96 protein-coding genes and 1 tRNA gene (1 of these 97 cut by a window edge) are annotated in these 115,343 nt (G+C 51.8%); 31 read left to right on the top strand and 66 right to left on the bottom strand.

Features of this window, described 5'->3' with window-relative positions:
- Positions 1-336: 336 nt before the first annotated feature.
- From EKM84_RS02595 to EKM84_RS02610, 4 genes are all read right to left on the bottom strand, one after another.
- Positions 337-1,116, bottom strand: coding sequence for a YibE/F family protein (locus EKM84_RS02595; protein ID WP_125763367.1), 780 nt, complete (start codon positions 1,114-1,116; stop codon positions 337-339).
- A complete protein-coding gene (locus tag EKM84_RS02600) occupies positions 1,113-2,228 on the bottom strand; it encodes a YibE/F family protein (protein WP_125763369.1) in 1,116 nt (371 codons plus the stop codon). Before EKM84_RS02600 ends, EKM84_RS02595 begins: the two co-directional genes overlap by 4 nt.
- 974 nt (positions 2,229-3,202) lie before the next feature.
- Positions 3,203-4,087: a hypothetical protein gene (locus tag EKM84_RS02605; RefSeq protein ID WP_125763371.1), complete on the bottom strand. Its 885-nt coding sequence runs from the start codon at positions 4,085-4,087 to the stop codon at positions 3,203-3,205.
- A 260-nt stretch (positions 4,088-4,347) separates the two neighbouring features.
- On the bottom strand, positions 4,348-4,773 hold the full coding sequence (locus tag EKM84_RS02610; RefSeq protein WP_125763373.1) for a universal stress protein: 426 nt from the start codon (positions 4,771-4,773) through the stop codon (positions 4,348-4,350).
- A 364-nt stretch (positions 4,774-5,137) separates the two neighbouring features.
- On the opposite strand from EKM84_RS02610, the gene EKM84_RS02615 reads away from it, so the two are divergent.
- Together EKM84_RS02615 and EKM84_RS02620 are read left to right on the top strand one after the other, a co-directional pair.
- Positions 5,138-5,731 (top strand): MarR family winged helix-turn-helix transcriptional regulator, encoded by a 594-nt coding sequence (locus tag EKM84_RS02615; protein WP_125763375.1) that lies wholly within the window; start codon positions 5,138-5,140, stop codon positions 5,729-5,731.
- Positions 5,732-6,285: 554 nt separating this feature from the next.
- Positions 6,286-8,244, top strand: coding sequence for a M13 family metallopeptidase (locus EKM84_RS02620; protein WP_125763377.1), 1,959 nt, complete (start codon positions 6,286-6,288; stop codon positions 8,242-8,244).
- 297 nt (positions 8,245-8,541) lie between these two features.
- Here the strand turns inward: EKM84_RS02620 and EKM84_RS02625 are convergent, their stop codons facing one another.
- Together EKM84_RS02625 and nrdJ are read right to left on the bottom strand one after the other, a co-directional pair.
- Entirely contained in the window at positions 8,542-9,129 is a 588-nt protein-coding gene (locus tag EKM84_RS02625; RefSeq protein WP_125763379.1) for a cob(I)yrinic acid a,c-diamide adenosyltransferase, read from the bottom strand.
- A 386-nt stretch (positions 9,130-9,515) separates the two neighbouring features.
- Positions 9,516-11,765, bottom strand: coding sequence for a ribonucleoside-triphosphate reductase, adenosylcobalamin-dependent (gene nrdJ, locus EKM84_RS02630; protein WP_125763863.1), 2,250 nt, complete (start codon positions 11,763-11,765; stop codon positions 9,516-9,518).
- 624 nt (positions 11,766-12,389) lie between these two features.
- Between nrdJ and EKM84_RS02635 the strand changes: the two genes are divergently transcribed.
- Positions 12,390-12,887 (top strand): LURP-one-related/scramblase family protein, encoded by a 498-nt coding sequence (locus tag EKM84_RS02635; protein WP_164511280.1) that lies wholly within the window; start codon positions 12,390-12,392, stop codon positions 12,885-12,887.
- A gap of 642 nt (positions 12,888-13,529) precedes the next feature.
- Here EKM84_RS02635 and EKM84_RS02640 read toward each other — a convergent pair.
- The 8 genes from EKM84_RS02640 to EKM84_RS02675 form a co-directional block, all read right to left on the bottom strand.
- Positions 13,530-14,540, bottom strand: coding sequence for a LacI family DNA-binding transcriptional regulator (locus tag EKM84_RS02640; RefSeq protein ID WP_125763384.1), 1,011 nt, complete (start codon positions 14,538-14,540; stop codon positions 13,530-13,532).
- Between the two features lie 1,059 nt (positions 14,541-15,599).
- The gene (locus EKM84_RS02645) at positions 15,600-17,063 is read right to left on the bottom strand and encodes a UDP-glucose--hexose-1-phosphate uridylyltransferase (RefSeq protein ID WP_125763386.1); all 1,464 of its coding nucleotides are present in this window, start codon (positions 17,061-17,063) and stop codon (positions 15,600-15,602) included.
- Positions 17,064-17,065: 2 nt separating this feature from the next.
- A complete protein-coding gene (galE, locus tag EKM84_RS02650; protein WP_125763388.1) occupies positions 17,066-18,067 on the bottom strand; it encodes a UDP-glucose 4-epimerase GalE in 1,002 nt (333 codons plus the stop codon).
- Positions 18,068-18,517: 450 nt separating this feature from the next.
- Positions 18,518-19,687 carry a galactokinase gene (locus EKM84_RS02655; RefSeq protein ID WP_125763390.1) on the bottom strand — a complete coding sequence of 390 codons (1,170 nt, stop codon included), beginning with the start codon at positions 19,685-19,687 and terminating at the stop codon, positions 18,518-18,520.
- Positions 19,688-20,500: 813 nt separating this feature from the next.
- Positions 20,501-21,934, bottom strand: a complete 1,434-nt coding sequence (locus EKM84_RS02660) for a glycoside-pentoside-hexuronide (GPH):cation symporter (RefSeq protein ID WP_125763392.1) — start codon at positions 21,932-21,934, stop codon at positions 20,501-20,503.
- Between the two features lie 62 nt (positions 21,935-21,996).
- Entirely contained in the window at positions 21,997-22,242 is a 246-nt protein-coding gene (locus EKM84_RS02665; protein ID WP_125763395.1) for a hypothetical protein, read from the bottom strand.
- Between the two features lie 731 nt (positions 22,243-22,973).
- Positions 22,974-24,707 carry a phospho-sugar mutase gene (locus EKM84_RS02670; RefSeq protein WP_125763397.1) on the bottom strand — a complete coding sequence of 578 codons (1,734 nt, stop codon included), beginning with the start codon at positions 24,705-24,707 and terminating at the stop codon, positions 22,974-22,976.
- Between the two features lie 828 nt (positions 24,708-25,535).
- Complete coding sequence (locus tag EKM84_RS02675) at positions 25,536-26,558, bottom strand: aldose epimerase family protein (protein ID WP_125763399.1); 1,023 nt, start codon at positions 26,556-26,558, stop codon at positions 25,536-25,538.
- Between the two features lie 254 nt (positions 26,559-26,812).
- On the opposite strand from EKM84_RS02675, the gene EKM84_RS02680 reads away from it, so the two are divergent.
- The 5 genes from EKM84_RS02680 (at position 26,813) to EKM84_RS02700 (ending at position 32,852) form a co-directional block, all read left to right on the top strand.
- Positions 26,813-27,934, top strand: a complete 1,122-nt coding sequence (locus tag EKM84_RS02680) for an acyl-CoA dehydrogenase family protein (protein ID WP_125763401.1) — start codon at positions 26,813-26,815, stop codon at positions 27,932-27,934.
- Between the two features lie 10 nt (positions 27,935-27,944).
- Positions 27,945-28,736 (top strand): electron transfer flavoprotein subunit beta/FixA family protein, encoded by a 792-nt coding sequence (locus tag EKM84_RS02685; RefSeq protein ID WP_125763403.1) that lies wholly within the window; start codon positions 27,945-27,947, stop codon positions 28,734-28,736.
- A 13-nt stretch (positions 28,737-28,749) separates the two neighbouring features.
- The gene (locus EKM84_RS02690; RefSeq protein WP_125763405.1) at positions 28,750-29,715 is read left to right on the top strand and encodes an electron transfer flavoprotein subunit alpha/FixB family protein; all 966 of its coding nucleotides are present in this window, start codon (positions 28,750-28,752) and stop codon (positions 29,713-29,715) included.
- Positions 29,716-30,234: 519 nt separating this feature from the next.
- Positions 30,235-32,241 (top strand): hypothetical protein, encoded by a 2,007-nt coding sequence (locus EKM84_RS02695; RefSeq protein ID WP_125763407.1) that lies wholly within the window; start codon positions 30,235-30,237, stop codon positions 32,239-32,241.
- Positions 32,241-32,852: an ATP-binding cassette domain-containing protein gene (locus EKM84_RS02700; protein ID WP_125763409.1), complete on the top strand. Its 612-nt coding sequence runs from the start codon at positions 32,241-32,243 to the stop codon at positions 32,850-32,852. The genes EKM84_RS02695 and EKM84_RS02700 overlap by 1 nt, the downstream gene beginning before the upstream one ends.
- Before the next feature lie 404 nt (positions 32,853-33,256).
- Here the strand turns inward: EKM84_RS02700 and EKM84_RS02705 are convergent, their stop codons facing one another.
- Both EKM84_RS02705 and EKM84_RS02710 read right to left on the bottom strand, forming a co-directional pair.
- The gene (locus tag EKM84_RS02705; protein ID WP_125763411.1) at positions 33,257-34,975 is read right to left on the bottom strand and encodes a phosphoenolpyruvate carboxykinase; all 1,719 of its coding nucleotides are present in this window, start codon (positions 34,973-34,975) and stop codon (positions 33,257-33,259) included.
- A gap of 699 nt (positions 34,976-35,674) precedes the next feature.
- Positions 35,675-36,559: a LysR family transcriptional regulator gene (locus EKM84_RS02710; protein WP_125763413.1), complete on the bottom strand. Its 885-nt coding sequence runs from the start codon at positions 36,557-36,559 to the stop codon at positions 35,675-35,677.
- A 481-nt stretch (positions 36,560-37,040) separates the two neighbouring features.
- Between EKM84_RS02710 and EKM84_RS02715 the strand changes: the two genes are divergently transcribed.
- From EKM84_RS02715 to EKM84_RS02725, 3 genes are all read left to right on the top strand, one after another.
- The gene (locus tag EKM84_RS02715; protein WP_125763415.1) at positions 37,041-38,273 is read left to right on the top strand and encodes an MFS transporter; all 1,233 of its coding nucleotides are present in this window, start codon (positions 37,041-37,043) and stop codon (positions 38,271-38,273) included.
- Positions 38,274-38,973: 700 nt separating this feature from the next.
- Positions 38,974-39,780, top strand: a complete 807-nt coding sequence (locus EKM84_RS02720; RefSeq protein ID WP_125763417.1) for a quinate/shikimate dehydrogenase — start codon at positions 38,974-38,976, stop codon at positions 39,778-39,780.
- Between the two features lie 14 nt (positions 39,781-39,794).
- The gene (locus EKM84_RS02725) at positions 39,795-40,613 is read left to right on the top strand and encodes an SDR family NAD(P)-dependent oxidoreductase (RefSeq protein ID WP_125763419.1); all 819 of its coding nucleotides are present in this window, start codon (positions 39,795-39,797) and stop codon (positions 40,611-40,613) included.
- Between the two features lie 77 nt (positions 40,614-40,690).
- Here EKM84_RS02725 and EKM84_RS02730 read toward each other — a convergent pair whose 3' ends face one another.
- Both EKM84_RS02730 and EKM84_RS02735 read right to left on the bottom strand, forming a co-directional pair.
- Complete coding sequence (locus EKM84_RS02730) at positions 40,691-41,074, bottom strand: DMT family transporter (protein ID WP_125763421.1); 384 nt, start codon at positions 41,072-41,074, stop codon at positions 40,691-40,693.
- A gap of 15 nt (positions 41,075-41,089) precedes the next feature.
- A complete protein-coding gene (locus tag EKM84_RS02735) occupies positions 41,090-41,398 on the bottom strand; it encodes a DMT family transporter (RefSeq protein ID WP_020089766.1) in 309 nt (102 codons plus the stop codon).
- Between the two features lie 281 nt (positions 41,399-41,679).
- Here EKM84_RS02735 and EKM84_RS02740 point away from each other — a divergent pair, with 281 nt between their 5' ends.
- A complete protein-coding gene (locus EKM84_RS02740; RefSeq protein WP_125763423.1) occupies positions 41,680-42,123 on the top strand; it encodes an ASCH domain-containing protein in 444 nt (147 codons plus the stop codon).
- Positions 42,124-42,187: 64 nt separating this feature from the next.
- On the opposite strand, the gene EKM84_RS02745 is transcribed toward EKM84_RS02740, so the two are convergent.
- A complete protein-coding gene (locus EKM84_RS02745; RefSeq protein ID WP_125763425.1) occupies positions 42,188-43,606 on the bottom strand; it encodes an MFS transporter in 1,419 nt (472 codons plus the stop codon).
- Between the two features lie 188 nt (positions 43,607-43,794).
- Here EKM84_RS02745 and EKM84_RS14115 point away from each other — a divergent pair, with 188 nt between their 5' ends.
- From EKM84_RS14115 to EKM84_RS02755, 3 genes are all read left to right on the top strand, one after another.
- Complete coding sequence (locus EKM84_RS14115; RefSeq protein ID WP_164511281.1) at positions 43,795-43,968, top strand: hypothetical protein; 174 nt, start codon at positions 43,795-43,797, stop codon at positions 43,966-43,968.
- Positions 43,969-45,052: 1,084 nt separating this feature from the next.
- On the top strand, positions 45,053-45,847 hold the full coding sequence (gene map / locus EKM84_RS02750) for a type I methionyl aminopeptidase (RefSeq protein ID WP_125763427.1): 795 nt from the start codon (positions 45,053-45,055) through the stop codon (positions 45,845-45,847).
- A gap of 722 nt (positions 45,848-46,569) precedes the next feature.
- Positions 46,570-47,304, top strand: a complete 735-nt coding sequence (locus EKM84_RS02755; protein ID WP_125763429.1) for a demethylmenaquinone methyltransferase — start codon at positions 46,570-46,572, stop codon at positions 47,302-47,304.
- A 20-nt stretch (positions 47,305-47,324) separates the two neighbouring features.
- On the opposite strand, the gene EKM84_RS02760 is transcribed toward EKM84_RS02755, so the two are convergent.
- Positions 47,325-48,173: a helix-turn-helix domain-containing protein gene (locus EKM84_RS02760; protein ID WP_125763430.1), complete on the bottom strand. Its 849-nt coding sequence runs from the start codon at positions 48,171-48,173 to the stop codon at positions 47,325-47,327.
- 59 nt (positions 48,174-48,232) lie between these two features.
- Positions 48,233-48,862 carry a DNA-3-methyladenine glycosylase gene (locus EKM84_RS02765; RefSeq protein ID WP_125763432.1) on the bottom strand — a complete coding sequence of 210 codons (630 nt, stop codon included), beginning with the start codon at positions 48,860-48,862 and terminating at the stop codon, positions 48,233-48,235.
- A gap of 55 nt (positions 48,863-48,917) precedes the next feature.
- On the opposite strand from EKM84_RS02765, the gene EKM84_RS02770 reads away from it, so the two are divergent.
- Positions 48,918-49,310: a DUF488 domain-containing protein gene (locus tag EKM84_RS02770; RefSeq protein ID WP_125763434.1), complete on the top strand. Its 393-nt coding sequence runs from the start codon at positions 48,918-48,920 to the stop codon at positions 49,308-49,310.
- Here EKM84_RS02770 and EKM84_RS02775 read toward each other — a convergent pair.
- From EKM84_RS02775 to EKM84_RS02800, 6 genes are all read right to left on the bottom strand, one after another.
- Positions 49,264-49,935 (bottom strand): HAD-IA family hydrolase, encoded by a 672-nt coding sequence (locus EKM84_RS02775; protein WP_125763436.1) that lies wholly within the window; start codon positions 49,933-49,935, stop codon positions 49,264-49,266. The two genes, EKM84_RS02770 and EKM84_RS02775, sit on opposite strands and share 47 nt — an antisense overlap.
- Positions 49,936-50,245: 310 nt before the next feature.
- Complete coding sequence (locus EKM84_RS02780) at positions 50,246-50,704, bottom strand: universal stress protein (protein ID WP_125763438.1); 459 nt, start codon at positions 50,702-50,704, stop codon at positions 50,246-50,248.
- 529 nt (positions 50,705-51,233) lie between these two features.
- A complete protein-coding gene (locus tag EKM84_RS02785; protein WP_404819528.1) occupies positions 51,234-52,847 on the bottom strand; it encodes a BCCT family transporter in 1,614 nt (537 codons plus the stop codon).
- A gap of 309 nt (positions 52,848-53,156) precedes the next feature.
- Positions 53,157-53,765, bottom strand: a complete 609-nt coding sequence (locus tag EKM84_RS02790; RefSeq protein WP_125763442.1) for a sugar O-acetyltransferase — start codon at positions 53,763-53,765, stop codon at positions 53,157-53,159.
- Between the two features lie 1,115 nt (positions 53,766-54,880).
- Positions 54,881-55,351, bottom strand: a complete 471-nt coding sequence (locus tag EKM84_RS02795; RefSeq protein ID WP_125763444.1) for a VOC family protein — start codon at positions 55,349-55,351, stop codon at positions 54,881-54,883.
- Between the two features lie 117 nt (positions 55,352-55,468).
- Positions 55,469-56,383: a ribonuclease H family protein gene (locus tag EKM84_RS02800; RefSeq protein ID WP_125763445.1), complete on the bottom strand. Its 915-nt coding sequence runs from the start codon at positions 56,381-56,383 to the stop codon at positions 55,469-55,471.
- A gap of 275 nt (positions 56,384-56,658) precedes the next feature.
- Between EKM84_RS02800 and EKM84_RS02805 the strand changes: the two genes are divergently transcribed.
- Complete coding sequence (locus EKM84_RS02805; protein WP_125763447.1) at positions 56,659-57,129, top strand: hypothetical protein; 471 nt, start codon at positions 56,659-56,661, stop codon at positions 57,127-57,129.
- 511 nt (positions 57,130-57,640) lie between these two features.
- Here EKM84_RS02805 and codA read toward each other — a convergent pair.
- Entirely contained in the window at positions 57,641-58,876 is a 1,236-nt protein-coding gene (gene codA / locus EKM84_RS02810; protein ID WP_125763449.1) for a cytosine deaminase, read from the bottom strand.
- A gap of 31 nt (positions 58,877-58,907) precedes the next feature.
- A complete protein-coding gene (locus EKM84_RS02815; protein WP_125763451.1) occupies positions 58,908-59,204 on the bottom strand; it encodes a hypothetical protein in 297 nt (98 codons plus the stop codon).
- A gap of 118 nt (positions 59,205-59,322) precedes the next feature.
- Here EKM84_RS02815 and thiD point away from each other — a divergent pair, with 118 nt between their 5' ends.
- Complete coding sequence (thiD, locus tag EKM84_RS02820; RefSeq protein WP_125763453.1) at positions 59,323-60,138, top strand: bifunctional hydroxymethylpyrimidine kinase/phosphomethylpyrimidine kinase; 816 nt, start codon at positions 59,323-59,325, stop codon at positions 60,136-60,138.
- Between the two features lie 1,345 nt (positions 60,139-61,483).
- Here the strand turns inward: thiD and EKM84_RS02825 are convergent.
- Both EKM84_RS02825 and EKM84_RS02830 read right to left on the bottom strand, forming a co-directional pair.
- The gene (locus tag EKM84_RS02825) at positions 61,484-61,663 is read right to left on the bottom strand and encodes a hypothetical protein (RefSeq protein WP_125763455.1); all 180 of its coding nucleotides are present in this window, start codon (positions 61,661-61,663) and stop codon (positions 61,484-61,486) included.
- Positions 61,656-62,351: an NAD(P)H-dependent oxidoreductase gene (locus EKM84_RS02830; RefSeq protein ID WP_125763457.1), complete on the bottom strand. Its 696-nt coding sequence runs from the start codon at positions 62,349-62,351 to the stop codon at positions 61,656-61,658. The genes EKM84_RS02825 and EKM84_RS02830 overlap by 8 nt, the downstream gene beginning before the upstream one ends.
- Positions 62,352-62,527: 176 nt before the next feature.
- Between EKM84_RS02830 and EKM84_RS02835 the strand changes: the two genes are divergently transcribed.
- The gene (locus EKM84_RS02835; protein WP_125763459.1) at positions 62,528-63,289 is read left to right on the top strand and encodes an SDR family NAD(P)-dependent oxidoreductase; all 762 of its coding nucleotides are present in this window, start codon (positions 62,528-62,530) and stop codon (positions 63,287-63,289) included.
- 442 nt (positions 63,290-63,731) lie between these two features.
- Here EKM84_RS02835 and EKM84_RS14120 read toward each other — a convergent pair whose 3' ends face one another.
- Positions 63,732-63,881, bottom strand: coding sequence for a hypothetical protein (locus EKM84_RS14120; RefSeq protein WP_164511283.1), 150 nt, complete (start codon positions 63,879-63,881; stop codon positions 63,732-63,734).
- Positions 63,882-63,989: 108 nt separating this feature from the next.
- On the bottom strand, positions 63,990-64,307 hold the full coding sequence (locus EKM84_RS02840) for a hypothetical protein (RefSeq protein ID WP_125763461.1): 318 nt from the start codon (positions 64,305-64,307) through the stop codon (positions 63,990-63,992).
- 127 nt (positions 64,308-64,434) lie between these two features.
- On the opposite strand from EKM84_RS02840, the gene EKM84_RS02845 reads away from it, so the two are divergent.
- Positions 64,435-64,508: transfer RNA gene (locus tag EKM84_RS02845), tRNA-Arg, on the top strand.
- 74 nt (positions 64,509-64,582) lie between these two features.
- Here the strand turns inward: EKM84_RS02845 and EKM84_RS02850 are convergent.
- The 5 genes from EKM84_RS02850 to mutY form a co-directional block, all read right to left on the bottom strand.
- On the bottom strand, positions 64,583-64,825 hold the full coding sequence (locus EKM84_RS02850; RefSeq protein ID WP_125763463.1) for a cytochrome b5 domain-containing protein: 243 nt from the start codon (positions 64,823-64,825) through the stop codon (positions 64,583-64,585).
- Positions 64,826-64,994: 169 nt separating this feature from the next.
- Positions 64,995-65,198, bottom strand: coding sequence for a cold-shock protein (locus tag EKM84_RS02855; RefSeq protein WP_024746588.1), 204 nt, complete (start codon positions 65,196-65,198; stop codon positions 64,995-64,997).
- 187 nt (positions 65,199-65,385) lie between these two features.
- Positions 65,386-66,000 carry an alpha/beta hydrolase gene (locus tag EKM84_RS02860; protein ID WP_125763465.1) on the bottom strand — a complete coding sequence of 205 codons (615 nt, stop codon included), beginning with the start codon at positions 65,998-66,000 and terminating at the stop codon, positions 65,386-65,388.
- Positions 66,001-66,011: 11 nt separating this feature from the next.
- Positions 66,012-66,332 carry a hypothetical protein gene (locus EKM84_RS02865; protein ID WP_125763467.1) on the bottom strand — a complete coding sequence of 107 codons (321 nt, stop codon included), beginning with the start codon at positions 66,330-66,332 and terminating at the stop codon, positions 66,012-66,014.
- Positions 66,333-66,420: 88 nt separating this feature from the next.
- Entirely contained in the window at positions 66,421-67,560 is a 1,140-nt protein-coding gene (gene mutY, locus EKM84_RS02870) for an A/G-specific adenine glycosylase (RefSeq protein WP_125763469.1), read from the bottom strand.
- 753 nt (positions 67,561-68,313) lie between these two features.
- Between mutY and EKM84_RS02875 the strand changes: the two genes are divergently transcribed.
- On the top strand, positions 68,314-69,966 hold the full coding sequence (locus tag EKM84_RS02875; protein WP_225418119.1) for a peptide ABC transporter substrate-binding protein: 1,653 nt from the start codon (positions 68,314-68,316) through the stop codon (positions 69,964-69,966).
- Between the two features lie 112 nt (positions 69,967-70,078).
- On the opposite strand, the gene EKM84_RS02880 is transcribed toward EKM84_RS02875, so the two are convergent.
- The 3 genes from EKM84_RS02880 to EKM84_RS02890 all read right to left on the bottom strand — a co-directional run bounded on the left by EKM84_RS02880 (position 70,079) and on the right by EKM84_RS02890 (position 72,424).
- Positions 70,079-70,921, bottom strand: coding sequence for a Fic family protein (locus tag EKM84_RS02880; RefSeq protein WP_125763471.1), 843 nt, complete (start codon positions 70,919-70,921; stop codon positions 70,079-70,081).
- 151 nt (positions 70,922-71,072) lie between these two features.
- Positions 71,073-71,387, bottom strand: coding sequence for a DUF7671 family protein (locus EKM84_RS02885; RefSeq protein ID WP_125763473.1), 315 nt, complete (start codon positions 71,385-71,387; stop codon positions 71,073-71,075).
- Positions 71,384-72,424 (bottom strand): lipoate--protein ligase family protein, encoded by a 1,041-nt coding sequence (locus tag EKM84_RS02890; RefSeq protein WP_125763475.1) that lies wholly within the window; start codon positions 72,422-72,424, stop codon positions 71,384-71,386. The genes EKM84_RS02885 and EKM84_RS02890 overlap by 4 nt, the downstream gene beginning before the upstream one ends.
- A gap of 834 nt (positions 72,425-73,258) precedes the next feature.
- Here EKM84_RS02890 and EKM84_RS02895 point away from each other — a divergent pair.
- Positions 73,259-73,642, top strand: coding sequence for a glycine cleavage system protein H (locus EKM84_RS02895; protein WP_125763477.1), 384 nt, complete (start codon positions 73,259-73,261; stop codon positions 73,640-73,642).
- A 151-nt stretch (positions 73,643-73,793) separates the two neighbouring features.
- The gene (locus EKM84_RS02900; protein WP_125763479.1) at positions 73,794-74,312 is read left to right on the top strand and encodes a helix-turn-helix domain-containing protein; all 519 of its coding nucleotides are present in this window, start codon (positions 73,794-73,796) and stop codon (positions 74,310-74,312) included.
- 55 nt (positions 74,313-74,367) lie between these two features.
- Here EKM84_RS02900 and EKM84_RS02905 read toward each other — a convergent pair whose 3' ends face one another.
- The gene (locus EKM84_RS02905; protein ID WP_191988058.1) at positions 74,368-75,351 is read right to left on the bottom strand and encodes an aldo/keto reductase; all 984 of its coding nucleotides are present in this window, start codon (positions 75,349-75,351) and stop codon (positions 74,368-74,370) included.
- A gap of 207 nt (positions 75,352-75,558) precedes the next feature.
- Between EKM84_RS02905 and EKM84_RS02910 the strand changes: the two genes are divergently transcribed.
- On the top strand, positions 75,559-75,774 hold the full coding sequence (locus EKM84_RS02910; protein WP_125763483.1) for a P8 family protein: 216 nt from the start codon (positions 75,559-75,561) through the stop codon (positions 75,772-75,774).
- A gap of 138 nt (positions 75,775-75,912) precedes the next feature.
- Here EKM84_RS02910 and EKM84_RS02915 read toward each other — a convergent pair whose 3' ends face one another.
- The 7 genes from EKM84_RS02915 to EKM84_RS02945 form a co-directional block, all read right to left on the bottom strand.
- Positions 75,913-76,536 (bottom strand): histidine phosphatase family protein, encoded by a 624-nt coding sequence (locus EKM84_RS02915; RefSeq protein WP_125763485.1) that lies wholly within the window; start codon positions 76,534-76,536, stop codon positions 75,913-75,915.
- Between the two features lie 11 nt (positions 76,537-76,547).
- Positions 76,548-77,459, bottom strand: coding sequence for a DMT family transporter (locus EKM84_RS02920; protein WP_125763868.1), 912 nt, complete (start codon positions 77,457-77,459; stop codon positions 76,548-76,550).
- Between the two features lie 1,049 nt (positions 77,460-78,508).
- The gene (locus EKM84_RS02925) at positions 78,509-79,192 is read right to left on the bottom strand and encodes a methionine ABC transporter permease (protein WP_125763487.1); all 684 of its coding nucleotides are present in this window, start codon (positions 79,190-79,192) and stop codon (positions 78,509-78,511) included.
- Entirely contained in the window at positions 79,193-80,257 is a 1,065-nt protein-coding gene (locus EKM84_RS02930) for a methionine ABC transporter ATP-binding protein (RefSeq protein WP_125763489.1), read from the bottom strand.
- Between the two features lie 632 nt (positions 80,258-80,889).
- Positions 80,890-81,699 (bottom strand): MetQ/NlpA family ABC transporter substrate-binding protein, encoded by an 810-nt coding sequence (locus EKM84_RS02935; protein ID WP_125763491.1) that lies wholly within the window; start codon positions 81,697-81,699, stop codon positions 80,890-80,892.
- Positions 81,700-82,219: 520 nt separating this feature from the next.
- The gene (locus EKM84_RS02940; RefSeq protein ID WP_125763493.1) at positions 82,220-82,768 is read right to left on the bottom strand and encodes a DNA-3-methyladenine glycosylase I; all 549 of its coding nucleotides are present in this window, start codon (positions 82,766-82,768) and stop codon (positions 82,220-82,222) included.
- Positions 82,769-83,652: 884 nt separating this feature from the next.
- Entirely contained in the window at positions 83,653-85,293 is a 1,641-nt protein-coding gene (locus EKM84_RS02945) for a peptide ABC transporter substrate-binding protein (protein WP_125763495.1), read from the bottom strand.
- A 444-nt stretch (positions 85,294-85,737) separates the two neighbouring features.
- On the opposite strand from EKM84_RS02945, the gene EKM84_RS02950 reads away from it, so the two are divergent.
- Positions 85,738-87,987, top strand: coding sequence for a glycoside hydrolase family 3 C-terminal domain-containing protein (locus EKM84_RS02950; protein WP_125763497.1), 2,250 nt, complete (start codon positions 85,738-85,740; stop codon positions 87,985-87,987).
- 72 nt (positions 87,988-88,059) lie between these two features.
- On the opposite strand, the gene EKM84_RS02955 is transcribed toward EKM84_RS02950, so the two are convergent.
- The 5 genes from EKM84_RS02955 to EKM84_RS02975 form a co-directional block, all read right to left on the bottom strand.
- Positions 88,060-88,506 carry a GNAT family N-acetyltransferase gene (locus EKM84_RS02955; protein ID WP_125763499.1) on the bottom strand — a complete coding sequence of 149 codons (447 nt, stop codon included), beginning with the start codon at positions 88,504-88,506 and terminating at the stop codon, positions 88,060-88,062.
- A 12-nt stretch (positions 88,507-88,518) separates the two neighbouring features.
- Positions 88,519-89,502 (bottom strand): choloylglycine hydrolase family protein, encoded by a 984-nt coding sequence (locus EKM84_RS02960; protein WP_125763501.1) that lies wholly within the window; start codon positions 89,500-89,502, stop codon positions 88,519-88,521.
- 503 nt (positions 89,503-90,005) lie between these two features.
- Positions 90,006-93,155, bottom strand: a complete 3,150-nt coding sequence (locus EKM84_RS02965; RefSeq protein ID WP_125763503.1) for an AAA family ATPase — start codon at positions 93,153-93,155, stop codon at positions 90,006-90,008.
- The gene (locus EKM84_RS02970; protein ID WP_125763505.1) at positions 93,152-94,285 is read right to left on the bottom strand and encodes an exonuclease SbcCD subunit D; all 1,134 of its coding nucleotides are present in this window, start codon (positions 94,283-94,285) and stop codon (positions 93,152-93,154) included. Before EKM84_RS02970 ends, EKM84_RS02965 begins: the two co-directional genes overlap by 4 nt.
- A 15-nt stretch (positions 94,286-94,300) precedes the next feature.
- Positions 94,301-94,861, bottom strand: coding sequence for a DNA-3-methyladenine glycosylase I (locus tag EKM84_RS02975; protein ID WP_125763507.1), 561 nt, complete (start codon positions 94,859-94,861; stop codon positions 94,301-94,303).
- A 223-nt stretch (positions 94,862-95,084) separates the two neighbouring features.
- Here EKM84_RS02975 and EKM84_RS02980 point away from each other — a divergent pair, with 223 nt between their 5' ends.
- The 3 genes from EKM84_RS02980 to EKM84_RS02990 all read left to right on the top strand — a co-directional run bounded on the left by EKM84_RS02980 (position 95,085) and on the right by EKM84_RS02990 (position 98,908).
- A complete protein-coding gene (locus tag EKM84_RS02980) occupies positions 95,085-96,014 on the top strand; it encodes a matrixin family metalloprotease (protein WP_125763509.1) in 930 nt (309 codons plus the stop codon).
- Between the two features lie 129 nt (positions 96,015-96,143).
- The gene (locus EKM84_RS02985; protein WP_125763511.1) at positions 96,144-97,691 is read left to right on the top strand and encodes an MFS transporter; all 1,548 of its coding nucleotides are present in this window, start codon (positions 96,144-96,146) and stop codon (positions 97,689-97,691) included.
- Between the two features lie 272 nt (positions 97,692-97,963).
- Positions 97,964-98,908 (top strand): GH25 family lysozyme, encoded by a 945-nt coding sequence (locus tag EKM84_RS02990; protein ID WP_125763513.1) that lies wholly within the window; start codon positions 97,964-97,966, stop codon positions 98,906-98,908.
- A 131-nt stretch (positions 98,909-99,039) separates the two neighbouring features.
- Here the strand turns inward: EKM84_RS02990 and EKM84_RS02995 are convergent, their stop codons facing one another.
- The 5 genes from EKM84_RS02995 to EKM84_RS03015 form a co-directional block, all read right to left on the bottom strand.
- The gene (locus EKM84_RS02995; RefSeq protein WP_125763515.1) at positions 99,040-100,170 is read right to left on the bottom strand and encodes a glycosyl hydrolase family 8; all 1,131 of its coding nucleotides are present in this window, start codon (positions 100,168-100,170) and stop codon (positions 99,040-99,042) included.
- Between the two features lie 394 nt (positions 100,171-100,564).
- The gene (locus EKM84_RS03000; RefSeq protein WP_125763517.1) at positions 100,565-100,885 is read right to left on the bottom strand and encodes a carboxymuconolactone decarboxylase family protein; all 321 of its coding nucleotides are present in this window, start codon (positions 100,883-100,885) and stop codon (positions 100,565-100,567) included.
- 12 nt (positions 100,886-100,897) lie between these two features.
- Positions 100,898-101,308 (bottom strand): cupin domain-containing protein, encoded by a 411-nt coding sequence (locus EKM84_RS03005; RefSeq protein ID WP_191988059.1) that lies wholly within the window; start codon positions 101,306-101,308, stop codon positions 100,898-100,900.
- A gap of 15 nt (positions 101,309-101,323) precedes the next feature.
- Entirely contained in the window at positions 101,324-101,743 is a 420-nt protein-coding gene (locus EKM84_RS03010) for a MerR family transcriptional regulator (RefSeq protein ID WP_125763521.1), read from the bottom strand.
- A gap of 168 nt (positions 101,744-101,911) precedes the next feature.
- Positions 101,912-102,481, bottom strand: coding sequence for a TetR/AcrR family transcriptional regulator (locus EKM84_RS03015; RefSeq protein WP_125763523.1), 570 nt, complete (start codon positions 102,479-102,481; stop codon positions 101,912-101,914).
- Between the two features lie 271 nt (positions 102,482-102,752).
- Between EKM84_RS03015 and EKM84_RS03020 the strand changes: the two genes are divergently transcribed.
- Both EKM84_RS03020 and EKM84_RS03025 read left to right on the top strand, forming a co-directional pair.
- Positions 102,753-104,207, top strand: a complete 1,455-nt coding sequence (locus tag EKM84_RS03020) for an MDR family MFS transporter (RefSeq protein ID WP_125763525.1) — start codon at positions 102,753-102,755, stop codon at positions 104,205-104,207.
- Positions 104,204-104,953, top strand: coding sequence for a DUF4811 domain-containing protein (locus tag EKM84_RS03025; protein WP_125763528.1), 750 nt, complete (start codon positions 104,204-104,206; stop codon positions 104,951-104,953). The genes EKM84_RS03020 and EKM84_RS03025 overlap by 4 nt, the downstream gene beginning before the upstream one ends.
- A 708-nt stretch (positions 104,954-105,661) precedes the next feature.
- On the opposite strand, the gene EKM84_RS03030 is transcribed toward EKM84_RS03025, so the two are convergent.
- The 3 genes from EKM84_RS03030 to EKM84_RS03040 form a co-directional block, all read right to left on the bottom strand.
- Complete coding sequence (locus EKM84_RS03030; protein WP_125763530.1) at positions 105,662-107,476, bottom strand: SpaA isopeptide-forming pilin-related protein; 1,815 nt, start codon at positions 107,474-107,476, stop codon at positions 105,662-105,664.
- A 290-nt stretch (positions 107,477-107,766) separates the two neighbouring features.
- Entirely contained in the window at positions 107,767-108,960 is a 1,194-nt protein-coding gene (locus EKM84_RS03035; protein ID WP_125763532.1) for an MFS transporter, read from the bottom strand.
- Between the two features lie 509 nt (positions 108,961-109,469).
- Complete coding sequence (locus EKM84_RS03040; RefSeq protein ID WP_125763534.1) at positions 109,470-110,660, bottom strand: MFS transporter; 1,191 nt, start codon at positions 110,658-110,660, stop codon at positions 109,470-109,472.
- A 280-nt stretch (positions 110,661-110,940) separates the two neighbouring features.
- Between EKM84_RS03040 and EKM84_RS03045 the strand changes: the two genes are divergently transcribed.
- Positions 110,941-112,035, top strand: coding sequence for a helix-turn-helix domain-containing protein (locus tag EKM84_RS03045; protein WP_125763536.1), 1,095 nt, complete (start codon positions 110,941-110,943; stop codon positions 112,033-112,035).
- Positions 112,036-112,106: 71 nt separating this feature from the next.
- On the opposite strand, the gene EKM84_RS03050 is transcribed toward EKM84_RS03045, so the two are convergent.
- The 4 genes from EKM84_RS03050 to EKM84_RS03065 all read right to left on the bottom strand — a co-directional run.
- Positions 112,107-112,823: a DUF4430 domain-containing protein gene (locus EKM84_RS03050; protein WP_125763538.1), complete on the bottom strand. Its 717-nt coding sequence runs from the start codon at positions 112,821-112,823 to the stop codon at positions 112,107-112,109.
- 24 nt (positions 112,824-112,847) lie between these two features.
- Positions 112,848-113,897 (bottom strand): fucose-binding lectin II, encoded by a 1,050-nt coding sequence (locus tag EKM84_RS03055; RefSeq protein ID WP_125763540.1) that lies wholly within the window; start codon positions 113,895-113,897, stop codon positions 112,848-112,850.
- 15 nt (positions 113,898-113,912) lie between these two features.
- Positions 113,913-114,551, bottom strand: a complete 639-nt coding sequence (locus tag EKM84_RS03060; RefSeq protein ID WP_125763870.1) for an ECF transporter S component — start codon at positions 114,549-114,551, stop codon at positions 113,913-113,915.
- Between the two features lie 70 nt (positions 114,552-114,621).
- On the bottom strand, positions 114,622-115,343 hold the end of the coding sequence (locus EKM84_RS03065) for an ABC transporter ATP-binding protein (RefSeq protein WP_125763542.1). Its footprint extends 925 nt past the window's final position; only the last 722 of its 1,647 coding nucleotides appear in the window; the start codon falls outside the window, past its right edge; it ends in the stop codon at positions 114,622-114,624.

Raw genomic sequence — 115,343 nt, forward strand, 5'->3', positions numbered from 1 at the left:
CTGGGTCTGTTCGTTCCCGGCGGTGGGCTCAAACTGCCCTGCTGTGGGGAACGACTGCGGCCTGAGGAGCGGTCCTCCGTCTCGCCTGGAAACCTCGCTAAGGTTCGCGAGTTTCCCAGGTCGTCCCGTGGGCTAGGCTGAGAAAGAACCTCAGCCAAGGCCACCGACACAGCTGAGCAGTTTGGCCCACCTCTGGTCACTGACATTGATCACGCAACTGAAACGTTCCTAACCCACTCCAACCATACAATTATGAAACGTTCGGGCATGGCGTCAATGGAATAGACATGAAAAGACCTGCACCGGATCAACGTCCAGTACAGGTCTTTTGACTGTCTATTTAGAAGTATCCTTCGCCACCCGTTTCCGTTGACCGGCCACGGCACGAGTCATGACCCATGTCGTGATGGGCACGGTCAGAATCACGCTGACCATAGCAAAGAGAATCATCAAGATTTCAGAGACAAATATTTTATCGTTTAAGATTTCACCCACCGAGTAGTGAACCCCGGTGAACCAGATGAACAAGGCCAGGAAACCGCCGAAGAAACCAAAGAACAGCGTATTAAACGTGGTCCCAATGATTTGCTTACCCACGGCGATGCCATCTCCCAGCAAGGCCTTTAAAGCGACCTGCGGGTGTTGCTCAAGGATTTCACTGAGCCCGGCTGCGATGGCCATGGCTGCCTCGGCAATGGCCCCCAGCGTGCTGAGAATGGCTGTGGCGGTGGTTACCTGCACGAAGTTCACCCCAACTAAGACGGAGAGGCCTTCCAGGTCCTCACTGTCCTCGGGACCGAATCCCTGGACCAGCGCCCAGTGTTCGACCGGCACAATCAAAATGATCAGCATGACCAGCACCACGGCCGACGCGATGAAGGCCACCGTGCTGGAGAGGTCGTCGCCACTGCTCATGAAGATGGTCAGGGCCAGCACCAGCATCCCCACGACCAGCGTGACGATCAACGGTGAAAATTGAAAGGCCACTAAAACAATGGCTAAATACAGCAGACCGAAGTTTAAAATCAACGCCAGAAACGACTGGGCCCCGGCCTTACCACCGACGAGGACCATCAAAAGCAAGAGGACTAGCCCCAAAACGCTAATCGTACTCATGCCGTCACCTTCTTTGCCATGAACCGGCTAGCCAAGAAGCTCGCCAGTGGAACCGCCAAGACGATACCAATCCCACTGATCAGGCTTTGGACGACCCCCATCGACATGTTCATCGAGAAGGTGTAGCCCCAGCTGTTGCCGTTTTTCAGGTACAGCATCGCCATCGGGAAGGTATCGGCTACGAAGATGAAGAAGAGCACGTTGATCAGTGGCCCCATGATGGTACTGCCGATTTGCCGACCAGATTTAAAGATCTGCGTGGCCGACAGCTCCGGGCGCTCCCGTTTCAACGCGAAGAGTGAAGAAATGATATCCGTCGACTCGTCCATCACGGCCCCCAGGGACCCCAGCAAGGTCTCGGCCAGAAATAGTGGCCGCGGCAGTTGCGTCACGTACTGCATGGACTCGTAATACATGCCCTTCTCGTGGGTGAAATGGAAGACCAACAACGCCGTCACCAGCGCCAAGGCCGTGCCCCCAAGCGTGGTGGCCAGGGTAATCAGCATTTGCCGGTTGGCCCCCAGCACCAGCCACAGGGTCAGCGTCGCAAAGACCACGGAGAGACTGCCGAAGATCCACAGCACCTGTGCCCCTTGCGTTGAGCCATTTAGCAGAATCGCCATCAGGAAGAGGACCCCATTCGCCGCCACACTCAGAAAGGCCATGAACCCGCTGAACTGCATAATTAATAGAAGTAATCCGACGACCAGCCAAATCATGAAGACTAACGGTGCGTCACGCTTCACATCCTTGGCACTCGCCGTCAAGCGGGTCGCGCTGTGGGCGTGGACCACGACAAAGAGTTGGCTCCCGACGTGATAGCGCTGATCCATGGCGCCCGACTGGGAATACGTGTTAGTCACGGTCAGCCGCTGCCCTTTATAGGTGCCGTTTAAAATTTTACCGTGCAGCGTCTGCTTGGTCTGGCGGTCAACGTTGTGGAAATCATCCGTCTCCTTGGTCGCCGCCCCGGTCTCAACGCTGGTCACCTGCATGATGGGGTCGCTGTAAATGGCCGCATCGTGTTGGGTGCCCCAGACCAGTAGGCCACCGACCAAAATGGCCAGGACCCAGGTCCACCAGCGTCCCTTTTTCGTTTTAAAAAATTGCATGTTGCCCGTCCCTTTCTCACCGCATTTGCCGCGTTGAACTCAATATACCACTTTCTGACAGGTTGAATTGGCTTCCCGGAAAATTTTAACAAAATCACAGTAACCCGCGTTCTGTCAAGGCTCCAGAGTGGTCGAACCCAGCTAAATCCCGTGAAAGCCTTGCATTTTCGAATAAAAACCAGTACACTTACAGTCGATTGTTATTTTAATTAAGCGAGGGTTTTTACAATGAGAAAAGCACATCCAAATGGCGTACAAGGCCGCCGCAAGGTTAACCGTAAAAAGGACCGTAAGCGCCGCGACGAAATTTCTGACTTACAACGTTGGTTAAAGAACAAAAAGTAAGCTGGACGCCAATACCATAGAACGCACTGACAATTTATAATTGTTGGTGCGTTTTATTTTGCTTTCAGTTATTTTTCTCCCCTTTGAGATAGAACAGCGACAAAAATAAAAAAGTCTGGGATCAATTCCCAGACTTCATGTTTGTCATTTAATTGATGTTATCTACTCTAGTTGACTAACTGCTCAACCACTACAAGCCGTCGTCACTAACGAAGAATCCAAACTCACCAGTGACAATTACTCACTAAGTAAGCGGGCCGAACCAGTATCAGCCGCAGGGCTGGGAAAACTGGGCCAGTCGTGGGAGTGACCAGAGGCGAGCCAAGGGGCCCGGCTGTGTCGATGACTCAACAACACAGCCAACCACTTCACATCGACATCCCTATAAGCACAACCCGCCAAGTAAGCGGGCTGAACCAGTATGAGCCGCAGGGCTGGTGAAAATGGGCTCAGCCGTGGGAGTTGCCTTAGCGGGTCTCCCGCTTAGGCAACTGCTATCTTTGAGACTCGGTCCTTGAGGCTCAAAGTAAGCCCGGAGACCGCCCTTCGGCTCCGGGCGTGCGCCCACAGCGTCACGGCCCATTTTCACCAGCCCAGAGGCGCTGCAAAAAACAAGAAGAAAAGCCAGGTTACTTGGTCATGTAGATGTAGAGGTGGTCCGTTGAGAAACCAGTGTTGAACCGCACGCCATTCGACCGAATCGTCTTAGTCGTCGTGGATGAGCTGTTCTTCTTAGCATCCTTCAGAACCTTTTCAAACTTATTGATGACATACTTTGGCTTAGCCTTCAGCGTCGTCCCCAACAAGGCAAACGTGGTCCCAAAGGTCTTCTGACCGTCCTTGGTCTTCATCTGCTTGGTTGGCACGATCAGCGCTAAGCCCATCAACTTGCCATCCTGCACGTTGCCCCGCACCGTCACGTCCTTGGTGTCGATGAGGTTTTGCACGCCATCCTTGGCCGTGGTTGGTAACAGGTCGTCCTTGGCCTGCTTCTTAGCGGTGGCCATTTGTGCCTGTAATCGCTTGGCGGCAGCTTGTTGCTGTTTAGCAGCGGCTGTGGCGGCCATGGGGTCGGTCTTGGCTAAGGCTGTCAACTTTTTCTTAGTCGCGGCTTGGGTCTTTTGCGCCTGTTGTAATTGCTTTTGGACCTTCTTTGGCAAATGGGTCCCAATCACCATCTGGTTGTAAGTGGCCGCTAGCTTCTTGTAGTTGCCCAGGGCCGTGACCGACTTGACCGTCACCGTCTTCTTGGCGTTGCCCGCCGTCAGCTTGACCGTCTGTTGCTTGGCCGCTGCGGGTACTTGGAAGAAGTAGGTCCCGCCGTTCACTTTGACGCTGTGCTTGGCCCCACCATCGACCTGGTAGTTCACGGTCTTGGTCTTGGCGTCACCCTTAATCACCGCGGTCAAAGCCGTTGGGTGGTAACTGGTCTTGTTCGTGGTCAGTGCGTTACTCGAGCAGCCGGCAAGGGTCAAGGCTAACAACCCCACGGCGCCCAACAAAAACTTTTTCATATTTTTCCATCCCTCAATGATTAATATCCGTTTACTGGCACCGGCCATCGGTTGCACCGCTACACATATACTTGGTTTATCTTACCACATTCTTTCACACTATGGGGCAAACTTTATGCGGGACATTTCCATTTAATGTCACACTAATTTTACGAGCCCAAAAGTCCCCTGGCACCACTGATTTACCCCATCAAAAAAGTCCACCAACTCTGAAATGAGCCGTGGACTTCAATAATAGCAAGATGCAATTTTAAATTGAATTAGTCGACAACCAAGACGCTCGTGTCTGAATTGTGAACGACATAGCTAGTGGTGGACCCCATGATGGCGCGCCCAAAGCCGTGAACCCCGGAACGGCCGATGACCGTCAGTGAGGTGTGTAATTCAGCCGGCAACGTCTTGGCAATCGTGGGTTTTGGCAGGCCTACCCGGAAAGAGGTTTCGACCGGCACGCCCTGTGCTTCCACTTCTTCAACCGCACTCTCCAAGAATTTTGAAGCGGCATCCTTGAAATGGGTCACGATTTCACTACCGAATTCCGCGCCGTAGTGGGCATAGGTCTGATCGCTGGCGACGGAAACGATGAACAATTTAGAACCCAGCTCCTTGGCTAATTTGGTGGCCTCAATCAGTGCGGCGTGCGCATTTTTGCTACCATCCATTGGTACTAAGATCCGTTCATACATAATATCCCGTCCTTTCCATAGTAAACCATCCATGTGGTATCGTTTCTACACATTTATCATAACAATTAAACGGCTTACGTGGAAGCGTTTTACCCGTTTTTTCACGAGATTTTTAAGGTACGCGCTGAAATGTTAGGCAATTCTCATTTCCCGGCGAAATTCCACGCTTGCTCGCAAGAGTTACTTACCTTTTGTCCTTAGAATACAAGCTGAATTATCTTAACTACCCTCCGCGAGCGCAATCATTTTCATCCCCACTCTTCAGGCCGCATAATAACGGTATGCTGAGTTAGTGAAGAAGAACCGTCATTGTGCGCGCCAACTTTGCTGAAGCAGCAATTCGTTTTTGGGGGAGGATTTTATGATGAAAAACGAAGATAGAGTATTCGAGACGTTTCTACGGCAATATCGGTCAATCTTTCGGGTGTTGATCAATGCGGCCGAACAGATTACCAGTCAGTATTCAGTGAGTTTCGAACAATATTTACTGTTGAAACAGATTCATGAACAACGCAACATTACGTTGAGTGAACTGGCGGATTCCACCCGGACCACCCGTTCCGCAGCGGCGCGGAAGTTACGGGCTTTACTGTTAGATGGCTTCGTGGAACAAGAAGCCAAGATGGACGATCGGCGGGTCAAGTACCTGCGCCTGACCGCCAAGGGGGCTAACGTAGAGCATGACATCCGGCAAGCCTTTCTGCAGAGCGCTACGACCTGGGAAGAAATTCCTAGCAACTTGACCGGCGAAGACATTAACCAGTTCTTTACGCAGTATCAGCAGAACATTGCGATTTGGGACCGGACGCGGCCTAAGTTCCGGCGCCCCGTTTTTACTTTGGTTGCACCTCAGCCAAGACCATCGACACAGCCGGACACCTTGGCGCGACCCTGGTCACTCCCACGACTGGCCCATTTTCACCAGCCCTGCGGCTCACACTTGTTTAACCCGGGTTAGTCGTTGGCATCAGCGATTGCTGGTTGTGTCTCTGCTTGGTTGATTGCCATTTTCACTTTGGTTGCACCTTAGCCAAGACTACACACAGCTAAACATTCTGCCACAATTATGATTATTTTCATGACCGACCCAGTTTTTCCAGCCCTGCGGCTTACACTTGTTTAACCCGAGTTAGTCGTTGGCATCGCAGATTGTCGTTTATGTTTCTGACTCGTGGTTTCTGGGGGCAACTGAGATTCAACCCAAACCACCAGCCAAAGTCAACAATCGCCAGAACACTCGTTGGCATTGGTCATTTTCCACCTAGCCCTTTTCGGCTACTGACATTTTCACCGTAATTGTTTCAAGCTTCGACTATTTTCACCCACTGACGGTCTTCATCGTCGGTCCGTTTTACACCCAGTTTTACTTAAGTCTGGGAGACCTTTTATCGCTCTCAGGCTTATTTTTATGGGTTTCTTAGCCATTATGAGAAATTCATGATAAAACAGTTTCCTTTTGTGCGTGAAAGGGTTAACCTGTTCATAACAAATAGTTTTAAGGAGGATTTCTGTATGCGACTTGATAATTATTCGTCCAACCAAACCCTGCCAACCATGGCTAGTGGCTTCCCGGTGGATACTGCTAAACTGACTGACGACCTGTACGACGCGGTCAACGGCAAGTGGGCCGAACAGGCGACCATTCCTGGGGACCACTCCTCGACTGGTGGCTTCATGGACCTGGTCGACAACATTGAACACACCCTGATGAGCGACTTCGACGACCTGTTGGCTGGCAAGCTCACCCCGGCTAACCCTGAGATGGCTGAGTTCAAGAAGCTATACACCTTGGCCCTGGATGCCGACCGTCGCAACAAAGACGGCGTGACCCCGCTCAAGCCTTACCTGGCTAAGATCGAGGGTCTCAAGGACTTCGCTGACCTGAACGCCCACCTGGTTGAATGGTTCCAAACCGACCTGCCAACCCCCGTCGACATCAGCGTTGACGCCGACATGAAGGACACCAGCAACTACGCCCTTTATTTGGACGCCCCAAGCCTGATTCTCCCTGATAAAACTTACTACGAAAAGGATAACCCCGCTGCTAAGCAATTGATGCCCGTCTTCACGACGACCGCCGTCAAGGTCTTGGCTTTGGCTGGCTATACCGAAGACCGTGCCAAAGAAATCGTGGAACAAGCTAAGGCCTTCGATGCCCAGATTGCGCCACACGTGAAGTCCGCGGAAGAATCTGCCGACTACGTTAAGATGTACAACCCATTCCCACTGGCCGACGTGGATGCCAAGATCGACAACCTCGATTTGACCAGCACCATCAAGGGCTTGATCAACGACGTGCCTGCCCAAGTCATCCTGCCACAACCGACCTACTTTGATGCCGTTAACGACCTCCTGACACCAGCCAACTTTGACAACTTAAAGAGCTGGATGTTGGTCAACACGGTTCTCGGCGCCACGGGGGCTTTGACCGAAGACTTCCGTCAAGTCGGTGGCACTTACCGGCGGGCCCTGTCCGGTCAAAAGGAAGCGCGCTCACCTAAGAAGGCCGCTTACTACCTGGCAACCGGCACATTTGGTCAAGTCGTCGGTGACTACTACGGTCGCAAATACTTTGGTGAAGCTGCCAAGGCCGACGTCCGTGAAATGGTCCTGAAGATGGCACGCGTTTACCAGAAACGGCTCAAGTCCAACGACTGGCTGAGCACCGCCACCAGTGAAAAAGCCATCGTCAAGCTGCAGAAGTTAACCATCAAGGTCGGCTACCCAGACGAAATCGACCCACTCTACAGCAAGTTTACGATTGACGAGAACGCCTCACTCTTTGAAAACTTGCAAAACATTACCGAAATCATTATCAAAGACCACTTTGGCCACTGGGGTCAACCCGTTGACCGGAAGCGTTGGGACATGAGCGCCAACACCGTCAACGCCTACTACTCCCCATCGAACAACGAAATCGTCTTCCCCGCTGCCATCCTGCAGAAGCCATTCTACAGTTTGGACCAACCAAGTAGCGCGAACTACGGGGGTATCGGGGCCGTCATTGCCCACGAAATTTCTCACGCGTTCGATAACAACGGCTCACAATTCGATGAGTTTGGGAACCTGAACAACTGGTGGACTGACCAAGATTTGGCCCACTTCAAGGACTTGGCCCAAGCCATGATCGATGAGTTTGACGGCATCGAATTCGCTGGTCAAAAGGTCAACGGGAAGCTGACCGTCTCCGAAAACATCGCCGACGCCGGTGGGCTGAGCTGTGCCTTAGAGGCCGCCAAATCTTCCAGTGAAATCGACCTGAAAGCGTTCTTCATCAACTGGGCTAACGTTTGGCGGATGAAGGCCACGACCGAATACATGCAACTGTTGCTGTCGATTGACGTCCACGCCCCAGCTAAACTGCGGGCTAACGTCCAGGTCAAGAACCTCGACGACTTCTTCAAGACGTTCGACGTCAAGCCAACGGACAACATGTACCTGGCACCAGACAAACGGGTTAAGATCTGGTAGTCTAAACTAGTCCCTGTCAGCGCCTGCCGGGCGGTCAAAATAGGACCGGTCCGCTGTGGGCAGGACGGTCGAAGCCAAAGAGCGGTCTTCAACCTTGCTTTGAGCCGCCAAGAACGCGTCTCAAAGTCACCATTTTCTGAGCAAACCACTCAGAAAATCCCACGGCTAGGCCTATTTTGACCGCCCTCTCGGCTGATACTAGTTTTACTCAGCAACTTACCTCTGTTTTCTAAATCAGTATCAATTACAAAAACTCTCGTAACCATTATCGGCTACGAGAGTTTTTTCGTGTGCTTCTTATTCTAAATTCTTTTTGGCCAGCCGCTTAGCAGCGCGTTCAGCCTTCAGCTCGGCCTTCTCCTTGTTACTAGGCACTTCCTGATACCCATCCAAATGGTTCACGTACCGGGCCATCGCGTAAAGGTAATCCGATAAGCGGTTAAGGTACTTCAAAATAGCCGGTTCCAATGGTTGTTCGAGGTTTAACGCCACGGCTGACCGTTCGGCACGCCGCGCCACCGTGCGGGCGTACTGCAGCCGTGCCCCGGACTCAGAACCACCGGGTAAAATGAACTCCCGTAATTCAGGCGTGTTATCCATGAAGAAGTCGACCCGTTCCTCCAGTGCCGTCGTATCCGCCAAGATTATCTCCTGATGGCGTTTTACACTGATGTCAGCTTCCAACTGATACAGCTTGCGTTGCACTTCACTGAGCTCAGCCACCAGGTCAGGGTGCGCCCCCAAGCTGGCCACTACGACACCTAGATAGGACTGAAACTCATCAATGTCACCCAGGGTCACAATCTGAGCATCGGTCTTCGACACCATCTTGCCACTAACCTGTTTGGTCATCCCCTGATCACCCACACGCGTGTAAATTTTCATGTTTAACCCACCATTTCATTAGTTTTCGGTTCATGTAATATTGAAAAACAACTCATTGATTACGTCTGCGACAAGTCTGAATACGTCACAAAAACGCTTATACAACAAGAAGCGTTGATTGAAAACAACCAACGCCTCAAGCATACACATATTTAATTAAAAACACCAAACGTTAGGGTTAACACCTTTCCTAGCCGGAGGTAGCCAGACAGAGCCCCGTGTCGGTGGCCTTAGCCGAGTGATTTTCTCGGGTTAGGCCACGGCCGAGCTTTGAAACTCACGGTTTGGGTGAGGTTCAAAGTCGCCCTGAAGACCGCTCTTCGGCTTCAGGTCTGCCCACGGGAGCGGCGTCTGGCTACCGCAGGCGGCAGGGCAAGGCGTTGAACCTAACGGATTGGGCAGGCACCGCTGGCACAATCGGATTGGTCCACCAGCTCAATATCCTTCTGATCATGGTTCCCGGTCATGGCCGCAAAGGTTTCTGCCACGTCGGCCGTGATTTCCGCACACTTTTCCGTGTAGGTGTTGGCGTCGATGGGTTCCTTAGGCGCTTGCTTGAAGTCGGCGCCGCTGTATGGCAACAGGGACGTGGACTTGATGGTATTCCGGTACTGCATCAACAGGTCGCTGATTTGGTCGCCCTCTTCGGGTTGGAACGTCACGGTACAACTGACCGCGTTGTCGGACCAGTACGTCTGTAAGAAGGCCTGGGTCGCAAATTGTTCGGCGATGGAGACCTCACCAGCGGACGCAAAAGCAGCTTGGTCGGCGTGAGCGGCCTTCACTGGGAATTCCACGCACATCGTATTTTGACTGTACACGTCGGGTTCAACCTTGTAGCCACTCGCCTTCAGTGCTGGCAGTAACGGGTCGCTGTCCTGGAACCGAATCCGTTGAATCAGGTAGCGGGCGTAGTGGAAGTGCATCCCCTCGGAAACACCGGCTAATTTGGCCACCGTTCCGGAAGGCTTGACCGTCGTGTGTTTAATAGAAGGTTGGCACCCCAACGTCTCGGAGTAATCCTTGTCCGCCTGGACCACGGCCGCGTACAGGTCACTGAAGCGTTTAACGGCCGTCTGATTGTAAATGGGGGCCATGAACGTTTTGCCAGTCTCCGCATCGCGCTTGGCTTCAAAACCGGTGACGACGCGTTGCTTGAAGGTCTTTAAGATCCAGTCTTGAATCCCGGACATGGAGACCCCAATCCGTCGGTTCTTCTGGATGGCCTTGCGAGAAACTTCCCAGTCATAGTGACTGAACGTGACCCGCTTGGTGTACCGGGCACCTAACCCAAAGGCGTCCTCAAGCTGCCAGCCCTGTTCTTCGGCAACACTGGGGAAGACTTCAAACAGGTTGCAAGGTTCCCCGTTGCTCAGGGAAATTTCGCCACAAGGGTTGGTCCCCTCAACGGCTCCGTCAATGCCTTCCTGGCGGCCATCAATCAAGCGACCGTAGTTACGCGACAGGCCGAGGTTCACGATGCCGGGTTCCCCGTTGTGTTGAATGGAGTCGGCGATGGGCTGGTAATCGGTGAAGTCGCTATCCACGGCCACACTGTTGTTGGAGGCCCACCGGTGATGGTAAAGTTTGTCCTTGTCCTGCTTCATGGTGATAAAGTCATCGTCTTCGGCGCCACCTAAGGCCAATTCAGCCGAACGCCGGACGTTCCCGGCGACGACGGTCTTGCCGATCATGTTGCCCATGTCGGTGCAGTCGACGGCGGTTAGCTTGCGGCCAACGGCGTCGTTTAAAATCGTATTGCTATCAAATAACATTTCCACTAATGGCATGGGACCAGAGGCCGTCCCGCCAAAACCATGAATCGGTGCGTCCTTGGGCCGGATGTCGCTAATGTCCAGGACGACCTTGGTCTTGCCGTCGGGGTTGGTGCCGTTGAAGTGGGCATCGATCATGTTGGCGTTGGCTAAGACCCAGCCTTCACGCGTGTCTGGCAAGCGGTAGTAACGGGTGTCGGCCAAGGAATGCGTGTGCATCCAGTCGGTCTTGTCCACGGCCCCCAGCTTCAATGAGGCGTCGTAGGAGGCGCTCTCGCTGTCAATGACGACGGTCAGGTCCACGTGATTGTCGACCTTAGGCATCTGCCGGACGTTGTTAGGCGTCACGGAGAAGCCCACACCGCCGCCCTTCATCAGTTGGTCAAACATGAAGGAAAAGGGCATCGAGGCGGCGACTTGTTCCGGCTTCAGGTAACTGGGAATAATGTGGCTGTCCCCGTAGGCTTGCGGTCGCACGGCGATGAACCAACAGTTGTTCAGGGCATCCCCGTTGCGGTGTTGATAGTCGGTCCCGGAGATCCACAGGTTCCGGCCAGAAGGCGTTGCGGCCAGGCCGTAGATCAGTTTAAACAGTTCCTGGGCTTCGGTGGTCAGTTCGGCGATCACTTGGGAATCAACGTGGTCGGCCTGCAGCCGGGGATCGAGGTTAATGTTACCTTCGACCACCCGTTGGACCGTTTCTGGCCACTCTTCGTTGCGTTGTTGGTCCGGCAGCCAGCGAGCGTAGGTCCGCTTGTAGGTTACCCAGCCGAGTTCACCCCAATGTGGTGTTACTTCGTTTTCTGTTTTGGCGATAAATTCGGGCGTCAGGCGTACTGGCGCAGCGGTTTCTACGTTCATCATAACAATCTCTCCCGTTCTTTAAGTCTATACCAGATATAGTATCGCACTCGCCGAGTAAATACAATATATGGATATATTTAACTGTCCCCTGGACATTTCCCCTTGAGACGCTACTACCAAAAATACCCGGAAAAGCAACCCTTTTCGTCCGCCCAGTTAATTGTAATTGGACAAACAAACTGCCCCCTACAAGAACCCCAAATCCAGCAAAGGTGAACGGCCAACACCCGACGCAGTAAACTAACTGTTTAGGACGCAATTTAATTTCAGAATCATTGCCGCGCCAAAACAAAAAAATTTAAATTTTTTTCGAGCACCCAATTAGCGGTCACTTTGCCAACTCCATCCCCATATCTTGGGGTATCCTTGTGACCTGCCCCACCCCCACGCTATTTTCCTTAAGATTGGGCAAAGCGCTTTACCTCCGCGCTTGCACCAACTATGATGGGGTTAACTAACGCCCTGCCACCCCCTGAAGACACCGTCTAATCCCGTTAGCCGGCTCACAACTCAGGGGTAGCCTCGTTACCCAAACAGCCAGTTGTCACCGTGTGCGCGGTACCTCACGGCCAGTGACGACCACCTAACCAGCACAACTGGTATAGAAATGAGATGAAACGAATGCACAAGTTATATGTAACCCAGCAACAATGGGCGCTGCAAGAACGGTTCAGCGTGCGCGACGACCACAATGCCCCCGTGTACCAGGTCGTCGGCAGTAAATTTCAAATGCCCAAGTTTTTTGAAATTTTAGACTTAAATAATCAGGTCGTGGCGACCGTCACGAAGAAGCCCCTGAGCCTAGTGGCGACCTACTACCTGCAGATTGGTGGCAAGACGGTGGCCACGATTCAAAGACGTCCCACCTTCCTGCGGCCTAGCTACGATCTAACGGCGGTCGGACTGACGGTCACCGGCGCCCTCTGGGATTTGAATTTTGAAATCAAGCGCCAAGACAAAGTCGTCGGTCGCGTCAGAAGGGCCGGCTTGAGTCTGAATAACAAGTATGAAATCGTAGTCCTAGATGATGACATCCAACTGATTCTGGTCGGCCTGGTACTGGCCATCGACTACGGCAGACACGCGGCAGCCGCAGCGGCTGTGAGCACCACCTTTTAAAATGAACACGTAAAGGGACTTGGGCAATCGCTCAAGTCCCTTTTGTTTGCTTGTAGATCTCGTGGTAAAGAAAAAACCGGGCAACAAAAATATCAGCCCGACTAGAAAACAATGTTCAATTAAAATACAACTTAACCCAACACCCACGAAACCCGGGTTAAGCTAGTGTCAGCCGCAGGGCTGGAAAAACTGGGTCGGTCGTGGGAGTGACCAGAGGCGCGCCAAGGTGACCAGCTGTGTCGATGGTCTTAGTAGAGTGATTTTCTCTGCTTAGAGCATGGGACAACCTTTGAGACCGCCCCTCAGGCTCAAAGTTGAGGTGGAAGCTCGCTTCTCAGGCTGGAACCGGCCCCACAGCAGGGCACCTTGAGCGCACCGCCAGGAACGACCAGCACCACGCCACGGCCCGGCTTTCACAGTCCAATACTACATCTGGGTTAAGCTAGCGTCAGCCGCAGGGCTGGTGAAAATGGGCTCAGCCGTGGGAGTTGCCTTAGCGGTTTACCGCTTAGGCAACTGATATCTTTGAGACGCAATCTGCGGCTCAAAGTAAGCCTGGAGACCGCCTTTCAGGCTCCAGGCGTTCGCCCACAGCGTCACGGCCCAGTTTTCACCAGCCCGGAGGCACCACCAAAGACTAGCTTAACCCTTGGTGCTTTCGCGGAGCTTGAGCTTAGTCCCCACAGTAACCAACTGTGGTGTCGTCCGCCCGGTCTGCAGGCGGTTTTCGACCAAGTCCACCGCCGTTGCGCCCAGCAATTCCGTATTCACGTGCACGCTACTCAACTCAGGGAACACGTACTTGGCAATCGTCGTGTCGTTAAAGCTAAACAGGCTGACCCGTTGCGGCACGTCGATGTTATTTTCATGCAGCGCCTTGAGTGCGCCGGCAGCCATGGGATCGTTGGTGATGAAAAATGCTGACGGCAGGTCATCCCCCAATTGGGCAATGGCCGTCTGCATTTCCTGATAACCTGAATGATTGGTGTAGTCGCCGCCAAAGACCAGCTTCGGATTGTACGCGTCCCGGGCTTCCATTTCACGGCGGAAGGCCTTGTACCGGGGATCAACGACCTCAAGCTGCCCGTCCGTCGTCCATTCACTTCCATATAATAACCCGACTTCTTGGTGGCCATGCTTGGCATAAAAGTCGAGCACCTGGGTCACGGCAAAACGGAAATCGGTGACGACGCTGTCATACCCGTGGCACAACTGATCCTGATCGACAAAGACCAGGTTCGGTGTCAGCTGGGACATCGCCTCAACCTGGGCATCACTAAATTTTCCGATGGCAATAATCGCATCGACATCGGGATCAATGGCTTCCAGGTCGTTTTGAAAAGTCCGGGTCGCCAGAATCCGCCGTTCCTCACAGCGTTTTTCCAGGCCTAAACGAATCGACATGTAATACAAATCATCCAGTTCTTTGGTTTTCGAGTACCACTGGACAATGGCAATCTTCAACTGTTTGCTAGGTGTGGCCGTTCGGTGCTTTAACTTGGTGTAATTCAGTTCCTCTGCGACCTCAAAAATCTGTTTCCTGGTGGACTCACTGACTGACAGCGTTCTGTCGTAGTTTAAGACCCGCGACACGGTTGCCAGGGAGACCCCGACTGATTTTGCAATATCCTTTAGCGTGGCTGCGATTGCCATCACCCCCTTCATATCATTTTATCATTAAACTAATGCTGCGTGGTAACTGATTCCGCCTACGGTAGATTAGGGACGCTTCACCCTGTGGGACCCGGCTAAAGCCTGAGGTGCGGTCTTTAGCCTCGGTTTGAAGCCTAGCCAAAACCGCTAGTCTCCAAACACGGTCCGTGCTGTAAGGCTGGGAAAAGTTCACCCAGTCTAACACCACTATCACAGGGTTCGGTCCCTATCTACCTCCGGCTCCGTCAGCGAACCCAGGCTTCAGTTACCACGGCAACGTTTCCTTCTACAATTATTCAGTGGTTGCTGGCAATCCATAAGACATTTCATGATAGTTTTTTCTACCATAAAGATAGACTACATGATGTCAGCACCTACACAACAACGTATGTACCAGCTAAAACAGCAGTCGCGGTTCAAATAAACATATTAATAACCAACCAATTACCGCAACCACTAGTTCAACCAGTGAATTCTTTTGAAACGTCACATGGGGTTGAGCCGTCCAGCATGGCCAAAACCACACCGAACCACAACAACCCCATGGTTTGATTATTTAATTGATAGGAACTATTACACAGCTTAGCAGGCCACAGTACGTGGCATCCAGATCTCAGATACCACCACAACCAACCCAGCAGCCAAGGCCAACAGCTCAGACCAATTACCCGCAAATCTACGGGCTAAACCAGTATGAGCCGCAGGGCTGGGAAAACTGGGCCGGTCGTGGAAGTGACCAGAGGCGAGCCAAGAATAAACGCTCGTCAGTCTAACAACCAGCGGCTTAACCACAGCCACCCAGCAGCCAAGGCCAACAGCTCAGACCAGTTACCCGCAAATCTACGGGCTAAACCAGTGTGAGCCGCAGGGCTGGTGAAAATGGGCTCAGCCGTGGGAGTTGCCTTAGCGGGTTTCCCGCTTAGGCAACTGCTATCTTTGAGACGTGGTTTTCCGGCTCAAAGTAAGTCTGGAGACCGCCTTTCGGCTCCAGACGTGCGCCCACAGCGCCACGGCCCATTTTCACCAGCCCGGAGGCGCTGTCAACACACAATGAAGCCACTAGATTTGCGCGATAAATGCGTCCAGGGCTGCTTGGCCCTTGGCGTCGCGCTTGAAGACGCCGGCGTCCGCCAGCACCCGAGCAAACACATCACCAATTGCTTGGTGCAAAACAGCCGTAACGTTCTCTGGCGTCACTTTGTTGTTTTGCTTGATGTCATCGGCCCAGGCCTTGTGCATGTCGACCATCTCATTGGGTTGATCCAGCAAGTACTTCGTGACTTCCGCCATTTCGTCCTTGAGCCGTGCTGGCAGGATGGCCCGCCCCATGACTTCGATCAACCCAATATTTTCCTTCTTGATGTGTTGGACATCCTGATGTGGGTGGAAAATGCCGTCAGGATACTGGTCTGACGTTTGGTTGTCTCGCAGGACTAAATCCAAAACGTAGTCGGCACCGTCACGGTACGCGATTGGCGTAATCGTGTGGTGGCGCGTATCCCCAGTGTAAGCCCGGACATCGACAGATTCATCTGAGTAACCGATCCAGCTGTTCAGCACCTTGGTAGCGGCGTTGATCAGCGGCTCTGGCTGACTCCCGGTCAACCGGATATCGGTCATGGGCCAGTTAACGACCCCAGCCTTGACCCCGGCGACACCGAGATCAATTTCACGGTCGATGCCAGCCTTCATCATTGGGAAGGTGTGCTTCCCACCTTGGTAGTGGTCATGCGTCAACATGGAGCCCCCAACGATTGGCAAATCGGCGTTACTGCCGACAAAGTAGGTTGGCAGCGTCCGAACGATTTCCAACAGGTTGGTAAACGTGTGTTGATTGATGACCATTGGCCGGTGTTCCTTGGCCAAGAAGATGGCGTGTTCTGAGAAGTAGGCGTATGGGGAGTACTGGAAGCCCCAGGTTTCGCCACCCAGCATCATCCGGATGATTCGGTGATTGCTACGAGCGGGATAGCCTAAACGGCCCAAGTACCCTTCGTTGGTCATGCACAGTTGATCCAGTGGGTAGCTGGTACTCTTCTGGGTCAGAGCTGCGGCGATGGCCTTCGGGTCCTTTTCCGGCTTCGACAGGTTGATGGTGATTTCTAATTCACCAGCGGGTGTCTTGGCTGGGAAGACCACATTTTTCGCAATGTTACGCGTCTTAATGTAGTTATTGGCTTGGCTTAACTGGTAGAACCAGTCGGTCGCCTTGCTAGGACTCTCCTGATACCGGTCCCAGAAACCGCGGTTGAGCGCGGATGGAAGTGGTGTCATGAAGTCCATTAATTGCGATTCCAAGATTTCCTTGGGACTTGGTGAGTCTTCAATTTTACCGTTGGCGATGGCCGTTTCGATCATGGCGTTAACCAGGTCGATGGGCTCGTCGGAAGCAGCCGCGCGGGCCACGCCGTCACCAATCAAGGCGAAGATGCGGTTCGTCACGTACTGCCGGTCCAGTTCCGTGTAAGGCGCTGGGGAGGAAACAATGTGATCAATGAACGTTTGAATTGTGTCTTTAGCCATAATTACTTCGTCTCCCGGTCGTTGTAGCCTTGTGGATGCGTTTGCTTCCAGTTCCAGGCCGTCCGAATGATGTCCTCAACGTTGTCAAATTGCGGCTTCCAGTTCAAGACTTCACGGGCCTTGTCACTAGCGGCAATCAACGTACTTGGGTCACCGGCACGACGAGGAGCCATCTTAGCAGGAATTTCCTTACCCGTCACTTTACGAGCGGCTTCCAGCATTTCCTTGTTGGAGAACCCAGTTGAAGAACCGAGGTTAAAGGCATTGCTGTCGTGACCGGCCTTCAGGTATTCCAGGGCTAAAATGTGGGCGTCGGCTAAATCAACGACGTGCACGTAGTCCCGAACGTTGGTGCCGTCCTTGGTTGGGTAATCGCTACCGAAGATGGATAATTCCTTACGTTCGCCAGCGGCAACCTGCAAGATGATTGGTACCAAATGGGTTTCTGGATGGTGGTCTTCACCAATGCTGCCGTCTTCCTTAGCACCGGCAACGTTGAAGTAGCGTAAAGCCACGAACTTGATGCCGTAAGCCTTGTCGGACCAGCCCATGATCTTTTCCATCATCAGCTTGCTTTCACCATAAGGATTGGTTGGGATTTGCGGATCCGTTTCCTTGATTGGAATCTGCTTGGGTTCACCGTAAGTTGCGGCGGTTGAAGAGAAGACAATGCGCTTCACGTTGTGCTTGTTCATGACTTCCAGTAAGGAAACCATGCCGGCCGTGTTGTTGTCAAAGTACTTCAATGGCTTTTCCATGGATTCTGGGACCACGGAGAAGGCGGCAAAGTGAATAACCCCTTCGATGTCTTCCTTATCAAAGACGTCGTTCAGGAATTTTTGATCCCGCACGTCCCCTTCGTAGAAGCGTGCCTTGCTGTTAACTGCGGCACGGTGGCCCGTAACCAAGTTATCAACTACGGCGACATCGTAACCCTTTTCTACTAAACGATCTACGGCGTGGGAGCCGATGTAACCGGCACCACCTAAGACTAAAACTGTCATTGATCAAATTCCTCCTCAATTATGTAGCTTCGTGGTTAACGCCTTTTGCGCCTGCGGTTGTTAGGTATTCCGCTCCTGTGGGGTGTCCCACCGAAGCCTGAGGTGCGGTCTTCAGTGGCGGTTCAAAGCCTGACCAAGTTCGTCAGTCTTTAAACGCCACCGACACAGGTGCTCCGTACCTAACAACCTCCGGCTCTGGCAACAACCACTAACCTGCACGCACTCTTTCCATTGCCTGTCTTGGTCAGCCGTTGCGGTTGCCTCGTCGTTAACCATAAAGTTTTGGTGACATGTGTTTATTTTAAACTTGTTTGTTTTGGGTGTTAAGCTGTTTCGGTTCCTTGGCGGTTGGTAGCCGCAACTATTTCTAGTTTGGCCTTCCCTGCCTCGTTGCCGAAACGTGGCACTACCGGGCAGCTTGCTAACCGCCCTTCGTATCACTCTTATTTCCTACTTTTCTAATTCCTTAGGGCCGTCTGCAATTTCTGCGACGTAGAATTCTGCCTTGTGGCCGATGGTGTCTTCGTAGACCTTACCGACCTTTTCTTCGAAGTCCTTGACGTTGGCCTTCTTGACGATGGCAATGGCACAGCCACCGAAGCCGGCACCGGTCATCCGGGCACCTAAGACGCCTGGTTGCTTCCAAGCCGTTTCAACTAACGTGTCGAGTTCCTTACCGGTTACGGCAAAGTCGTAGTGCAAGGAAATGTGAGAGGCGTTGACCAAGTGGCCGAAGCTTTCCAAGTCGTTGTCTTGCAATGCCTTGAAGGCCTTCAACGTCCGTTGGTTTTCAAAGACGGCGTGACGGGCCCGCTTGATCAAGGTTTCATCGTTGATCAGGTAAGCGTTTTGGTCGAATTCATCTTCGGTCAAGTCACCCAACGTCTTGATGTCGAGCTTCGTTTGCAAACGACGCAGCGCTTCTTCACATTGGGCACGGCGTTCGTTGTACTTGGAGTCCGTTAACTCACGGCGCTTCTTGGTGTTCATGATGACAACCACGTTATCACCCAAGGCAAGTGGTGCGTATTCGTAGTCCATGGTGTTGGTGTCCAAGAGAATGGCTTGGTCCTTCTTACCCATGCCGATAGCAAATTGGTCCATGATCCCGGTGTTCAAACCGAAGTAATCATTTTCAACTTGTTGGCCAACCTTAACCATTTCAACTTCGTCTAACTTCATGCCATAAGCGGCGTGAAGAATCTCGCCCATCAACATTTCCATTGATGCGGATGAAGACAAGCCGGAAGCATCTGGTAAGTTCCCGTGAACAAAGAGGTCAAAGCCATGGTCGATGGTTAAGTTTTGCTTAGCCAGCTCGAACAGCATACCCTTCAGGTAGTTGGCCCAGTTGTCAGCCTTGTTAAAGGCAAGATCGTCCAGTGAGAACGTTAACATCCCAGCGTCTGGCACATTGGCCGAGTAAACGCGGAATTGCTTGTCATCACGGGCTGAGTAAGCGGCGTAGGTTCCCATGCTGATGGCAGCTGGGAAGACGTGCCCACCGTTGAAGTCGGTGTATTCACCGATTAAGTTGATTCGGCCGGGGGAGAAGAACACCCGTTGTGGTGCGACATCAAATTTTTCTTGGTATTCAGTTGCTAAGCTGGCGAAATCCATGGCTATTAACTCCTTAATAAATTTTTAGTAAAACTTTACTGTAATTATCATAGTCGCTTTTACTGCTAATGTCAACGATTTTATGAAGCGCTTTCTTTATTGATACGTAGTTCTCCATGTCGCCTTACCGGGCGGTCAAAATGAACGTGGTCGCCGCCGTTCCCGGCGGTGAGCTCAAGGTGCCCTGCTGTGGGGTCGGTTCCAGCCTGAGGTTCGGGCTTCCACCTCAACTTTGAGCCAAAGGGCGGTCTCAAAGTTTGCCCCATGCTCTAAGTAGAGAAAACCACTCTACTAAGACCATCGACACAGCTGGGCACCTTGGCTCACCTCTGGTCACTGACACAACTGGTTTATTTTCACTGGCCCTGCAGCTACCATTGCTGTACGTGGCAACAAGATTACTTCACTATTCATTGATCACTTTGATTCTAGAGACACGTAATCCATGCACTAATATTACTGGTATCAATATCAGTCATCAAACAGAATCAGCTAAACCAATCGCCGATGCCATTTAACAATCCCAGACAATCTAAGTGGGAGCCGGAGGTAGCTGATAGCGAATTCTGTGTCAGTGTTCTTGAAACGAGCACCTTTCTTGGTTCTAGAACACGGGACATGTTGGGAGACTGACGTTCTTTGTCTGGCTCCTAACCGCCTGGACAGACCGCTTCTCAGGCTTGAGACGGGCCCCACCAGGTGAAGCGGCCCTAACGACCGCAGGCGGGAACGCCCAGCAACCTCCCTCCCCCCACGCACACTGGCTAAAAGAAAAGCCCTAGGAGATTAATCCCCCAGGACTCACATTTAGTCTTAGTTTTCAGCCTTTTCTTCGGCTTCTTCTTCAACTTTTTCAGTTTCTAGTTTAGATTCCAGTTCCTTAACGATTTCAGCATGCTTCTTTTCTGACAAGGTGACCTTGAATTGGTAAATCAGGGCAGCCACAACCAGCAAGATCATTGGCATGTAGAAGATGAAGGAGTGGAAGATGAACATCCCGTGAGCGGTAATGTCGCTAGGCTTAGCGTTACCGGTCATGCCGGCATGTACAGCGGCCAGCACAACGATCCCCGTTGAGAAGGCCCCAGCTAATTTATCGATCAAAGGACGAACAGACAAGGTAACGGATTCGTTCCGCGTGCCGTTCTTCCATTGCCCGTATTCCACACTATCGGTGATAGTCATCAAGGCAGCTAAGAAGATCATTGGGTATGGGAAGAAGAAGATGGCGTCGGCAATGTACATCATGATGGCACTGCTACCGGCAAGGTTAAACAGAATGTAACCAACCAGCATCATGCAGATACCGCCGATGTAAACACCCTTACGCGTAATCTTGGAAACGATGATTGGGAACAGTGGCACGGAGAGAATCCCCAGAATAGCGGTGACAATCCCGATAACACTGTAAGCAGCGGCATTCCCGATAACGTAACGGAAGTAGTAGATCAACAGTGAGTTGGTAACCACGTAACTTAAGGCAAACAACAGGTATGAGAAACCTAACCACATCAATTGGTCATTTTCACCAATAACCTTGAAGACGTCGCGGAACCGTGTCCGTTCAGTGTTTTCCCGAATCAAGCTGGTAGTTTCCTTAGTCCCAAAGAAGGTTGCCAAGGCACCTAACAGTGAAACTAACCCGATAACAATCGCAAATCCTAACCAACCGGCACGGGTTTGGGTACTACCGTGTGTCCCTGAGAATTTTTGTGAGAAATAGATAACCAATGGGGTAACCACAATGATAACCCCTTGAGAACCCAAGGTAGAACCGAAACGGCCAACCGTCCCGAACTTGTTACGAACCTTGGTATCAACACTCAAAGCAGGTAACATGGACCAGAAGGAAATGTCTTTGAATGAATAGAAGATATCCATGATGACGAAGACAATCCCAAAGAGCATGAAGTACATGGATGAGTTGGAGTCCGCTAACCCAAACAGGCTAGAGAACATCAGGATCAACCCAGCGGAACTGACGATGGCCCCGGCAAGCAGCCAAGGTTTAAACTTACCCATTTTGGTATTGGTATTATCAACCATCCCACCAATCATGGGGTCAAAAGCAATTTCAATTAAACGAATAATAACAACCATCGAGGTAACGATTCCGGCTTCAGCAGCGGAACCCTTGCCGACGAACAGAGCACTGGTAACAAAAATGGCAAAATAAGTATTTAGGGTTGCGTAGAAGGCATCGTGACCGAACGCCCCCAAAGCATATGAGACATATTGCTTAATCATTTTCTGTTTCACACCTTTCAACGGGAGAAATGTTGCAGACAATTAACGGCGACCACTTAGTCTTAGTGGTACCGGTGTTCGATGATTTTGGAAAGAACTTCTTCCCGTTGTTGGGCCTTCGCCATATCGAACTGGGATTCTTCCAGCCGGTTAAAGTCTTGGGCCAATAACGTTGCTTCCAGGTAAAGGGTCAGTTGCCGTTTGATGTACAACTTGTTTTCTTCATCTGGATGTTGTGCGTTCCCGCCCAATACCGCAGCAGCGAACTCTGCTGGGTTCAACGTAATCTTGTCATCCTTCTTAGCCATTTTGAAACACCTCTGTTTTCTAAAATAAAGTTTAGCTAAATCTGGTAAAACCGGCGCTGACGGTTTAAGTAAAATGTAAGCGCTTTACAATCATTATTCTAAGGACATGTCCGGATAAATGCAACCACTTTCATTGTGTAAAAATATACTAACTATTGGTGAATCATGCAATTGTAAGCGATTGCAACCGGTTGCTTTTTCTTGATAAAAAATTTAGTAAAGCACGTAGTAAATATCATAAATCCCTCGTTTTTCACGAAAACGGCCAATCGACCGTTCTGAAAGTTTGTGAAAATGAACAGACGGCCACGAAAATGTCGGCAACAACCGGTTGTCCTTTCCTCACCGCAATCGTTCCAACCATCATCCCCCACTTCCCCAGCACCAACCGAGTTACTAGCCACGACCAATAACTTCCCCCAAAGAAAAACAGCCCGCGCCGGCCCCCTCACAGAAGGACCAGTCACAGACTGTTCATGGACAAAGTTATTGAGTTAAATACTCCGACACGGAGAAGTTAAAGAGCTGATCCGTGTGAGTGACCAGAGGCGGGCCAAGTTGGCCAGCTGTGTCGGTGGCCTTGGCTGAGGTTCTTACTCAGCCTAGCCCACGGGACAACCTTTGAGACCGACCCTCAGGCTCAAAGTTGAGGTGGAAGACCGCCCCTCAGTCTGAAACCGGCCCCATAGCAGGCCAACTTGAGCCCGCCGCCGGGAACGGAATCGAATCCGCTATTTAACGGAATCGACGTATTGCTTTAGAGCGGACTCGTACCCAGCCAACCGCTTTTGTGCAGCGGCATCGGTCGTGTCACTGGTCCCGACGTAGAACTTGACCTTAGGTTCGGTCCCTGAAGGCCGGATGCAGATCCAGGTGCCGTCGCTCAACCAGTACTTCAAGACGTTAGACTGTGGCAGATCAATCGTGCTGGTCGTGCCATCGGCTTCGGTCTTGGTGCTCGTCGAGAAGTCTTCCACCGTGTCAATCGTACTGTCGGCAAAGGACTTCGGTGCATTTTCACGGAACTCACTCATCAAGTGGGCCATTTGGTCAGCCCCATCGACGCCAGGGAATTCCTCAAACGTGGTCTTTTCAGCAAAGTAGCCGTAGGTCGCGTAGAGTTCTTCGATGCCGTCGTAAAGAGTCATCCCCCGCTGCTTGTAGTCGGCAGCGACTTCGGCCAAGAGGACCGTCGATTGGATGGCGTCCTTGTCCCGAACGAATGGCTTGATCAGGTAGCCGTAACTTTCCTCGAAGCCAAACAGGAAGGTATGTTCATGGGTCGTTTCGTATTCGTGAATCTGTTCGGCGATAAACTTAAAGCCGGTCAGCACGTTCTTCATTTCAACGCCGTAAGCGGCCGCAATCTTGGTGGCCAATTCGGTGGAAACGATGGACTTCACGACGCGACTGTTAGCTGGCAACTGACCCGCTGCTTTGCGGGCTTTTAAAATGTAAGCCAACAAAATCGACGCAATCTGGTTCCCGGATAACAGTTGGTATTCCCCGTCTGGTTGGCGCACGGCGGCCCCTAACCGGTCGGCATCGGGGTCGGTGGCAACTAACAGGTCGGCGCCTTCCTTTTTCCCGAGGGCAATCGCCATGTCAAAGGCCTGGGCGAACTCAGGATTTGGAAATGGGACGGTTGGAAATTCAGGGTCGGCAATGGCTTGTTCGGGCACCATGGTAAAGTTTTCAAAACCAGCACCACGCAAGGCCCGCTCGCCAATCACTTTACCAGTCCCGTGGAGTGGCGTGTAGATCAGCTTCATGGTCTTCCCCACTGAGTGGACCAGATCAGCGTTGATGGTGACGCTCTCGACGTTCTTCAGGTAAGGTTGGTCGACGTTTTCACCGATGATCTGTAAGGTCTTAGCGGCCCGCAGTTCTTGTTCGTCGGCCACGGCAATCGCAAAGACATCCTTGGCGGAGCGCACGAAATCGGTGATCATGTCAGAGGCCTTGGGTGGCATTTGCCCACCGTCTGGGCCGTAGATCTTAAACCCGTTGTATTGCTTCGGGTTGTGGCTGGCCGTGATCATGATGCCCATGGCCGTGTTTAAATGCCGCACCGCAAAGGACAGTTCGGGCGTGGGCCGCATATCATCGAAAACGAAGCTAGGAATGTGGTGCGCACCCAAGACGTGAGCGGCCTCGTGGGCAAACTCACGGGAGTGGTACCGGGAATCAAAACTGATGGCGACCCCGCGTTGCTTGGTGGCGTCATCCAGGGTGTCCAGGTAACGGGCGACCCCTTCGGTAGCTTGACGAACCGTGTAAACGTTCATCTGCCCGATACCGGGTCCCATCACGCCCCGCATCCCAGCGGTCCCAAAGCTCATGGGTGCCGTGAATGCGGCTTTCTTAGCGGCGCCATCAGTGGCGATGGCGTCCAGTTCATGCTTAATGTAAGGGATCATCGTTTGCTGTTGTTGCCAAACTTGATAATTATCTTGCCAACTCATGTTCAAATCTCTCCTTATGTTTTATACCTTGCACTTGGGTTAAACTTTGTCGTTGTCATGGCCTCCGGGATGGTGAAAACTGGGCCGTGACGGTCGCTGTCCGTTCCCGGCGGCGGGCTCAAAACGCCCTGCTGTGGGGTCGGTTCCAGCCTGAGAAGCTGGCTTCCACCTCGACTTTGAGCCACAGAACGGTCTCAAAGGTCGTCCCATGGACTAAACTGAGAAAACCACTCAGTTAAGACCATCGACACAGCTGTGCATTTTGCCCCGCCTCTGGTCACTAACACCCACCAAGCCAGGCCATTTTCACCATCCCTGCGGCTGACACGTGTTTAACCCGCAGCAATGTGTCTATTTCTATTCATGCATGGGCTAATTAGTCCATGGTATTTAAACTGGCTTCACCTAACGGATGACCGCAATAACAACCGCAATCATCCCCTAGCTTTCACCAGTAGGAATTACTCTCCAAATATATCATCAAACGCAATTATCCGACGTAATCATGTCCTGACTAACGCAAAAAGTTAATCGGACAGTTACAACTACACCCAACAAGAATGTAGCCACACCACTGCCACCAACGAATCCTACGAATACCAGCGTCAGTAACTTGCGCTAACTTTAGCCGGAGGTGAACAGGTGCGGATGCCTGTGTCGAGGTTCTTAGGTCGAGCGGCTTCCTTGGCCTTAGAACCTGGGACGCCTTGGAGACTCACGGTCTAGGTGAGGCTCCAAGCGCCCCGGAAGACCGCACTTCGGCTTCCGGGGTCGCCCCACAGGCAGGAGTCACCTGTTCACCGCAGGCGGACAAGCTTACCGCAACCGTTACTTACGCGTGTATTGGTAGCTGATGAAGTGGGTGACAGGTTGGTTGGCTGGCAGGATGACGTCGCCGAAGCCGTCATGGTGAATCGCATCCGGCAAAGTCTGCGCTTCCATCGCCAAGGCATTGTAGTCCCGGGCATCGGCGCGTTTAGCATCGGTTGGGTTAGCCGTGAAGACAACCAAGGCGTTCCGGTCGGAGTAAACTTCGACCTCACGATGGCCAGCAGCGTCACCGACCGTGGCAATTGGTGTGTCCTTGCTAGGTTCAACGACAAAGGCATCGTCGTATTCGACTTGGCCCGTTTGGTGTAATTGATCCAAGCCATCCTTGATGGTCCGGGGCTTACTGAAGTCGTAGCCGGTCCCAGCCGTTTTGCTCATTTCACCGGTTGGAATCTTTTCACCATTTAAGACCAGGCGCTTGTCCCCACTCAACTTCAACCATTGATCGTCCAAGCTGTGTTGATCATCGGTCACGTTAAAGTAGGTGTGAACCGTTGGGTTGAACAACGTGGCGGCGTCACTCTTGGCATCAAAGGTGATGTCCAGGCGGTTTTCTTCCGTCAACGTGTAGGTAATGGTCGTGTTCATGGTGCCGGGGTACTTGTCGTCGGCTTCCGTGGACGTGTGGGTCAGCACAACACTGGCCGTGTCGGCCGTTTCCGTCGTCGTGGCGTCCCAGTTGGCAAAGGTAAAGCCGTGGGGACCACCGTGACTAGCGTTAGGCTTTTCATTTTGGTCGAGGTGGACCGTCTTGCCATCGAGGTCAAATTGGGCCCCGGCGATACGACCGGCGACCCGGCCTAAAGCTTGGCATAAGTAGTACGGGTTGTGATCGTAACCCTTTAAGTCGGGCAGGTTCACAATCAGGTCGTGCTTCTGGCCGTCTTCGACCACGCTAAATTCCTGTAAGGTCGCGCCCCAAGTCAGGATGGCCACGCGGGTCCCCTGTTGGTTCGTGAGTAAGTATTTCGTAACAGCTTGTTCATGCAATGTTCCAGCTGAGCTCTTCGTAATCTTCATAATAAATTGGCACCTCCATAAAAGAATCCGTTTTCATTGTACTCTAACCGGGCGGTAAGTACCAATTTATTTACTAAATTTTTCTAGAACTTTTACTAACGGCCACGTAATTCAGGAATCTGTTTTATTCCTATTAGGAATGACGAATATTCAATAATCGCAGACTTTCACTGGACTTATCAAATGATTATTCGCTATACTGGCCTCAATCGTTCAGAACTACACAATTTGTGCTTGATAAGGAGGAAATATTTATGCCAGCTACAACTGCTGCCGCTGCGAAACTGTTACTACAAATGGTCGACGACTACACCCAACGGGAAATTAGTCCCTACGACATGTCCATGGACGCTGCTCAGGACTTCCCAAAAGGCTTCGTCGATAAGCTCACCAAGACCGGTTTCTTAGGCATCATGCTCCCCCAAGAATTCGGTGGTGCCGGCTTCGGCCCCGAGGTTACGGCCACGGTGCTGAACCACATTGCCCGGGGGAACGCCAGCACGGCTGTCACCCTTGAAGGCCATTTCAAAACGATTGACCAAATCCTAAAATACGGGACGCCCGCCTTACAACAGGCACTACTCCCCACCGCTAACGACCGCATCTTCGCCTTTTCCATGACCGAAGCCTCCGGGGGATCGAACCCCATGGGTATCAGTTCCACGGCCACTCGTGAAGGTGATCACTGGGTCATCAACGGCGATAAAATCATGATTACCAACGGTGGCCTGGCCCAGGTCTACTGCGTGCTGGTCAAAACCGCGCCGGATGAATTATCCGTCTTCGTGGTCGACCAGGACATGCCCGGCTTTTCATTTGGGAAGCGCGAGGACTTCATCGGCCTGCGCGGCACCCCAGTCGGTGAAATCGTCATGGACCACATCGTTGTCGACAACGACCACCTGCTGGGCAAGCTCGGCGACGGTGGCGTGATCGGTGACTCTGCCCACGATGACGCCCGGATCCTGATGGGCGCCGTGCTGACCGGCATCATGGAACACGAATTGAAGATTTCCACCGACTACGCCAAGGAACGGAAGGCCGGCAACACACCGCTGACCGACCTGCAAGTCACCCACCGCAAAGTTGCGGACATGGCGATGCGTAAGGAAACCACGAAGCTCCTGTACCAACGGGCCGCGCAATTAAAGGCTGCGGGCCAACCGTATAGCGAGGAAGCCGCGATGGCCAAGGCCCACGGTTCCCGGGCCGCCGTGAGCGCCGGTGACGACGCCCTGCAAATCTTAGCGGGTTACGGCTACAGTCGTGAATACCCCGTGGAACACCTGATCCGCGACGCCCGGGCCATGGAAATTGCCGAAGGGACCGTCGAGAAGATGCGTTCCGCCATTGCCAAAGCTGAATTTACTAAATAGGAGGTTCCCCATGAAAATTGTGGTTTGTCTCAAACAAGTCCCAGAAACCAACGACGTGACCATCGACCCCGTCACCCATAACCTGGACCGGCGTGGATTGGCCGGCGTCATGAATCCATTTGATAAGAACGCGATTGAACTCGCCCTAAACTTAAAGGACAGTCGCGACGATGTTCAAGTCGTCCTCCTCACCATGGGCCCCGACGACTACGCCGAATCCCTGCGTGAAGGCATGGCCATGGGCGCCGATGAAGGGGTCCTCCTGTCCGACCGCGCCTTTGCTGGCGCTGACACTCTGGCAACCGGCTACGTCTTGGCACAGGCCGTGAAGAAGATTGGCGACGCCGACCTGATTTTATTTGGTCGTCAAGCCGTCGATGCCGATACCGGTCAGGTTGGACCGATTGTCGCTGAATTCTTACACCAACCCCAAATCACCTACGCCGCCAACTTACGACTGAGTGGCGCCAACGAGGTCACGGCCGAACGCCTGCTGGAAGACACCAAGCAGACGCTGGTCGCCCAACTTCCCGCCGTCGTCAGTGTCCGTAGCGAGCTGAATACGCCGCGCTACCCCACGCCCCGAAACATTCAATTGAGCTTTAACAAGCCGTTGACCACTTGGCATCACGACGACCTCGACCTGGACGATTCCCGTTTGGGCCAGGCCGGTTCACCCACCATCGTGACCAAGGTCTACGCGCCAGAACCCGTTAAACGGGAACTCACCCCGCTGACCGGTACGCCGAGCGAGGCTGCCAGTCAACTGATCACCGCGCTGAAGCAACGTCAATTAATCTAAGGAGGAAGCTGCTATGTCAAAACCAGAACTATGGGTCATCGCGGAACGCCGCTTAGATCACATTGAACCCACGACCCAACAACTCATTACCAAGGCCAAGGGATTAGCCGGCGACCAATTTAGTGTCGTGGCTATCTTGCTGGAAGCCACCAACGACCATTTGGAAAATGAACTCACCGCTTACGGGCCCGACGAGATTCGCGTTGTCCGAGACGACCGGTTCCCCACGGCGACCGACGCGGAACACGCCGACGCCCTGCAACAGCTGGTTACCGCTTACCAGCCCAACTCGATCCTATTTGGCGCCACGATTACTGGCCGCTCAATTGCGCCCCGGCTACAGGCCAAGCTCCAAACCGGCCTGACCGCCGACTGCCTGGACCTGCGCTTTGACGACGAGACCCTCGTTGCCACCAAGCCATCCTACGGCGATAACATCATGTGCGAAATTATTTGTCCCGACCACCGGCCACAAATGGCGACGGTCCGGCCCAACACCTTCGTGGCAGCCCCCACAACCGGTGACGCAACTGTCACCACGGCCACGGTGACCTTCCACCCCGTTGACCGCCTGCAAGTGAAAGCCGCTACCCCCGTAGTCAATACGGCCACGACGGTCGGCGATGCCAGCCGCGTCGTAGCGTTAGGTCGTGGCGCCGCTAGTTCAGCCACCATCGACAGTGCCACCAAGCTCGCCGAAAAGCTCGGCGGTCGTATCGGCGTTTCCCGGCCATTAACGGACCAGGACCGCTTCACCCACGACGACCAGATCGGTCAGAGTGGTAACACGATTCACCCAGAACTGATTATTAACTTCGGGATTAGTGGTGCCGTGCAATACCTCGTGGGGATGCAAGATTCCCAGACAATCGTCGCCGTCAACGCGGACGAAAATGCCCCTATCTTTGACGTGGCTGATTACGGTTACGTTGGGGATGCCCAGGCCTTTATGACGGCATTGTTGGGCCAATTCAACTAAAAATCTGAACACCAGCCCGCCTGTGGCTTCCATGGACTACAGCTGCTGGGGGGAACGGTTCCGGACTGAGGGGCAGTCCTGCACCTCGCTTAGAAACCTCGCCAAAACCGCGAGTTTCCCAAGTCGTCCCGTGGGATAAGGCCGAGAAAAACGCTCGGTCTAACGCCACCGACACAGCTGCCTCCGTCCCTGACTTCCTCCGGCTACGATTGCTGGTCAATCTTAGTTGAAGAGCCTGTTTGCACGCTCTTCGATAACTAACTCTTTGCAACTCAAAAATCGTGTCACACCATTTAGCGGTGTGGCACGATTTTTATCTTACAGTTATTTCAGCTTGAACTATTAATAATTTTTTATTGTCGTCCGCCATCTTCAGGCTTCCATTGAATTAAGCGCGGCACATCAGCAAGCACGTTATTAATCAAATTATATAGCACTCACCATATAAGGTTAATAGGGTTGTGTATCTCCCGAAATAAGGCTATCCTACCTTTAGCAGTAAATCCTGGGGGGCGCTACATGAAGATCATTAAGAATTCAATTCTAGTTGTCATTTCATTATGTTTTGGCCTCTTACTCTGGGGCCTCAGTCAATCAGCTAGCTCCACAGGGCTTTCAACTCTAGAACAACCGTACAACATCACGAGTACATCTAAGAAATTTACACCTAACGAGATTAATCAACGACTAGAAGACTTCGCCAATCACCACCAGGTCAATCTGGTGAAGGCTTTCTGGATTCCCACGACGAATGACCACGCTCATCAGAGTTTTTACGTCTTAGGGACGGCTAAGCAATTTTCACAAAATCAGATTCCAAAATCAAGTCTCGCTTCACGTTCTGAATTTTTAACCAGCGACCTGCGTTACCCCCTATACGTTTTTGGCCGCATCAATCCGCAATCCATGCAACAAGAGCTAAAGTCCCTTGGACTTGGGTTTTCGCGCTCTTCGGAAAACTGGCTTTCACGGATTATGGACTTTCTTTTCGAGAATGACGGCAGTATCTTCTTAGCTTTGACCTTGCTACTACTATTCCTAACTTTAGTGATTCGCAACTTTAAAGCGTTAAGAGCCGCTAACATTCAGCTACTTCAGGGACTAACAAAATGGACTATTTTCAAGCGTACCCTAGTTCGCGACCAGAGCTTCTTCCTTGCCTGTTATACGCTGGTTTGTGGCCTTCTGACTATCAGTCTGTTCTGGACACACCATCTAGGAACTTTCTGGCTAACCGCTTTTTTCGCCCTGCTTTTGTACCTTACCCAACTACTTGTGTCTCTCACTGCTGGTTTAATTTGGACCTGGTCCTATCGCCCCGCAACTATTCTGCCAACCATCAAAGGCCACGCCAAAAGTAAATTGACCTTGATGATTGTTCTGGTAGTAAAAGTTGTCACGGAATTAATCGTCCTATTTACGCTACTGTCACTAGGTCAACAGCTCCTAACAAATCAGGCTATCAAGAAGCAGGTTGGCACTTGGTCCAGCCTACCAACCCGCTACTCCCCGAGTCTCGCCCTGAATATTACCGCTCAGGAACAAGCAAACGAAGACAAGCAAACTTACCAGCTGGTGACCTGGGCAGCACACCATCACGGCCTTATCTCGAACTACGCTGGCTACAATGCAGCTGACGAGCGGCCTACGTTAGACTTCAACGATTACTCAGATGTCTATAACGGTGGTAACGTCCTGATTGTCAATGCCGAGTACCTGCGACGCAATTCGGTGAAGAGTCAGTCCGGTCAGCACCTCCACTTTGCCAACAACGATCCCACCACCCATATCCTGCTACCAGAAAAGCTAGCCCGTCAACAACAAAAATTAACTCATGCCTACATTGATCAACTAGGGTTACAACACATGTCGGCAAAGGTTCGAACGCAAACCCACCTGCTCCAGGACCACCAGCACCAGCTGACTTACAATCCAGACGGCTTAGATTTAGGCTACTATGATGCCAGTGTTCCCGATCCAGTGATTGTGGTGGTTTCACCCCAATCACTGGGCGGCGATAATGAAAATGCCGACCGCCTTTGGAATTCCATGCTCTCACAAGGGGCGTTCAGCCTCAGCGATTATCACCAACTGAATCGCCAATTAACGACACTGGGGCTGTACAAGAATATTGGTGGCTACACGAACATCAAGAGCTATGCCGGGAAACTTTACCAAGCACAACGCGAAAAGGTCTTTCGGTTAACCAGCATTCTCGCCTTGCTAATTGCTTTATTCCTATTTGAATGCGTTCTGACCTGTGCCCTTTACTTAGGTATCTACCAACAGGCCCATGCCATTCGCCTATTGGCTGGTCAGTCACTCTTAAAGGTCCACTACAAGTTTGCAACGCTTTTAATAGGATTGATTGCCGGCGAACTTGCACTGACGCTGTTAGTCACGAGCAATTATCGCGTTGTTCTAAGCTATTATCTGGTAGCTGGTGTCCTGACACTCCTCACACTTTTCCTCAAAGCTAAGCGTAGCGTGAGCCATCTCAAGTCTAATCTCAAGGGGGACAGCTAATGTTAACCATTTCAGCAGCGACTAAAGCCTTTGATCAACATGTCATTTTTACGGAATTGACGTATCTTTTTCACCCCGGCAAAATCTACGCATTATCGGGGCCCTCAGGCTCTGGCAAATCAACACTCCTCAACTGCATCGCAACATTAGACACCTTAGATGCCGGAACCATCAGTTTTCAGGAAAAAGACATCACCCACATCGCCAACCACATTTACTTCCGTGACTATCTGGGCTACCTCTTTCAAAACTATGCATTAATTGACGATGAGACAGTGAAAGCCAATTTAACTCTAACCAAACGCTACCCGCGCTCACAACTGATTAACGCCTTGGCCCAGTTCGGCTTGGACGCTACCTACCTCACTCGTAAAATTTACACGCTATCTGGTGGGGAGTGTCAACGGGTAGCCTTAACGAGATTATTGCTAAAGGATCCGCCAATCATTTTAGCTGATGAACCAACTGGCGCATTAGACACGATGAACGAAACATTGGTGTTAAATAGCCTCGCTGACTTTGCCAAAATGGGTAAGATTGTGATAGTTGCTACCCACTCACAGACCGTTCTAGACTGTGCGGATGAAATCATCCATTTAGACGCTATCTAACCCCGTAGACACTCGAAAAGAGCGTGACCCACCACAACGGATGAGTCACGCTTAACCCTTTGCAACTTAAAAATCGTGTCACACCATTTAGCGGTGTGACACGATTTTTAAGTACGGTTCTTTTAGTTAACGTTAATGACAGATTGACTTGCGGTAAAGAGCTTTCTCCAACCACAAACCTAGTGAACATGATAGCTCAATATCAGTGACCAGAGGCGGATCAAAGCGACCGGCTGTGTCGGTGACCTTGGCTGGAGTCGTTTTCCAGCCTAGTTCGCGGGACGACTTTTGAGACCGGTCTTTGGCTCAAAATCGAGGTGTAAGCCCGATTCTTAGGCTGGAACCGACCCCATAGCAGGGCGCTTTGAATCCGCCGGCGGGAACGAACCTTATCGACAAACTGGTTACATTTTCAATAAGACCTGCAACAGTTCGCGAGCAGACTCGTTCAGCTTGTCTTGGGACTTGTCATTACCCAGGTGGGTGAAGATTTCACCGACGTAGACGTCGTCCGTGAACAAGCGGTCAAAGACAGCGTCGATCACTGGCTTAGTGGCGGCTTGTTCCTGAACGGGGCCAAATGGGTTGGCGAAGAAGGTCGTACTCATCCCCACTTCATCGGTAGTACCGAGCGCCTTACGCTTCCCGGCAACGAAGGTCGCCTTGGCAGACTCCTGGTCTTCGAACCGGTGAATCCCGATGGCGTCATCGTAGTTGTTGGCGTAGACCCACATATCAATTTCATGGTGGGCAACGACGCGTGGCCAGGTGTTGGCTGGGATGATGACCCGCGCGTTCTTTTGTTCAGGGTTCATGTAAACCCCACGGTCCATGTTGTTGAAGGCCACTTCACTACTCAAATCATCAAGACGGACAAAGGCCCCCGTCTCAGTCCCTTGGGCGTACAGTTTCCCGTCAGCCAAGGTGAAGCTTCCCATGTCGTCGAAAATCGTTTCGATGTTCACAATTTCCTCGTCGGCCACGTTTTGCAGGGCTTCGATGGATTCGGACTTGCCGGCACCGGAGTCCCCGAAGAAGACCACCGTCTTGGTTTTCCCGTTGGCAAAGGTAATCTTGACCATCGAGCCGTGGATTGGCAGCTTCTTTTCCGCAATCATGTGCAGATTGTGCAGCGTCAGGCACATCTTCTTCATGTAGCCAAAGTACGTGGTCTGGTCGTTGTAAGGCACCTGCCCCACGTAGATGCCGTTGGCTTCATCATAGAAGTAATGACCGTTCTCAGGTTGTTCGTCACTGGCAACCCCCGGCGTCCCAAATAACAGGACCAGGTCGGGCTTCTTGCCGGCAATTTCCTTGCTGTCAGCCAGTTGGAACAGGTTGGCTAAGGCAATCCCTGAGGCTAAATAGTCACGGTGGAAGTAGATGTAGGCCAAGCTCTCCCCAATTTTAGCGGGGTAGCAGAACCAGTCATCCTCGGTCCCCTTGAAGTTTTCCAGCGGGTTGACCTTGGTCGCGGTAAATAGGCCCTTACGCTTGTTGCTCTTGGTGTGAAGCATCATTGGTGGCCGCAGCATTAAGCGACTAATGAACCGGATGTCGGCTAACTTTTCGTAGCCAGCGGGTTCGGGCCACTGGACCTGTTCCAACAGGACGCAGGCACTTGACCCGGCGCTAATTTGCCGATAAACGTGGTTCGTGTGGCCTTGAAGTTTTTCTTCAATTGTCCGGTAAAGGCGAATAACTAAGTCGTTAAAATGTTGGTCAATCGTCATAAATTCACTGGTGACCACGTCGTTTTGACGGACGGTCATCGTGGCGACCCGCAAGTACGTCCGGTAGTAAGAGTACAAGTCTTCAATGCTGGCCAAGATTTCGGCTGGCTTGAATTGACTGTAAGCGTCCGGATGATCGGTCAAAATGGCCTTGACCGTGTTCAAATACGTTTCGGGTGAGACCAAGTTGAAAGTGGCGGTTGGGTCAGCATCCAACGGCACCTTGTCCCGTTGTTCATCCAAGAATAGCCGAACAAAACTGGCCAGTTCCTGGCTGTTCACTAAATCAAAAATACTGGTAATAAAGCGGGCGTTATAGTTGAGAACCGCCACGCTCCGGTCTGGATTGGCATAAAAGGCTGCCAAATCAATCGGTTCTGGTGTTAGCATGCAAAAACCCCTTTCAAATATATGTAACCTAATCTTTATGGGTTGAACCAGCCCTATTGCGCCTTACCGGGCGACGAAAATAGACTGGAACGCGGTGGGGAGGACGCCCGAAGCCTGAGGTACGGTCTTCGAGCTTGCTTTGAGCCTAAAAAACAAGTCTCAAAGTCACCATTTTCTAAGCAAAACACTTAGAAAATCCCACGGCTGAGTCTATTTTCGTCGCCCTCACGGCTCACACTGGCTTAACCCGTTTTTCTGGCTTGTTGTTGCCTATTTAAGCTTACTTGGTTAATTTGATAGCTGGTTGGGTACTTGGTTATTTCATGACCAATCTAATCAGCCCAAGGCAATCCATTAACACAAATAATCACTTCACGACTTATATACGACTACTTTCTGAAATTTCCAATGGCCAGACAGATACTATTGGGATTCGCCAACCTTAGCTGAAGGCGGGGAGACTCGGAGTTCTATGTCGGGGCTGTTGGTCGGCGGTCTTCCGGCCTTACAGCCCGGGACGACTTTGAAATCGGGTGATTTTCCCGAGTTCAAAGCGAGGTGAAAGACCGCTTCTCCGGCTTCCACCGGTCCCCATAGAAACGGAGAGTCTCCCCGCCGAAGCGGTCCAGTTTGCGAGTCCCAGCAAGGTATCTTAATAGGTAATTCTAGCCTAAATTTGGGCCCGTGGGAAGTGACTTCTCAGTCCGCCGCCGATTTAAATAATTGAAACAACTGACGCAACGTGTCGTGCTGGGGATTATCCGCGCGGTACATGGCGTAGATCACCCGTAAGTCCTCGGGCACGTTGACGGGAATTTTTACCAAGTTAAAGGCCTCTAAGTACAGCGTATCCGCCACCAGGCCGACCGCTAGCGATGATTGAACCATCCCCGCAATGGAAATTTCATCGGGGTAATCCGCCTTAACCGTGAGCTGATCGATGACCCCCTGCCGCTTGAGCGTTCGCTGAACCTTTTGCCCAATCAATAGCTCTGGTGTATAGGTCAACACGTCGTAGCCAGCAAGGTCGCTCAGTTCCAACTGCTCGCGCCCGGCCAGCGGATGGTCTGGGCTCACCACAACAATGAACGCCTGCTTCAGTAGTGGCTGGTACAGGACCCCTGCCTCGCGACTGTCCGTGGCGGCAATGCCCAGATCATATTGTTTCACTGCCAACCCCGTCTGAATTTTCTCGGTGGGCACGCTGTGGAGTTCAAAGCTGATTTGCTTGGTGTGCGCCTGTTCAAACTGATGCAAGACCTTCGGCAAATAGGTACCAATCACCGTGGGAATGCAGCCGACCCGAATCGTGACGGGCCGCGTGGCGGTAGCTGCCTGGATAGTCGCCACCCCATCGTCCAAAGTTTGCAGGCTCTTTTGAACCACCTGTAGGAGCTGGCTGCCTGTGCGGGTCAACACAATGTGACGTCCCTGCTTCGCAAAGAGCGTCAGGTCCAATTCACCTTCCAGCTTGTGAATGGCATTTGTCAAGCTCGGCTGACTAACGTGCAACTCCCGGGCAGCCTGCGTATAGTTCTCCAACCGGCCAACGCATTCGAAGTAACGTAACTGATTTAAATTCATAGGCGCCTCCTGTTCTATGATTCACAATCTATAGTCGCTGACTATCAATCCCCGACCAATCGGTATTGGTATTTTCTCCCCTTCAACCTTAACATAAAGGGCGTAGAAAACGTTTTCTAATTCGAACTTATTCCCATTCATCCCCACATTTACAATCCCGTCAGGCTCACGCAGTTTTTAAAATCAAAGACACCCCCAACTCATAATAAAACGCCACCTTAAACGGGCGACCACAATTATGGCTTGCGACAGTGTCAGCCGCAGGGCTGGTGAAAATGGACTCAGCCGTGGGATGACCTGAGGGCTCCCCCTCAGGTCATGGTGACTTTGAGACGCGCTCTTGGCGGCTCAAAGCAAGTCCCGAGACCGCTTCTCAGGCTCGGGGCGTCCTCCCCACAGCGTTCCGGTCCATTTTCACCAGTCCGGAGGCACTGACAAAGACAACTAAATGTGGCGACATTCTATTTAAGGCGGTGTTTTTATGGAAGCAACACACACGACGCAAGTATCCGGCCACCGGCGGCTCATCTTCACCGCGGCCTTCATTATCATCTTCTGCTGTTCCGCATCCGCAGCGTTTTCCGTTTTCGCCGACACACTGGTTAAAGCAACCAGCGCCACGGCCTCTCAGGTTGCCCTGACGCTGACCATCTATCAATTTTTCATGGCAGCCTTTGGGATTCTCTCCGGTCGGATTATCGACCACTCCTCACCGAAAAAACTCATGTACGTGGGTGGCTTCATCTTCGGCCTCGGCTGGTTCTTAGGGGCCTTCGCCCACAACATCTGGTTCCTGTACTTCTCCATTGGGATTCTCGCCGGTAGTGGGAACGGGTTGCTCTACAACCCTTCCCTGCTGACCACGCTGAAATGGTTCCCCGAAAAGCGTGGGACCATCTCGGGCTTGCTGCTGGGGGCTGCTTCTCTCGGGCCGCTGGTCTTAGCGAAGGTCGGGGCTTGGCTCTGTGACACCATGGGCGCCAACGGCTTGATGCCGATTGGGATTGCCTACTTAGCCCTGATCTGGTTAGTCGGTTGGTTAATGGCGTCACCCGAAACGCCGAAGTCCGATGACAACCAACCCGCTCCCGCAACCACTGGGAAGTCGCCTAAAGAAATGATGGGTTCCTTAAACTTCTGGCTGTTACTCTTACTCTTTGCGATTGCTTGTACGGCCGGCATCATGTTGATTGGGTCCCTGTCCTCTATCGCTCAGATTCAATTACAACTGACACCAATCGTTGCCGCTAACTTCGTCGTGGTCAACACCTTAGCCAACTTCTTTGGTCGGATGATCACGGGTCGGGCGGTTGATAAATTAGGGGAAACCCAGACGTTACTGATTATCCTGTGTCTCACCATTATTGGTTTGGCAGGCTTACGCTACGCCGAAAACATTGCCGTCTTTACCCTGTTCTTAATCATCCTCGGCGCCTCATTTGGCGGTGTGCTGGTCGTCTTCCCAACCTTAACGGGTAAGACGTTCGGCCAAAAGTTCTCCGGCACAAACTACGGCATCATGTTCTTCGGTTACGCCATTGGCGCGCTGATTGGCCCACAAATTGCGACGCTGTCCATGAACGCTTCCGCCGGCACCAAGGCCTACTATGGTTCTTACCTGGTTGCCATTGGCGTGGCTGTCGTGGGGATTCTGATTGACCTGTACCTGATCCACCGCGGCATCGGCAAACACGTCAACGCCGAAACGACCTAACTGCTGGTCATTGGCTGTCACCTGGCCGCCAACTCCGGGCAGGTGTTCCCACCCTCTGAGGCACGTCCGAAGCCTGTGAAACGGTCTTCGAACTTAGGTTTAAGCCTCACAAGAACCGTGAGTCTTAAACCTATCCCCTGCTGTAAGGCCGGAAAAATCACCGGTCTAACACCAGCGACACAGGGTTCCGCACCTGCCCGGAGTTGGCTTAGACTAGGCGATACCAACGACAAAGATTAATCGTTTCACATTAACAATCAACCAGATAGTACAGATTGACAACTAGACTTAATTTACGATTCATCTATTCAGTGTGAAATTGACTTAACGATTACCACAATAATTGTAATAAATTGATGCGCTTAAACTCATGTAAGCCGTTTAGACTGTGTAAATTGTGTGTACACGGAACCAATCGCATAAACACTATCCAGCATTGATTGAAATTGACTTGTTCCAGTCAAAACAAGGTTAGCCGCAGGGATGGTGAAAATGAGCTCAGCCGTGGGAGTTGTCTTAGCGGTTTACCGCTTAGACAACTGATATCTTTGAAACGTGCTCCTCAGCGGTTCAAAGTAAGCTCGGAGACCGCTCTTTGGCTCCGGGCGTTCGCCCACAGCGTCACGGCTCAGTTTTCACCATCCCGGAGGCGCTGATAAAAACCGTTTAACCCGCTCAAAATCATTTGGAGGTCTCATTTATGGAAATTGATGGACATACAAAATTAGTTGGCTTGATCGCGCATCCCGCTGGACACTCCAAGTCCCCCGCCATGCACAACGCAGCCTTTGACCAAGATGAAATTAACGCGCGCTTCCTCGCCTTTGACGTTGAACCCGACCAGCTCCCCGCTGCGGTCAACGCGTTACGTGCCTTTAAAATGCTGGGGGCCAGCGTCTCCATGCCGTTCAAGCAGGCCGTGATTCCCCTGTTGGACCACCTCGACAAGACGGCCGAACTGGTCGGCGCCGTGAACACCGTCGTCAACCATGATGGCGAGCTGACCGGTTACACGACCGATGGCATTGGCTTTGTGGAGGCCTTAAAGGACAACGGGGTCAGCCTTTCCGGACAAACCATGACGCTGGCGGGCGTCGGTGGTGCCGGGACACCCATCGCGATTCAGGCCGCACTTTCTGGGCTGAAAACGTTGAACGTCTTTAACGTCAACGAACAGACCGACTGCCACGCCACCTTCTATCCCCTAGAGGACCGCGACCAGTTTAAGCAAAGCATCAGTGAGAGCGACGTTTACACCGATGCCACTGGCTTGGGGATGGGCAAGCTCATCGACAAAACGTTGGTAGACGACCCAGGTTGGTTCCATCAAGACATGACGGTCTTTGATACCGTCTACGCCCCCAGCGTGACGAAACTCATGGGCGTGGCTAACCAGGCCCACGTGGCGCACGTCATCAATGGTCAGGGCATGCTGCTCAATCAGGGGGCCGCAGCCTTTAAACTGTGGACCGGGCAAGAGATGCCGCTGAAAGACCTGTCACTTTAGAGGAGGAAATTCACATGACAGAATGGTTAGACTTAGAAGAGAAAGTTTGCGTCGTCACCGGTGCCGTCGGTGGCATGGGCGCTAAAATCTGTGAGGCGTTGGCCGGGCAACACGCCACGGTGGTCGCCCTGGATATGGATCAAGATAAAACGGCTGACCTGATCACCAATCTGATCAACACGTACCACATCGCTGGACTGGCGGTCACCTGTGACGTCACCAAGGAAGCTAGCGTCCAGCGCGCCGTTGACCAAGTCAAGGACACCTTTGGCCACGTTGACGTCGTCATCAATACCGCGGGAATTTTAAAGTTCGACCCGCTGGAAGACCTGGACTACGCCACCTGGAAACAAGTGTTGGACGTTAACCTCAATGGCTACTACTTAGTCACCCACGAATTTGGTAAATTAATGATTGAACAGAAACATGGGACCTTCGTCCACATTTCCACGGTTGCCAGCGACATCCCCGAAACTTATAGTGGCGCTTACAGTACCAGTAAGGCCGGCGTCAACATGCTGTCGAAGCAGGTCGCCGCTGAATGGGGGATGTTCGGTATCCGCAGTAACGTCCTCGAACCCTGCCTGGTCAAAACGCCAATGTCGGCGGCCTTCTATGCAGACCCCGAAGTCGAAAAGGGCCGGAAGACGTTGACCGCTAGCAAACGCATCGGGACGACCGACGACATCGCTAACGCCATCCTCTTCCTGGCTAGCGACCGTTCCAGTTACATCAACGCAGCCGGCCTCGCCATCGATGGCGGCTTCAGCGTCATGATGCAGAATCAGATTCCCAAGCCCGGCGGCCGCCGCGGCTTTGCAGAGACTCACTAATATTTAACTAGACTAAAAGCACCGTTTCATTTCCCACTACCGGGAGACGAAACGGTGCTTTCTCTGTTTTAATTTAATTAATGACTCGAGGTCCGTGAACGTAAGCGTTGGACCCACGGATTAACTGGCCGCGGACTGCTCGCCTTGACGGGTTGATTTAACAAAACCACGCCAATAATAATGGCAATAAAACCCACAACTTTAAATCCGGTCAAGACTTCACCAAACGCCCAGACGCCAATCAGGCCAGTAATGGCCGTACCGACGCCGGCCCAGACCGCATAGCCCACACTGAGGGGGAGCTGCCGTAAGGCTAACGAGAAACTAAAGATTGCTAGTCCGTAGAGAAACATCCCCGCAATCCCAATCCACCGATGAGTGAACCCATCTGAGAATTTCAACAAGCTTGTTCCGACAATTTCGACACCGATTGCGAATACCAATTGTAACCATGCCCGCATCGTACAGACCCCCTTTTAACTATTTAATAGAATCACGCCAACAACAATGGCCAATAAGCCACTGATCCGGCTGAGACTGAGCCGTTCCCGGTACACCACAACGGCCAAAATAACCGTCGCCACTGTGCCGAGACCTGCCCACATGGCATACGTCACCCCTAATGGAAGCTTTTGCATGGCGAGTGTCACCAAAATCAAGGAACTAAAGTACCCCACCAACACCATGATCGAGGGGATTAAATTCCGAAACCCGTTTGCTTGCTTCAAGAAAAAGCTCCCAACAACTTCCATAAAAATACCACCGAACAATAATACGTATGCCATATCTATCACCTCGCTAAAATTTTCGCTGTGGTCCCATTCTAAAGAAACTTTAAGCAAAAGGCAATGAAAAGATACGCCTGGCTGATTACAGTTTTGTGACAAACAGATAGCGATCTTTAGCCATTTAGCGAAGTACCGCGCCAGCTTAAATTTGAAAACAGCCACCCTAAGATTGGCCTAGGCCATCCACCACTTTGCCGTCATCGCTAACCAAAGTCTCCTAGACTAACCTCCTCAGATGGCGTACAGTAATCCCAATACCAATTTAGGAGGTCTATCCCATGGACGTTGAAACTTTTTGGCAACACTTCAAAGCTGCCCACCCCGAAATTACCACGACTCACCACGATACCTATGCCTTTGGCGCAACCGACGAATCCGCCGACCTGCTGGCGCACCTGGTCAAAATTGGCCAGAAGACCGCTACGACCTCGGCGCTCGACCTCTACGAAGCCGACGAGCCGCTTCCCTTTGTGGGCGAATACAACATCATCTTAGACGCCCACGACCAGCCCGTTTGCATCACGCAGACCAAGGTCACCGAGGTCGTGCCCTTTGACCAAGTCACCCAAGAGCACGCCTATCACGAAGGCGAGGACGACCGGACGCTGACCACCTGGCGGCGAGAACACCGCGCCTTCTTCACCGCTGCCTACCACGAGATGGGTCGCACCTTTAATGAGCAGATTCCTTGCTTCTGCGAAGTCTTTGAACGCGTGGATTAAGCCACGAAAAATGGAGCCGCCTCACACGAAAATGTGTGGGACGACTCCTCTTTTATTTCAAAAATTAAGCAGCGGCCTTAGTCTTACGACCGTCACGCAACATAGCTGCGAAGATCCAACCGACCACGGCGACCGCCAGGAAGGTGACGAAGACCGCGTGATAGCCGGCAAGGTTCGCCGCCACGTGACCCGCCGTCTTCAAATGCGTGGCCGTAACGGTGGCGAGAATCAAGGTAGCCACGGCAACCCCGGTCGACCCCAGAATCTGCCGCACGGTGGTAATGACCGCCGTCCCGTGCGAGATCAACTGGTCAGGCAAGGAGTTGGCTCCCAAGGTGACCGCGGGCATCATGACGAAGGCGTTGCCCCCTTCAATCAGGGTGGCCGTTAAGATCATCGCCAGCAGCGACTGTTGACCACCGACCAGCGTCAACCACAGCCAGCCCAGCACGATCATGCTCATCCCGGTCAGCATCGTGGCCTTAAAGCCAATTTTATCCGCCAATTTCCCGGTAACGGGGTTTAACAGGCTCAGCACCACGGCCCCAGGGACCAGCGCCATCCCCGAAGCAAATGGCGAGATGCCCAGCACTTCTTGGTAGTACAGCGGAAAGACAATCGTGACCACAATCAAGGCGATGTAAGACGCCCCGGTCAAGAGCACGGCCAGGTCAAAATTAAACGTCTTCAGCACGCGTAAATCCAGGAGCGGTGCGTCGACGTGAAATTGCCGGTAAACGAAGTAGGCCACCGCCAGTAAGCTGATGACCAACAGTGCGCCCATGGCCGTCCAGTTGACCGCCGTCTTCCCAATTTGGTTAACGACGTATAGGATGCCAATGAAGCCGACACTGCTCAGCACGGACCAGTAATCCAGCTTGGCTTTGTGTTGCGGCATGACGTCCTTGATAGTCTTCAACGCGACCAGGAACACAATCGTGATGATGACCATGAAGACGACGAACAGCCCCTGCCAGGTGGTGTAACGCAACACGATTCCGGAGATGATTGGGCCGACCGCTAACGCTGACCCCATGACCAACCCGGCGAAGCCCATGACACCGCCCCGCTGGGCTTCCGGCGTGATCCGCAACATGACCGTCTGGTAGGACGGGAACATGATGCCGACCGCCATGGCCTCCATCACCCGGCCCAGCATCATCAATGGAAAGCTGGTCGCCAAATAAATGATGAACGTCCCGACGTCAAATAGTGCCAGCACGCTGACAAATAAGACCGGAAAGCGGATGTTATTTAACAGCCACGGACTGACGGGCATCATGACCACCATCACCAGCATGAATCCGGTCGTGAGCCATTGGACCGTTGACGCCGGCACGTTGAAATATTTCATCAGCGTGGGGTACGCCGTGGATAGCGACGACTGACTGATGGACATGGTGAAGGTTCCCGCCAACAGCGTCCAGATAAATGCTAAATGGCTGTACGCTCTTCCCTGTAAATCGATTGCCTTTTCCTGCACTTCTCTCACTCCTCTTGCTACTTTAGAAACATTATTAACTGACTTCTATCCTAGTCCTTTTCCCGCGCGCTGTAAACCAAACCCGCGACCCTTGTTGAACGAAGTTACTTATTGGGTAATTTTTGGTACAATGGGACTATTGAACGGGATGACCCGTTGCGGACTACGCAAAGAATTGAGGGCAAATAATGGACTTAGTAGCATATTTAACCGATGAAATTGATTTTCTAACGGAACAAATGAACCGGGCTAAGGATGAAAAGGACAACGCCATGAACTTCTTGTGCGATGCCCGAATCACCGAAGCCAAACGCATCTTGGAACAGGTCAACACTGGTAAGATTACCAGCTTGAAGGCCTAGTTGCTGTAACCGGACACGCCCAGCGTCCGGTTTTTCTTTTGGTTTTGAAAACGGGTTCACATATGCCCGTTCCCGGCGGCGGGCTCAAACTGCCCTGCTATGGGGCCGGTTCCAGCCAAAGTTCTGGCTTCCACCTCAACTTTGAGCCTGAGAAGCGGTCTCAAAGGTTGTCCCGTGGGCTAGGCTGGAAAAGAACTCCAGCCAAGACCACCGACACAGCTGGTCAGTTTGGCCCGCCTCTGGTCACTCACGATTGCGAACCCATTTTCAACCGCGCTTACCACCTCATCCCCCTCACATAAGTCCATCACGATAAATGACTTATTGTCGACACCTTATTGCGGATCAATAATTAAACAACTGATACCTTTGGACTGTAAATTCCGAGTCACCGGGACTGCCCGCCTCCGGTTCCAACAGATTGTCCGCTGACCTAGCATGCGCTAAAAGATTTGGTCGTTGACAGTTTGATTGGCGGTAAGGCAACACTGGCAACTCAAAGCTCCCGGCCTCAACTTATGGTCATTACACAGCTATCGCATTGGAACCATCACCGACCGCGGTAAAAATCTTATTGCCAACACATGGTTGCGGATTAACTGCAAAATTAGTCGGAGGGCTGGGAAAACTGGGCCGGTTGTGGGAGTGACCAGAGGCGGCCAAGGTGCCCGGCTGTGTCGATGGACTTGGCGCTCATGAGATAACCCTTCACACCAGCTCATCACATTGACAACCCCACCGACAGCAATAAAAATCTGATTGCCACCTCATTGATTAACTGCCACGTTAGCCGCAGGGCTGGTGAAAATGGGCTCAGCCGTGGGAGTTGCCTTAGCGGGTTCCCCGCTTAGGCAACTGCTATCTTTGAGACGTGACCTTCGGCTCAAAGTAAGTCCGAAGACCGCTCCCCAGGCTTCGGACGTGCGCCCACAGCGCCACGGCCCATTTTCACCAGCCCGGAGGCGATGACAAAGACAAGTTCTAAGAACCAAACCAATTCCAAAAAGATTTTAACCGCATAATTCGCTGAAAAGGTGAAATTGGTGTACATTAGAAGTAGATACAAATTTTAGGAGGTAACACGTTGATAACCATTAAATCAGACCGTGAAATTGAGAAAATGGCCGAATCCGGTGCCGTTTTAGCTGGTGTCCACAAGGGCTTACGGGACATCATCAAGCCAGGTATTTCTAGCTGGGAAATTGAACGTTTTGCCAACAAGTACATTGAAGAACATGGGGCCAAGCCTTCCGAAAAGGGTTTTGAAGGCTACAAGTACGCCACCTGTGTCAGTGTGAACGATGAAGTCGCCCACGCCATCCCCCGCAAGGAATTGTTGCTTAAGGAAGGCGACATTGTGGCCGTGGACATGACCGTCAACCTGGACGGCTTTGAAAGTGACTCTTGCTGGACTTACGCTGTCGGCAAGATCAGTCCTGAAGCCCAACACCTAATGGACGTCACCAAGAAGTCCCTCTACTTGGGTATCGACCAAGCCGTCGTCGGCAACCGGATCGGTGACATTGGTCACGCCATCCAAGCCTACACGGAAGGTCAAGAACACATGGGTGACGTCCGTGAGTTGATTGGCCACGGGATTCAACCAACCATGCACGAACAACCAAACGTCCCTAACTACGGGGAAGCTGGCAAGGGCCTGCGGTTACGTGCCGGCATGACCATCACCATCGAACCCATGATCAACTTGGGCACCTGGGAAATCGCCACGCGCCAAACGGCTGACAAGTCATGGGACTACTACGTCACGGCTGACGGCTCCCTGTCCGCGCAATACGAACACACCCTGGTCATCACTGACGATGGTCCTAAGATCTTAACGTCACAAGACGACGCCATCGACGAAAAATACCGGCTCTAATCAGCTAGGTTTGACCGATTAAGCTAAAAAGCGAGAGTGAGGATTGGTTTCCTCACTCTTTTGTTTTACACTAAGGTCATTGGTAATGTGTATAACAAGAATAAAATTATTAAGAACTCAATTGCATGATGGATGTTATGGAGACGCTTGACCCACTTGCTTAGATAACGTGATCAAGTAAGCCACTACAAGCCAAGGCAACCAATCGGATAATAATCGGGCTAAACCAGTGTCAGCCGCAGGGCTGGGAAAACTGGGTCGGTCGTGGAAGTGACCAGAGGCGAGCCAAGGTGACTGGCTGTGTCGATGGCCTTGCATGTTTACTTAGCTTACGTAGCCGGATAAACTACCACAAGCCAAGCGGAAATCAAGACCAATTAGATAAATAATCATCTATGTCACGGGTTAAACTAGTGTCAGCCGCAGGGCTGGGAAAACTGGACCGGTCGTGGGAGTGACCAGAGGGGCGCCAAGGTGCCCGGCTGTGTCGATGGCCTTGGCTGGGGTATTTTCCCAGCCTAGCCCATGGGGCAACCTTTGAGACCGTACCTCAGGCTCAAAGTTGAGGTGGAAGCCCGCTTCTCAGGCTGGAACCGACCCCACAGCAGGGCACCTTGAGCGCACCGCCGGGAACGGACGCGACCAGGCCCAGTTTTCACCAGCCCGGAGGCGCTGCCAAAAACACTCATTTAACCCAAATATTAATTAGGAGGTTGGCTTGTATGGCTTTAACCAATCAGACACCCGAAGACCAGGTGCAAGACATCTTCAACCGCATCGCCCCACAGTACGACCAAATGAACAGTGTGATCAGTCTGGGAACCCACCGCATCTGGCGGCAACAGGTGATGAACGCCATGACGCTGCGGCCCGGCGACTTTGCGCTCGACCTCTGTTGCGGCACGGGCGACTGGACCCTCTCCTTGGCACAAGCCGTGGGTCCGGCCGGCCAGGTCGTGGGCTTAGACTTTAGCGACGTCATGCTGCAAGAGGCCAGCCGCAAGGTTCGTGCGGCCCACTTGAGCGACCGCATCACGCTGCGTCAGGGTGATGCCATGCACCTGCCCTACCCGGACAACAGCTTCAACGTGGTCACGATTGGCTTTGGCCTGCGCAACGTGCCGGATGCCAACCAGGTCCTCCGGGAAATGGCGCGCGTCGTCAAGCCCGGCGGCCAGGTCGTTTGCCTGGAAACGTCGCAACCCACCAATCCCGTGATTCACGCGGGGTGGCAACTGTACTTTGGCCACGTGGTCCCGTTGATGGGCCGCTTTGCCCATCACTATCAGGCCTACAACTACCTGCAACGCTCGACACACAAATTCGTCACGGTGACGGAATTGGCCACCATGTTCCGCACGGCTGGCCTCCAACAGGTCCACTACCGCCAGTTCAATCTAGGCGCGGCGGCGGTCCATTTAGGGACGAAGCCCTACCTTATTTGTTTTACTGCCTAAGCGTTCACGGTAAAAATAACTTAGATATCAAACTTCGCAATCAGCTTCAAGAGTTTCTCGTTGCTGTTCAACCGGGCAAAGGCCGCGGCATCCTGCAAGTCTTGCTTGATGGCCGCCACATCCCCGTTTTGGGCCCGTACATTGACGGCGCGTTGGTACAGGATGCGGGCCAGGTAATAGGTCACGTGGTACCGGGCGCAGACCTGAACGCCGTAATTTAACAGCTCATCGCTGGCCTTGAGGTCCCCCGTTTGGCCGTAGAACTGGCCCGTGTAGTAGATGATATTCAGGGAACGCCAAATACTGTGGTTGTTTTTAAAGGTTAGATTGTGAATCTCGCTGGCGACCTTGTTGAAGTAGAATTCGGCGCGGGTCGTGTCGCCATCCCGATCGTAGGCCACCCCCATCCCGGTATACGCCAACAGCGAGTACATCGAGTGGTGGCCTTCGTCAAAGCGGTTTAAAATTTGTGAGAAATCGTACAGGGCGTCCGCGATACTCCCGCCGTTGAGGGCCGTCACGTAGCCGCGGATAAAGTAAAAGCGCATTTGAAAGTTCAGGGTGCCGCTGGCCGGATCGCCCAACTTGGCCAGGCTCTCCTGGGCAGCATCGTATTCCCCGACCAACAACTGGAATTCTGCCTGTTCCAACGCTTGGGAACGGACAGAGTCCTCATCGTGGTTGAGCGGGAAGAGGTCATTTAACGTCAGCTCGAGCCGGTCACAGAGTTGAAGCAAAATCTTGAGTGACGGCACCTTGCCGTTGCGTTCGAACTTACTGAGCGTGGCTTGGGTACAGATGCCCTGCGCCAGTTGGTCCTGGGAAAGGTGGAGCCGTTTACGCGTTTCGATAAATATATCAATATTCATTACTTGTGCCATCCCTTAAAACGTTATGGACCTATTATAACAACAAATGGCCCTAACGCCTAGCTCTGCCAGCCATGATTTTCGCGATCCCAATCCCGTTTACGACTGCCGGAAACAAAGGGATTGCCCGCCACGATGTAGCGCAGAGGCCGGTCGTGCCAGCTCCCATCGCTGACGCCGACCCGCGACGTGGCGGTCACGTTGCGCGGCTGGCGGGTAATTGTCGGGGTAATCGTTAAATTGTTGGCGCCCAACATCGTGCGATTCAGGTCCTTGGATTGCAGGCCCAGCGCCGCCGTCAGCTTGCCCGGACCATTGGTCACATCCGGAATCGGCTTATCACGGTGTTGTTGCATCAGGTCCAGGCCCTGGTGGGGTTCGATGCCCCGAATCAGGATTCCTTGGGGCGTGCCGGCCGCTTGAGTCGCCACGTCCAGCATGTAGTAGCCCCGCAGAATGTAAATGTAAATAGTTCCCGGCGCATCATACAACGCTGCGTTAGCCGCCGTGTAGCGGCCATTAAACGCATGTGCGGCCGTATCCTGTTCTCCGAGATAGGCCTCGGCTTCAACGATCCAGCCGCTCATGGTGCCCGCCGGCGTTTGATAAATTAATTCATGGCCCAGTAACTCTTGGGCAATCTGGGCCGTGGACCGCCCCGTATAGAAGTCGCCTAACGAATCTGTCATGTTTTATCTCGCTTCTCTTCACTATGGTAGAATTGACCCATGGAGATGGTCAAATATGGCAATTAAATTGGAACGAATTTACACCAAGCCCGCTGACTTAGCCGGCTACCGGATGCTGGTCGATCGACTCTGGCCCCGCGGCATTTCAAAGGTCAACGCCCAACTCGCGTCCTGGGAAAAGGAAATGGGCCCATCGACCGAGCTGCGCAAATGGTTCAACCATGAACCGGAAAAATTTCCGGCCTTTCAGGAAAAATACCTCGCGGAACTCGAAGCCAACGCTGCGTTGCCCGACTTCTTAGACCTCGTTGCCAGCCAACTGGCCACGCAGGACGTGATTTTTCTGTACGGCGCCAAGGACGAAACGCACAACCAGGCCGTCATTCTCAAGGCCTTCGTGCTTAAGCGTCTGGCTGACCGAGTGCCTGCAGCACGGCTGGCAGACTAAGCGCCGCCGTACTGGGAAGCTGGGCATCGGCGCCGGGCAACGGATCGGCGTTGATTGCCACCGTTAAGCACCCCGCCCGCTTGGCCGACTGCACCCCGGTCACGGTGTCTTCAAACGCGACACAGGCTGTGGCCGGTAAATCTAGCAACCGGGCCGCTGCCAAATACACGTCGGGGGCCGGTTTGCTGGCCTTGAGGCTACCTGCCGGAACGATGTGCTGAAAGATGTGCGTCAACTGGAGCCGTTCGATTTCGGCTGGCGCGTTGGTCGAGGCTGAGGCTAAGGCCAGCGGATACCCGGCCGCGACGAGTTCGTTGAGAAACGCCGTGACCCCGGGTAGCCGATTGGCTGGTGTCATGGCCGCCACGTACTGCCGGTATAGGTCGTTTTCGTGATCCGTAATCGTCTGCATTTCCGCCGGCGTGAACGCGCCTTGCCGGTTGGCCGAGGCCAGAATCGTTTGCAGGGAACCCAGGCGACTCATGCCGGGCAACACCTCGGCCAAGTTGGTCGTCCACGGAATGTCCAGTTCACCCGCAATAGCCTGCCAGGACGCCAAATGATACTGCCAAGAATCGGCAATCACGCCGTGGAGGTCGAAAAGAAATCCTTGAATTTTCGCCATGCTCGTTCCCCCTATTTAGCCAAGTGGTTGGACGTTCCTGGCGCCTTACCGGGCGGCTCTGATACGCTCAACCACACTTTTGGTCTTTGATTTAACCTTTAAGATATTTCAATTATACACCATCACTTCACTCTTATTCCTTGGCAATTGCCGTGACAGTGACATGATTTAACTGTCCATTTAGACAGCCATAAAATCAATAGAGACGTAGACCTATCATTCACGATAGTCATCTACGTCTCTATTTAATTGCCAAACCAAAAGAAGGTCAGCCACCAAATAGCAGCCAACCTTCATCGATTTGTTTAAACTAACGAATGACAATCACCGACACATCGGCCTTCTTCGTCAACCGTAGCCCAATGGCACCGGGCTTGCCGTGACTAGCAAAGTCCACGTCGGCACCGGAGACAATCAGGTCTGGCTGGAAGTCCGGCACGATCTTTTGCAAGATCACATCGTCCACGTCGCCACCTTCAGCGATGATGGCCCGGACTTCTTCGACACCAAAGGCCGTGGCCTTCTTGGCGTACTCCTGAACAACGCGGCGCAAGTGTTCACGCTTTTCGTTCAGCTTATCCGGCATCAAAGATTCATAAATACTAATGTCATTACTTTCCAGAACGGAAGCAATTCCCAGGTGAGCACCGTAGTCCTTCGCCATGGTCATCGCAAACCGAAACGCCCGACTAGTCGATGGACGATCATCCTCATCGATTGTAATCAAAATGCGTCGGAAAAACAGCGGATCATTACTTTCATCTGCCATAATCAGTTAATTCCCTCCAAATGAATGATTCGGCCCCCATTGTATCATATCTGGCAATGAAACTGGGACTTAATCTTTTCATTTCATATCATATTCGTGTAGTCGTGTTACTGAAACTGGTCCTCATGGGTTCTATCGGTGAGCCGTCTAGAGACGATAAAAGGCCAGGACACTAGGTCCCAGCCTCATGAAACAAATTCAATTAAATTTACGTCGACTCAAACCGACCAATGATAACTACTCACCGACCAGCGACCCAAACTAGTGTCAGCCGCAGGGCTGGGAAAACTGGGCCGGTCGTGGGAGTGACCAGAGGCGCGCCAAGGTGCCCGGCTGTGTCGATGTTCTTAGCTGAGCATTTTTCTCAGCTTAGAACATGGGACACCTTTGAGACCGCACTTCGGCTCAAAGTTGAGGTGGAAGCCCGCCCTTTGGCTGGAACCGGCCCCACAGCAGGGCGCCTTGAGCGCGCCGCCGGGAACGGACACGACCAGGCCCAGTTTTCACCAGCCCGGAGGCAATCAAAAAACTAGTTAGCGTGGTCTGGTGATAAGATCATTGGGCCGCGGACGGCGCGTGGCAATTCAACCGTAATCCGCCGAACAACAACGGGTTGTGGCACCACCACAGGAGCGACCTTAGGCTTAGCTGCCAGCATATGCCAAATGGAATGCAACAACAGGATGCAGACGAACATCAGTGGGAAACCGGCAATCGTTGACACGGTTTGCACGGTCTTGAAGCCCCCGACCATCACAATCCCGAAGGAGAAGATGATGAAGACGATTACCCAGATCATCCGGTTCCAGCGACTAGGTTCCTGGCCGTCATCCAAGTGTAAACTCGTGAAGGATGACACGATGAACGCGGACGATGAAATCGTCGTGGCCAAGAAGATAAAGCAGGAAATACAGTACAATGCCAGAATGATCATCTTAAATGGCAACGTCGCAATCACCGTGGCAACCACGGCGGCTTGACCCTGCGTGTTTAAAATGTGGACCAAGTTAACAGCCCCGGTCCGTTGAAGCCACAAGGAGTACCCACCAAAGATGGCGTAGAAACTCATGCACCCTAAGGCCCCGTAGGTTAACATGCCGACTAAGACCTGACGAATCGTCCGGCCCTTAGAGATCCGGGCAATGAACAGCCCCATAACGGGCATGTAAGACAACCACCAGCCCCAGTAGAAAATAGTTTCCTGCTGCGCAGTGGCGTCCCCACCGTTAGGTAACGTGTTGGTCGACATCGCCACAAACTTTTGCGCCATCAACCCAATACTGTTGGTTTCAGAATTTAAAATGTAAACCGTTGGTCCGATAATTAAAATAATGGCTAAGAGGCCCAGCGCCGTCCAGATGTGGGCGGAACTTAACCGGTTGATCCCACCGTTTAACCCGTGGAATACCGTCACGGCAAATAAAATAAACAGGATAATGAAGAGCTCAATTTTTAGCATCAAGTTGTCTTGAACACCTGTAAGCCGGCTCAGAACTTTGGAAATAATCGGAATTTCCATCCCGACGGACGAGCCGATCCCGCCCATGATTCCAAAGACGACCAGGAAGTCAACGACGTGGCGAGCCACGACCTTGCCCTTACTGTCCCCTTGCAAACTGGTGATAGCGGCACTGACCCGTTGGACCTTACCGTGCTTCACGTACAGCACGTAAGCAATCGCAATCGTGGCCGGCGCGAACATCATCCACGCCATGGGCCCCCAGTTGAATTGCCCCAACATGTGCGCTGCGCTGTAGGCGTTGCTTGAGAATGGCTTGAAGCCAAACGCCGGGTGCTGCAGGTAGCGCAGTGGATCAACGATGGACAGCATCAAGATACTGGCATCGATTGCCGTTGCGAAGACCATGCTCCCCCACTGGAAGTTGCTGTAGTGGGGCTTGTCCTCAGGGTCACCTAATTTTACCTTACCAAACTTACCAAATGCCAAATACATAAAAAATAAAAAGTTGACCACGTACACCATCATATAAGCCCATGACATGCGAGTATCAATCCAATTCAAGATTGAGCTAAGGGTAGCCTGTAACTGGCCGCCACCTAAAATAAATAGCAATGACGCGAGAATAAATAAAACGATGGTTGGTACGAATACTAACTTATCAATATTTTTACGCGCTAAAATAAATAATCCTCCTCATTTGTTTCCTGCGAGCCAAGCTCCCAGCGGATGGTGCCTCAATTAGATTGTACGAAAAAAGCGCGGTTCCAGGGTCGTTATCCGAGCTACCTGTACAGCGCGCTACCGTTGAATACAAATTGCTTTCGAAAATCTTCTTAAAGCGATATCCAAAGTCTATTATACGCGGTCGAATTAATTAGTAAAATCTTGCTGGACGATAAGTTTTTTCTGCGGCAAATAAACCGGTTACATGCCACGTCATGTTAGGAATCTAAGAATTTGATTAGAATTTCTAGATTTCTGAAAATGGCCCTACTTTTGCAACTTATCGGGCCATTCTTGCAAAGCCTTGGCATTACCAGTTTCACTGTTGTCAATTTCCTTGATGACGCGGGCAGGGTTGCCGGCAATCACCACGTTATCCCCGAAGGATTTGGTGACCACGGAACCGGCGCCAACGACCACGTTGTCCCCCAACGTCACGCCGGGCAGAATCGTGACCCGGCCACCGAGCCAGGCGTTATCGCCAATGGTAATCGGCGCACCCATTTCAACATCGTGGGTCCGCGCCATCGCGTTCAACGGGTGAACCGGCGTGTAGAGACCAATGTTGGGGCCGAAGTAACAGTTGCGGCCAATCGTGATTGGACAGGTGTCCAGGAAGGTCATGTCGTAGTTACCATAGAAGTGGTCGCCGATGTGAATGTTCCAGCCGTAGTCAAACGTAAAGCTGGCTTCGACAAAGAAATCATCCCCGGTATCGCTGATCAGTTGCTTGTAAGCAGCATTGCGTTGCTGATTGTCTGGTAATTGGTTCGCAGCCTGTAAGGTCTTGCGAGCCAGCACCCGCCGGTCGATCAGTTCCTTATCAAATTGGTCATAGGGTTGTCCCGCCGTCATTTTTTCGCGTTCAGTTGCCATAATTCAAATCACTCCTCTGTTTCCATGATAACACTCTGCTTCTTTTGGTGTTTGGGTTCGAGGCATAAGGGTCAAGGTCAAGAGCAGTGCAGAAGCGTTCCGCCTGCGGCTGGCAGGGACCGCACACCTCTGGGGCACGGGGCAAGCCAAAGCACGGTCTTGCCCCTCGCTGGGTGCCTCGTAACCCCCGAGTCACCCAGACGTCCCGTGCCCTAGGCTGAGAAAGAACCTCAGCCAATGCCACCGACACAGGCAGTGATTCCTGCCAGCCTCCGACTCCACAGGTTGTGCGCTGATGCTGACTTGGGATGAGCCCGTCGAAGCGGCGTGTGGTGGGTCCAACTATTATTGATGCGTCGAGTCTTGAGTGGTTACAAACCGTGATGTCAGTTTAATCATTGTCTCTGCATCTCTGCCAAATCCATTGTAAAAAATGTTGTAAACAAAAAGGTCGTCCACCAGCATAAACTGACAGACGACCAACAAAACATCTAAAAATTTCAATTAACGACTGCCGCACCCACGGCAACACCACACCCAGAAACTAACGCGTAACGGGCTAAACCAGTGTCAGCCGCAGGGCTGGGAAAACTGGGCCAGTCGTGGGAGTGACCAGAGGTGAGCCAAGGTGCCCGGCTGTGTCGATGGACTTGGCTGGGGTTCTTTCCCAGCCTAGTTCCATGGGACAACCTTTGAGACCGTTTCTCAGGCTCAAAGTTGAGGTGGAAGCCCGATTCACAAGCTGGAACCGGCCCCACTTGAGCTCACCACCGGGAACGGTAACAATCAGCTTTATATAAAAAGTCGTCCACCAGCGTAACCTGACAGACGACCAATAAAACATCAAAAATTTCAACCAACGACTGCCGCACCCAGGAACTAACGCGTAACGGGCTAAACCAGTATCAGCCGCAGGGCTGGTGAAAATGGACTCAGCCGTGGGAGTTACCTTAGCGGGTTTCCCGCTTAGGTAACTGCTATCTTTGAGACGCGTTCTTCGGCTCAAAGTAAGTCTGGAGACCGCCTTTCGGCTCCAGACGTGCGCCCACAGCGTCACGGCCCATTTTCACCAGCCCGGAGGCACTGACAACGACCCATTTAACCAGCCCCAAGCGTTATTCCGCAGTGCCGGTAGGCGTGGTGGCGACGGGCATGTCTTGTTCGCTGAGAATCCAAGTAATCCCGTAAGCATCCACAATCTGTCCCATCTTGCCACCCAACGATTGCTTGGCAAACGGACTGATGACCTTAACATCAGACTTCACCAATCGCTGGTACAGTGCATCCAACGCTTTCACACTGGCACTGTCGTCCTCGTTGACCGCTAACATCAGTGAAATCAATGTGGACGATGTTGGTTGCCCCATTAACGCATCGGCACATTGAATATCTAACCCCATGATTTGAAAGCCACCGCGCATCGTCATTTTTTCCAGGTCGACCGCTGGATCTAGGCCGAACCGTTCTGCTTCCGCCACCGTTGGACTGACCCGGTAGGCATTGGTTGCGCCGAATACACTCTGATAATACGCAATGGCGTCTTTGGCATTTTCAAACTCCAAGTATGGAATTAATTTTGCTTGCATCGTCGGTACCCCATTCAATACTAAATTTTTGGTAAATCCAGGCTAGTCCCTGGATTCTCGGGTCCTAGTTCCCCCAATTAGATAACCCGCACAAACTTTCTAGGTCTCATTATACCCTTAATTATCTCCAAACGGTAGGTTCCGCAAACTTTCGGCAATGTCCGCCACCGATTGCGCCGTCGTCTGGTGCGACTGTGTGGCCGCACTAGACTGCGCTGGCTTCGCTGCCGATGCTGGTTTGGCCGCCACCGGCTTAGTCGTCGTAGCTGGTTGCGCCTTGGCCACCGCTTCATGCCGGTGCGTGACCGGTTGTTTCTCAGCGTCACGGCGCATGCCATCCATCGTTTCGTTTAATAAATGATCGACGAACACGTTCCCTTGATTAGTCGCGTGCCCCTTGGTCCAGCGATAGTTGAGATTGCTAAATTGTGGCAACAGGCGATCCACGTCTTGCCAGAGCTCCGCGTTGACCAGTGGTCCGGCACTGCGCTTCCAGCCGCGGCGTTTCCACCCGGCGAGCCAGCCCTTGTTGACAGCATTCAAAACGTACTGAGAATCCAACACAAATAGGATGCTTTCAGCCGTCTGACCTAAGTCGACCAGCTTCTGCAGGGCATTACGAAAGGCCATGATTTCCATTCGGTTGTTGGTCGCGCCAAACTCACCGGCGGAACCGGTCTCGATGGCATCGGGCAATTCGATGCGGTAGGCCCAGGCCGCCTTGTCAACGTCCTTCACGTGCCCGCCAGCGACGTTCCCGGTGTTTCGCGAGCCACCATCGGTATAGACCGTGATTGTGGCTGAGACGGGAGCTGAGGCCGATTTACTGGTGGCTGCCCGGCTCGTTTTGGCTGAGCGATGGGCAGGTGTTTTCACTGCGCTACCCTGCATAAAGGCCTTGGCCTCAGCCTCGGTGGTAAAACTTTTGTACTGTGCGCCGGAAAATCCGTTGACTTGCTTCTGCGTTTCCGGCCACGTGCGGTAGATGCCTGGCTGCTTGCCGCGTCTGACCGCATAGTATTTTTGTGCCAAATGTATCCCTACTTTCGAACTAATTCTTAGCTAGTTTACCATACTTTTCCCCGTGATTATTGAAATCCGCTATTACCAAATTTATGGACGCGGCACCATCGACCGCCCCTCACCTAAAACTTTTTTGCGTAAACCTTAATAATCCGGAAAAACTCGTGAATTTAGAGCGTAAATTGTTTTCATAACTTTTAGATTATGCTAATCTAGAAGGTGTGAAATAATGACCGGAGAACGACCATTTTTACGATGTTTTTATTATTTTGAGGGGGTTTTTCATGAAGAATCCGATCCGTGCGACCATCATAACCGTCGACCAAGCTCGTGCCATGCTGAAGGACCAGCGTGAACAGCGCGATGAACGTTTTCCGCAACTAGCAGTCTCCGGTCAATACATCTTACCAGACTATCGGTTAACCCGTAAGCGGGAAGCCTTTAAGATTCGGCGTCACACATTTTTGAAGAAGCATTTCCGCTCCTACGTGGCGTTCGATTCCGACAACGGCCAGACCCTGTGGATTCACAACTTCCCCAGCCTGTCTGAAGCTTGCTTCTGGTTAAACACCGGCTTAAAGCCTGGCGACACCGACTCGACCAGCTCCTATCAGGAATGGAAGACCGAACACACTGCTGAAATTGAGGTTCTGAAGGAACAACTCAGAACGCAACACCACGAAAAGAAAAAGCCCGTTGCGACGCCGAAACCAGCGACCGTAACCGTCAAAAAGACCAAGCACGTGAAGAAATAAACGCGCGTGGCAGCTAAAACGTCATCCCCAGCAATCGCTAGGAATGGCGTTTTTGTTTACCTGAAATTAAAAGACCCGTTCACCCAACCACGATGGCTGAGGTGAACGGGTCTTGTTGTCTTTGTTAGGTTAATTATTCGTAAGACACAACGATGACTGTCCCGCAGATAGTCCCCTTGCCCATGATAGACAAGTACAACAGTGAAGACAGTCCCCGCAAGTCCACGAACTAAACCAGTGTCAGCCGCAGGGCTGGGAAAACTGGGCCGGTCGTGGAAGTGACCAGAGGCGAGCCAAGGTGCCCGGCTGTGTCGATGGTCTTAATAGAGTGATTTTCTCTATTTAGAGCATGGGACAACCTTTGAGACCGCACTTTGGCTCAAAGTTGAGGTGTAAGCCCGCTCTTCGGCTGGAACCGGCCCCACAGCAGGGCTCCTTGAGCTCGCCGGCGGGAACGGACGCGACCAGGCCCAGTTTTCACCAGCCCGGAGGCGCTGTACCAACACCTAGTTTAGAGATCTAAGTGAACTTGCTTGGGGTCGGTCTTGACGATGATCTTGCCGTGGTGGATGGAGTAAAGCACTTCTGACCGTTGGTTCAAAGCGTTGTAGAAGTTATCATTATTCATCACAACCAGGTTAGCTGGCTTGCCGACTTCGATGCCGTAGTGGTCGGTCACGTGCATGGCCTTGGCCCCATGGGTCGTCACAAATTGGTAAGAGTTCATGATGTCGTCGTAACCCATCATTTGCGTGACGTGAATCCCCATGTGTAGGGAATCCAGCATGTTGCCGTCGCCCATTGGGTACCATGGGTCCTTGATGTCATCTTCACCGAAAGCCACGTTGACACCGGCTTCGTTCAATTCCTTAACCCGGGTTAAGCCACGACGCTTGGGATACGTGTCAAACCGTCCGCCCAAGTGGGTGTTGATCAATGGGTTAGAAATCATGTTGATGTGTGACATTTGTAAGAGACGCATTAATTTGTAAGCATAAGCGTTGTTGTAAGACCCCATGGCCGTGGTGTGGCTGGCCGTCACTTGATCACCCAAGCCGGTTTCGAGGGCTAAGGTCGCCAACGTTTCCAACCCACGGGAAGCGGGGTCGTCGATTTCGTCACAGTGGGCGTCGACTAACTTGCCGTATTTTTGCGCCAATTCAACGGCGAAGTGTAGGGATTCGACACTGTATTCACGCGTGAATTCGAAATGAGGAATGGCCCCAATGACGTCGACGCCTAATTTGGCGGCCTGTTCCATCAATTCCTTACCATGAGGGAATGAGAGAATCCCTTCTTGGGGGAAGGCAACCAATTGGAGTTCGATGAAGTCTTTGACCTCGTCGCGCACTTCAATCAGGGCCTTCAAAGCGGTCAGGCTAGGGTCGGTGACGTCCACGTGGGAACGCACGAACTGAATCCCGTTGGCAGCTTGCCGTTCCAAAGCCTGGCGAGAACGGTTCTTGACGTCTTCGATGCTCAACGTCTTCTTCCGTTCTGACCAGATGCGAATTCCATCGAAGAGGGTCCCGGATTGGTTCCATTCGGGGTCCCCCGCCGTCATCGTACTGTCCAAATGGACGTGTGGATCAACGAATGGTGGCAATACCAATTTACCCTTGGCATCAATCACCTGTTCATTATCTTTTGGTTCTAAATGGTCAGCGATGGCGGTAAACTTCCCGTCCTCGATGCGAATATCTTGTGGCTGCTTTGCGTTTTCGATGTGCCCTTGTTGAATTAACATGCGCGTTAACCTGCCTCCTAAATTTCAATCTTTAATAAAATCCCGGAATGGTCAAGCCCAACGCTAACAGGGAGCCGTCCGTGACAATGCCCGCAATAACGGCAATAATGACTACCGTCGCCGGTATCAGTGCCCATCGTGGCCCCCGTCGTGCCGAGTGAACCAACCCATACAAGCTTATCACAGTTAGTCCCAATCCGAGCGTTAAAGTCAGTGGTTCGTTGGGAATTACCAAATAAAGCTGGTCAAAGGCTCCGGCAATGGCCACCCAACTCGCCACCGCCCCAATGAAACTCCATTCTAAAACCAGTCGCGCCCCGAATGTCATGTCCCCCATCCCCCTTTTGCTTGTTGCTGAACTATCTGTAGTGTTTAGTAGCAATTTTTCTACATTCTATGCTATCCTAAATCTAATCAATTTATGAAAACGGAGGTCTGATTACATTATGCTAAATTCTTATCCCCAAGCTCTCACCATCGCCGGGTCCGATAGCGATGGTAGCGCCGGCATGCAGGCTGATCTGCACACCTTCTTCGCCCGTCACGTCTATGGTGCGTCCGTCATTACCGCCTGTGTGGCGGGGAATTCTTACGGGATCCACGCGAGCGTGCCGATGCCAACCGACTTTATTGATCAAGAGTTCGCTGACCTAGCTGACGACTACCACATTCGTGCCGCCAAGACGGGGATGCTCGCCGATTCCGAACTGATCGAAGATGTGGTCAAGAATTATCAGGCCGCCGATTTTGGCCCCTTAGTGGTCGACCCCGTCATCATGACGAAGCACGGTAACCAGTTGTTAGAGGAAAGTGCCTTTAACACCCTGCGGACAAAATTAATTCCGCTGGCAACCGTCCTGACACCAAACTTTTACGAAGTCCAAAAAATTGCTGAAATGACGATCAACAGCGACGCCGACATGATTGCCGCCGCCAAGAAAATGCAGGCCATGGGTGCCAAAAACGTGGTCGCCAAGGGCAGTCACGCCGACACTAACCAACAAGCCGTCCGGGACTATGTGCTCCTCGAGTCCGGCGAAGGCTTCTGGCTCAGCGAACCCTACCACGAAACAGACCGGGTCAACGGTACCGGCGACTCACTGTCCGCCTGCATCACGGCCGAGTTGGCCAAGGGCACGCCGATGAAGACCGCCATTGCCATTGCCAAGCAGTTCGTGAACACCGCCATCGGGAGTCCGATTGAGGTGGGCCACAAGTTCGGCCCCATCAACCACTGGGCCGCCCAGCAACGCGAATACTAATTGGTTCCAAGCCCAGCCCATTTCGGCTGGGCTTTTCGTTTACCCTTTTACATTGCCCGTTGTCATCACTTCGCCTGCGGCTGCCAGATAGCTCCGCTCCTGTGGGGCAACCTCCGAAGCCTGAGAAGCGGTCTTCGGAGGCGCCTTGAAATCTCGCAGAGTCCACGAGCTTCCAAGGTCGTCCCGTGCTGTAAGGCCGAGAAAATTCACTCGGTCTAACACCACCGACACAGGGCTACGTATCTGTCCTCCTCCGGCTCCGTTAACAAAACGACCAATGTAAAAGTATCCGCTTCGTGGTCGTATCGTGACCACTAGTCATTGGTATTCGTGTCTCGACGTCAACTATCAAACATCCATCGGTAAAAGTAATCCTGTCCGTTCCCGGCGGCGGATTCAAGACGCTCTGCTGTGGGGACCGGCGCCAGCCTGAGAAGCGGTCTGGCGCCTCGCCTTGAAACCTCGCAAAGACCGCGAGTTTCCAAGGTCGTCCCGTGCTCTAAACTGAGAAAAGCACTCAGTTAAGACCACCGACACAGCTGCCCGTATTGATCCGCCTCTGATCACTCACAACGACCATGACATCTTCACAGTCGTGGAGCCAAACATTAGCCGCCAAATATGCGGTTGTCACAAATGTATCCGCCTTGCTTGGCAGTCCTCTTCCATAATCTTATGCATATCACAATGTTAAGTTCAAAACCAAGCCACTGACATTGGTTTAGCCAATCCAAACTAAACTGGTGCTAGGTGGCTGTTGCCGCGGAGCCGGAGGTGGTCAGATACGAAGGCTGTGTCAGTGGTGTTTGCTGAGATGAGGCCAACAATTATAGTTACCGAAATATCCTTTAAAATTCAAAAACAAGCCACCGGTATTGGTTTAACCAATGTCAGTGGAGCTGGGGGCTGGTGGGGTGGCGAGGCCTGTGTCGGTGGTGTTGGCTGAGGTTCTTTCTCAGCCTACAGCACGGATGACCTTTGAGACTTGCGCCTTTCAAGGCTCAAAGGCAAGATACAAGACCGCTTCTCAGGCTTGTATCGGTCCCCTCAGGTGCTGTCCACCCCACCAACCGCAAGCGCAACAACCATTCCATAACAACACACTTTAACCAATCCAAGCCACACCGGTGTTAGGCGGTTGTTGCCGCGGAGCCGGAGGTGGTCAGATGCGAAGGCTGTGTCGGTGGTGTTGGCTGAGGTTTTTTCTCAGCCTACAGCACGGGATGACCTTTAAGACTTGCGCCCCTCAAGGCTTAAAGGCAAGCTGGCAGACCGCCCCCTGGCTGGAAGCGGTCCCCACAGCCTGAAGTGTCTGAACCACCGCAGGCGAAGCAAGAAACGCCGCCTACCACCGGTCGGGGCGCCAGGTGCGGCCGTCTACCTCGCCGCGCAACTGGTCACTTCGCCGTTCCTGTTCACGTACCAATTCGGCCAATGCCAGCCAAAACGCCCGGTCGGTGAACTTCCCCTGCTGTTCGGCTAATTTATCAATTTGAAGTTGGAGCCATTGTGAATGTTCAGTCATCTTCCTGCTCCTTAATCAGCGACAAGGTGTCCGCCAAAGCGTCGATATCATCTTTTTGTTGGGCAAATTCGGCTTCGATCAGTCGGCCGGTTGCCTGTTGTTCCGGCGGCAATTGCTTGATCATTTCTGGCAAACGTTCGGCAAACCAGGCCTGGCGGTCGCCCAAACTGTCAGGCTGCTCTTGCGTCAGGTAGCGCTGGTAGTCCACCACCAATTGGAGTTTTTCGGGCTCTTCAAGGTAGGCAAACTGGTGAATGGCGAAGATGGGCAGCCAGGTCATTTTGGCCCGTTCGGCAACTGCGGCTAATGGCGCTAAGGCCGCGTCCAACGTGATTTGCTCGGCACCGCCCCGTTGAAAGGCCTTGCCCGGCATCCCGGTGGTCACCACGATACCCAATTCCTTATCGGCCAAGGGGTAGCGGTGGTCGCCATACACGAACGTCCGGGTCAACACGGTGTCCTCCCACTGCTTGAGGCCTGCGGGGGCCGCGTACCAATACAAAGGAAATTGTAAAATAATGCGGTCGGCGTGACGCAATTGATCCTGTTCCTTCGCCACATCTAGGGTTGGTTGACTTTCAATATGCTCCCAAATAATGTCCTCATTCGCTGGCAGACTCGCCTTCAAAAATTGTTGGCTGGTCGAATCCGCCAGGTGGGGATGCGAGACTAACACGAGGGTCGTCATGGCCTCAGCTCCTTTTCTATTTTCTCTAGAACTACTGTATCACAAAATAGTGAAACGACTGAAACCAACGCCCGGTTAGTTTGACTATTTTTGTGAAACCGTTTACAAAAATAATGAACTCCTGTATAATTGCTCGCTGATCAAACGATTAACTTAATTCAAGGAGGAACACACATATGGCAATTCAGTGGGACGTACAAGGTAAGAGCGTCATCATCACCGGTGGTGCGGGCGGCATCGGCTTCGGCATGGCAACGGCCTTCGTTAAGGCGGGCGCGCAGGTTTTAATCGTCGACGTGAACGACGAACATCTCCAGGCCGCTGCGAAAAAATTGGCCGCCTTTGGCACAATTGAGACGCTGAACGTGGATATTTCTACATACGAGAATGACCAAAAAATCATTGAAACGGCCATCACCAAATTTGGCAAGCTGGACGTGTTGATCAACAACGCCCACGCTTCCCGGCAAAAGCCGTTTGACCAGCTGACCGACGATGACTTTGCGTTGTCCTTTAATACTAGCTTCAACCCAACGCGGCATTTGATGCAATTGGCACATGAACCCTTGAAAGCCACGCAGGGTTGCGTCATCAACTTTGCCTCCGGTGCCGGCATTCGCGGCCAACAAACGCAGGCGGCCTACGCTGCGGCTAAGGAAGCCATCCGGGGATTGACCCGTGTCGTCGCCCACGAATGGGCCCCCGATGGCATTCGCCTGAACATCATTTCCCCCATCGCTGAAACCGAGGGCGTCAAGCAGTGGCATCAGGCTGCGCCGGAACAATACGACCACTTGGTCAACAGCATTCCGCTGCACCGCCTGGGTGACCCTGAACAAGATATCGGTTCCGTCGCCCTCTTCCTCGCCAGCAGCGCCAGCGCCTACATGACAGGCCAAACGCTGATGGTCGACGGTGGCGACATTCAAATGTATTAAATGATTGCTGCTCAACTTAATAGGTGGCCGTCACGCTGAGTGTTTTCTGCGTGGCGGCTTTTTGAGTTGCATCCTTAGATTCAGAGAAGCAGACTACCCGGCCTAACCCAATCCGTGACTTGAAAACACCACAGTCACCCACCAGTCAAGCACAAGAATACCGAAAATGGGCGGCTAGTATCAGTGACCAGAGGCGGATCAAGTTGGTCAGCTGTGTCGGTGGTGTTGGTCGGGGGGACTTCCCGACCTAGACCACGGGACGACCTTGGAAACTCGCGCACTTCAGCGAGGTTTCAAGGCGAGCTGGAAGACCGCCCCTTAGGCTGGAAGCGGTCCCCACAGCAGGGCAACTTGAATCCGCCGCCGGGAACGACCAGCTATCTGCCACCCATTTTCGGCCAAAAGAAAAACGCCTAGCTGAAACACTAGACGTTACCCAAAATTAACTTAACCGACGATTTGAATCGTCATGGAATTTGTCACGAGTTGCCAGATGCTTGCTCTTCTTACGGAAAGCATTCCGGTTATTCAGGTACAACTGACTAACCCCGGCAATCAAAATAATCATGATAATAATAGCTACTGCATGCATCACAATTCCCCCCGTCAACATTAGGTTACAAATATATTATCCTAATGTTACAGGAAGATTGCAAGTTGTGTGAACTAGTCGTAACGAATTCTTGATAATTTTAGCGATTTACTTACTTTCTGACTGACTCTTTGCGCGACTTGATGATTTCTGTTCGGACTCTTTTTTCTCGGATTCCTTTTTCTCTTTGTGCTTCTTTTGAACCTTACGAACCTGATCCGAAATCTGGGTTGACGGATTAACCGTCTTTTTCCCGGACAAATTAGACACTGGGTAGGCAATGAACAGGACCACGGCAGAGATAATTAAGTAACGAATATTTTTCTTGCGGTCGCCGAGCGCTTGTGTAATTTGGAAGAAATAATAGATTAGTAAAATAGCCGCGAAAAAGACAATAGCCTCGGCAACGATATGAACGACACCCAAGGGAAACCCTCCTTCTATGATTTAGCCTAACTTTACTGGAACGACGGTCCCCTGTCAACTGACGGTGCAGAACAGTGATTGACACGGCTACGTTGCTTCTCTATAATTAAGGAGTTATTGGGATTTTGTCGCAATAGCTCAGCTGGATAGAGCAACGGTCTTCTAAACCGTAGGTCGAGGGTTCGAACCTCTCTTGCGACATCACAATTAAATGGGTTATCAAAAAGGTTGGGACTAGGTCCCAACCTTTTTCGTATCTCTAAGTGTTCAATTCTTTAGTCTTCGTACTTGCCAACAACCGGTAAGTTCTTCAGAACCTTGCGACCGTGAGGCGACTTGCCATCGATCACACTGGTCAGTTCTTGACCGGCCAAGTTACCGTGGTGCTTGCCACCGGCCCAGGCTTCGACGCCGCTAACGTCGTATACGACGCCCGCAATCGCCACGTAGGCTGGTTGGCCGTCTTGACCGTTAAACTTCGCTAATTCTGCTTGGTTGAAAACTTTTTCTTCACTCACACAAATCACCGCCTAATAGATTTACCCTTATCGTAAACTGAGTTGCCAAACAATACAAGTAATTCGCTTGTCAGGTGATAACCTTGCTTTCGCTTTTAAATTTGGACGCAAAAAAACCACTAACCGAAGTCAGTGGTTTTTTACTAAGCACGATTTAGGCTAATGTAAATTAGTCAACTACCGTAACGTTAGCAGCTTGTGGGCCACGGTCGCCTTGTTCTACATCAAGGGATACGTGTTGGCCTTCTTCAAGAGTCTTGAAGCCTTCGCTGTTGATAGCGGAGAAGTGAACGAAAACGTCTGAGCCGTTTTCCAAAGTGATGAAGCCGTAACCTTTATCAGCGTTGAACCATTTAACAGTACCTTGTTCCATAAGAATGAAACCTCCATGCGCATAGCGCAATAATATTTGCATTTGAAAGCTGGGGTAAAAAGGAGCCATTCTTATAAGAACGTCGAGCCTTTACTTCCGAACCATAAATACATTAGTCATAGAATAACAGGTATTCCCGAGAATAGCAAATGCAAAGTGTCGAAATCGGCAAACTTTTTAGCGACCCCTATAAAGCATTCACTGTTAACCATGTTTGTGCCGCAAGCACCTCATGCGGCGTCAGCTGGTGAGTTCCGCCCGTTATTTCCATCGTCGTTTCCGCCTGAATCTCGTCAAAACTTTTTAAAACTTTTTTTACCGTGGCGACCGTTACCAGCGGATCATGTTCCCCCGCCGACAGCCAAGCCCGATAACCGGGTCGCTGGACTGGCAATGCCACCGGTAACTGCAACGGATGGAAGAGCAACGCCGCCTGCCCCGGAATTTGCCCCGTTAGGACCCCGTAGGCAGCCATGGCCGCACCATTTGAATAACCGACCACCACCAGCCGCTCAGCGTCCCAGCGGTGCTCCTGGCAGACCTGTTGGACCTGTTCACCCAGCCAACTGGCTTCTTCAGCGATTTGTGCCGGGTTCACGGGTCCCGCCGCCGTTTGCGAATAATATTGCCGTTGCGCGCCAACACCCTGCCGGCCCGCAATCGTGATCAATGGACTCTGCGGAGCCAATCGCCGACCAAACGTCAGCATTTCCTGGTTCGTCCCGCCAGTTCCCTGTAAGAGCAAAAGCGGGGCTGCCGTATTGGCGCCAGGCATCGTTTCGATTAAATCCGTTTCCGCCATCGGTCAGCCTCCTAACGTTGGACGATGATTTCAATCTGGCCCTTCTGGGGCGCAAAATTCAAGCCTGCACACGTTTCCGTTAAGATCTTGCCGTATTCGCTCAGCACGTCCACGGGTAGCGGCGTGTGGGTTCGTAAGTGTTCAATTAACTCATCGGCCGACTCTAAATCCGCCAACGTGACAAACAGTAAGGCGTTATTGATCAAGTCATGCAACAGATCGGTCAACAACCCATTTGGCTTGCCAACTTTATCGGTGATGACGACCTGGTTGCTTTCTACTTCCTGGTGATTTACCGAAATATGCTTCAATACATCAAAAATCGTTTGCATGCCCAGTCACTCCTTCGTAGGTTATTCCCCAAAACGACAGTCTTTTTCTAATTAACTCGATGATACTGCAATTTTGCCCGAACGGAAACTAATTCTTGGGAAATGCCTGCGGATGGCCCTGGTTTTGGTAGCGCGTCATGATTTTTTCCTGCACCTTAGGCAGTGGCAAGTCCCGAATCTCAGCTGCCGGCACCCATTTACCAGGGTAAAAGGTCAGTGCAGGTGTCGTCGCCAATTCCGCGACCAGTAACTTAACCTGCCAGCGCTGGTGGGTGTAGGTGTGACTGACCGGCTGCCCACTGACCGGTGTGAGGCTGATAGGGAGCTGATAGTCCGTGGCAAATTGCTGTTCCAGTGCCGCAATGTCCGTCTCCAACGTGGGTTCATCCACCGGCACGGTCTCGCGGAGTTCTGCCTGAATCACTAATGGAAACGTCCAGTAGCCCGTTAACATTTGGTTGGCATCCCGCTGAACCATCAGGTACCCCGCGGGTGAATGGACAATCAGACCATAATACGGCATTAATTTAGGCCGCGGTGCCTTGGTCTTCACCGGAAAATCCGCCACCCGGCCTTCCCGGTAGGAGGCGTCAAATTCACGGACCGGCGAATGGGCCGGATCAGAATTTTTCGCCGTCATGTAGCTGGAGCCCAGGTCCATGATGGCTTGGTTAAAGGCGCCAGGCCGTTCCGGGTCGACGATGGGCTGAATCACCTGCTCAAAAATTTTCCGTGTCTGCGGCTTGGCGATATCATCGTCAATCAGTAACAGCCGTGAGAAGACGCGAAAGGCATTGCCATCGACCGCTGGAACCACTTCGCCAAACGCAATGCTGGCGATGGCTCCGGCCGTGTAGGGACCGATGCCGACTAAGTCAGCCAGGCCAGCCGCGGCCCGGGGCCATTCCCCGTGATAGTCAGTAACCAACTGTTGTGCCGCACGTTGTAGATTCCGGGCGCGCGAGTAGTACCCGAGCCCCTGCCAGGCCTTCAAGAGGTCCGCTTGTTCGGCATTGGCCAACGCCGTGACCGTGGGAAAGGTCGCCATAAAATTCTCGTAATACGGAATCACCGTATTGACCTGCGTCTGTTGCAGCATAATCTCGCTGACCCAAACGTGATAGGGCTCGTGATCCCGCCGCCACGGCAAGTCCCGCCCCTCTTGATCATACCAAGCCAACAACGTCCGGCGAAAATCCCGGATGGTGGCTGCCGACCATTTTTCCATCAGCTGACCCCTTCTTTCGTTCTAATTTGCGAAACCTTTTTCCTATTCTAGCGAATTCGCCCACCCGGAACAAGTAAAGCTTGACGTCCCCCCACGACTCCCCTATCATCAGTGAAGAATGACAACATAGGTAGAAACCCCGACAAGGTTGACTGCCGAGTGAGGCAATGATTGTTGATTCTCGATAGGTCATCGTCTAAGACTTGATTACTTAGTTAAGTCGCAAATTGAAACAATTGATTGCTATACTAATTCAGTTAACTATACCTAAGCCAATTAATAAGGTTCTAAACATTACGACAACAAATACACAAAACTGAACGGGCTAACCCCATCTAAGCCGCAGGGCTGGTGAAAATGGGCCAGTCGCGGTCAGTGTTAGTGACCAGCGGCGCGCCAAGGTGCCCGACTGTGACAAGTGCACCGGCTCTGACTTAGCAGTAACTATCTAAAGGACAAATTGAACCAGCAACCCCCACAGAAAACAAACACACAAAGCTGAACGGGCTAAACTCGTGTCAGCCGCAGGGCTGGTGAAAATGGGCTCAGCCGTGGGAGTTGCCTTAGCGGGTTCCCCGCTTAGGCAACTGCTATCTTTGAGACGTGATCTTCGGCTCAAAGTAAGTCTGGAGACCGCCTTTCGGCTCCAGACGTGCGCCCACAGCGCCACGGCCCATTTTCACCAGCCCGGAGGCGCTGTAAGACGCGCAGTTTAACCCGTAAAAGAGACTATGACATAACGGAGTGGTAAACGTGAAACGTTGGCGATTCTTTCTAATATTAATCTTGTGTACCAGCTTGGCCGGCTGCCAGATGGCCAAGGAAACGCACACGACCAGTGACAGCAAGGGCGTCATGACCCGCAAACAGGTCGTCACCCTGGCCACCTCGCGGCCCCTGACAACGCTGGATACCGACAAGCTCACCCAATTCGGGCGGCTGAACAACACCATTGAAGGGCTCTACTCAACGACTGGCGAGGGGCAAGCCGAACTGGCGCTGGCCAAAAAGGTCAAGGTGACCAATCATAAGCAGACCTACACCTTTACCCTCTGGCGCGATTCCCACTGGAGCAACGGCGACCTCATCACGGCCCGGGACTTCGTTTATTCCTGGCAACGGGCCCTGTCCCCAACGACCAAGGCGCCGAACGCCGACCTCTTTGTCGGAATGCAAAACGCACGCCAAATTCTCGATGGCAAGCTACCCGCAACTAAGCTGGGTGTGAGCGCGCCGAGTCGTTTCAAATTAGTCGTTCACCTGGATCACCCAATGGCAGAACTGCCACAACGACTGACGTTCCCACTGTTTGGTCCGCAAAATGAGCGCGTCGCCCTAAAGTATGGTAACAAGTACGCGACTAAGCCGCAGTACCAAGTCTACGCCGGGCCATTCATGGTCGCCAGCAAGGGCAACACCGCCCAACACTGGCACATGATTCCTAACCCACACTACTGGGACCGCGAGCACGTCTACCTGCAGCGCATCAACGTGGACGTTTACCATAGCAATGCCAAGATGTGGACGGATTACCGCAAGGGCACGCTCGATGAGGTCCGTTTGCTGGGCAAGGCCAACATTAAATCGTTTGAAAAACAGGCCGCCTACACCGCGCGACCGTACTCAAAGATGGTGTTGTTAAACTATCGTCAGGCCGGACCTGAATCGACGGTTAATCAATTGCTGCGACAACGGATTGCTCGCTTAGCTATTTCCCACGCCATCGATCGGCAGAAACTGGGCACCGCGTCTTACGGGAGCACCTCGCTTCCCGCTCAGGGGATTGTCCCCGCCGGTCTGAGTCGCGGTCAACGGGGCACGGCAGATTTTGCCGCCGCCCAACCGCAACAGCAGACGCTGAAATTGAATTTGCCGTTGGCTAAAAAACTCTGGCAGACGGCCAAGAAGCGGGCTGGCGTCAAACACGTCACGCTGACCCTGAGCTATTTGGACGCCACCTACAGCCACAAGATTGCCCACACGTTGCAGCAACAGCTGACTGCGGCCTTGCCGGGCCTGACGATTCGTTTGGTCCCCCGCGAATGGTCCGTCGACGAACTACCGGCACCGACCAGCACTGATTTAACGCTGACGACCCAGCACGCGCAGTACGCCGACCCCCTGTCAATGTTGGCGCTCTTTACCAGCACCAGCATGGCCAACACGGGAAAATGGTCGAACGCCACGTACGACCAGCTGATTGCCCAGGCCAGCACGGCGCCCGCCTTTAACAGTACGCGCTGGAAAACCCTGCTCAAGGCAGACGGTGTGTTGATGAAGTCCCAGGGCGTCACGCCCCTCTTTCAACCGGCCAGCACCTACCTTGTCAACCCCAAGCTCAACGGGGTGCAGTACAATACGGTTGGCACGCAATCCAACTTTAAGGGTGCCTACTTCGTGAAATAGTACCCATTCTAATAGTTGTCAAAAAAGATATGATCCACCTGAGACTTGTGTCGTTCTCCCAGGTGGATCATATTTTTTTGCCGCTAATACTGGCCTGCCGTTTGTTGGTCTACTAGTGATGACCTTTGTCCCGCAAAAATTTCTCGAACCGCGGATCAACATCATTCTTGGCGTCTTCTTGATTTTTCTCATTGAGCTCAAGAATACTGATTCGTTGTGCCAACGTTTTGTGTACATAATCACTGATTAAGAATTCAAATGGTTCTAGATTACCGCTTTCACGAGAAACGGCCAAATCTTCCATGTAGATGGTCCGTGCTTTTTTATCCGGCTGAACATTGATAACCGGGTAACCAGCTTGAGTCAGCGCCATATTCATCAACAAACGTGCCGTTCGCCCGTTACCATCAGCAAAGGGATGGATTGAAACAAATCTTTGATGCAAATCAGCAGCAAATTGGACAGGATGTCGGGCTATCTGCGCAGTGTGCGCCCAGTCAATTAGCTGGTCCATTTGCGGTGCAATATCAAACGGCGCGACATAGGGCTTGTCTTCACTGCCAAACGGCCACGCGGCTAAAATTCGGTAGACGCCGGCATTTGCTTTGTCATTGGTCGTTTGCAGCGTCACGATGCGATTTAGTGTGCGAATCAAAGTGGAGCTTAACGGCGTCTGTTGACTAGCTAGTTCCATCATGTACTCGTAAGCTTCGTTCAAATCCAATGTTTCGAGAACATCTTTAACAGGAACACCATGGATTGTCATCCCTGTATTTAAAATTGAGGCGGTTTCATAACGGGTTAACGTGTTCCCTTCAATGGCGTTAGATGACCAAACATGTTCGATGCGGACACGCTGTTTTAGTTCTTTGACCTGTTCAACTGATAAGGGTCGAAAAGTAATCATTTTCGCTTTAAGTTCGCTAGTTTCAGCTAGTTTGTCTTCGATTGACATTAGAATTTCAACTCCTTTTGGCAAGTTATAGTGCCACTATTGTAGCAAAAAAGACGACCGAGACGTTATCGGTCGCCTTAAAATCTAGTCGCAAATAACTTAGTAAGCGCGTAGGTAAGCCGTAAGTTGTCACCAACTTAATTCGCTACGATTAACTCGGCAGTTTAGCCATGGCAACTTGTATCAGGTTTTCACTGACAAATTCACTGGTCAACCGCTGCATTGGCGTGTACTCGTGCCGTTCCTTATAGGCGACTGGATAGGCAGCGACCACCGCCACCTTCAAATGATTTTCGGTCAGAAAAATTTGACCAGTCCCCTTGTACTTGCCCTTGCTGTGGCGGCCGGTGCGCCAGGAATGGAGTTTGAAATCGCCATCCGGCTCGCGTTTGATTTCGTACTCGCCGGAGGCATTCGCCTGCACGGGCACCCCGACGTACTGGTTCACGTCGTACTTGGCCTTCATTGCGCCGCCTCCTCAGTGAATACCTGAACGAGTGGCGCAACGGCATCCGCACCCAACACGGCCGTCACATCCGGCTGCGTCAACACGGTCTCTACCGCGGTGGGCGTGGCGTCGATACCGGTCAGCTGTTCCGAAATGGTGTGCAACTGCGCCGGGGTGCCAATCGCGCCAAATAACATGGCCGTCCGCAATTTGCCAGCGTGACGGGTGAAATTGACGTGCAGCTCACCGTTGGCAACCGTCAGCTTGCGATACTCCCGGAAGCCGGGATTGGCCCCGTAGTTCCAGGCATCCGTATCATACTTTTCGGCTAGCCGTTGATCGATCACGGCCCAGTCCTTGTCGCTCAAGTGATACGTTTCAATTTGATCTAAGCTACCGACTTCAAAAATGTGGCAGAGTAAGGCTTCCTTGAACGCTTGAATGTCCAAGTCCCGGTATTCTGGGGCCAGGTACTGCCGTAGGTTGGTAATCGCCACCCGGTTGGAATCGACGCCGCGATGGGGCCGGTCGCTGGCTGGCAAAAGGGAGGCGTGGGCCGCGTCCACGTTCAGGTCGTACATGATGGTCCCGCCGGCCGCGTAGCCTTCCCCATTTTTAAACATGGTCATGCCGGAAAACTTCTTGCCGTCGACCGTCAAGGCACTCTTGTTGCTGATGCCCAGGTCGGCCACGCCCATCGCTTTGAGCGCCCGCAAAACGGGTTCGGCAAAGACCGTGTAGTCCCCAAATTTCGACCCGTCTTGCGGATCACCATTGATGATGTGTTCAAAAATCAGGTTGCGTTCATCGTGGTAAACGGCGCCGCCACCGGACGTCCGCCGCACGAGTTGGACGTGGTTCTGTTCTAAGTAGTGAAAATCGACTTCGGCACCCACCGTTTGGTTAATGCCGACGATGACGGCCGGTTGGTTGACGTACATCATCAAACCGTGGCCGGGTAATTTTAAATCATTGACTAAGTAGTTGTCGATGGATTGATTGACGATGGCATCGGTCACGACTTGGCCGTTGCGGTTGGTATCAATTAAAAACATTTCAGGTAACGCTCCCTTCAGGTAGGTGTTTTCGTGTTGGTGTCTGCGGCTGACAGGATTCCGCCTTGGGTTTCTGACTCCGCCTGCGGTAGTTAGGTAGCTTCACCCTATGGGACCCGTCTGAAGTCTGAGAAGCGGTCTTCAGACTCGGTTGGGGGCCTTGCAAAATCACAAGTCCCCCAACACGGTCCGTGCTGTAAAGCTGGGAAAAACGCCCAGTTTAACACCACTATCACAGGGTTCGCCACCTAACTACCTCCGGCTCCACCAGAAATCCAAGGCTCCGTCGGCCTAAACACCAACGGCAACAACACACCGTTCTGTTTATTTTCATTTACAATTTCTAGCGACATTAATTGTCACTGAGACACGTCAATTCGCTAAACATTGCCTCACTAACGATCATACAAGAGATCGCTCACTTCCAGGCTAAACCAGTATTAGCCGCAGGGCTGGGAAAAATGGGCCGGTCGTGGAAGTGACCAGAGGCGAGCCAAGGTGCCCGGCTGTGTCGATGGCCTTGGCTGGGGTATTTTCCCAGCCTAGCCCATGGGACAACCTTTGAGACCGATCTTTGGCTCAAAGTTGAGGTGGAAGCCCGCCCCTTGGCTGGAACCGACCCCACAGCAGGGCACTTTGAGTTCGCCGCCGGGAACGGACGCGACCAGGCCCAGTTTTCACCAGCCTGGAGGCGAAATACTGTTCAGCCCAAGCGAGCACTGATTGAAATTATTTTTAGTGTAGCATGCACCCTCAGCGTGAGCAAGTTATTGTCAGCGGTTACAAGCAAAGGGTATACTAGAAATTAACAACGACATTAGGGAGGAATTTACGATGACTGAACACCCACAATCTTTTTGGCAACGACTAATGAACTGGTTCCGCGGAAACAAAACCCCGGCCGCACCAGAAATTACCGTCAAGGATGGCGTGTGGCTGGAACAACGTGACCAAGGCCACTACCGAATGGGGCTTTCTAGTGACGCCCTCGAACAAATCGGTGACATTAGTTTCGCCGACCTACCTATTCTGGCCGATGACGTATTGGCCGCTGGCGACGACATTTTGGAAGTCGAAAGCGATAAGGCCGTCGAAAACTTCAAGACCCCGTTCGCCGGGACGGTCGTTAAGGTCAACGAAGACTTAGTTGGCGACCCCGCCACTATGAACAAGAACAAGCAAGCTGACAACTGGGTATTGGATTTACAGGTTGCCTAAATTTTATCAAAACTAGTCAGTGCTTTCACAACCTGGCTAGTTTTTTCTATAGGCCACAAACAGCGCCACTATCCGTTTGCAACCAAATAGTGCGTGCTACTAATCCCAATATTTGCTATGATAATTCTTGTTTCCACAGGAGGAGAATCATATGCAAATTGGTCAACAAATTAAAACCCAACGTGAGCTAAAACATTGGTCGCAACAAGACCTTGCTAATCGCTTAAGCATTTCACACCAGTCCATTTCAAAATGGGAGCAAGGTACTGCTCTCCCCAGCTTTTCAAATGTTGTTCTTTTAAGTGATCTATTCGGATTATCCATTGATGAGTTTGTCCGACAAGATACCCACATGATGAATAAGTTAGCCCATCCGACCGATCGCCCATTTTCATTAGTTTTATTGTTAAGCTTTGGCTGTGCTATTGTCGTTTCACTTATTTCACTCAGTCTCGGAATTGGTGAAACAACTTTTGTAAATGATACCCAGTCTTTCATTTTGATTGGCGTTATCGTCCTCTTGTTTTTAGTCTATTCCCAGCAACGACAAAATAAGTCACATCATACTTGGCTAATGGTTGGCATTGCTACAATCACTCTTGCCTTGCTACTAGTTCCTCAAGTTGACTCATTCTTTTTAGGCTTTTATTCAGGACTACTACACCAGTAATATACAATTTAAACTGAAGAAAAACTCCCGTGAAATTTTCCACAGGAGTTTTTATTTACCACTTGTATTGAACCGGGTTCTTAATATATTTATTGTAAACGTCACGCACAATGGCCATTTGGTCAGTGGTAAAGGCTGGCAAATCAGCGGCGGCAACGTTGCGGGTAATTTGTTCTGGCTTGGAAGCACCCGGAATCACCGTGCTAACGGCATCGGCCATCAAAATGTAACGTAGGGCCAATGGTGCCAACGCTTGGTCTAAGCCTAACCGTTCGTGCAATTCGTTTGCGGCCTTGACCCCCGTGGCATAGTCCACTCCGGAGAAGGTTTCGCCTTGATCGAAGGCTTCACCGTGCCGGTTAAAGTTTCGGTGGTCCGCCTTACCAAAGGTCGTGTCCAGCGTGTATTTCCCGCTCAACAGGCCACTAGCCAGCGGCACCCGGGCGATGATGCCGACGTTCTTGGCTTGGGCCATCTTGAAGAAATTATCGGCTGGCCGTAAGCGGAACATGTTGTAGATGATTTCTACGGCGGAAATGTCGTAGTCCAAGGCCTTCATGGCTTCTTCGACCCGTTCGACAGAAACCCCATAGTTCTTGATCTTACCGGCCTTTTTCAGCTGGTCGAGCGTGAAGAAGACTTCGGGTTCGTAGTAGACGGGTGTTGGTGGGCAGTGCAACAGCACGTTGTCCAGTGCATCGACGTCTAAATTGGTCAGGCTCTCTTCCACAAATTTAGTAATATTGGCTGCGGTGTACCCACTGGCCACGTGTGGATCGAGCTTCCGGCCGACCTTGGTCGAGACGAACACCTTATCCTGCTTGCCCTTGATAAACTTGGCGAGCGCGCGTTCACTCTGCCCATCCTGATAAATATCAGCGGTGTCAAAGAAGTTCACACCCGCATCATAGGCCGCGGCCAGCGTGTTTTGCGCATCAGCCTCGTCGAAGGGGTCGCCCCACTTTGACCCCAACTGCCAAGTGCCCAAGGAAACTTCGCTAACGTTAAAGTTAGTTTTACCAAATTGACGATACTTCACCGTAATCCCTGCTTTCTGCGCCAGTCTCGCCGACGCCATCCCCTATATTCTGCCGTTTTATTTGGGGAGCGTCAATAACTAACCCCCGCCACATGAACAAAATATTTACCATTTTCACCAAAAAGGACTACCATGAAAATTGAAGCCGGTGGTACCCATGCCAGTAACAGATCCGCTGACCCCAAATTTATTTTGGAGGTAATGGTTATGGCTGTTGTAGAAAAGACTGCATTATTGGATAAAGAAATGAGTGAAGTGTTCGACTGGTCCGACAAGAAGTTACCTGTTCGTGACGCTCTCTGGGATCACTTCATGGAATCCAATGGTCACAACACCGATGAAACTGAAGCTTCGATGAAGGAAATCGACGCTAAGTCCGACGATGAAGTTCGTTCTTACGTGGAAGATAACCTTAAGAAGTAACCGGCTGTCTCAACCTAAAAATAACCTCGCCCTTGTGGTGGGGTTATTTTTCTTTGGCCAAAATTAAGCTGAATAAATACAAAGAGGCCCCTCAGATACCGTAACGTATCTAAGGAGCCCTTGTTTGTATTTTAAAAGTTAGTTAAACTGCGCCGTTACCCCATAAGTTCGGAGATAACGCCGACCAGTCGCCGGATCAATTTCCATTCGGGTCACACTGGTGTTGGCCGGTTCTGGCAAGGCCGTCGTTGCGGTCGCATTCAGCATCAACAGCGCCGTCGCCTTGATAGTTAGCCCGTGACTCACCACCAAAATGTGGTCATTCGGATGGTCAACCACCTCTTCGGCCAGCCACTGACCCACGCGACGTTGAATGTCACGGTAGGTCTCGCCACCGGCTGCGACCAGCACATCCGGCAAGGCTTCGCCCGTCAGTGGGTCGAAGTCGGCCGGTTGCCGCTCCTGTAAGACCCGGAAGTTTTCCCCCGTCCACCGACCGTAATCGGCCTCCATCAACCGATCATCGAACTGTGGTAAAACGTCTAGCTTCGCCGTTAAGGCCGCTGTCGTTTGCCGGGTCCGATGCAAGGGACTGCTGACTAACTGGTCGTAGTGACTCCCCTGAAGCCACTGAGCGAGGCGTTCGGCCTGCTGTAAGCCATTCACGGTTAAATGCGTGACCGCCGTATCCAATTGTCCTTGCATAATCTGGTCAACGTTGGCTTGCGTTTGACCATGACGCACCCAATCAAAGGTCGTCATTTTCTCACTTCCTAATTTTCTCTCTCAAATTGCGTCTCAATCTTTCGTCGTCCCTGTTGCAGCAGGTAAATCGCCACAATCACCAGGACGGAACCAATAACTTCCGCAATCGTAATTTTTAAGCTCAGAAAAATAATGGATAAAATAAATGTCACCACCGGCTGCGTCGCGTCAACGATACTGATCACATCGGACGGCGCAAAGTGGGTACTGTACAGAATCAATGAGAATGGCAAAATCGTTCCCACGATAATCACCGTGGCCATTGACCCAATCAGGGTCCCGGTAATTGGCGGCATATTCAGAAATACCGGATGGTACAGATTGAAGAAAATTCCGGCAATAAACGTTCCCCAGCCTAACACAGTAATCGGTGCATGACCATAGTCGCGTACTAGTGGCCGCGGTAAAACCACGTAACAAGCCGCCGTGATCCCGGAACCAATCCCCCATAACAGGGAATTAACGGGGATGGCCAATTGGGTGATATCGCCCCGGGTAATCGCCAGAAAGACCCCGACTAGCGCGACCGCAAAGGCAATCAGATCACTACGCAGTGGTCGTTCGTGCTTGAATAGTAGGCTACCTAACACAATAAACAAGGGACTCAGATACTGCAGGATGGTGGCTGCGGCCGCATTTCCCGACTGCACCGCAATATAAAAGGTCAGGAGGTTGGCGCCCAACCCAATCAGGGCGTAGGCCAAGAGCCAGGACACTTCACGCCAGCTCTTAAAAATCGTGAACGTTTCTTTGCCATACAAAACCAGACTGATCAGCAACAAAATAACGCCGGCGCCCATCGTCCGGGCGGACAAGAACCAACTGGTCGGAATCGATTGGCCTTGCGAAATAAACTGGAGGACCGTTCCGGAGACCCCAAACATGGCCGAAGCCACCGTGGCCCAGAAAATCCCCTTCATAACGTTTTCCGTTGGTGCACCTACATTCTTCAAAACACGATAAATCCTTTCTCTCTCATACCTCAAGTATGCATCATCATTTCGTTACTGGGATGGTGAAAATAGTACGGATCTTTCGTTCCCGGCGGTGGGTTCAAGATGTCCTGCTGTGAGGAACGGTTTCAGCCTGAGAAGCGGGCTTTCACCTCGACTTTGAGCCTGAAAAACGGTCTCAAAGGTCGTCCCGTGCTCTAAACTGAGAAAATCACTCAGTTAAGACCACCGACACAGCTGGTCATCTTGACCCACCTCTGGTCACTGACACAGTTCAACTATTTTCACCATGCCTACACTATCAATACCGAGCTTACTGTCACACAGCCATTTAGCTGGTTACACACTGACCCACTAATTCTCCCAGTCACTTATCTTTTTCGATTAGTTTTTACCCGACACGATTAACATGAGTCGGGTCATAATTTTTATATTTTAACGGAAAACCATTAGAATTTGGCGGCAAAAACGGGCAAATATCACCGTCTTCAAAAATTTATTTTGTTATATTACGAAGCGGGTCAACCGCCCGCACACCAGTCAACCAGCCTAACTTCCTGGTTGCTCAATCATTTGCCATTCATGCAGGCATCTTCCAACATCCCCGTGAACAGCAAACGAACTAAATTAGCTTACCACTTCCAACCCAATTGGTCACTAACCAGGTCCGACCAATTACATGAGCCACCCCAAATTCCAGCAAAAAAGGCAAAATCACTGCGCCCAAACTGACGAAGCAATTTTGCCTTTCAATTTAAAATTTAACAACCAGTTATAATCCAAGACCTGCCAGTAAAGTTGACCACGCAGCTAACAACTAGTATCAGCCGTGAGGTCGGCGAAAATTGGCTCAGCCGTGGGATTCTGCGAGGATTTTTCTCGCAGAATGGCGACTTTGAAACTCGTTCTTTGAGGTTCAAAGCGAGCTCGAAGACCGCTTCTCAGGCTTCGGGCGTCCTCCCCACCGCGTTCCGGCCAATTTTCGCCGACCGGTAAGGCGCGGTCGTCCACCATTTCTAAGCAGTGTGGTCGACTTTACGGGCCCAGAGGTCACCGAGAAGCTGGATAGCAAACACAATCACCAGAATAATCAGCATTGCCAGAATCGTAACATCACTTTCGAAGCGGCTGTACCCGACGTTGATGGCCAAGTTCCCTAAGCCCCCACCACCGATGGCACCGGCCATGGCGGTCAGGTCGATCAGACTGATCAACGTAAGCACGGACGAGCGGATGATGTCCGGCAGCCCTTCTCTGAGGTAGACGCGGAAAATAATGGCGATGGGACCGGAGCCAACTGATTCAGCGGCCTCAATCACCCCACGGTCAACTTCGGACAGGGCGTTTTGAATCTGCCGCGCGTAGAATGGCGCAGACCCAATCACCAACGGCACGATGGCGGCGGTGGTCCCGATAGCAGTCCCGACAATCAGCCGGGTCAGTGGTGCGATAACGGCCAGTAAGATCACGAACGGAATCGACCGGCACAGGTTAACGATCTTATCAAGAATGTTATAAACAATCCGATTTTCCAGGATACCGCCGGGTTGGGTCACAATCAAGCCAACCCCGATCGCCATCCCCAGAATCCCCGCCACAATCGCGGTAAAGAACGTCATGTACAGCGTTTCGCCGGTGGCCTGAAGAAAATCACTCTTCATGGTCACAGCATTCGGAAAATATTTTGCAAACCAAGTCATTTAGGCCACCTCCGGATCTGTTGGTTTTAAGTGCGTAATGGTGATACCGGCATCCTGACAGTACTGCCAAGCGGCCTGTAACTTGTCGGGATCCCCAGTCATGACAACAATCAGGTTCCCCAGCGGCGTGTCTTGAAGAATTTCCACATTCCCGTAAAGGATGTTAGACACCACGCCGTACCGTTTGTACAGGTCGGTAATCAGCGGTGCATCGGTGCTGGCACCCACGTACTGGAGTTGAACCAACTGTTGATGGTCGTCCAGGCCCAAGGTACGCGCCTGCTTGTAAATCTTTTCAAGCGCTTGATTGATCTGCGTTGCGGTATTAATGAAGTCCTGCGTCAATGGCTTTTCGGGACGGCTAAAGATGCTGACCAGGTCACCGCGTTCGATGATTTCACCATCATCCATGACGGCCACTTTGTTACAGATTTCCTTCACGGCTTCCATTTCGTGGGTGATGAGGACCACGGTCAGGCCTAATTGCCGGTTCAACCGCTTCAACAATTCCAAAATGGATGAGGTAGTCTTGGGGTCCAAGGCACTCGTCGCTTCGTCACTGATCAGAATCTCGGGGTCATTGGCCAGGGCCCGCGCAATGGCGACCCGCTGCTTTTGCCCACCGGACAGTTGGGCTGGGTAATCCTCAGCCTTTTCCGTCAAGCCAACTAGGTCCAAGAGATGGGCCACCTTTTGTTGGCGTTCCTCATGCGACAACTCGCCGCCCTTTAAGGGGTAGCCCACGTTGTCGGCAATCGTCCGGGAGGCCATCAAATTAAAGTGTTGGAAGATCATCCCAATTTTCGTCCGGGCAACCCGGAGTTCCTTGGGCTTGAGTGCCAAAATATCTTGACCATTAACCTCGACAGAACCGGCTGTTGGCCGTTGAAGGCGGTTAATGACCCGCACCAACGTACTCTTCCCGGCGCCGGAATACCCGACGACCCCATAGATGTCCCCGCGGTTGACCGTCAATGAAACATTTTTGACGGCGGTCACGGTTTGACCCTTATTATGGAAGGTCACGTCGATATCTTTTAACTGAATAATCGCTTCGTTAGTCACAGACTTCATTCTCCTTACTCGCCAATGCCGGCAGTTTCTTCATTAATATGTTTAAACAGATACTTGTTTCGCCTTCCGGACGGTTTAAAATGGACCGGAACGCTGTAGGCGGACACCTGAAGCCAAAGTACGGTCTTCAGGTTTACTTTGAACCTCAAAGACCGAGTTTCAAAGATACCAATTTTCTAAGCGGTAAATCGCTAAGAAAATTCCTACGGCTGAGCCCATTTTAAACCGTCCTCCAGGCTGATACTGATTTAACCAATTAGTAACGTTGGTATCTTCACTATCATTTAACTTTCTTCCAATAGCTTAACCGCCGCCTCCTAAACTAATGAGACGGCGGCTAAGTAGACCAATGTGATCAGCCAGATTAGTGAAAATGTGATCGACCGTATGAGTGACCAGAGGCGGGCCAAGGTGGCCAGCTGTGTCGATGGCATTAGCTGAGTGATTTTCTCAGCTTAGGCCCATGGGTCGACCTTTGAGACCGCTTCTCAGGCTCAAAGTCGAGGCGGAAGACCGCTTCTCAGGCTGGAGCCGGACCCCATAGCAGGCCACCTTGAGCCCGCCGCCGGGAACGGACACGTTCGCTTTCATTTTCACTACTCTAGAAACATTGATCTCGTATATTACCAAGCTGGGATGGTTAAGCCGTGGTAGTACTTCTTCAACAACTTCTTCGTTGCTTCAGTCTGGTAAGCCTTCACGATCTTCTTGTAGGTCTTGTTGTTCTTGTCAGACTTGTTAGTTGCGATGATGTTGATGTAAGGAATGGAAGCCTTGTTGATCTTTTCCTTGAAGATGGTTTCGTTGTTTGGCAGCTTAGCTTCGGCAGCGAATTCGTTGTTGATAACGGCACCCGTGGCGTCGGTCAATGACCGTGGCGTTTGGGCAGCATCAACGGCGGTGATCTTCAAGTTCAACTTGTTTTGCGTGATGTTCTTAGGCGTGGGTAATTCAACCTTGGAATCAACCTTGATCAAGCCAGCGGACTGCAGTAAGTGTAAGGCCCGGCCTTCGTTGGTGGAGTCGTTAGGAATGGTGATTTGGTCACCCTTCTTGATGGCTGAAACGCTCTTGACCTTCTTGGAGTACAGGCGTAGCGGTGCGCGGACAGTCTTACCGATGGAAACGATGTCCGTCTTGTGTGCCTTGTTCCATTGATCCATGAAGTACGTGTGTTGGAACGAGTTCAAATCAATTTCGTGGTTAGTCAACGCAGCGTTGGGCTGGTTGTAATCGGTGAAAGTGACCAACTTGATGTTGATGCCTTGCTTCTTTAGCTTTGATTGGATAGGTTTCCAGATTTTTTCATCAGAACCCATGATCCCAACCTTAACCGTCTTGTTACTGCTGCTAGACTTACCACAGCCGGAAACAATTAACAGTGGAATCAACAATAATAAGAGCCAACTAAAATGCTTAAATGATTTCTTCATACTCAGTAATCCCCTTTGTTTTTAAACTATTATCCTCATCTAGATAAACGCCACGATTGAAAAATGCGACCAAAAGAAAAAGTCCGCTCCTAAATTAATAGAAACGAACTTTGTCGTGGTACCATTCTAATTCAAGTCAGGTTAAAGACACCCGGCTCCTCATTAACACTCGCCAGCTTGCGCCTTGAAGTGCGTGCACGATAATGAGTGCCGGACATTACCACCTCATCGCAAGGACTCAGTGATACCAATTCATTTCAGGCCATCTTCACCCCGCCGTGGGTTACCCGCTTTCAGCAAATCGCGAGCTCTCTTGAAACCATTAACGGTGGTTACTCTCCTGATCACATTGTTTTTTCAATCGCTTAATTTATCTGTAAGTCTAATGCAACTTTAATTGGGTGTCAAGACAAAGTTGATATAAATTTATTCATAACGAACCGCATGATACCGGGATTCCCTAATCAATGTCTGGCAGAAACCGGTTGCGGTCTAAATAAATTTCTCACCTAAATTTCACTTAGTCGTCGATAATTTGCTCGCGCAAGAGCCCCGCCGCTAGCAAAAACATGTGGGTCACGACCGGACCAACAAAACTAAAGCCGCGGCGTTTTAAATCCTTGGCGACTGTGCTACCGATGCCCGACTGATTGGTCAGCATATCCCGGGTCACCGCCGGCAATAACAATGGCGTGCCGTTCACAAATTCCCAGAGGTAGGCACTAAAACTCCCAAACTCCTGTTGGACTTGTACGATGGCGCGAGCGTTGTGGATGGTCGCCCGAATCTTTCGCCCGTTGCTGATCATCTCTGGGTCGCTGGCAATCCGTTCGCCGTCAAGTTCATCCTCGAAGCCAGCCACTCGCTGCGGGTCCATCCCCGCAAACAGCCGCCGGTAAACGGGTAACTTGCTGGCAGCCGCCTGCCAACTCAACCCAACTTGAAAAACGCCGACCGTCAGAAGTTCATACAACACGTGGTCATCATGCGTGGGCGTGCCAAAATACGCTTGGTACTCCTGAGTTCCAGCGCTATCCCAAACGTGCCCATCATCCGGTCCAATTGCCATGTCGCCATCCCCTCTCACTTTTATAATACCACGCGGAAGACACAAAAAAGCTCTCGGATTTTACAACCCGAGAGCCATTACCCAACAACGCGAATTACCGGGATTTTCGAATGTACCCGACCATGGGTACACGTCTACGGCAACCATCATACCATGAACCGGAATAATTTGAAAGCTAATCATTGCCATTCGTCCGCTCACGCCACAAAAAATCCGATTTCGCTAGCGTTTGGTCTAGCAAAACCGGATTAGTTGAAAATTGCTGTAACCAAGCCCCATGCCTACTCACCGACGTTAGCCCACCTAAGTCAGTCTCGAGAAAAGCTAGCGACCTGGTTCTTTCCAGATGATTGGAAATAGCAGTTGTATCCCAAATTTAGTTACGCTACATCTGACGTCAGTAGTGTTAGTAGTATCCACTGACTCCTGCACAGAAAATGATTAACACTATCCACACTGAATAGATACAAACACATGACGTAGAAGAAACTATCAACTAACGCGTTGAACCAATCTTAGCCGTGAGGGCGGGAGAAATGGTAACTTTGTGACTCATCCCTTAGAAGCTCAAAACAAGTCTGAGTCAAAACTTCTGCGGATAACCTAATCACCAAATTCTACCAAAGCTATGATCAAAAACTCACTTGCGCCTGGCTAAATCAGTGTGAGCCGCAAGGCTGGTGAAAATGGACTCAGCCGTGGGAATTCCCTTAGCAACGGTCTGGGTTGCTTAGGGAATTGATATCTTTGAGACTCGTTTTTTCGAGGCTCAAAGTAAGCTCAGAGACCGCTCTTTGGCTCTGGGCGCTCGCCCACCGCGTTCCGGTCCATTTTCACCAGCCTGGAGGCGCGGTTACCACACCGTTTAGCTCAGTAGCCAGAGATTATTTGATATAAGCGTATTTGTAGCTCCACTGGGTGCCCGCCGTGTTGTGGATAATTCCCTTAACATCGGACCGTGTCAGGTAAGCGTAGTTCGCCTGGTACAAAGGCGTGAAGCTCTGCGTCTTGTTCACCAGCTTGGCTGCCTGAACCATGTCTTGCCAACGTGCCTCATCGTTGCCGGCATCTTGGTTCTGTGCCTTGTCGATCAGCGCATCGTATTGCTTGTTGGACCACTTGCCGTAGTTCAGCGAGTTCGAGCTGACCGGAATCTGCAGGAAGGAAATGGGATCGTTGAAGTCGGCCCCCCAGTGAGACAGGTAGAGGTCAAAGTCGCCATTGGTTGACCGTGATTGGGCCACGGAAGCCGGCACGTTTTGAATTTTCAGGTCAAAGCCTTTCAGATTCTTTTCCAGTGCGCCCTTTAAGTATTGGGTCACGGTGCTGGCCGCCACGTCATCGTTACCGGCCATGATACTCAACTCAACCTTCTTAACGCCGAGTTCTTTCAGCCCAGCCGCCCACTTTTGCTTGGCCAAAGTGGGGTTGTACGTCGTCGTGTTCTTGACCTTCTGCTGGCTGGCAAAGTCCTTGCCACTCTTAGGGTCACGCGCTAGGCCACTGGCAACAAAGCCGGTTGGCGTCACGGATCCATCCCCCAGCACCTTCTTGGTCAGCTGACTGCGGTTGATGGATAACGCGATGGCCTGACGAATATTTTGATTATTCATGATCCGTCGCTTAGCCTTGTCAGCATCTTGGAAGTTGTATTTCAAATGAATCACGATGGAATACGGATATTGCTGGAATTCTTTGTCATTCTTGTAGTTCTTAACTTGCTCATTGGATAACTGCGCGAAATCGAGTTTCTTGTTCTGGTACAAACTCAGACCCGTTTGGGGATTCGTCACGACTTGATAATTAATCTTTTGCAGCTTAACGACCTTTTTATCCCAATACTGGTTGTTCTTCACAAAGGACCAGGTGTTGCCCGTCCCATTCCAGCCCTGAATCTTGAAGGGACCGCTGTAGACCATGTACTCGGACTTCGTGGCATACTTTTTGCCATATTTATCGATAACCTGTTTATTTTGTGGGGCGAATAACGGGTAAGCCATTAAAATTTTAAAGTAAGCGATGGGCTTATCCAGCTTGATGACCACCGTTTGTTGGTTCTTGGCGTGAATCCCGATGGTGCTAGGCTTAGCCTTACCGGCGATAATCTTGTCGCCATTTTTAATCCCAGAAAACATCGTCATGTAGGACGATTTGGTGGCTGGCGTTAACGTCCGCCGCCAAGAATAAACGAAGTCCTGGGCGGTAATCTTGTCGCCGTTGCTCCACTTGGCGTTGTCACGAATGTGGAACGTCCACGTTTTCTTATCCTTTGACATTTTTGCTGAATCCGCCAACCCTGGTGCAACCTGACCGTCCTTGCCTAACCGATAAAAACTTTCAAAAACGTTCCCCGTCTGGCCATAACCGGTGGCCTTGGCGAGGTCGATGGTGTCGAGTGCTGCCGTCGCTGGCAACCGCAAAACTTGTTGTGGCTTGGACGTTGCAGCAGTTTGGCCACAGGCAGCTAACCCCATACCAATTGCCAATACCGCTGCGACAAACCCAATCCCAGTCCATTTTTTCATAAGAAGTTTGCTCCCTTTTCCTCAAATTTTGGTGGCGTACAATCCGCAAAATTATGATTTAAAAACAGAAAAAACGGGCTACCGCCTTCACTTAACTCGTGAAAGCGGTAACCCGTTCGACACTGCCAACCTAGGTCGGCGCTATGTACTACTACGGTTTAGCCGGAAAATCACGAATTGAGGTAGCGCAAAAAGACACGTTACATTCGCAACATGCGGCAAGCAGTGATTTAACTTGAGTGGCGTTCTTCAACATCGTGATTTTCCTCCTTAACTTATTTTTTGTAATTAATTGGATTGTACAAGACCTAAGATACCCTCTTCCCCAGCGTTTGTCAAAGATAAAAATCGACGGCCGGCAGATTTCAAAAGCGGCGGGTAACATTCCGTGGTGGAAAAAGGTATACTTAAAATAAGTTTGACTAGTAGAAAGGATTTGAACGTATGGACATCGAACGTATGCTTGCTGAACTAACGTTACCGGAGAAGGCCGCTCTGGTTTCAGGAAAAAATAGTTGGTACACGGCCGCTATTGACCGGCTGGGCATCCCCGCCCTCATGATGACGGATGGCCCTTCCGGCTTACGGAAACAGACCGCCGATTCGGGTACCACGAACATTAACGACTCGGTTCAAGCGATTACCTATCCGGCTGCCGCGTTGAGTGCGAGCTCCTGGAATCGTGATCTTATGCACCAACTAGGTGAACACCTGGGTGACGAGGCTCGCGCAGAACAAGTCAGTCTGTTACTGGGCCCCGGCGTCAACCTGAAGCGTTCTCCCCTGGGTGGGCGTAACTTCGAATACCTGTCAGAAGACCCTTTGGTGGCTGGTGAATTAGGCAGCGCCTACGTTCAAGGGGTGCAATCCAAGCACGTCGGTGTCGCCGTTAAACATTTTGCCGCCAATAACCGCGAAAATCAACGGTTCACGGCCTCCAGCGACATGGACCAACGGACGCTGCGCGAACTTTATTTACGCACGTTTGAAATCATCGTCAAGGCCGCTTACCCTGCCACGATGATGACCTCTTATAACAAAATTAATGGCACGCTGAACTCCCAAAATCGCCGGTTGCTCCGCAGCATCTTGCGTGACGAATGGGGCTTCCACGGCGCGGTCATGTCCGACTGGGGCGCCGTCGCTGACAACGTCCAGGCCTTACGTGCCGGGCTGGATTTGGAAATGCCAGGTCAGGGCCAAGCTTCCGTGGACAACATTATTCGCGCCGTCGAAACCGGCGAACTGGACGAAGGGACGCTGAACAAGGCGGTTCGGCACCTGCTGCACATCATTGATAATTGGTTACCTGCTGATCAAGCAGGCACCTATGACCACGCGGCCCATCACCAATTTGCCCGCAAATTAGCCGACGATGGCATCGTGCTCTTAAAGAACCGCCACGCTGAACTGCCACTGAATCCCAAGACGGCTGGTAAGGTGGTCGTCATTGGTGAGCTGGCCGATCAACCACGCTACCAGGGGTCCGGCAGTTCCCACGTCAATCCGACGAAGTTGACCACGCCATTAGCTGCGCTGCAAGCCAGCGACCTCGAGGCCAACTACTACCCCGGTTACCGGCTGGATCAGAGCGAAACGGATGACAGCTTAGTCGAAGCCGCCATCACCGCCGCCCAGGACGCCGATCACGTCATTATTTTCGCCGGCTATCCTGAAAATACGGAATCGGAAGGCTTCGACAAGACCTCGCTGATGCTCCCCGAAAATCAAGGCGAATTGATTGGCCGTCTGTCAAAGATCAGCGACCACGTCACGGTCGTGCTCCAAAATGGTTCCGCGGTCGAAATGCCTTGGATTCATGGCGTCGACGCCGTTGTCGAAACTTATTTGGCCGGTGAAGCAGTCGGTGAAGCGACCTGGGACATCATCACCGGTGCCGTCAACCCGTCCGGTCACTTGGCCGAGACCTTCCCGCAACGTTTGACCGATACCCCAATGGCCCCAACATTTGGACAGGACCCGCATCACGAATACTACACGGAAGGCATGTTCATGGGCTACCGTTACTACGACACCCACGAAATGCACGTGCTCTTCCCATTCGGCCATGGTCTCAGCTACACGACCTTTGAATACACCAATTTGGCCGTCGACGAAAACGAACACGGCGCGACCATCACCTTTGACCTGACCAACACGGGCGACCGCGCCGGTCAAGCCGTGCCACAACTCTACGTGGCCAACCACGCCTCGCACGTGCCAATGCCAACCAAGGAACTGCGCGCCTTCACCAAGGTCGCCGTAGCGCCTGGCGAAACCAAGGCCGTGACCTTAAAGCTCAACCGACGTGACTTTAGCTGGTGGTGCGAAGGCAAGTCCCGTTGGCAAGCCGATTCCGGCGACTATGAATTAATGGTCGGCGATTCCTCGCGCGATATCCGGTTACAAACCAAGTTGACCATGGACTTTAAGAATTCCCCTGCCCCCGTGACAGCTGAAACTTACCTGTCCACGATTGTCAGAGATCCGCGTCTGCAACAAATCTTCAAGGAGACGGTCCTGGCACCCAAAAATACCAACGGGAACAACTTCTTAGCAACGACCGACGAGCATGGCAACGTGGTCCTACTCCAAGATCAAATGTTCCTGAACATGCCACTGCGGGCGGTCATTGCGCTCGGCGGTCCGGCTGATTTGATTCACGATTTCATTAACGCCGCTAACAAGCGATAACCACGACAAAAATAGACGAGGTCCTAACGTTGTTTAAGCGTTAAGACCTCGCCTTTTTCGTGTTCATTTCGCTTAACGATTCAGTGGCAAGACCATATCCAAGTGGGGAATCCCCGTTTCCAGGTAAACCTCGCTAGTGGGCGTAAACCCAAACGAAGCGTAAAACTTTTGCAGGTAGGCTTGGGCCTGAATCACAATCTGTTGGGCCTGCGGATAGGTCTCTTTAGCGGCAGCAATGGCTTCGGTCACCAACTCACGACCAGCGCCATGTTTCCGTTCCGAAGCGGCAACCAGGACCCGGCCAATGCGGACCTGATTGGGCTCCGGAATTAATCGCGCGTAGGCCAACACCTGACCCGCATCGTCCGTCCGGAACAGGTGCTGCGCAATCAGATCATCATCGTCAACTTCCTGATAGACGCAGTCTTGTTCCACCACAAAGACCGCCACCCGTAACTGGTAGATACGGAAGAGTTCCGTGGTCGTTAGTTCAGCAAAACTTTTTTGACTAAAACCCATTTAATTCAGCTCCTAGTTCAACGCACTAATGTGTGGTTGGTGGTCCAATGGATATTCCACGGGTGTATCCCAGTCGTTTAGCATTTCGTCAGTCATTTTAACGCCTTGCAGTTCCAAATTATCATAGGGTTCCATGAAGTAGGACCGCTCAGTCAGGTTGGCGTAGGCCCGGTATTGCGTGTAGTCGCTGTGACCATCGGCCTTTAGCTTGACCCCCTTAGGAATCGTGACGCTATCCATTAGGTGTTGTAAGAGGTTCAGGGTCGTCGGCGTATCGTCCGTCTTGATGCTGAAATGCTTGTTGTAAACCGTCCGAACAAAGCGGGATGGTGACGTGTAGTCGCCGGGAAGGCCCAACGCGCCAGTCCCAGGACCCTGAGTGGCCAACTCAAAGCCTTCGTAATCATGCAAAGGCACATCGGCAGCTTGTAGCGTGCCATAAGTGCTGAGGTTTTGTAAATGCCAACTCAATTGTGGTGAATTGGCCATGACCCCAACCGGATCATCAATCAAATGAATATCATGACTGGTGGCTTCGAGTACGGCGGTCGCCCCCGTCGGATCACTGAAGATAAAGTGCAGTGGCGCCGTGATGCCGAGCAAGGCAACCGGGATGTCCAAGAGTTGAATGTGCTTGACCAGTTCACGCAGGTCAGCCACGCTCTTGGCGTTGCCCAAAGCCCAGGCCGTCACGTCATGTGGCGCTAAGCCCAACTTATCAGCTGGTGCGCTTGCTTCATACTTCGCGTATTGTGAAAAGTACAGCGCGGCTGCCCCAAGACCATATTCATTCACGCCATCAACAAAAATGTAATGGCTCAGGTTCCGACCGGCCCCGACGAAGCCATACTTCGTAGTGAAGGTCCCCGCATCCCCTTGAATCTGTTGGTTCCGCGGCATAAAGATGGGTTGACCACCCAGTTCAAACGCAAAATCCATGGTCCGGGCTAAAAATTGATCGCCCCGGCTGTTCTCATAGGTCAAACTCGTACACATTGAAAATCATCCCGTTTCTAATATAGTTACCCATTATTCTAAACCATCAAAATCCGTATTGCACGGATAATCGTTAAAACTATAACCAATTATGCCAATTTGTTTAAAAACTTCATTTGACGTCCACTAGCCATTTAGGCCACCAACTGTTTGGTTCACGGATGATTCACCCGCAAAGTTAGGGCAACTTATGAAGCTGAACGGCTTAACGTCCCGATTTTTACCCACCAGCGTGCCATTAGCTTTCTATTGCATCCAGTTCCTGCTAGGGTTGCCCCAGAGAATAGAATTGTCATTTAACCCAAGCCTAGTGGAAATGCCATGCCATTTTCCTGGGGACTCGTATTGAGTGTGTCGTTCTTGTGAGGTACTGGCTAAGTTAAGCACGCTAGCAGCATCTCGGCGGCACGTTGCGGCACCTCTTCAACTATTCTCCTGTGACTCGGCAAAAGGAGGTCTTGGATAACAAGCAGTCCAAGACCTCTTTTGTCTGGAAAAAAACGTTATTCCGCGGCGTGATACCGAATCGTACTCTCTCCATTACCATTGGCAATCACTTGTAATTGGTTTTCAACTTGGTCACGGAGTTCACTCACGTGGCTAATGATACCAATCATCCGGTGCTTCCCCTCAATCGTTTCCAATGATTCCAGCGCCGTCATTAAAGCATCTTCATCCAATGATCCAAAACCTTCATCAATGAACAGGGCATCGACGTCGACACTCCCCGTAGTCTGCTGGATAACTTCACCTAAGGCTAAAGCTAACGCTAACGAGGCAATAAAGCTTTCACCCCCGGATAGCGTATGCACGCTCCGTTGTTCACCCACGTGATCATCATAGACGTTGATTTCCAGGCCGGACCGCTTCTTAGAGTTCGCCTGGGATTCATCAATCACGAATTGATACCGCCCGTTGGTTAATTGCTTTAACCGATGATTACCGACCTGTAAGATTTGGCGTAAGTAGGTTTGGAGCACATACCGTTCCAACCCTAACTTACTGTTGGGTCCATCCCCGTTGACCACGCCACTGAGTTCGGTCAGCTCCTGCGTCGTTTGCATGGCCGCAGCCTGCTTATCCACTTGCGTCTGTAATTGCTGGGTGTGCGTGGTGTTAAATTCAAAGAGATTTTGTAATTGCCGTTGCTGTTCCTGGAGGTCCGTCATCTGGGCCTTGGCCTGAGCCAGGGCGGCCTGAGTCTTCTCCCGGTCCGGCGTTGGCTGATCCTTCGTACGGGCAACCAGGTCCGCAATAGTCGCGGCTAGGCTGTCCTGGCGTTTGTCAAAGGCGGCCAGTGTCTGCCGCTTAGTCGCTAACGTCCCAACTTCCGCTAGAGCTGTTTGGACCTGTTCGACCACAGTCTCATCAGTTGCACCGAAATGTTCTGTCAAAAGCTTTGCGACGACAGTCCGGGCCTGGGTCAGTCTTTCTTGACTGGTCTGCACTTCTTCGTCGGCCTGCGTTAAGCGGGACTTTGCCACGGCTACTTGATTTTCTGCCTGTTGCACAGCCGTGTTCACCGCGTCCAAGGTCTGCTGGTCGGCCTTCACTCGTGCCCGTAAATCAGTGAGCTGTTGCATAAATTCTGCTAGCGTTGAGGCTTGATCCGGTAATCGCTTCACCTCTGTCGCCAGTTCAGCGCTCAGCTTAGCCTGCTGCGTTTGTTGATCATGCACAGCTTGCTCAGCCGTCTGCACCTGCGTTTGCAGGGTGGCGGCCGCTGTGGCCAACGTCTTCATTTGCTGTTGCGCCCGGTGTAAGGCTTGTCGCTCTTGTTCATTCTTAGCTTCTGCTTGTTGATAGTCTCGCTGGGCCGACTGTTGTTGCTGGGTGAGCTCGGCAAGCGTGGTCGTGGTTGGTTGTTCTAGAGCCGCTTGTAACTCGGCTAGTTGGACGGCCTGGGTCGCGGCTTGCTCCGTGACGCGTTGTTGCCAACTAGCTAATTGAGCGGCGACCTCACTGGCCTGCTTTTCTAACCGATCCGCTTGCGCTTGAATCTCCTTAACGGCATCTTCCGACACCGTAGTCGCTGTCGTTGTCGCTGCTGGATGGGGATGATGTTCCGACCCACAGACCGGACAAGGCGTGCCTTCGGTCAGCTGGGCACTCAGTTCGGCAATTTGACTCCGTAAGAAGGCTTGGTAGCTGGCATCGGCGGCCGTCCGCTTTTCCTTAGCGGCTGTCTGGGCCGTCTGCACCTGCGCCTTTAAACTGGTTGCCTTTTGCTGACTGGTTGTGAGTTGGTGGTCAGCCTGTTGCACGGTTGCCAATTGCTTTTCGCTTGCCTGCAACTGAGCGTCACGCTGGGTCAGCTGATTTTGCTGGTCGAAAATAGCCGGCTGCTGATCCAAGACCTGTTGCTGAGCCAGCTGAGCCGCTTTATTTTCATCAAAGGCGGTTCGAATCTCTTTGAGACGCGCCTGGGTTTGATCAACCTGTTCTTGCGCGAGGTGCCTTTGTTGGGTTAATTCAGCCACGTGTTGGTAGACCGGAATCAGTTCCTGTTGTTGGGCTAATTGATCATTTTCTTGCTTGATTTTTTTAGCCAGCGGTTGCTGTTTCTGTTGCTCAGCGACGGCTACCTGGTGCTTCTGCTTAGCCGACTGTAAGGCCGTTGCCGCCCGCTCACTGGCCTGTTTCCGCTGTTGGAGCGTTTGCTGAGCCTGCGTTTGCTCTTGCCACTGGGGCTGAATCTGTTGCGCCCAATCCAGCTCAGCAATTCGCTGCTTCAGCGCCTGCATGGCCGGTTGTTGCTGGGTCAATGCTTGTTGTTCCTGCTGCCGATCCGCGAGTCGCTTACGATCGGCCAGTAAGACTGATTCTTGCTCATCTTGCCGGACCAATTGACTGTGCAATTGATCTGCTTGCTTGAGTTGGGTGGTGACCGCAGTCCGTTGGGTCTTGGTCGTGGCTTGCTGCTCGGCCATTAACGCTAAAATATCGGTCGTTTGTTGATTAGCCAGCAAACTAGCGGCTTTCTCTTTATTTTCAGTTGTCCATTGCAGCTCACCCCGTAACCGGTCAAGGGTCGCCGCCGTCTCCTTATTCGCCGCCTCATTTTGCCGAAGCTGGCGCTTGAGGAGGTCCGTCCACCGCGCAAAGATGGTGGTATTAAATAGTTGTTCCAAAACCACGGCCTTGTCTTCACTAGGGGCAATCAGGAACCGGCGAAACTGGCCTTGTGGAAGTAGGACGATTTGGGCAAACTGCTTGCCGTCCATCTGTAACAAGTCCTGCAGATAATCGCGAACCTGGCCTTCTTTCGTCAACTGTGTGATTTCCGTATCGTTCTCAAAAACGGTCAATGTCACGCTGGCCGCGGCCTCCGTCAATCCGGTTCCTCGCTTCTTGGCTAAAACCTGCGTGGGTTCCCGCACAATTTCATAGGACCGATTCCGGTGAGTAAAGGTAAACGTGACCCGTGTCTGGTCCGTGTGGGTCGCAAAGTCGGAGCGCATGGATTTGGCTTCCCGGTCGACACCAGAGGTCTGGTTAAACAACGCGTAGCACATGCCATCAAAAATCGTGGTCTTCCCGCTCCCGGTTTTCCCACTGATCAAGAACAACGGGGTAGCGGAAAATTTCGTAAAATCAACCGTTTCATCCCGGTAAGGACCAAAGTATTCTAAGTGTAAAGTGACGGGACTCATTCGTCTGCCTCCTTTTCTGCAGCCTGCAAGGATTGCCGGGCCCATACCTGTTGCTGCGCCGTTAGGGGATGTTGGGTAACCTGCTCAAAGAAATCCCCCAACAACGTTAACGGATCTTGCTGGACTTGTTTCACGTCTAATTCATCCGGCGTCACATCAAGTTGGTTCACGCGGTTGAGCTCAATCACCCGGGGGAAGCGCGTCTTTAACCGCTGCATGACGTTCGTAATCGGCGTGGTGTCCGTTAAATTAACCGCCACAAAATCTTCTGGCGTGACCGCGTACGGGTGGTCCCGGTCCATCAGGTTGGTAAAGCTATCCTCCAAGACCACCAAATCATGCCACGGCTTCAGCGGCTCAAAGGTCACTGAGACCGGCGTCTGATCCGTATCAATAATCCAAACGCCCTTCGTGTCGGCCGCCTCACTAGTCGAAAATTTCAGGGGTGACCCACTGTATTTAACAGTCGGCTCGTTTTGCAGGGCTTCTTTCCGGTGTAAATGTCCCAGCGCGACATAATCAAACGGCGCTAACATATCCACGGGCACGGCATTTAACCCGCCGACCTGGACCAAGGTCTCCGAATCCGAGTGATTGCTGCCCGCCGCAAAGAAATGCGCAATCAGCACGTGCTTCTTCGTGGCATCAAATTTTGCCTGCATGGCGGCAACTAGCCGTTCCATGGCCTGGTTAACCGTTCGAATCGATTCGTCGTCAAAAAATTGGCGCGCCTGAACGGGTTCAAAGTAGGGCAACAAGAAAAATTGTGTATCCTGCAGTGTCACCGGATTTAACGCGTCCGCCAACCGGGTTCGTAGGAAAAAGTCCGTGCTGGCAAACCACTCCTGACCGTAACCCAAGCGCACGCCAGAATCGTGATTCCCGCTAATCGCTAACAACGGCAGTTTTTCTTTGCGATTCAGGTCAACCAACATGTTGGTCAACGCCGTTACGGCCGGCTCGCTAGGGAGTGCTCGGTCGTATAGATCCCCGGCAATTACGACGGCATCGACCCTTTCTCGCTTAGCAATCGCCTTAATCTGCTGGTACGCATCCTCCTGCTCGGGAATCAAATCATATCCATGAAGTTTCTTGCCAATGTGCCAATCTGCTGTATGTAAAAAACGCATGATTCTGCCCTCTTTCTATTGGTTCTCTGGTGCCCAGTCACAGCTCAACAGGTGGTCATTCACCAAGCCCGCCGCCTGTAAAAATGAATACGTTGTGGTTGGCCCGACAAATTTAAAGCCGCGTTTCTTCATTTCACGGGAAATGTGTTGCGCCAAATCCGTGGTTGCTGGTAGCTGGGTATCACTCGCAATGGCGTGACGAATCGGTTTGCCATCAACAAAGTTCCACAGCCACGCGCTAAACGTGCTCCCCGCTGGCCAATTTAAAATGACCCGCGCATTGTTAATGGTTGCCATTAATTTCTGGCGATTCCGAATGATCTCGGCGTCTTGTAACAGCCGTTCGATATCGGCAGCGGTCATGGCAGCGACCCGCTTTAGGTCATAATTGTAAAAATCCCGTTGAAAAGCGGCGCGCTTATTTAACACGGTCTGCCAGCTGAGTCCCGCTTGATAGGTCTCCAAACAAAGCAGTTCAAAGAGCCGTTGTTCCTCGTGTTCTGGCCGGCACCATTCTTCGTCATGATATCGTTCCATCTCAGGTGAAGACGTGGCCCAATCACATCGTTTAACCATTGCTTTCCCTCCAATTTTGCTTCTGAAACTACTATACCAGATTCCCGATTCAAGACCAAACAAATGTTCTACTAATGCTATTTTGAAACCGGGTCCAACCCCGGTATTAACGAGTTCTATTATCAATATTTACTGAACCTTTAATTCTTGACCCCACGCGACGTTTGGCCTATGCTATTGTAAATACGAATTGTTTTGGGGATTATTAAGGGAGGTTAACATCATGCGCAGATTTCACCACGTTCGCGCGCGTTCACTGACGATGGCTGTTGCGGCAGCCCTCATCGTGGCGCCCGCTGTTACCACTAGTACCGTCACCGCCCAAGCCGCTAGCGTCAACCCATCGGCTGCTACACTAAAGAAGTCCAAAGGCTATTACCAGAAACACGCCAAGGCCCTGGGGAAACGCTACAAGCTCGCCTACGACGCCCAGACGGCCCTCAAGAAAAATGGTAAAGCAGTGGTCTACGTGAAGACCAAGGATAAAACCTTAAAGAAGAGCGTCACCATTGCCATGGCTTACTGGAACAACAAGTTAGGCAAGAAGGAATTCACGCAAGGTTCCAAGAAGAATCATACACTGACCTTCTCCGTTTCTAAGTCCGCCGCCACCAAAAGTGATCAGAGTGACGCCTGGTGGACGCCAGCGAAGAAGCAACTGCAGATTCGCTCGTCCTTCTACACGGCGGCCAAACAAGACATTGGTACCGCAATGACCAACCAGTTGAACGACGCCTTCTACAACCAATATTCTAGTACCGTTAAGAGTAAAGCGAAAGCGAATTTAGAAGCTGAAGGCATTGCCACTACGGATGAAAGTTACGATGAATTATTCAACGCAGAGGCCGCCCGTGTGGAAGAGGCCCTGCCGTCCTACGCCGTCTTGAAGAAAGATGTGGCCCTGGTCCGCGCGACGTTAGCCAACGAAGGTCGCAAGTACCAGTACGCCAGCACGATTGCCCACGAACTCGGTCACGTGCTGGGCCTGAACCACTCCCCGAAGAAAGCTGATTTAATGTACTTTGAGAGTGGCAGTTCCAACGTTTACAGCTACAAAAAGGTCAAGGCCGGTCTGTCCAAATACAATCCAATTACCAAGACGGATAAGAACCGGGCCAAGTTAGCCATCAAAATTTATACGGCCGTACACTAATTAACTGCGTCAAAAGTTGCTGATTATTTTTCTAATCGGCAACTTTTTTTCCGAAAATTATCTCGTCTCAAAATAAATAGCGGTTGGCATCCCCGATGTCGACTGACCTAAACGGAGGAACTTAGTAAATTGACTAAATCAACGCGCAGCTGGATTGGACTAACCGCCCTTTCTCTCGGGGTCTTCATGGCCCTGCTAGATGTCACCATCGTCAACGTCGCCTTACCCACCATGGTCCGGGATTTCAATGAATCCTTTAACAATGTGCAATGGGTCTTAAACGCCTACTCCCTGGTTCTGGGGGTCACCCTCCTCATCGTTTCCAAGATTGGGGACATGTACGGGCTGAAACGTATCTTTGTGATTTCCCTGGCCATCTTTGTCCTGGCCTCGGCCGTTAACGGCATGGCACCTAACCTTCTCATCCTCGACATCGGCCGTGGGGTTCAAGCCCTCGGTGGCGCCGGGATGAATGCGCTCGCCATGGCCCTGGTCGCCGTCAGCTTCAAGGGAAGCAAACGGGGCGTGGCACTCGGAATCTTAGGTTCCATCATTGGGCTATCTTCAGCGTCCGGCCCCCTAGTCGGCGGTTACCTGGTCGCCCAATTCGGGTGGCGCTCAATCTTCTACGTGAACATCCCCATTGGCATTATTGCGATTATTCTAACCCTGATTTACGTGGATGAGGTGTCTGACCTGAGTCAAAATCATCAGATTGACTTTGCCGGCATGGCCTTATCCGCCGCAAGTTTATTCGCTTTAATTTACGGCTTGATTCTAAAGGAAAACCATCAAGACTGGCACTGGACGAGTCCCCAAATGTTGGGCTGGTTTGGCGCGGCCATTCTGTTCTTCATCATCTTCATCCTGGTTGAAGCACGTTTGAAACAACCGATGGTCAACCTGGCCATGTTCAAGAACCCCCATTTTGTGGGAACGGTCATGGTTGCCCTAGCACTGGGGGCCGGAATTTATTCCTACAATACTTACCTGACCGCCCTGATGCAAAACTACATGGGCTACTCGGCGTTGCAAGCCGGGGTTCGGCAATTAACCATCAGCATTTGGTCCCTGATTCTCGGACCACTGACCGGGTACCTGGGTAACCGCTATTCTAAAAAATGGATGATCAGCGGCAGTCTCTTCCTGGGCGGTATCGGCTTCCTAATGCTAGCCAATGCCATGACCATTCACGTCTCCTTCGCCGAGTTGTGGCCGGGCATGGTGCTCATGGGGATCACGAACGGGATGGTCAACCCACTCCTGAACAGCACCGGGATGGAAGGCGTCCCCGTTCGTGAAATGGGGATGGCCTCTGGCTTGATCAACGTCTTTCGTCAAATTGGGGTGACCTTAGGAATCGTTAGCCTCGGACTCGTTCAAAATAACGTTTACCAAACCTATTTGGCCGCGCACTTCAACCAGATCAATATGCCCCACAAGGCCGCAATCGCGATTCACCACGCCTTAGTTACCGCCGGGCCCTTCTCTGGTCACGGCATTGCCTTTAGCGCCCGGTTAGCCAAAATGCCGTTCGCCCACGCGATTCAGCAGACCGTGTGGCAAGCCTACGCTAACGGCACGCGCGCCGTCACATTGACTTCGGCCGGTATTGCCATCGTCGGCGCGCTCTGTGCCGCGATTCTGATGCGCAACCGCCAAACGAATCATGATTAAGCGTGGAGCCTGGGGTAATCCCAGGCTTCTTTCATTTGCCAATTTACACAGTCGAAACGTGGGGCCAAAGGCAGCCGGTTCCGCTTAAAACTGATAACCAAACAATCCAAGTCCAGGATTATTCGGTTATCAGCCTTAATGCTCGCCGGCTAACCGCCTTTGGTCCCACTCTTGGTTTGCAACGGAACTGTAATCAAATGTAAATTGCGCGTAACCTCCGGGCAACTCATACCGTGTACAATGAACCCAAAGACTTGAGGAGGACATCATTCATGAAGATCACGTTACATAAATTTGCCGCTGGGGTCGCCGCTTTCGCCGCCGTCCTAGCTGTCGGTGTTAGTTTGAACACGACGACCGCCAACGCAGCCGGCAAAAAAGTTGCCGATGTTTCGCAATACCAAGGGAACATCAACTGGACGAAGGCGTCAAAGGACTTAAAGTACGCCATCATTCGGGTGCAACATGGTAGCAAGGGCGACGCTGGCTACATGGTAGATAGCAAGCGCAACGTCAACGCTAACGGTGCTTACAAGGCTGGTGTGCCATTCGGTCAATACATGTTTGCCGAATTTACCAGCGTTAAGGACGCCAAACAAGAAGCCCAGGACTTCTACAAACGCAGCAACAAGCACACCAAGTTCTTTGTCCTGGACGAAGAAAAGCGGATGCCTTCTGCGAAGAGTTCCGAACAAACCTACGTGAACGCCTGGTTGAAGACAATGCGGAGCCTGACCGATAAGCCTCTGATTATGTACGCCGGTGAATACTACGCCAACTCACATAACCTGAACTTCTCCAAGTTCGATGGTTCTTGGATCGCCAAGTACAGCTCCACTAAGCCTAAGGTTTCTGGCACGTCCATCGACCTCTGGCAATACACCAGTTCTGGTCGCGTTTCCGGTATCAGTGGCAACGTTGACTTGAACAAGATTCAAAACAGTTCCGTCGTGAATAGCTGGTTCGCTGACACCTCTTCCCATTCAACCGCTAGCTACTACAACAGTATCAGTGGTGTGAAGGGTATCAAGATCAAGAAGGCCGTTTACGAATACAACAATATTCTCTTCACCAACGGTCAACGGAGCACCAAGTTAGCCGCTGGCAAGACCTTAGCTGTTAAGGGCATCACCAAGAACAGCAAGGACGCTTACCGGTTCCAATTGACCAATGGCAAGTACGTCACGGCCAACAAGGCTTACGTTTCAACTTACTAAACTGATTTTCCCAAAAGCGGGTCCTGCGGGATGCGCTTTTTTTGCGGCCAAAATTCACTTGTGCCACAATCACAAAAGGTGTGCCGACGACAAGTTGAATTGTCGCTGACACACCTTTTTCAATTTTCCGTTTAGCTTAAGGCAATGACGACCTGGAGCGTGGCGGAGAAGTAGTTCTTCTTTTCAATCGACTTCGGTAATTGCTTGGCCGACTTGTTCTTCAAGCTGGTCTTCTTCATGACCTTGGCCCCAAAATTAACGGGTGCCGTGAAAGCCGTGTTGGCGTAATTGTTGACCGCCTTGCCACCCAGCGTATACCCCGCTAAAATTTTCTTTTTCTGGTTATAGAATTTAAGTTGTTTATTCAGTGCTTTCTTGGTGATGTTATCTTTCTTCATTTTGTAAGTTTGCGCTAACCGCCAAGGCACCCGGCAAGCATTGTAGCCGACCTGGTTGTCGGTTCCCGACTCAATCGTGTAGGGCTTCACGGCCTTTAGCTTGATGCTCTTCCCGGTCGCAAAGATAAAGTCGGGGAACAGCCCGGTCTTGTGCCGTGCGCTCAGCTTCTTGACGGCTGTTTGACTGCGATTGGCGACCTTGGTCCAGGTGCTATCCTTGGTGTATTTGGCAAACGTCTTGAAGTACCCGGTCATCAGATCGGCCGTCCGCAGCTTGCTGACGTCGTAGGAAGTCGTCGCCCAGTTCCCCATCTTAGGCAGGTAGGTCGTCTGGTTGATTTCCTTTTGCTTGATGGCTTTAATCAGTTTCTTGGCAGCGGCTTTGTAATTGACCTTCTTGCTACCCCACTTTTTGTCAGCCAAAATCAACGCGTAGGCAATGTCCAAATCCCCGTCGGTCGCAGAATTCTTCTGTTGACCCACACTGGTCATCTTGCCGTTACGCTTGGTTTGCTGCCATTGCATCAATGGCACCTTGCTGGAGACCCGGTGAGCCCGGTAATACTTGTACATCTGATTGAACGTGGTCCGCGTATTGACACCTTTCTTAGCGGCCAAAACTGCGGCCAACATCCCGTAACCTTGCCCTTCAGACAACGCGGTCGTGGTCCCAGAACCACTGTTGGTCTTCACATACTTCTGCGTCTTACCACCCACGTAAACCTTTTGCCACTGCTTATACAACGTCGTGGCCGAAGCCGCGTGGGCCGTGGGTGTTGGCGTCGCGATGGTAGTCGCGGTCAAGGCCAACCCACTAACGGCAACGATCCCCGCCAGGCTGACCCATAATTTATGTAATCTCATGTGTGCGAAACCCCTTTCAAAATTGCTTACCTCCATTATAAGCTAAATTCAAAAAGCCACCGGACCCAAAATGGATTCAATGGCTAATTTTTTGACTTGTATTTTACTTTTGCGTCTCCGGGATGGAGAAACTGAGTCCCGCTTAGGCCAATGTTAATGACCAGAGGCGGGTCAAAATTCCCGGCTGTATCGATGGTCTTAGCTGAGCGGTTTTCTCAGTTTAGACCATGGGACAACCTTTGAGACCGCCCTTCAGGCTCAAAGGTGAGGTGGAAGCCCGCTCTTCAGGCTGGAACCGGCCCCACAGCAGGGTATTTTGAACCCGCTGCCGGGAACGGACGGCACCATCGTCGGCTCGATTTTCACCATTCTGGAAGTGCCTGCAACAACTAGGTTAATCCGTAAAGATTTCCTTAGCGATGTTAAAAGCAGACCAAGCCTTGGGCCAGCCAACGTAGAAGGACAGGTGCGTAATGACTTCTGCGATTTCGTCTTTGGTAATGCCGTTGCCCTTCCCAATCTTCAGGTGGGCGGGTAATTGTTCAAAGTTCCCGGCAGAAATCAGGGCGGAAATCGTGATCAGGCTCCGTTGGTGCGCGGATAATTTATCCTCACGCGACCAAACTTGTCCGAATAAAACGTCATCATTCAGTTCGGCAAACTTGGGCGCAAATTCACCTAAGTTATCCCGACCAGCGGTTTGTTTCTTTGCCATTCTTATGACCTCCTATTCTAATGCATCGTAATGCGCGTCATCCACGGGCTCCAACCATTCTGGAGTCCCCGCCGTAATCGCTACGTGACTGAACCAACTGTCCTTGGTTGCGCCGTGCCAGTGCTTCACGCCATCCTTGGTTACGACCACGTCGCCCGCGTGTAACCGCCGAGCCGGCTTGCCCGCTTCTTGGTACCAGCCTTCGCCACCGGTTACCAACAGGATTTGGAAGCCATCATGGTGAATGTGCCAGTTATTCCGGCAACCGGGTTCAAAGGTGACATTGCCCACGCCCACACTGACGTCGGGATCACTGACTAACCCTTGTAAGTAACTTTGACCGGTGAAGAATTGTTGGTACGCCTCGTTCTTGTCGCCGACTGGAAAAATAACCCCGTTTTTGACATCTTCGTTTTTTGCCATCATTGATTACTCCTTTTATTTGTTAAATTTTTGTAGATAATCGTGAAAGCTTTCGGTGTCCGGAATGGTGTGGTCAGTCTTGCCGTCATACCAGTCAATCTTGCGACTCAAAACTTTCAAATGCATTTGAAGTTCAGCGATATCCGCTTCGGCATCGTCCTTGACCTTCTGGAGCATCGCTCGGCGTTCACCAATCGTGCCGTCACCCTGGGCGCGGAGCTGGACGTAGCGTTTCAGCTCATTCAGCCGCATGCCAGTTCCCTTGAGATGCAAAATGAACCCGATCCAACGAATGTCCTCCGCCGTATAGTACCGAACGCCATTCTCATCTCGCTGAGACAAAATCAAGTCCTGGTCCTCGTAATACCGCAACGTGTAGGCCGACAGCCCCACGAGCTTAGAAAACTCGCCAATCCGATACTGCTTTTCGTGCAACAGCTAACGCCTCCCTCTCTTACTTACGAACCCTAGTAAACACCTTTGAGTGCACTCGAAGGCAAGGGGTATTTGCAAAAAAATTAAAATAAAAACGCCATCCCCGCCGAAACAGCGTGATTGCGTCTTAATGTCAAAAATTATCAGCGACCGAGCTGTTCACATCCCCTACTGAATCGTTGTGAACTGGTCAATGGCGAGTTGCATGGTTTGGTCAAACCGGTCGTCAACCTTGCGCGCTGGCAACCGTAAGAAGCCGCCAATCTCCTGCAAAATAAAGCCAAATAAGGCGGACCGGTATAGCGTGGATTCGACCAACGCCGTGTTGTCGACCTCATCTAAATGTAGGCTAGCAAACATTTGCTTGTACAGGTCGACCAAGGCTTGGTGAGTCGCCGTCAAATGTTGCAGGTCGTTGGGGTTCAACAGGATGGGCGCTAAATGCCGCTGCTGTAGACATCCCGCCCGAAATTCCTGGGCGAAGACCCACAAGGCCTCCTTGCCCGCTACCCCAACTAAGCGCCGCATCAAGCGATCCGCAATCTCCTGGACGAAGGCGACCCCCACTTGATCCAACAGATCGTTCAAACTATCGACATAGTTATAAATGGACTGTGGCCGCACCTCTAAGCGGTTGGCCAACTCCCGAATCGTTAAATGGTCTAACCCATCCACGGCAATGATATCACTGGCTTGGTCTAAGACCTTTTCCCTGGTTAATGTCCGTCGCTTTACCATATTGTTACCCCTCTTCTCCTGTCTGTTCCTCAAGTTAGCTAGGATGGCATGTTGAAAATTCAGCGCTTGATTCACAAACTGAGTTGTTTTCATGATTATTTTTGATTCAGCTAAAAGCCCTTTGGCGCCCGTGGCACCACGTACTGCTATTATACCTTGAAAAGAATTTTTAATAAACTGTTCCAAGTAGTTTATTATTTTCTCATAACAGGTTATAATGGTTTTAAAATTTACGGGAACCGGATGATTCCCACCAAAAGAGGCTTTTATCATGACAGATACCAATGGCAAACCCTTTAGCCGCGTGTGGCTGATGGTGACGCTAATGTTCGGGACATTTTGTACGGCCCTGACCACCAACATGCTGGTCACCGCGTACCCGACGTTAATGACCCGCTTCGACATTTCTAGTGCGACCGTTCAATGGCTGACGACCGGCTTTCTGCTGATCATGGGGATCATGATTCCCATCAGCGCCTGGCTGATCAACAACTTTAGTTTACGCATCATTTATTTGACCGCCCTGAGCTTTTTCCTAGCCGGGCTGGTCATCAGCTATACCGCTAGTAGCTTTAACCTGATTTTTCTGGGGCGGCTGATTCAAGCCATCGGTGTGGGAATTACCTTCCCAACCATTCAAACCGTCCTGCTGGTCACCTTTCCCGCCGATAAACGGGGAACGATGATGGGGCTGGGCGGTGTCGTTATCGGCCTCGCACCAGCCTTAGGGCCGACCGTCTCCGGTTGGATTCTCGACAATGCTAGTTGGCGTGACCTGTTTGGCGTCATGATTCCACCAGTTATCCTGGTCTTGATTCTGTCGTTGATCTTCGTCCGTCCCGTCATCCCCGTGAAAAAATCACCCATCGATCTGCTGGCCATCTTGCTATCAACAATTGGTTTTGGGAGCCTACTCTACGGCTTTTCCGAGGTGGGTGGAAATGGCTGGGGCTCAACCAGCGTGATTGCTGGTATCCTAATTGGCCTCTTCTTCATTGGGCTCTTCGCCCGTCACGAGTGGCCACAAGCCCACCCCTTTCTCAATGTCCGCCTGCTCAAGATTCCATCGTTTACCGTGGCCTCCTTTATCACGGCGCTGTCCAACACCGCCATGATTGGGATTCAAGTGGTCTTACCCATGTACCTGCAACAGGTGCGCGGCCTGACACCCTTCCATTCCGGGTTGATGATTCTGCCTGGGGCTTTGGTCTATGGCCTGGTCAGCCTGTTGAGTGGTCACCTTTACGACCAAATGGGGGGCCGGCGATTGGCCTTGGTCGGCACCTTCCTGCTAACGCTGGGAACCCTGCCCTTCGCCTTTCTCACTCGCTCGACACCGTACAGCTACATCATCTGTGAATACACGATTTTGATGATTGGGGTCGCGATTGTCACGATGCCGCTGACCGCCGCCAGCTCAATCGACTTGCGTGGCCTGCAACTGAGTCATGGCACCGCCGTCAACAGTACCATGCGGCAGGTCATGACTTCGATGGGAACCGCCATTCTCGGCAGTGTTCTCACCAACGTCACGACCCAGCACGCGCCGGCTCACGCCTTACTGACCAGCGCGCCACTCGCCTACCAGAACCAAGCCTATGACGCGGCCATGACCGGGTTCCACGCCGCCTTCTTAGTGGCCACGGCCTTTGGCATCATCGATTTCATCTTCGCCTGCTTCGTTAAACGGCAGGCCCAGGATCAAGAACAGGAGGTCACCGCATGATTTTAATTTTACTTTTACTCGGGATTCTGCTGTTCATCGGCGGCTTCCTGCTGCTACCCACGAAACGCCAACGGTTCGTCGGTGGTGGCCTGGGGTTCATCGTCCTGGTTGGGGCTGCGACCTTAATGATCGGTAACGACAACTGGCACTGGGGGATGCACCAAGAAACCACGACGCAAACGACCAACATCGCGTCCATTTCACCCAGTAAGCAGGTTAATCTCTTAATTTATCAGCCAATCCGGCAGGCTAACAAGGAACGGGTTTACGTTTACCGGCTGGCGAATCAGTCCAAACGGCGCCACACCGCGGCCAACGTGAAGACGCATAATCAGCTTAATTATCGCGACGTGTCTCAGGCCAAGTTGCAAACGAAGACCACGCGCTGGCACTATAACAATGCGTTGTGGCGGGACCTATTTTCCTGGACCGGCCACCATCAAACGCTAGTCAAGCGCCAAAACACCTTCATCCTGCCACATAGCTGGACGACGCTCAGTGTGCGGCAAGCCAAGTGGCTGTCACAAACGGTTGCTAAGCAGGAAGCAACGGTCAAGGCTAAGACCACCAAGGCCGTCACCGCCGCTGTAATCGCAGCCAAAGAGGCTCAGCCCAACCTGACGCAACAACAGCTCAAACAGATCCAACAGAAAGCCACGCGCACCGCACAACAACAGGCGAAGCAACAAGCTGCCAACGGCTTAGCCCGCCTGCTAAAGCAAGCCCAGCAACAACCAGCAAAATAGAAGAGAACAGAAAACTAACGTAGCCAGCCACCTCCGGCTTCCAGGGATTCCGGCTGCTATGGGGCCCGGTTCCAGCCTGAGGAGCGGTCTTCCACCTCGCTTTGAAGGCGCGAAGACCACGCGTCTCCAAAGTCGGCCCATGCTGTAAGCTGGCAACCCACCAGCTAACACCATCGACACAGCTACCTCCATCCCTGGAGCCTCCGGTTACGTTGGTTTTTTTCTGATTAAATTGTACTAGTCACCCTAGTTTGTTCGACTTGATACCTTAACTCTGCATAGTTTGACCCGTCTCTGGTCGCGCACACGGCTCATCGCCATTTAACTGGCAGTTATCACCTACTAGTTGTAGCCAAGTTACTCTACCTGAGGTCTGGCAACAACGCCGTTGCCCAGGACCTCGGGGCTAAACCAACGTTAGCCACAGGGCCGGTGAAAATGAGCCATCCCTGAACCAGTAGACAAAGAAAACAGCAATGTCAGTGACCAGAGGCGAATCAAGGTGTCCTGCTGTGTCGATGGCGTTAGCTGAGGTTTCTCACTCAGCTTAGGCCATGGGACGACCTTTGAGACCGCACCTCAGGCTCAAAGTCGAGGTGGAAGCCCGTTTCCCGGCTGCAACCGGCCCGGAGTCGGAAATAATTTCATAACAAAACGACCAGGACAATGGCGTCCTGGTCGTTTTGTGCTACGGTCACTTGTCCCTAATTAATGCCGCCGCTGCCGATCATAGAATCCCAGCAGCGTAACAACCAATAAGGCGATGCCCGCTAAGGTCAAAGCCTGATTGATTGGCCGTTCACCCGTTTGTGGTAACGTGTGGCCGGCGTACTGCGGTGTGCTGCTAGCGTGATGCATAGTCGTCGCGCTACCAGTTACCGCTGCAGAACCAGTTCCAGTCGTGGCTCCGGCTGGCGACGTCGTAGTGCCCGTCGTTGTGCCAGTACCATTTGCCCCACTACCACCGGTTACGGGATGCTGCGTCGTCGCTGAAGTTCCTGGCTTGTGCGTGCTGGTTCCCGGTTTCTGTGGTTTTTGAGGGGTGGTTGGCTTCTGAGGTTTCTGTGGCTTCTCAGGCTTTTGTGGCTTTTGTGGCTTTTGTGGCTTTTGCGGTTTCTGAGGTTCCTGTGGATTAGTTGGCTTCTCAGGCGTCTGCGGTTCCGTTGGCTTTGGTGGGACAGTCACATGACCACCGTCACCGCCAGTTCCAGGAGTTTCTGGTGGTGTGGTACTACCGCCACCACCTGGGTTCTCAGGCGTCGTCACTGTACCACCACCGCCTGGCTCTCCAGGAGTTTCAGGTCCTGTCGTTCCGCCATCACCACCGTCAATGTCACCACTGTTTTCCCGTTCATCAGTCGCAAAGACCTCAACTGGGGTGGTTTGGCCCGCCACAATCTTAAATGGTACCGGTGTTGGGTCCAACGCGAAGCCAGCTGGTGGTGTAATTTCAACGAATTCGTAATAGCCAGCGGGTAAGTCGGCGTAGGCAATTTGCCCTTGGGCATCGGTCGTTAAGTAGTCCACCACGACCGTCCCATCGGCCTTTTGTAACCGGTAGATAGCACCGGGCAAGACTTCATCAGTTTTGTTATCCCGTTTCGTCAGGACAACTTCACCCGTGGCGTTCTGCCCATTACCACTACCGTTGCCGCCCCAAGCAATCTGCGACCCAACGGTTTTACCGTCCCAAGTGGCCTGGTTGAACCAGCTCCCACCGGTATTTAGGGTGGGTTTGGTCTGATAGGTCATGTTCACAGCCGAGGTCACGTTATCAAATTTAAACGTCATCTCTCTGTCGTTATTCGTGACTTCAGGGGTGATGGTCCCAGTCGAGGTGAAGCTCCCATCGGCGCTATAGGTCCCGGTTTCGGCGTGGACTGACCCCGGGATGTAATCCTGGTCGCCTCCCAAGGTGTCAGTCACCACGGTTGGGCCCACGTTTTGACCACCAGGGTTAAACGCGATGTTCCAAGTCAACTTAGTTGGCACGCCGTTTTCATCCTTCTCGGCGATCCACCCAACCTTATTGATGCCCCAATCGAGGCCAGAGCCATTATTGTCCGTAGTTCCTTTAACGAAAAATTGAAGCTTGCCACCCCGGTTGGTGCCGACGCCAGCTAACGCATCATTGAACGTGATAGTCCCACTGGTTTGGCCAGCCTTAATGGTAAATGTCCCCACTTCATACCCCGCCGAGTCCACCAGTGCAATCGTCGTATCGTGTTCAGCGACGGACCCGGCTGGCAATTCAACAATCGCGGTATCGCCCGCAGCAATTGGCGCACCATCCTTGATGCCCCACTCGTACGCAACGGAATAAGTCGTCCACTTGTCCAGGGGACTCCCATTTTGAATCGGGTTACCGTGAACATCGGTAATTGTGGCGTCACTCCCACTTAAACCGCCTGTGGCGACGGTCATCCCGTGGGCTACAACGCTATCAAAGACTGCTCCCCCGCCAAGGAAGACGGCCAGAACTATAACGAAGCCCAGCACGACCTGATAGATCTTCCTGCGCATTGCAATCCTCCTCCAATCTAACACATGCTTTCCTAACTTCTTCCTGACTATCCGCAACCTTGTCCTCACTATAGGCCCAACACCGGCTTAGGGGTTAAGTGGTAAATTTGAAAATGGGGGGTTAAAAAATTCTCGGCCGCCAACCCGCAATTTAAAACGCCTTCCCATTGACGCGACCAGTAATTCTCCACCCACTCCTGCTGGTGGCACGCATTTTGCCCAACAAAAAACGCACAACCACAATGATTGTGCGTCCATTTATTTATCTGATTAAGCCAGTTCTCGGTTAACTAGTCGGCCGGTTGTTCCAGCTTGGCCTGCCGGTGTTGTTTGATGACGTGATTTAGCGTGACTGCCAGGACCAAGGAAATCGCCGCATACCCGGCCGCACCCCAGCTGATACGGTTCAGTCCGACGACGCCCAGCATACCAGAAGCCGTGGCCGACCCCAGGGAAATTCCAAAGTTAAAGAAGATGGAATTCAACGAAGACGCCAGTACCGCCGATTGCGGGTAGTCCTGCTCAGCAATATTTAGGAAGTGAATCTGAATGGGTGAATTCAAAATCGTGACGATTAGGCTCATCACTAACAGGATGGCCAGGCCGACAAACTTGTTGCCCAGACCAAATGGCAGGAGGGCTAACAAAATCACGTCCGCCACGTAGAAGCGCGGCATGATGCGCAACCCATTGCGTTCCGCCAACATCCCCGAGAAACGGTTGCTGAGAATGCTCATGATTCCAATCAGGAACAGGAGCCAATTTAAACTGGTGGTGCTGAAACCTAGTGCGGTCGTCAGCAGTGGCCGAATGTAGGTGTAGTACGCGTACATCGTGGCCGCTGTGAACAGCACGAGCGCGATGCCCACGTAAACCCGTCGGTCCTTCAGTAAGACCAACTGGTTCTTCACGCTGCCTTGTACCTGTTCCACCTCGCGCGGCAATAGCCAGCCCAACAGAACACAGGTGATGGCACTGATGACGGAGATCAGGTAGAAAGCGTCGTGCCAGCTATAACTGGTACTGATGGCCGTCCCAATCGGCACCCCAAAGACGGAGGCAATACTGAAGCCAGCAAAGATCCAGGAGACCAGGCTCGCCCGCTTTTCCCGCGGCGCAATCGCACTAGCAAACGTCATGATGAGGGAAATAATTGCCCCCGCCACCACGGCCGTCAGAACCCGGGACAGCAACAGGACCGGATAGCTCATCGCCAAGCCGCTCAACGTATTCCCGATTAAAAAGATCACCATCAGGGTCATCAGTGTTTTGTAGCGGCTAAAGCGGTTGGTTAAAATCGTGATGAACGGTGTGCTAACAGCATACACCGTCGCAAAGATAGTCACCAAATACCCCACGGTGGCGACGGGAATCTGGTATTCCTTAGCGATGTCGGACAGGACCCCGACCACGATAAATTCGTTGCACCCCAACATGAAGGCGACTAGGACAAACACAATGGCTTGCCAACGATACTTGTTCATTTTCAATTCCTCTGATTTCTTAAAACTTGCGAACAAATCAAAACTGGTGTCTGCACTGTGATGATGAAAACGAACTTGACCGTCGCTGTTCGTTCCCGGCAGCGAATTCAAGGTCGCCAGCTGTGGGGAACGGTTCCAGCCTGAGAAGCGGTCTTCCACCTCGCCTTGAAGCCTGGAAAACCACCAGTCTCCAAGGTCGTCCCGTGATCTAAGCTGAGAAAAACACTCAGCTAAGAACACCGACACAGCTGGCGACCTTGATTCGCCTCTGGTCACTAACCTTGATCACTCATTTTCATCATTCCGTCGGCCAACATCAGTTTCGTCCGTTCGCACGCGAATGATTTTCTACTGTTCATCCCTACTTCTCGATTTTTTTGGAATAACAGTAACTTTACCTTTAAGATTACACTATCTCGCATCAAAATATTAGGGGGACGACTCAGGTAATCCCTTACATTTGCAAATTATTTTTTGAGCATTCTTTAGCCGCGCTAACCACCGATTGCTTAGTCTTCCTTAACCGCAACCCGCCGCCGATGCGCCGCGTTGACTCGATTTAACATGACGGCAACAATCAATGACAGAACGGCAAATACCGTGGCGCCATAGCCCAGGCTTAGGAGTCCACCGCGAACCAGCACGACCGAGGCTGTGGCCGACCCTATTGAGATTCCCACGTTAAAGAAAATGGCGTTCAGCGAAGAAGCCAGGAGCGTTGCCTGCGGGTAATCCACCTCCGCCACGTCCAGGAAATGAATTTGAATCGGTGAATTTACCACGGAAATGATGAGGGTCAACACTAAAAACAAGCCAAAACCCGTCACCCGATTACCCATCGCGATTGGCAATAATAATAGCAAGATAATGTCTACCACGTAAAAGCGTGGCAGCGTGGTCAAACCATCCCGTTCCGCAACGGTTCCGGACAGCCGATTGCCCAGAATGCTCATGAGTCCCAGCGTAAACAATAACCAATTTAACGCCGTGGTCCCGAAGCCCAGTCCAGTTGTGAGTAGCGGTCGAATGTAAGTGTAATACGCGTACAGCGCCGCCGCAGAGAAGAGAATCAGAACGGCCCCCAGGTAAACGCGCTTGTCCGTTAATAAGACCAGCTGGTCCTTGATACCACCCGCGGCTTTGGGGAGATTCCGCGGCAAAATAACCGCCATGACGACACACGTTAGCAGGCTCAAAATAGAAATCAGATGAAAGGCCACGTGCCAGCTGGTCGCGGTACTGATGGCCACCCCAACGGGTACCCCAACGACGGAGGCAATGCTGAAACCGGCTGCTAGCCAAGAAATCAGCATCGCCCGTTTATTCCGGGGCGCAATGTCGTTGGCAAAGACAATAATCAACGACTCAATGGCCCCAGCAACCGCTGCCGTCAGCATCCGGGACACCAAGAACCACCCGTAGCTGGTCGTAAAGCCACTCCAAGTGTTGCCCACTAGGAAGATGAGCAGTAAGACCATCAGCGTTTTGTACCGGTCGAAACGGTTGGCAAAAATCGTGATCAGCGGCGTGCTAACCGCATAGACAATGGCAAAGATGGTCACCAGGTAGCCGGCCGTTGCGACGGTCACCCGCAGTGAACGGGCAATGTCGGAGATGACCCCGACCACCATAAATTCGTTACAGCCCAGCATAAACGCCACGAGCACCAAGGCACTGGCCTGCCAGCGATACTTGTTCATATTCGTTCCTCAAATCAACAATAGTTCCTTTCCTCCTAGCGTACACTATTTCGCCCGCTGTCGTCAGTAAAAGAAAAGAGCTTCCGCCAAAAGATTTGTCGAAAACTCTGCCTGTTACTATAAGAATCGATAGATTAAGACTATCTTGATCTTTAAACTAGTAATATTTTGTCCTCCAGTTGAACTAGCACGACACTTCCGCTACACTTTAGGTAAGTGTTACCGGATACATCACTGATTTAGCAATGAGTTTACTAGTTCTTATTAGGGAGGTCTTTTTATGTCTAATTCTCTGCCCAAACAAAAAAATTATAGTAATCTCGCCCATGCATTGGCTAAATTTACTAGTTTGACACAAATTAATGCACTGTGTTACGACTTCAACGGAATCTTGCTAAAAGATGATGCTGTCTTTCTCAATGACTCCGCCATCAAACAGAACTTGGCTGATGAGGATCTGAAACATTTTGCCATTTTTCCAGTCACTCTCGGCACTCAGCTCTGGGGATCAATCATGTGTGACGCCAAGAATGTTTCCAAAAAACGCTTGATTTTGGCTCAAAGCTATCTGACGGATATGCTTCGAGAATCCTTTATTGGCACCACTGGTTCACTCACTATCTGGGACGCACTAACGACAAACCAAATCAAAAAAATCAATTACTTTCATAATTTCTTCCCGCTCTCTGATCAATCTGATTCTTTATCCGCAACCTCACCAACGTCGGGGTTAGCACCAATCAATGGTCACACGATTGGTAACTATGATGCGTACCATAGTATCCGACTCGCTATGGCCTACATCCATAAAAATATCCAGCAATCCTTCTCCCTAAACGATGTGGCTGAAGCATCCTACCTTTCGCCATCTTATCTCAGCCGTCTCTTTAAAAAATATCTCCACGTCAACTTTGTCGAGTACGTCAATAATCAAAAAATTGCTCTGGCTCAGGAAAAACTGGCACTGACCCTCATCCCCATCAACCAAATTTCAGCCCAGCTTGGGTTCTCACAAACCAGTTACTTCACAAAAATATTTAAACGAAAAACGCATACTACGCCTTCCGAATTTAGACAACATAATCATGCCATTCAAAAGGTCTACACAATCCCACGTGATTTAGATTGGGATGACTCCTCTTCTATTTACGATGTCACCAAGAACTACTTCGAGCGCCATGATATTAATTACCAAACCGACTCTGATGACGACGGCGCTGCTTACCTAACCCGAATTGGTAACTTAACCGACAAGGAGGACTCGCAAGGATGGGTCTACACCGTTGACGGCCAACAGCCTTCAGAATCCGCCAATGAAGTTGATGCCAAGAATAAATCCGTTATCCAATGGGTTTACATGAACTACGCTACCTAAATACCACAAAAGCCCCAGTCCCGAAAAAAGGAACTGAGGCTTTTTTCATTTCACCGTTGGCTAAGTCGAGTTTAATATCCCTTAGTCGTAAAGTACCAGTGAACCTTATCGCCATTCTTAATCGCTCTTTTGTTGGCAGCCTTGTCGATGAACTTGCCATTGACCCGGTACTTCCAACCACTACCGACCTTGACGTCGTTTTGTGCTAAACCATTCACGCTGCTGACAAAGACGACGGCACCATTTTGGTAATCCAGTTTCAGTTTGGAGGACTGAAGTACGGTAAATGCATTTGATTGACTGTTAATGGTGACGTTACCGTCAAAGAAGGTCTTCTTGTAGCCAGTGACCACTAAATGGGCCTTCTTGGCCGTCTGCGTCTTCTTGGCAGCTTTCTTAGCCGCTGCGTGATGGGTCGTGGTCGTAGCAGCCTTTGGCTTGGTTGCCCGCCGATGAGTAGTCGCCGAACTAGCCTTCGGTGTTGAACTTGCCTTGCTGGCAGCCGCCTGGCTAGTTTGATGGCTCGTTGCTGCGGCCGAGCTGGCGTTAGTGGCGTGATGTGCCGTTGCAGCTTTCTTCGTCGACGAACTGGCCCGCTTATGATGCGCCTTCTTAGCTACTGAACTGCTAGCCTTGCTGGTAGATTGGGCAGACGAGGAACTACTCGTCGCAACCGTATCTGGTGCCGAAGTCGCCTGACTCTGATGACTTTGTTGTAACGCGAGTGCGCCGCCAATCACCAAAATCGTGACGACGACCGCCGCGATGATCCATCTTGTCTTTTTCATGTTGACTACTCCTTAATCCAACGCTTATTTGAACGTGTAAACTAACTTCTTGTTGTAGTTACCGTTGTTGGCAGCCGTTGCAGCTAAGCTAACTTGACCGTAAGCCAAGACCATGCTGTAAGCATCCTTCACGGAACCATCGGCCTTAACGTAACTGAACATCGTCTTCAGTGGCGTTGCGGTTTGGCCCTTCTTTAAAGCCGTCTTGTTCACAAACTTAAAGGACGTCTTGGTAGAAGATAAGGCTAAGATTCCTTCGGCAGTTGAGTTGGCATTCGGATTTTGCTTGCCCTGGTACGTGTAACCAAAGGCCCCACTCTTGTAGATGTTCTTCTTCAGGTAACTGCGGCCGGCAATTTCGGCCTTAGTAACCTGCTTGTTGGTGCTCTTACCCATCATCAAAGCCGTCACCGCCGTCGCGGTCGTGTCACTATCAACACTAGCAACGGTGTTGTTGTAAGCCCACCCCTTGTTGGCTTGTTGGCTCTTAGCAATCTTCAGGCTTAAGGAAGCCTTGGAGAATTTCGCCTTGCTAGGCTTCTTAAAGGTCTTGTTGGAAGAAACGGCAACCAGCGCTTGGCTTTGGACGTTAACCGTTTGTTTGTTCATGGATTGCTTGTACAACGTGTTGACCAAGTTCAGGTTCTTCTTGGCGCCGGCTGGCTTGTACTTGGTTGGATTAACTCCAATTGCCTGCAGGCCGATGATGGCCGTGGCCAACGTTGCGGGATCACTCTTGCTGGAAACAATCAGGTTTTTCTTAACCAGTTTCTTGTTGGCCTTGGTAAATTTGTACCCCTGCTTCTTCAAGCCTAACAGGAAGTCGGCGTAACCGGAAGCGGCCCCCGTCGTCTTGAAAGCGGTCTTGCTAAAGATCTTGGCGGTGCCATTGACCCCGTCTTTATTTTGTTTCATCATCTTTTTGGCATATGTATACATCGCCTTTTTCTTGCTCTTTTGCGAGCTTTTGGAAGCGACCTTGATGCTAGCGGCATTAACGTCCATAACGGGTACGACTGCCCCTAAAGCCATTACGGCGGTCAATGAAGCTGCGATTAACTTATTATTCAACATGAAGTATTTCCCCTTTTATAAAATATTGTATTTGGTAATTAGACGATCCATCAGCTTACGCCAAGGTTGATACAAAAGCAGTAAACTAATCCCGTTCGTTGCGGCATGCATAGCATCAAACATGAGGCTGGCTGCAAACGACAGGAAGAAACTGGCGGGCCGCAATGGCCGAACGTAGGCCAGGGCGTACCAGAGGTCCATGATCCAGCCGAACCAGAGGCCCCACAGAGCCCCCCAGACGACCATCACCCAAAGGTTGTTCTTCAACTGGGTGCGACCGAGAAGTCCCGTGGTCAGGCCCATGAGCCCCCAAGCCAGCATTTGCCAAGGTGTCCACGGTCCTTGACCCAAAAATAGATTGGAGACCAGGGCCATCATCGACCCGGAAACGAAGCCGAGCTCCGGTCCCAGGCTGACGGCACTGACGATGACCACAAAACTAGTCAACTGCACGTTGGGAATTGCAGCTAACGGCACGCGCCCCATAACGCCTAGGGCCACAATGACCGCTAAAAAGACTAACAATCGCGTCCCCATTTGCCGTTTCTCAAAGTGCCAGTAAGCCGGCAGGAGACTGACGGCCAGACAGGCAAAGCTAAAAATTACAAAATGATGACCCTTTAACAGGAGCATCCCCGCTAATAGAACCAGGATTAAGCCCACCGGCACAACCAGATTCCAATTGTTTTTCCACCATCCACGCTGTACGATTTTTCTCACCTCCTTAATCGGTTATTTGTGTCACGTCTTGACTAAATAATGCGGTTGGGACCTGTTGCCGAAGCAGCCGGTTGACGGCCGTCGTGGACAAGAAGTTCTCCGTGAAGAATTGCCGAGTTGGTTGTGGCGCCGTCAAACACCCGTTAAACATGAACGTGCACGTGTCCGCGAATTCTGCGCAGAAGTCCATGTCGTGACTGGCCATAATCAGCGTTAGCCCGGCTTGGTGTTTCGTCTGCAAGATACGCCCAACCAGCAATTTCGTCGCCGGATCCAAGCCCTTAGTCGGCTCGTCTAGCAGCAGGACTTGTGGCCGCGTAATCAACGCCAAGGCTAAGCCCAGAAGCTGTTGCTGGCCACCACTGAGGTCAAATGAATTCTGCTCGGCCACCGCTTGCAATTGAAACGTTGCCAACGCCTTTTGCACCCGGTCGGTCACGTCGCCGGATGCCAGCTTGGCTTGGGCCGTTAACTCCTCAGTGACCGTGTCCCCGTTGAACTGCTCCGTGGGATTCTGTGACAAATAACTCAATTGCCGCAGTCGGTCACGATTTTTCATTTTCCAAATAATCTGCTGATTCAAGCGGACCTTGCCGTGTTGTGGCTTGCGCAGACCCGCCAGCACCGTTAACAGCGTCGACTTGCCGGACCCATTTTTGCCAATGATGGCTAGCCAACTCGCTGGCGTGACGGTCAGGTCCAGCTGATGTAAAATGTCGCCGGTCG

Origin of the sequence: Levilactobacillus mulengensis (assembly GCF_003946045.1) — a bacterium.
In the GTDB taxonomy this organism is placed as follows: domain Bacteria; phylum Bacillota; class Bacilli; order Lactobacillales; family Lactobacillaceae; genus Levilactobacillus; species Levilactobacillus mulengensis.

Excerpts from the sequence above, each read along its gene's own strand:
- EKM84_RS03020 (WP_125763525.1), top strand. The coding sequence starts at position 102,753 with ATGACAGATACCAATGGCAAACCCTTTAGCCGCGTGTGGCTGATGGTG.
- EKM84_RS02620 (WP_125763377.1), top strand. The coding sequence starts at position 6,286 with ATGCGACTTGATAATTATTCGTCCAACCAAACCCTGCCAACCATGGCT.
- EKM84_RS03045 (WP_125763536.1), top strand. The coding sequence starts at position 110,941 with ATGTCTAATTCTCTGCCCAAACAAAAAAATTATAGTAATCTCGCCCAT.
- EKM84_RS02980 (WP_125763509.1), top strand. The coding sequence starts at position 95,085 with ATGCGCAGATTTCACCACGTTCGCGCGCGTTCACTGACGATGGCTGTT.
- EKM84_RS02790 (WP_125763442.1), bottom strand. The coding sequence starts at position 53,765 with ATGGCAACTGAACGCGAAAAAATGACGGCGGGACAACCCTATGACCAA.
- EKM84_RS02740 (WP_125763423.1), top strand. The coding sequence starts at position 41,680 with ATGGACGTTGAAACTTTTTGGCAACACTTCAAAGCTGCCCACCCCGAA.
- EKM84_RS03000 (WP_125763517.1), bottom strand. The coding sequence starts at position 100,885 with ATGGCAAAGAAACAAACCGCTGGTCGGGATAACTTAGGTGAATTTGCG.
- EKM84_RS02940 (WP_125763493.1), bottom strand. The coding sequence starts at position 82,768 with ATGGCAATTGGACCGGATGATGGGCACGTTTGGGATAGCGCTGGAACT.
- EKM84_RS02655 (WP_125763390.1), bottom strand. The coding sequence starts at position 19,687 with ATGGATTTCGCCAGCTTAGCAACTGAATACCAAGAAAAATTTGATGTC.
- EKM84_RS02690 (WP_125763405.1), top strand. The coding sequence starts at position 28,750 with ATGTCAAAACCAGAACTATGGGTCATCGCGGAACGCCGCTTAGATCAC.
- EKM84_RS02770 (WP_125763434.1), top strand. The coding sequence starts at position 48,918 with ATGGCAATTAAATTGGAACGAATTTACACCAAGCCCGCTGACTTAGCC.
- EKM84_RS02780 (WP_125763438.1), bottom strand. The coding sequence starts at position 50,704 with ATGGCAGATGAAAGTAATGATCCGCTGTTTTTCCGACGCATTTTGATT.
- EKM84_RS02995 (WP_125763515.1), bottom strand. The coding sequence starts at position 100,170 with ATGAGATTACATAAATTATGGGTCAGCCTGGCGGGGATCGTTGCCGTT.
- EKM84_RS02860 (WP_125763465.1), bottom strand. The coding sequence starts at position 66,000 with ATGGCGGAAACGGATTTAATCGAAACGATGCCTGGCGCCAATACGGCA.
- EKM84_RS02965 (WP_125763503.1), bottom strand. The coding sequence starts at position 93,155 with ATGAGTCCCGTCACTTTACACTTAGAATACTTTGGTCCTTACCGGGAT.
- EKM84_RS02975 (WP_125763507.1), bottom strand. The coding sequence starts at position 94,861 with ATGGTTAAACGATGTGATTGGGCCACGTCTTCACCTGAGATGGAACGA.
- EKM84_RS03015 (WP_125763523.1), bottom strand. The coding sequence starts at position 102,481 with ATGGTAAAGCGACGGACATTAACCAGGGAAAAGGTCTTAGACCAAGCC.
- EKM84_RS03025 (WP_125763528.1), top strand. The coding sequence starts at position 104,204 with ATGATTTTAATTTTACTTTTACTCGGGATTCTGCTGTTCATCGGCGGC.
- EKM84_RS02795 (WP_125763444.1), bottom strand. The coding sequence starts at position 55,351 with ATGCAAGCAAAATTAATTCCATACTTGGAGTTTGAAAATGCCAAAGAC.
- EKM84_RS02675 (WP_125763399.1), bottom strand. The coding sequence starts at position 26,558 with ATGAAGATTACGAAGAGCTCAGCTGGAACATTGCATGAACAAGCTGTT.
- EKM84_RS02895 (WP_125763477.1), top strand. The coding sequence starts at position 73,259 with ATGACTGAACACCCACAATCTTTTTGGCAACGACTAATGAACTGGTTC.
- EKM84_RS02830 (WP_125763457.1), bottom strand. The coding sequence starts at position 62,351 with ATGACGACCCTCGTGTTAGTCTCGCATCCCCACCTGGCGGATTCGACC.
- EKM84_RS02600 (WP_125763369.1), bottom strand. The coding sequence starts at position 2,228 with ATGCAATTTTTTAAAACGAAAAAGGGACGCTGGTGGACCTGGGTCCTG.
- EKM84_RS02775 (WP_125763436.1), bottom strand. The coding sequence starts at position 49,935 with ATGGCGAAAATTCAAGGATTTCTTTTCGACCTCCACGGCGTGATTGCC.
- EKM84_RS02640 (WP_125763384.1), bottom strand. The coding sequence starts at position 14,540 with ATGGCAATCGCAGCCACGCTAAAGGATATTGCAAAATCAGTCGGGGTC.
- EKM84_RS02695 (WP_125763407.1), top strand. The coding sequence starts at position 30,235 with ATGAAGATCATTAAGAATTCAATTCTAGTTGTCATTTCATTATGTTTT.
- EKM84_RS02880 (WP_125763471.1), bottom strand. The coding sequence starts at position 70,921 with ATGTCAATCGAAGACAAACTAGCTGAAACTAGCGAACTTAAAGCGAAA.
- EKM84_RS02615 (WP_125763375.1), top strand. The coding sequence starts at position 5,138 with ATGAAAAACGAAGATAGAGTATTCGAGACGTTTCTACGGCAATATCGG.
- EKM84_RS02725 (WP_125763419.1), top strand. The coding sequence starts at position 39,795 with ATGACAGAATGGTTAGACTTAGAAGAGAAAGTTTGCGTCGTCACCGGT.
- EKM84_RS02950 (WP_125763497.1), top strand. The coding sequence starts at position 85,738 with ATGGACATCGAACGTATGCTTGCTGAACTAACGTTACCGGAGAAGGCC.
- EKM84_RS02715 (WP_125763415.1), top strand. The coding sequence starts at position 37,041 with ATGGAAGCAACACACACGACGCAAGTATCCGGCCACCGGCGGCTCATC.
- EKM84_RS02735 (WP_020089766.1), bottom strand. The coding sequence starts at position 41,398 with ATGGCATACGTATTATTGTTCGGTGGTATTTTTATGGAAGTTGTTGGG.
- EKM84_RS02805 (WP_125763447.1), top strand. The coding sequence starts at position 56,659 with ATGAAGAATCCGATCCGTGCGACCATCATAACCGTCGACCAAGCTCGT.
- mutY (WP_125763469.1), bottom strand. The coding sequence starts at position 67,560 with ATGGAAAAATGGTCGGCAGCCACCATCCGGGATTTTCGCCGGACGTTG.
- EKM84_RS02765 (WP_125763432.1), bottom strand. The coding sequence starts at position 48,862 with ATGACAGATTCGTTAGGCGACTTCTATACGGGGCGGTCCACGGCCCAG.
- EKM84_RS03040 (WP_125763534.1), bottom strand. The coding sequence starts at position 110,660 with ATGAACAAGTATCGCTGGCAGGCCAGTGCCTTGGTGCTCGTGGCGTTT.
- EKM84_RS02900 (WP_125763479.1), top strand. The coding sequence starts at position 73,794 with ATGCAAATTGGTCAACAAATTAAAACCCAACGTGAGCTAAAACATTGG.
- codA (WP_125763449.1), bottom strand. The coding sequence starts at position 58,876 with ATGTTAATTCAACAAGGGCACATCGAAAACGCAAAGCAGCCACAAGAT.
- EKM84_RS14115 (WP_164511281.1), top strand. The coding sequence starts at position 43,795 with ATGGACTTAGTAGCATATTTAACCGATGAAATTGATTTTCTAACGGAA.
- EKM84_RS02855 (WP_024746588.1), bottom strand. The coding sequence starts at position 65,198 with ATGGAACAAGGTACTGTTAAATGGTTCAACGCTGATAAAGGTTACGGC.
- EKM84_RS02825 (WP_125763455.1), bottom strand. The coding sequence starts at position 61,663 with ATGACTGAACATTCACAATGGCTCCAACTTCAAATTGATAAATTAGCC.
- EKM84_RS03005 (WP_191988059.1), bottom strand. The coding sequence starts at position 101,308 with ATGGCAAAAAACGAAGATGTCAAAAACGGGGTTATTTTTCCAGTCGGC.
- EKM84_RS02645 (WP_125763386.1), bottom strand. The coding sequence starts at position 17,063 with ATGGCTAAAGACACAATTCAAACGTTCATTGATCACATTGTTTCCTCC.
- EKM84_RS02835 (WP_125763459.1), top strand. The coding sequence starts at position 62,528 with ATGGCAATTCAGTGGGACGTACAAGGTAAGAGCGTCATCATCACCGGT.
- EKM84_RS02705 (WP_125763411.1), bottom strand. The coding sequence starts at position 34,975 with ATGCTAACACCAGAACCGATTGATTTGGCAGCCTTTTATGCCAATCCA.
- EKM84_RS02730 (WP_125763421.1), bottom strand. The coding sequence starts at position 41,074 with ATGCGGGCATGGTTACAATTGGTATTCGCAATCGGTGTCGAAATTGTC.
- EKM84_RS02990 (WP_125763513.1), top strand. The coding sequence starts at position 97,964 with ATGAAGATCACGTTACATAAATTTGCCGCTGGGGTCGCCGCTTTCGCC.
- EKM84_RS02700 (WP_125763409.1), top strand. The coding sequence starts at position 32,241 with ATGTTAACCATTTCAGCAGCGACTAAAGCCTTTGATCAACATGTCATT.
- EKM84_RS02660 (WP_125763392.1), bottom strand. The coding sequence starts at position 21,934 with ATGATTAAGCAATATGTCTCATATGCTTTGGGGGCGTTCGGTCACGAT.
- EKM84_RS02865 (WP_125763467.1), bottom strand. The coding sequence starts at position 66,332 with ATGCAAACGATTTTTGATGTATTGAAGCATATTTCGGTAAATCACCAG.
- EKM84_RS02760 (WP_125763430.1), bottom strand. The coding sequence starts at position 48,173 with ATGAATATTGATATATTTATCGAAACGCGTAAACGGCTCCACCTTTCC.
- EKM84_RS02665 (WP_125763395.1), bottom strand. The coding sequence starts at position 22,242 with ATGGCTAAGAAGGATGACAAGATTACGTTGAACCCAGCAGAGTTCGCT.
- galE (WP_125763388.1), bottom strand. The coding sequence starts at position 18,067 with ATGACAGTTTTAGTCTTAGGTGGTGCCGGTTACATCGGCTCCCACGCC.
- EKM84_RS02685 (WP_125763403.1), top strand. The coding sequence starts at position 27,945 with ATGAAAATTGTGGTTTGTCTCAAACAAGTCCCAGAAACCAACGACGTG.
- EKM84_RS02720 (WP_125763417.1), top strand. The coding sequence starts at position 38,974 with ATGGAAATTGATGGACATACAAAATTAGTTGGCTTGATCGCGCATCCC.
- EKM84_RS03030 (WP_125763530.1), bottom strand. The coding sequence starts at position 107,476 with ATGCGCAGGAAGATCTATCAGGTCGTGCTGGGCTTCGTTATAGTTCTG.
- thiD (WP_125763453.1), top strand. The coding sequence starts at position 59,323 with ATGCTAAATTCTTATCCCCAAGCTCTCACCATCGCCGGGTCCGATAGC.
- EKM84_RS02955 (WP_125763499.1), bottom strand. The coding sequence starts at position 88,506 with ATGGGTTTTAGTCAAAAAAGTTTTGCTGAACTAACGACCACGGAACTC.
- EKM84_RS02910 (WP_125763483.1), top strand. The coding sequence starts at position 75,559 with ATGGCTGTTGTAGAAAAGACTGCATTATTGGATAAAGAAATGAGTGAA.
- EKM84_RS02670 (WP_125763397.1), bottom strand. The coding sequence starts at position 24,707 with ATGAGTTGGCAAGATAATTATCAAGTTTGGCAACAACAGCAAACGATG.
- EKM84_RS02925 (WP_125763487.1), bottom strand. The coding sequence starts at position 79,192 with ATGACTTGGTTTGCAAAATATTTTCCGAATGCTGTGACCATGAAGAGT.
- EKM84_RS02635 (WP_164511280.1), top strand. The coding sequence starts at position 12,390 with ATGCACAAGTTATATGTAACCCAGCAACAATGGGCGCTGCAAGAACGG.
- EKM84_RS02625 (WP_125763379.1), bottom strand. The coding sequence starts at position 9,129 with ATGAAAATTTACACGCGTGTGGGTGATCAGGGGATGACCAAACAGGTT.
- EKM84_RS02945 (WP_125763495.1), bottom strand. The coding sequence starts at position 85,293 with ATGAAAAAATGGACTGGGATTGGGTTTGTCGCAGCGGTATTGGCAATT.
- EKM84_RS02885 (WP_125763473.1), bottom strand. The coding sequence starts at position 71,387 with ATGAAGGCCAAGTACGACGTGAACCAGTACGTCGGGGTGCCCGTGCAG.
- EKM84_RS02915 (WP_125763485.1), bottom strand. The coding sequence starts at position 76,536 with ATGACGACCTTTGATTGGGTGCGTCATGGTCAAACGCAAGCCAACGTT.
- EKM84_RS03050 (WP_125763538.1), bottom strand. The coding sequence starts at position 112,823 with ATGAAAAAGACAAGATGGATCATCGCGGCGGTCGTCGTCACGATTTTG.
- EKM84_RS02935 (WP_125763491.1), bottom strand. The coding sequence starts at position 81,699 with ATGAAGAAATCATTTAAGCATTTTAGTTGGCTCTTATTATTGTTGATT.
- EKM84_RS02680 (WP_125763401.1), top strand. The coding sequence starts at position 26,813 with ATGCCAGCTACAACTGCTGCCGCTGCGAAACTGTTACTACAAATGGTC.
- EKM84_RS03035 (WP_125763532.1), bottom strand. The coding sequence starts at position 108,960 with ATGAACAAGTATCGTTGGCAAGCCATTGTGTTTGTCCTAGTCGCCTTC.
- EKM84_RS02595 (WP_125763367.1), bottom strand. The coding sequence starts at position 1,116 with ATGAGTACGATTAGCGTTTTGGGGCTAGTCCTCTTGCTTTTGATGGTC.
- EKM84_RS03055 (WP_125763540.1), bottom strand. The coding sequence starts at position 113,897 with ATGTTGAATAATAAGTTAATCGCAGCTTCATTGACCGCCGTAATGGCT.
- EKM84_RS02890 (WP_125763475.1), bottom strand. The coding sequence starts at position 72,424 with ATGTTTTTAATTGATACCAACCGCAACGGCCAAGTCGTGACCGATGCC.
- EKM84_RS02710 (WP_125763413.1), bottom strand. The coding sequence starts at position 36,559 with ATGAATTTAAATCAGTTACGTTACTTCGAATGCGTTGGCCGGTTGGAG.
- EKM84_RS02815 (WP_125763451.1), bottom strand. The coding sequence starts at position 59,204 with ATGACATTCGGGGCGCGACTGGTTTTAGAATGGAGTTTCATTGGGGCG.
- EKM84_RS02610 (WP_125763373.1), bottom strand. The coding sequence starts at position 4,773 with ATGTATGAACGGATCTTAGTACCAATGGATGGTAGCAAAAATGCGCAC.
- EKM84_RS14120 (WP_164511283.1), bottom strand. The coding sequence starts at position 63,881 with ATGCATGCAGTAGCTATTATTATCATGATTATTTTGATTGCCGGGGTT.
- EKM84_RS02755 (WP_125763429.1), top strand. The coding sequence starts at position 46,570 with ATGGCTTTAACCAATCAGACACCCGAAGACCAGGTGCAAGACATCTTC.
- nrdJ (WP_125763863.1), bottom strand. The coding sequence starts at position 11,765 with ATGAACGTAGAAACCGCTGCGCCAGTACGCCTGACGCCCGAATTTATC.
- EKM84_RS02970 (WP_125763505.1), bottom strand. The coding sequence starts at position 94,285 with ATGCGTTTTTTACATACAGCAGATTGGCACATTGGCAAGAAACTTCAT.
- EKM84_RS02920 (WP_125763868.1), bottom strand. The coding sequence starts at position 77,459 with ATGAAGGGGATTTTCTGGGCCACGGTGGCTTCGGCCATGTTTGGGGTC.
- EKM84_RS02960 (WP_125763501.1), bottom strand. The coding sequence starts at position 89,502 with ATGTGTACGAGTTTGACCTATGAGAACAGCCGGGGCGATCAATTTTTA.
- EKM84_RS02605 (WP_125763371.1), bottom strand. The coding sequence starts at position 4,087 with ATGAAAAAGTTTTTGTTGGGCGCCGTGGGGTTGTTAGCCTTGACCCTT.